The sequence below is a fragment of the Ruminococcus sp. RTP21484sp1_RTP21277st1_D2_RTP21277_210401 genome (assembly GCF_040924225.1).
Taxonomy (GTDB): Bacteria; Bacillota; Clostridia; order Lachnospirales; family Lachnospiraceae; genus Blautia_A; species Blautia_A faecis.
Map to the genome: position 1 here is coordinate 57,672 of NZ_JBCOMJ010000006.1, position 89,365 is coordinate 147,036.

General features: G+C 42.9%; 79 protein-coding genes (1 of these 79 running past the window's edge). 17 read left to right on the forward strand and 62 right to left on the reverse strand.

Annotation, left to right across the window (positions count from 1 at the left end):
* Positions 1-677, reverse strand: the 5' portion of a protein-coding gene (locus AB5706_RS06155) for an MATE family efflux transporter (RefSeq protein WP_173715630.1). Its footprint begins 667 nt before the window's first position; 677 of the gene's 1,344 nt are visible here — the first part of the coding sequence; it begins with the start codon at positions 675-677; the stop codon falls past the left edge of the window.
* A gap of 331 nt (positions 678-1,008) precedes the next feature.
* On the opposite strand from AB5706_RS06155, the gene AB5706_RS06160 reads away from it, so the two are divergent.
* Both AB5706_RS06160 and gpmI read left to right on the forward strand, forming a co-directional pair.
* Positions 1,009-2,310 carry a homoserine dehydrogenase gene (locus AB5706_RS06160; RefSeq protein WP_118580901.1) on the forward strand — a complete coding sequence of 434 codons (1,302 nt, stop codon included), beginning with the start codon at positions 1,009-1,011 and terminating at the stop codon, positions 2,308-2,310.
* A gap of 264 nt (positions 2,311-2,574) precedes the next feature.
* Positions 2,575-4,116 (forward strand): 2,3-bisphosphoglycerate-independent phosphoglycerate mutase, encoded by a 1,542-nt coding sequence (gene gpmI, locus AB5706_RS06165; protein ID WP_118580904.1) that lies wholly within the window; start codon positions 2,575-2,577, stop codon positions 4,114-4,116.
* A gap of 236 nt (positions 4,117-4,352) precedes the next feature.
* Here gpmI and AB5706_RS06170 read toward each other — a convergent pair whose 3' ends face one another.
* On the reverse strand, positions 4,353-4,568 hold the full coding sequence (locus AB5706_RS06170; RefSeq protein ID WP_118580907.1) for a hypothetical protein: 216 nt from the start codon (positions 4,566-4,568) through the stop codon (positions 4,353-4,355).
* Between the two features lie 105 nt (positions 4,569-4,673).
* Between AB5706_RS06170 and AB5706_RS06175 the strand changes: the two genes are divergently transcribed.
* The gene (locus AB5706_RS06175; protein WP_118580910.1) at positions 4,674-4,952 is read left to right on the forward strand and encodes a helix-turn-helix domain-containing protein; all 279 of its coding nucleotides are present in this window, start codon (positions 4,674-4,676) and stop codon (positions 4,950-4,952) included.
* Positions 4,953-5,272: 320 nt separating this feature from the next.
* Here the strand turns inward: AB5706_RS06175 and AB5706_RS06180 are convergent, their stop codons facing one another.
* The 4 genes from AB5706_RS06180 to AB5706_RS06195 all read right to left on the reverse strand — a co-directional run bounded on the left by AB5706_RS06180 (position 5,273) and on the right by AB5706_RS06195 (position 10,091).
* Positions 5,273-7,081: a Na/Pi cotransporter family protein gene (locus AB5706_RS06180; RefSeq protein ID WP_195590339.1), complete on the reverse strand. Its 1,809-nt coding sequence runs from the start codon at positions 7,079-7,081 to the stop codon at positions 5,273-5,275.
* Between the two features lie 352 nt (positions 7,082-7,433).
* Positions 7,434-8,213: a YibE/F family protein gene (locus tag AB5706_RS06185; RefSeq protein ID WP_173715631.1), complete on the reverse strand. Its 780-nt coding sequence runs from the start codon at positions 8,211-8,213 to the stop codon at positions 7,434-7,436.
* Complete coding sequence (locus AB5706_RS06190; RefSeq protein WP_148462497.1) at positions 8,213-9,310, reverse strand: YibE/F family protein; 1,098 nt, start codon at positions 9,308-9,310, stop codon at positions 8,213-8,215. Before AB5706_RS06190 ends, AB5706_RS06185 begins: the two co-directional genes overlap by 1 nt.
* A gap of 571 nt (positions 9,311-9,881) precedes the next feature.
* On the reverse strand, positions 9,882-10,091 hold the full coding sequence (locus AB5706_RS06195; protein ID WP_330382699.1) for a metal ABC transporter substrate-binding protein: 210 nt from the start codon (positions 10,089-10,091) through the stop codon (positions 9,882-9,884).
* Between the two features lie 227 nt (positions 10,092-10,318).
* On the opposite strand from AB5706_RS06195, the gene AB5706_RS06200 reads away from it, so the two are divergent.
* Complete coding sequence (locus AB5706_RS06200; protein ID WP_173771584.1) at positions 10,319-10,753, forward strand: Fur family transcriptional regulator; 435 nt, start codon at positions 10,319-10,321, stop codon at positions 10,751-10,753.
* 304 nt (positions 10,754-11,057) lie between these two features.
* On the opposite strand, the gene AB5706_RS06205 is transcribed toward AB5706_RS06200, so the two are convergent.
* The 5 genes from AB5706_RS06205 to AB5706_RS06225 all read right to left on the reverse strand — a co-directional run bounded on the left by AB5706_RS06205 (position 11,058) and on the right by AB5706_RS06225 (position 16,810).
* Positions 11,058-13,919 carry a glycoside hydrolase family 3 C-terminal domain-containing protein gene (locus tag AB5706_RS06205; protein ID WP_173771582.1) on the reverse strand — a complete coding sequence of 954 codons (2,862 nt, stop codon included), beginning with the start codon at positions 13,917-13,919 and terminating at the stop codon, positions 11,058-11,060.
* Between the two features lie 334 nt (positions 13,920-14,253).
* A complete protein-coding gene (locus AB5706_RS06210; protein ID WP_173771580.1) occupies positions 14,254-14,394 on the reverse strand; it encodes a TFIIB-type zinc ribbon-containing protein in 141 nt (46 codons plus the stop codon).
* Between the two features lie 72 nt (positions 14,395-14,466).
* Complete coding sequence (locus AB5706_RS06215) at positions 14,467-15,225, reverse strand: ATP-binding protein (protein WP_173771578.1); 759 nt, start codon at positions 15,223-15,225, stop codon at positions 14,467-14,469.
* A 20-nt stretch (positions 15,226-15,245) separates the two neighbouring features.
* Entirely contained in the window at positions 15,246-16,022 is a 777-nt protein-coding gene (locus AB5706_RS06220) for an ATP-binding protein (RefSeq protein ID WP_173771576.1), read from the reverse strand.
* 17 nt (positions 16,023-16,039) lie between these two features.
* Positions 16,040-16,810, reverse strand: coding sequence for an ATP-binding protein (locus AB5706_RS06225; RefSeq protein ID WP_173718399.1), 771 nt, complete (start codon positions 16,808-16,810; stop codon positions 16,040-16,042).
* A 168-nt stretch (positions 16,811-16,978) separates the two neighbouring features.
* Here AB5706_RS06225 and AB5706_RS06230 point away from each other — a divergent pair, with 168 nt between their 5' ends.
* The gene (locus AB5706_RS06230) at positions 16,979-17,626 is read left to right on the forward strand and encodes a TetR/AcrR family transcriptional regulator (RefSeq protein ID WP_347087101.1); all 648 of its coding nucleotides are present in this window, start codon (positions 16,979-16,981) and stop codon (positions 17,624-17,626) included.
* Here AB5706_RS06230 and AB5706_RS06235 read toward each other — a convergent pair.
* Positions 17,548-18,174, reverse strand: a complete 627-nt coding sequence (locus AB5706_RS06235; RefSeq protein ID WP_173771571.1) for a DUF3786 domain-containing protein — start codon at positions 18,172-18,174, stop codon at positions 17,548-17,550. The genes AB5706_RS06230 and AB5706_RS06235 overlap by 79 nt on opposite strands.
* A 309-nt stretch (positions 18,175-18,483) precedes the next feature.
* Between AB5706_RS06235 and AB5706_RS06240 the strand changes: the two genes are divergently transcribed.
* Positions 18,484-18,933, forward strand: coding sequence for an Rrf2 family transcriptional regulator (locus AB5706_RS06240; RefSeq protein WP_118580949.1), 450 nt, complete (start codon positions 18,484-18,486; stop codon positions 18,931-18,933).
* A 597-nt stretch (positions 18,934-19,530) separates the two neighbouring features.
* Here the strand turns inward: AB5706_RS06240 and tpiA are convergent.
* The 3 genes from tpiA to gap form a co-directional block, all read right to left on the reverse strand.
* Positions 19,531-20,283 (reverse strand): triose-phosphate isomerase, encoded by a 753-nt coding sequence (tpiA, locus tag AB5706_RS06245; protein ID WP_118580952.1) that lies wholly within the window; start codon positions 20,281-20,283, stop codon positions 19,531-19,533.
* Between the two features lie 188 nt (positions 20,284-20,471).
* Positions 20,472-21,665: a phosphoglycerate kinase gene (locus tag AB5706_RS06250; protein ID WP_148462506.1), complete on the reverse strand. Its 1,194-nt coding sequence runs from the start codon at positions 21,663-21,665 to the stop codon at positions 20,472-20,474.
* Between the two features lie 142 nt (positions 21,666-21,807).
* Positions 21,808-22,827: a type I glyceraldehyde-3-phosphate dehydrogenase gene (gene gap, locus AB5706_RS06255; protein WP_117851616.1), complete on the reverse strand. Its 1,020-nt coding sequence runs from the start codon at positions 22,825-22,827 to the stop codon at positions 21,808-21,810.
* Between the two features lie 369 nt (positions 22,828-23,196).
* Here gap and AB5706_RS06260 point away from each other — a divergent pair, with 369 nt between their 5' ends.
* Positions 23,197-24,030 (forward strand): histidinol-phosphatase HisJ family protein, encoded by an 834-nt coding sequence (locus AB5706_RS06260; protein ID WP_173770288.1) that lies wholly within the window; start codon positions 23,197-23,199, stop codon positions 24,028-24,030.
* Positions 24,031-24,208: 178 nt separating this feature from the next.
* Here the strand turns inward: AB5706_RS06260 and AB5706_RS06265 are convergent, their stop codons facing one another.
* The 3 genes from AB5706_RS06265 to nifS all read right to left on the reverse strand — a co-directional run bounded on the left by AB5706_RS06265 (position 24,209) and on the right by nifS (position 28,917).
* The gene (locus AB5706_RS06265; RefSeq protein WP_368365944.1) at positions 24,209-26,815 is read right to left on the reverse strand and encodes a cation-translocating P-type ATPase; all 2,607 of its coding nucleotides are present in this window, start codon (positions 26,813-26,815) and stop codon (positions 24,209-24,211) included.
* A 288-nt stretch (positions 26,816-27,103) separates the two neighbouring features.
* Positions 27,104-27,550: a Fe-S cluster assembly scaffold protein NifU gene (gene nifU / locus AB5706_RS06270; RefSeq protein WP_118580961.1), complete on the reverse strand. Its 447-nt coding sequence runs from the start codon at positions 27,548-27,550 to the stop codon at positions 27,104-27,106.
* Between the two features lie 185 nt (positions 27,551-27,735).
* Complete coding sequence (nifS, locus tag AB5706_RS06275) at positions 27,736-28,917, reverse strand: cysteine desulfurase NifS (RefSeq protein WP_118580964.1); 1,182 nt, start codon at positions 28,915-28,917, stop codon at positions 27,736-27,738.
* A gap of 203 nt (positions 28,918-29,120) precedes the next feature.
* Between nifS and AB5706_RS06280 the strand changes: the two genes are divergently transcribed.
* Positions 29,121-30,557 (forward strand): MATE family efflux transporter, encoded by a 1,437-nt coding sequence (locus AB5706_RS06280; protein ID WP_173773252.1) that lies wholly within the window; start codon positions 29,121-29,123, stop codon positions 30,555-30,557.
* 96 nt (positions 30,558-30,653) lie between these two features.
* On the forward strand, positions 30,654-31,685 hold the full coding sequence (locus tag AB5706_RS06285; RefSeq protein WP_173718394.1) for a 3-deoxy-7-phosphoheptulonate synthase: 1,032 nt from the start codon (positions 30,654-30,656) through the stop codon (positions 31,683-31,685).
* 396 nt (positions 31,686-32,081) lie between these two features.
* Here AB5706_RS06285 and xerD read toward each other — a convergent pair whose 3' ends face one another.
* The gene (gene xerD, locus AB5706_RS06290) at positions 32,082-32,963 is read right to left on the reverse strand and encodes a site-specific tyrosine recombinase XerD (protein ID WP_148462510.1); all 882 of its coding nucleotides are present in this window, start codon (positions 32,961-32,963) and stop codon (positions 32,082-32,084) included.
* 41 nt (positions 32,964-33,004) lie between these two features.
* Here xerD and AB5706_RS06295 point away from each other — a divergent pair, with 41 nt between their 5' ends.
* On the forward strand, positions 33,005-33,217 hold the full coding sequence (locus AB5706_RS06295; RefSeq protein WP_368365945.1) for a DUF6783 domain-containing protein: 213 nt from the start codon (positions 33,005-33,007) through the stop codon (positions 33,215-33,217).
* 126 nt (positions 33,218-33,343) lie between these two features.
* Here the strand turns inward: AB5706_RS06295 and AB5706_RS06300 are convergent, their stop codons facing one another.
* The 8 genes from AB5706_RS06300 to spo0A all read right to left on the reverse strand — a co-directional run bounded on the left by AB5706_RS06300 (position 33,344) and on the right by spo0A (position 41,279).
* On the reverse strand, positions 33,344-33,946 hold the full coding sequence (locus AB5706_RS06300) for a stage II sporulation protein M (RefSeq protein WP_148462511.1): 603 nt from the start codon (positions 33,944-33,946) through the stop codon (positions 33,344-33,346).
* Between the two features lie 216 nt (positions 33,947-34,162).
* Positions 34,163-35,719 carry a ribonuclease Y gene (gene rny, locus AB5706_RS06305; RefSeq protein ID WP_148462512.1) on the reverse strand — a complete coding sequence of 519 codons (1,557 nt, stop codon included), beginning with the start codon at positions 35,717-35,719 and terminating at the stop codon, positions 34,163-34,165.
* Positions 35,720-35,870: 151 nt separating this feature from the next.
* A complete protein-coding gene (locus AB5706_RS06310) occupies positions 35,871-36,359 on the reverse strand; it encodes a regulatory protein RecX (RefSeq protein WP_148462513.1) in 489 nt (162 codons plus the stop codon).
* Between the two features lie 3 nt (positions 36,360-36,362).
* Entirely contained in the window at positions 36,363-37,439 is a 1,077-nt protein-coding gene (recA, locus tag AB5706_RS06315; protein WP_148462514.1) for a recombinase RecA, read from the reverse strand.
* Between the two features lie 655 nt (positions 37,440-38,094).
* Positions 38,095-38,343, reverse strand: a complete 249-nt coding sequence (locus AB5706_RS06320) for a spore coat protein (protein ID WP_118580993.1) — start codon at positions 38,341-38,343, stop codon at positions 38,095-38,097.
* Between the two features lie 12 nt (positions 38,344-38,355).
* Positions 38,356-38,541 (reverse strand): hypothetical protein, encoded by a 186-nt coding sequence (locus AB5706_RS06325; protein WP_148462515.1) that lies wholly within the window; start codon positions 38,539-38,541, stop codon positions 38,356-38,358.
* Positions 38,542-38,935: 394 nt separating this feature from the next.
* Positions 38,936-40,381 carry a glycogen synthase GlgA gene (gene glgA / locus AB5706_RS06330; protein ID WP_148462516.1) on the reverse strand — a complete coding sequence of 482 codons (1,446 nt, stop codon included), beginning with the start codon at positions 40,379-40,381 and terminating at the stop codon, positions 38,936-38,938.
* Between the two features lie 91 nt (positions 40,382-40,472).
* Positions 40,473-41,279: a sporulation transcription factor Spo0A gene (spo0A, locus tag AB5706_RS06335; protein WP_148462517.1), complete on the reverse strand. Its 807-nt coding sequence runs from the start codon at positions 41,277-41,279 to the stop codon at positions 40,473-40,475.
* Between the two features lie 572 nt (positions 41,280-41,851).
* Here spo0A and AB5706_RS06340 point away from each other — a divergent pair.
* Positions 41,852-43,183, forward strand: coding sequence for a SpoIVB peptidase S55 domain-containing protein (locus AB5706_RS06340; protein ID WP_233456009.1), 1,332 nt, complete (start codon positions 41,852-41,854; stop codon positions 43,181-43,183).
* A 253-nt stretch (positions 43,184-43,436) separates the two neighbouring features.
* On the opposite strand, the gene recN is transcribed toward AB5706_RS06340, so the two are convergent.
* The 25 genes from recN to AB5706_RS06465 all read right to left on the reverse strand — a co-directional run bounded on the left by recN (position 43,437) and on the right by AB5706_RS06465 (position 70,768).
* Entirely contained in the window at positions 43,437-45,113 is a 1,677-nt protein-coding gene (gene recN, locus AB5706_RS06345; RefSeq protein ID WP_173769995.1) for a DNA repair protein RecN, read from the reverse strand.
* Positions 45,114-45,350: 237 nt separating this feature from the next.
* Entirely contained in the window at positions 45,351-45,806 is a 456-nt protein-coding gene (argR, locus tag AB5706_RS06350; RefSeq protein ID WP_118581008.1) for an arginine repressor, read from the reverse strand.
* 187 nt (positions 45,807-45,993) lie between these two features.
* A complete protein-coding gene (locus AB5706_RS06355; RefSeq protein WP_148462519.1) occupies positions 45,994-46,872 on the reverse strand; it encodes an NAD(+)/NADH kinase in 879 nt (292 codons plus the stop codon).
* Between the two features lie 55 nt (positions 46,873-46,927).
* Positions 46,928-47,752: a TlyA family RNA methyltransferase gene (locus AB5706_RS06360; protein ID WP_148462520.1), complete on the reverse strand. Its 825-nt coding sequence runs from the start codon at positions 47,750-47,752 to the stop codon at positions 46,928-46,930.
* Entirely contained in the window at positions 47,749-49,632 is a 1,884-nt protein-coding gene (dxs, locus tag AB5706_RS06365) for a 1-deoxy-D-xylulose-5-phosphate synthase (protein ID WP_173769996.1), read from the reverse strand. Before dxs ends, AB5706_RS06360 begins: the two co-directional genes overlap by 4 nt.
* A 13-nt stretch (positions 49,633-49,645) precedes the next feature.
* Positions 49,646-50,554: a polyprenyl synthetase family protein gene (locus AB5706_RS06370; protein ID WP_243249223.1), complete on the reverse strand. Its 909-nt coding sequence runs from the start codon at positions 50,552-50,554 to the stop codon at positions 49,646-49,648.
* Complete coding sequence (xseB, locus tag AB5706_RS06375; protein ID WP_148462521.1) at positions 50,526-50,750, reverse strand: exodeoxyribonuclease VII small subunit; 225 nt, start codon at positions 50,748-50,750, stop codon at positions 50,526-50,528. The genes AB5706_RS06370 and xseB overlap by 29 nt, the downstream gene beginning before the upstream one ends.
* 81 nt (positions 50,751-50,831) lie before the next feature.
* Positions 50,832-52,061, reverse strand: coding sequence for an exodeoxyribonuclease VII large subunit (gene xseA / locus AB5706_RS06380; protein WP_148462522.1), 1,230 nt, complete (start codon positions 52,059-52,061; stop codon positions 50,832-50,834).
* Positions 52,054-52,611 (reverse strand): transcription antitermination factor NusB, encoded by a 558-nt coding sequence (nusB, locus tag AB5706_RS06385; protein WP_148462523.1) that lies wholly within the window; start codon positions 52,609-52,611, stop codon positions 52,054-52,056. Before nusB ends, xseA begins: the two co-directional genes overlap by 8 nt.
* A gap of 104 nt (positions 52,612-52,715) precedes the next feature.
* Positions 52,716-53,102, reverse strand: a complete 387-nt coding sequence (locus AB5706_RS06390) for an Asp23/Gls24 family envelope stress response protein (RefSeq protein ID WP_118581028.1) — start codon at positions 53,100-53,102, stop codon at positions 52,716-52,718.
* Positions 53,103-53,285: 183 nt separating this feature from the next.
* A complete protein-coding gene (locus AB5706_RS06395) occupies positions 53,286-54,875 on the reverse strand; it encodes a peptide chain release factor 3 (protein ID WP_148462524.1) in 1,590 nt (529 codons plus the stop codon).
* Between the two features lie 128 nt (positions 54,876-55,003).
* Positions 55,004-55,699, reverse strand: coding sequence for a SpoIIIAH-like family protein (locus AB5706_RS06400; protein ID WP_148462525.1), 696 nt, complete (start codon positions 55,697-55,699; stop codon positions 55,004-55,006).
* Positions 55,700-55,710: 11 nt separating this feature from the next.
* Positions 55,711-56,097 carry a hypothetical protein gene (locus tag AB5706_RS06405; RefSeq protein WP_202030764.1) on the reverse strand — a complete coding sequence of 129 codons (387 nt, stop codon included), beginning with the start codon at positions 56,095-56,097 and terminating at the stop codon, positions 55,711-55,713.
* A complete protein-coding gene (locus AB5706_RS06410) occupies positions 56,039-56,605 on the reverse strand; it encodes a stage III sporulation protein AF (RefSeq protein WP_148462526.1) in 567 nt (188 codons plus the stop codon). The genes AB5706_RS06405 and AB5706_RS06410 overlap by 59 nt, the downstream gene beginning before the upstream one ends.
* A gap of 87 nt (positions 56,606-56,692) precedes the next feature.
* Positions 56,693-57,973, reverse strand: a complete 1,281-nt coding sequence (locus AB5706_RS06415) for a stage III sporulation protein AE (RefSeq protein ID WP_148462527.1) — start codon at positions 57,971-57,973, stop codon at positions 56,693-56,695.
* Positions 57,970-58,356 (reverse strand): SpoIIIAC/SpoIIIAD family protein, encoded by a 387-nt coding sequence (locus AB5706_RS06420; RefSeq protein ID WP_118581049.1) that lies wholly within the window; start codon positions 58,354-58,356, stop codon positions 57,970-57,972. The genes AB5706_RS06415 and AB5706_RS06420 overlap by 4 nt, the downstream gene beginning before the upstream one ends.
* 44 nt (positions 58,357-58,400) lie before the next feature.
* The gene (gene spoIIIAC / locus AB5706_RS06425) at positions 58,401-58,595 is read right to left on the reverse strand and encodes a stage III sporulation protein AC (RefSeq protein ID WP_021924294.1); all 195 of its coding nucleotides are present in this window, start codon (positions 58,593-58,595) and stop codon (positions 58,401-58,403) included.
* A 75-nt stretch (positions 58,596-58,670) separates the two neighbouring features.
* A complete protein-coding gene (locus AB5706_RS06430) occupies positions 58,671-59,186 on the reverse strand; it encodes a stage III sporulation protein AB (protein WP_243243778.1) in 516 nt (171 codons plus the stop codon).
* Positions 59,183-60,106 (reverse strand): stage III sporulation protein AA, encoded by a 924-nt coding sequence (gene spoIIIAA, locus AB5706_RS06435; RefSeq protein ID WP_256144497.1) that lies wholly within the window; start codon positions 60,104-60,106, stop codon positions 59,183-59,185. The genes AB5706_RS06430 and spoIIIAA overlap by 4 nt, the downstream gene beginning before the upstream one ends.
* 87 nt (positions 60,107-60,193) lie before the next feature.
* Positions 60,194-61,342, reverse strand: a complete 1,149-nt coding sequence (locus AB5706_RS06440) for a YncE family protein (protein WP_148462530.1) — start codon at positions 61,340-61,342, stop codon at positions 60,194-60,196.
* Positions 61,343-61,605: 263 nt separating this feature from the next.
* Positions 61,606-63,435, reverse strand: coding sequence for an ATP-dependent helicase (locus tag AB5706_RS06445; protein WP_148462531.1), 1,830 nt, complete (start codon positions 63,433-63,435; stop codon positions 61,606-61,608).
* Between the two features lie 19 nt (positions 63,436-63,454).
* Positions 63,455-64,909, reverse strand: coding sequence for a glutamate--tRNA ligase (gene gltX, locus AB5706_RS06450; protein WP_148462532.1), 1,455 nt, complete (start codon positions 64,907-64,909; stop codon positions 63,455-63,457).
* 331 nt (positions 64,910-65,240) lie between these two features.
* The gene (acpP, locus tag AB5706_RS06455; RefSeq protein ID WP_021924300.1) at positions 65,241-65,474 is read right to left on the reverse strand and encodes an acyl carrier protein; all 234 of its coding nucleotides are present in this window, start codon (positions 65,472-65,474) and stop codon (positions 65,241-65,243) included.
* 102 nt (positions 65,475-65,576) lie between these two features.
* Complete coding sequence (locus AB5706_RS06460; protein WP_330589330.1) at positions 65,577-66,797, reverse strand: FtsW/RodA/SpoVE family cell cycle protein; 1,221 nt, start codon at positions 66,795-66,797, stop codon at positions 65,577-65,579.
* Between the two features lie 389 nt (positions 66,798-67,186).
* Positions 67,187-70,768, reverse strand: a complete 3,582-nt coding sequence (locus AB5706_RS06465; RefSeq protein ID WP_148462533.1) for a hypothetical protein — start codon at positions 70,766-70,768, stop codon at positions 67,187-67,189.
* A gap of 348 nt (positions 70,769-71,116) precedes the next feature.
* Here AB5706_RS06465 and AB5706_RS06470 point away from each other — a divergent pair, with 348 nt between their 5' ends.
* Both AB5706_RS06470 and AB5706_RS06475 read left to right on the forward strand, forming a co-directional pair.
* Complete coding sequence (locus tag AB5706_RS06470; protein WP_148462534.1) at positions 71,117-71,737, forward strand: TetR/AcrR family transcriptional regulator; 621 nt, start codon at positions 71,117-71,119, stop codon at positions 71,735-71,737.
* Between the two features lie 35 nt (positions 71,738-71,772).
* Positions 71,773-72,546, forward strand: coding sequence for a DUF6062 family protein (locus tag AB5706_RS06475; RefSeq protein WP_148462535.1), 774 nt, complete (start codon positions 71,773-71,775; stop codon positions 72,544-72,546).
* A gap of 100 nt (positions 72,547-72,646) precedes the next feature.
* Here AB5706_RS06475 and AB5706_RS06480 read toward each other — a convergent pair whose 3' ends face one another.
* Complete coding sequence (locus AB5706_RS06480) at positions 72,647-74,086, reverse strand: TrkH family potassium uptake protein (RefSeq protein WP_148462536.1); 1,440 nt, start codon at positions 74,084-74,086, stop codon at positions 72,647-72,649.
* Positions 74,087-74,098: 12 nt separating this feature from the next.
* Positions 74,099-75,457 carry a Trk system potassium transporter TrkA gene (trkA, locus tag AB5706_RS06485; protein WP_148462537.1) on the reverse strand — a complete coding sequence of 453 codons (1,359 nt, stop codon included), beginning with the start codon at positions 75,455-75,457 and terminating at the stop codon, positions 74,099-74,101.
* Between the two features lie 602 nt (positions 75,458-76,059).
* Between trkA and AB5706_RS06490 the strand changes: the two genes are divergently transcribed.
* The 4 genes from AB5706_RS06490 to AB5706_RS06505 all read left to right on the forward strand — a co-directional run bounded on the left by AB5706_RS06490 (position 76,060) and on the right by AB5706_RS06505 (position 78,174).
* Positions 76,060-76,713, forward strand: coding sequence for a restriction endonuclease (locus tag AB5706_RS06490; protein ID WP_148462538.1), 654 nt, complete (start codon positions 76,060-76,062; stop codon positions 76,711-76,713).
* Positions 76,714-77,140: 427 nt separating this feature from the next.
* The gene (locus AB5706_RS06495) at positions 77,141-77,263 is read left to right on the forward strand and encodes a spore coat associated protein CotJA (protein WP_226815951.1); all 123 of its coding nucleotides are present in this window, start codon (positions 77,141-77,143) and stop codon (positions 77,261-77,263) included.
* The gene (locus AB5706_RS06500; RefSeq protein ID WP_148462539.1) at positions 77,260-77,535 is read left to right on the forward strand and encodes a spore coat protein CotJB; all 276 of its coding nucleotides are present in this window, start codon (positions 77,260-77,262) and stop codon (positions 77,533-77,535) included. The genes AB5706_RS06495 and AB5706_RS06500 overlap by 4 nt, the downstream gene beginning before the upstream one ends.
* A 6-nt stretch (positions 77,536-77,541) precedes the next feature.
* Positions 77,542-78,174 (forward strand): manganese catalase family protein, encoded by a 633-nt coding sequence (locus AB5706_RS06505; protein ID WP_173715653.1) that lies wholly within the window; start codon positions 77,542-77,544, stop codon positions 78,172-78,174.
* A 222-nt stretch (positions 78,175-78,396) separates the two neighbouring features.
* Here the strand turns inward: AB5706_RS06505 and AB5706_RS06510 are convergent, their stop codons facing one another.
* The 8 genes from AB5706_RS06510 to fba all read right to left on the reverse strand — a co-directional run bounded on the left by AB5706_RS06510 (position 78,397) and on the right by fba (position 89,086).
* On the reverse strand, positions 78,397-79,299 hold the full coding sequence (locus AB5706_RS06510; protein WP_148463673.1) for a radical SAM protein: 903 nt from the start codon (positions 79,297-79,299) through the stop codon (positions 78,397-78,399).
* Between the two features lie 3 nt (positions 79,300-79,302).
* Complete coding sequence (locus AB5706_RS06515) at positions 79,303-81,150, reverse strand: type 2 periplasmic-binding domain-containing protein (protein ID WP_148463674.1); 1,848 nt, start codon at positions 81,148-81,150, stop codon at positions 79,303-79,305.
* On the reverse strand, positions 81,134-83,035 hold the full coding sequence (locus AB5706_RS06520) for a cache domain-containing sensor histidine kinase (protein WP_226840940.1): 1,902 nt from the start codon (positions 83,033-83,035) through the stop codon (positions 81,134-81,136). The genes AB5706_RS06515 and AB5706_RS06520 overlap by 17 nt, the downstream gene beginning before the upstream one ends.
* A complete protein-coding gene (locus tag AB5706_RS06525) occupies positions 82,926-84,470 on the reverse strand; it encodes a response regulator transcription factor (RefSeq protein ID WP_173715654.1) in 1,545 nt (514 codons plus the stop codon). Before AB5706_RS06525 ends, AB5706_RS06520 begins: the two co-directional genes overlap by 110 nt.
* Before the next feature lie 271 nt (positions 84,471-84,741).
* Positions 84,742-85,578, reverse strand: coding sequence for a carbohydrate ABC transporter permease (locus tag AB5706_RS06530; RefSeq protein ID WP_148463676.1), 837 nt, complete (start codon positions 85,576-85,578; stop codon positions 84,742-84,744).
* Positions 85,578-86,432: a carbohydrate ABC transporter permease gene (locus tag AB5706_RS06535; RefSeq protein WP_148463677.1), complete on the reverse strand. Its 855-nt coding sequence runs from the start codon at positions 86,430-86,432 to the stop codon at positions 85,578-85,580. Before AB5706_RS06535 ends, AB5706_RS06530 begins: the two co-directional genes overlap by 1 nt.
* Before the next feature lie 194 nt (positions 86,433-86,626).
* Complete coding sequence (locus AB5706_RS06540; RefSeq protein WP_256144472.1) at positions 86,627-87,904, reverse strand: ABC transporter substrate-binding protein; 1,278 nt, start codon at positions 87,902-87,904, stop codon at positions 86,627-86,629.
* Positions 87,905-88,216: 312 nt separating this feature from the next.
* Positions 88,217-89,086 carry a class II fructose-1,6-bisphosphate aldolase gene (gene fba / locus AB5706_RS06545; RefSeq protein ID WP_148463679.1) on the reverse strand — a complete coding sequence of 290 codons (870 nt, stop codon included), beginning with the start codon at positions 89,084-89,086 and terminating at the stop codon, positions 88,217-88,219.
* Between the last annotated feature and the right edge of the window lie 279 nt (positions 89,087-89,365).

Below are 89,365 nucleotides of genomic sequence, written 5' to 3' on the forward strand. Positions count from 1 at the left end.
CAGTCTTCTTTTTTCATCTTTAGTTCCGGCACGGCCTTCCACATATAAATCAGGCAAAGAACTCCTGACACTCCCTGTGAAATAACGGTAGCCCAGGCAGCTCCCGGCGCTCCCCAGTGAAAAAAGATAATAAATACAAGGTCAAGTACAATATTCAGTCCTGCCGCCAGAATCAAAAAGTAAAGAGGCGTTTTGCTGTTTCCCAGTGCCCTTAAGATACTGGACACCAGATTATACAATACCTGGGTAAAAATTCCGGCACAGATGATCATAATATAACCATATGCACCATCAAAAATATCTTCAGGTGTATGCATGAATACAAGAAGCCTGTGCATTCCCAACATGCTTACTGCAGTCATAACAACTGCGATCACAGCAGAAAGAATTGCTGCATTACCAACCGTCTTACGCATCTCATCCATTCTTCCTGCTCCGAACTTCTGAGAGGTAAGAACTGTAACTCCTGTTGTAACCCCCATCAGGAATCCAATAATAAGGAACGTAATGGTTCCAGTAGCGCCTACCGCTGCCAGCCCCTTGGTTCCAACAAACTTTCCAACAATAACTGCATCTGCCATACTGTACAGCTGTTGAAAAACATTTCCCAGAAATACAGGAATAGTAAAATTCAACAGCATTTTCATGGGCTTTCCCACAGTCATATCTGTCTGCATATTCAGTTTTCCTCCATAAGAAAAAATATCGTTTGAGAGGGATTATAGGCGATATTTTTTCTACTTTCAAGCCCCTTTTTTTATTATTTTGCAACTATTCAGCAGGTGCTGTTCCCCGAGGTGTTTATTTGTGAACGCAGTCCATAGGATTGTATTATTTTAAGCGCTTGACAAAAACCATTTTCTGCCATACTATAAGAACCACATAACGAAATGTTAACGTGTGAAAGACATCTGTCTTTTTCGAGCTTACGTTTATATCTGCTGCCAGACTATGAACGGGAACCACGATCAAACGGCAGCACTACTATTTTTAAGAAGGGAGTTCCCCATGGGAGAAAAAGTTATAAACGCAGCCCTGCTTGGGCTTGGAACAGTTGGAACCGGTGTTTACAAGGTTCTGAAGAACCAGGAAGAAGAAATGACAGCCAAGATCGGCTGCAAGGTTAAAATACGCAAAATACTTGTCCGCAACCTGGAAAAGGCAGCTGGCAAGGTAGATGATCCGGCTGTCCTTACCAATAGCTGGGAGGATATTAAAGCAGATCCTTCCATTGACATTATAATCGAACTGATCGGTGGAATCGAACCTGCCAGAACCTATATTCTGGATGCTCTTCACGCAGGCAAGCACGTAGTAACAGCAAACAAAGATCTGATTGCCGTCCACGGAAAAGAACTTATGGACACAGCCAGAGCTTCCCATGTGGATTTTCTCTTTGAAGCAGCTGTAGCAGGCGGAATACCTATTATCCGTCCTTTGAAGCAGTGCCTGGCAGGCAACCACATGAGCGAGGTTATGGGTATTGTAAACGGTACTACCAACTTCATCCTCACAAAAATGTCCCAGGAGAATATGGAATTTAAAGATGCACTGGCACTTGCCACAGAGCTTGGCTATGCAGAAGCGGATCCTACTGCGGATATTGATGGACTTGATGCAGGACGCAAGGTGGCTATTCTCGCCAGCGTTGCTTTTAATTCCAGAGTGGTATTTGATGATGTTTATATCGAAGGAATCACAAAAATTTCCGCCAAGGACATCCGCTATGCAAAAGAGATGGGCTGTGCCATCAAGCTTCTTGGTGTTGCCCGCAATACTGAGTCCGGTGTAGAAGCTTACGTCTGCCCGATGCTGATTCCAAATGATCATCCTCTTGCAACCGTTAATGATTCCTATAATGCGGTCTTTGTCCATGGAGATGCTGTAGAGGATGCCATGTTCTTCGGACGGGGTGCAGGCGAGCTTCCTACTGCAAGTGCTGTAGTTGGAGATATTTTTGATATTGTGCGCAATATGGAAGCAGGCTGCTGCGGCCGTATCGGATGTACCTGCTATAAACAGCTTCCTGTGAAAAAAATGGAAGATACCTACAACCGTTACTTCCTTCGCCTTCATGTAGAAGACCGCTGCGGTGTACTTGCTGAAATGACAGAGGTTTTCGCCAAATATCACGTAAGCATTGCCCAGATCATCCAGAAGGACAGCCAGAACCAGGACGACCATCTTGCAGAGGTTGTTGTGATCACTTCCAAGGTTCGTGAGGGTGACTTCAAGACAGCGGTACAGGAGCTTTCCAATAAGTCTTCGGTAAAGCGTATTTCAAAGACTATCCGAGTTTATAGGAAGTAATTAGAAAAATCAAAATTATATTGTACATATGTTTATCTTAAGCATACAGTCAAAGGCACGATTCGTTCGTGCCTTTTTTATGTAATAAGCTGTTATATAAAAAGCCTGCCAAGGCAGAATTCTTTCTCATCAGAACTCCCATAGTAAATACTGCTAAAAATAGTTTCCAGAAATAAAAAAAATTGTGATTGAAAAATCCCAGATTTTTGATACTATATATAAGGAACAACAAAAGGGAAATTTTATCATATAAAGGAGCACATTATGAGCAAAAAACCAACGGTTTTAATGATTCTTGACGGATATGGCCTGAATGAAAGACATGACGCAAACGCTGTATACGAAGCGAACACACCTGTCATGGACAAGCTGATGGCTGAATATCCTTTTGTAAAAGGTAATGCAAGCGGACTGGCTGTAGGTCTTCCGGACGGTCAGATGGGTAACTCCGAGGTTGGTCATATGAATATGGGTGCAGGCCGTATCGTATACCAGGAGCTTACCAGAATCACCAAAGAGATTCAGGACGGAGACTTCTTCAAAAATGAAGCACTTCTTGCAGCTATGAAGAATGCCAAAGAAAATGATTCCGCGATCCACTTCATGGGTCTTCTTTCTGATGGTGGTGTTCACAGCCACATTACTCACCTTTTTGGTCTTCTTGAAATGGCTAAGAAAGAGGGACTTAATAAAGTTTATGTACACTGCTTCCTGGACGGCCGTGACACCCCTCCGGCTTCCGGAAAAGGATATATCCAGCAGCTCCAGGCGAAGATGGATGAGCTTGGCGTAGGTGAGATTGGTGTTGTTTCCGGACGTTATTACGCAATGGACCGTGACAACCGCTGGGATCGTGTTGAGCTTGCTTACAACGCACTTACCAAGGGCGAGGGTGTTAAGGGAACCGACGCAGCTGAGGCTGTACAGGCATCCTATGACGACGGCAAGACAGACGAATTCGTTCTTCCAACAGTCATTGAGAAAGATGGAAAACCAGTTGCCGTTGTTTCTGATAAAGATTCTGTTGTATTTTTCAACTTCCGTCCTGACCGTGCACGTGAGATTACAAGAGCATTCTGCGATGACGAATTTACAGGTTTCGCAAGAGAGAAACGCCTTGACCTCACATATGTATGCTTCACAGATTACGATGACACCATCGGAAATAAGCTGGTTGCATTCCACAAGGTTCAGCTTCACAACACATTCGGCGAGTACCTTGCAGCTCACAACATGACTCAGGCACGTATCGCTGAGACAGAGAAATATGCTCACGTAACCTTCTTCTTCAACGGTGGCGTTGAGGAGCCAAACAAAGGCGAGGACAGAATCCTTGTGAAGTCCCCGAAGGTTCCGACTTACGACCTGCAGCCAGAGATGAGCGCTCCGGAAGTATGCGAGAAGCTTGTTGCAGCAATCAAATCTGAGAAATATGATGTGATCATCATCAACTTCGCCAACCCGGATATGGTTGGTCATACAGGTGTTGAAGCTGCAGCTATCAAAGCTGTTGAAGCTGTTGATGAGTGCGTAGGAAAGGCTGTAGAGGCTCTGAAGGAGGTTGACGGACAGATGTTCATCTGTGCTGACCACGGTAACGCAGAGCAGCTTGTAGACTATGAGACAGGCGAGCCATATACTGCTCATACCACCAATCCGGTACCGTTCATTCTGGTTAATGCAGACCCGAAATATACTCTTCGTGAGAACGGCTGCCTGGCAGACATCATCCCGACTCTGATCCAGCTTATGGGCATGGAGCAGCCAGCTGAGATGACTGGTAAATCACTTCTGGTGGAGAAATAATCCGCTTATACAGCTCTGTTGCTTTAAAGGGTGCTGGCTTAAATGCCAGCGCCTTTTTATTATGTCCTTTTTTATTATGGCACAAAAAGAACAGCTCTGACAGATTTTCCATCCATCACAGCTGTTCTATTATTCCTGATACCTATTGTCGCCAGCTCTTTCTGAATTATTGTTTCCCTTATACAACAACACGATTTAAATCGTACTTCCACTGTTTACTACTTCTTATATAAAAACTACTTCTCACTGAGCTCCTTCAAAAGCTTCTGAAGATGGCGGATATAATGAAACCCTGCACACAGAGTTACCGAAATAATAACAGACAACAGTGCAGCCATGACCACATATACCACAGCGCCAGATTTCGCCCCTGCTACCATACAGTAAAACAGACACGAAGACAATGCAGCTGCAAATACAGTGGAACCTGCTATTTTTAATCCTTTTCGCATATCTTAGTCCTCCCAGATAGGGTGACTATAATCACCCTGTTATGTTTTTCATTTTAAACCCATAATAGAGATATGGCAAGAACAAAATGGACAGGAATTTGAGTGATGATAAAATACGACAGATTCTGGGAGACATTGAAAAAACGCCATATTTCACAGTACTATCTCATTAATGAGTGTGGAATCGAAAAAAGGTTATTGCGCAGACTTCGGGACAATGAAAATGTAGAAATCTTTTCATTAGACCGAATATGCACTGTTCTTAACTGTGATCTGGATGATATAGTAGAATACGTACCCAATAACCCTGATATCATTGAGGATGCGAAAACAGCCCAAAAAGAGGCAGCCGCATCACATCCTGTTCACACTCCATCGAAATAACTGGTGCTTCAGACTCCCACAGTATAAACCATACATAAACTATACGTGTCTCAGCTCTGATAAACACGTTTTTTTGAAAAAGAATAAAAATACTTACATTTTTATTTTTTTGCACGGATGCCTAATTCTTTGTTTCGGCTGAGTGGAGAGAGTCTGGAATTATTTTTAGAGCATTTTGTTCTTTTTTCATATTGTTTTTTAATTAATCCAGGGTATTAATTTTTCCATAAAGAACCCTGCTGCATAAAAAGCACCGCCAGGTGACTTTCGCATTTTATCTGCGAATTTTCATCTGACGGTGTTTTTATCTTAAAAATTATTTATTCAACCTCTTCTGGCTCCATACTCAGCTTATGCTCCACTTCTGTGCCAATATCATACTTCTGTCTGTATTCCTTAAAATAAGTGTAATATTCCAGACTGTCTGTAGGATAAATTCTGGAGTTGTGAATGTGGATGTCTGTAGTCTCTTCCCCACTTTTCATAAGTGCTGTCATGGCACTTGCACAGTGGGAAGCAATACGTCCAAAGCTGTTCAGAATATCGCTGAACACAGTTCCCTCTTCCAATCCGCATTTGCCCTGGCTGAGGCGCTCTGCATGGCGCATCTTCAGTTCATCACAAAGTCTGGTGATTACCACGCCAAGAGGTGCAACACGCTGTGCTGCCTCTTTATCGTCGTTCATAAATGCATTGCAGGTTACATTGATTTCTTCACGGACAGCATCCATAACTACATTCAACTCGTCCCATGCAGTCTGGGAGAATGTTGTATGATTATCATGCATTTCGTTGGACATATGTGCGATGTAGGAAGCATGATCGCCAATTCTCTCAAAGTCATTGATAGTGTGCAGATAAAGGGAGGTCTGGCGCGTCTGGGCGGTATTCATCTCACGTTTGGTGAGCTGGATCAGATACTCTCCAAGACGGCTCTCATATTTGTCGATCAGGTCTTCCTTACGCTGTACCTTGTCATATTTATCCTGCTGATAATCATTCAGAAGGTTCATAGCTCTGTTTACATTCTTACGAAGCTTCTTGGCCATACCATTCATAGCACGATGACACTGTCCAATTGCAAGTGCAGGATAATTTAACAGACGCTCTTCCAGAAGATCGAAGTCTGCCTCGTCCTCCAGCTCCTCTGCGCTGTCCTTGACCAGATAGCATACCAGTTTCTCCAGCTTGGAAATAAACGGGAAAAGCACCACAACGGTAGCCACACGGAAAATGGTGTTCAAAAATGCGATGGATACCGGAGTCATGATCATATCCAAAAATCCAAAATGAATGAACGCATTCAAGGTATAAAATACAATGGACCACAGGATCAGACCAAATAAGTCATTCAGCAAATATACAAGAGCTGTTCTCTTACCGTTCTTATTCGCTCCAATTGCAGAGATCAGTACCGGGCATGCAGCACCAACACCTATACCAAGAACAATTGGAAATGCACTTGCAAAGGTGAGGATTCCGGTTACGGAAAGAGCCTGCAGCACACCAACTGTTGCAGATGCACTCTGAAGCACTGCGGTAAATGCAATACCTACCAGGATACCTGCAATTGGGTTGGAAAACATTGTCAGCATATCAATGAATACAGGACTTTCACGAAGAGGAGAAACTGCTCCACTCATCATCTGCATACCATTCATCAAAATGGCAAAGCCCAGCATAATGTTTCCAATATTTCGGTATACAGATCTCTTACAGACCATACGAAGCATGATACCGATTACAGCAACTACTGCTGAAATAGTGGCTGTAGAAAGAATACTTGCAATTCCACCGGAGCCCTGGATATAAGACAGACACAGAATCCATCCTGTAATACTGGTTCCGATATTTGCGCCCATGATAATACCAATTGCCTGTTTCAGCTTCATCATACCGGAGTTTACAAAACCGATTACCATAACGGTAGTGGCGGATGATGACTGGATTACACTGGTAACACCTGTTCCAAGTGCTACTCCCTTCAGCGGGGTATTGGTCATTTTGTAAAGGAATGCTTCCAGCTTATTACCAGCAACGGATTTCAGTCCGTCTCCCATCAGCGACATTCCAAAAAGGAAAAATGATACTCCGCACAGCAAAGATAAAACCATTGAAAAAATTGCCATGTTCTAATCCTCTGTTGTCGTTTCCCTCTGCCAATTCTGCAGAGGCGACCTTTCTTTTCAAAGTATTTTCTTTTGTTAACGTGGATTTTTCTCAATTTTTACATATCCTTAATCATTATGCCATAATCATAGGCTGATTACAATATTTGATTAATTTCAAATTGTAATTTTTTGCGGTTCAAAATTTCCATTTTTCTGTATAATCTGACGAAATATATGGTAATTTTTATTTCTATTCAGCTTACTGACGATAAGTAGATACCATTATGCAAGAATCTTACACACAACCGGCATCTCTCTTATCAGTGACATCACTATATATAAAATTCCCATCTTCTGATTACCATGTAATTTAAGCGTTTAATTGCTTTTTATCTGGATTAATATATCTGATCTGCCAGATAATGCATTTAATTGATACTGGAACTGCAACAAGACAGGCAATAGCACCAAATAGCATAATCGCAACATCCTGAAAGAGGAATCTGGAATTGAGAATGATTTCCAGACTATATTTTTGTGTCTGCACATAGGAAAACAATAAAATACTCCCTCCAAGATATGCAAAAAGCAACGTGTTTACTGTTGTGCCTATAATTTCTTTTCCCACCTGATACCCTGTTGAAGTAAGTTCTTTCTCTACCAGACTGTTTTTATGAGTCCAGACTTCATACACAGATGACGTCACAGACAGTGCAGTATCAATGACAGCTCCCAGAGTGCTGAAAACACTTACAAAAACAGCCACATGAAGCATATTAATACTGATATCTGTGTTGTAATAGTACATAAAATCCTCTTCTGAAATCTGAAGTTCATTTAAGCCATAACTTCCTGTTCTCCACGTAATAGCAAAAATCGGAATAAACAGAATCAGCATTACAAACAGTGTAGCCAGAAAGGCAGCTCGCGTTTTGACATTATTTCCATTCTGATAAAACAGAGAATTATAACAGACACCTGCTCCTGCCGCCAGTATCAGAAGCAGTGCGGGAAAACCAGCTGACATCAATATAACCGAAAAAAACAGAATAATAATATTACCTGCCAGTGCCATGATTGAAACAGCTCCACGTTCTCCTCCAATTGTAATCATCAAAAAAAGCAGCACTAATGTAAGAAAAAGAATCATTATTTTCCACTCCTTTTCAGTGATGGTATTTTCATAATAATCGAAGCAATTAAAACAGATACTGGTATTGCCAACACTATTCCAATACTTTCTATCAGAAAGCGACAGATATCATATGGAATGTGATATCTTACAAGCGTTATAAATCTGATCTCATTATTCATTTTAAGAATAAACATTGGAATCATGCCACTTACAAGAACAAATAGCAGTACATTTATCATGGTTCCCATAATATCATATCCGATTTCCCTTCCCGAATGTATCAGCTTTCTTATAGAAACTGATGGATTTTTGCGAACAATTTCACCAGTTGCTGCACTTATAGTGACTGTTACATCCATAATCGCTCCAAGCCCTGTCAGCATAATATCTGTCCAGAATATGTCGGCTGAATTACTCATGCTTCCAAGGTATTCCAGATTAGAATAATCTAAATCTCCATACCTGTGAATAGAAAAATCAAACAGCATCATAATCAGGAAAAGAACACATAAAGTCGAAAGAACAGCAGCCCATGTTTTCCTGTGAATTCCATTCAGACAGATCAATGTAGTCAACGAAAAAAGAAGTGCAATTACATTACATATTCTCAGAATATTCTTTCCATCTCCCAGCAGTTGAAATCCGTACGCAAAAATCAATGTATTCAGTATCACTGATACGATCGTATAACCCCCCTGTTTTCTCGTAATATAGATCAGAAGAATAATCAGACCACCCACCAGTACGACCAGATAGATGTCACGTTTTACAGAACGTATAGTTTTTCCAGGTCTGTCTTTTGACCCATTCAGAAGTACCGTATCTCCTTTATGGTATTTCTGCGTCTGAACCTGTGAAGAAGTGTATTCGTTAGAAAGTGTAATTTCTTTACCTTTATATGCACCGTTCAATATCCGGGCTGTAATTTTCTGAGTATAATAGTGTTCTTCTGCACCTCTGGTTCCTTCTCTGCTCATGGTTTCCATTTCTGATACAGAACATATTTTTGCCAGAGGAGTGTGATAGAATCTGGCATTAAAACAGGTAAATATAACACAGATAATATAAATGCCAGCTAAAAGATATTTTTTATGAGATAGACAAAATTTCATTGAATTTATTTTCTCCTTCCAGATTAATATTTCTGCCAATATCGCATTGTACGCTTTTATTCGATGTTGGTCAATGTAAATTGCAGATTATTTGCAAATATTGTTGGCATTTTGATACTGTTCACTGGTAACGTTCCGCGAGGTGTTTTTTGTGAACAAAGTTCACAGAAAACCCGAGAGTTGCAGCGCGAAATCATGCAAAGCATGATTTCTGTGCATCGCGAAGCGCGTTACTGTGAACGGAGTGAACAATAACGGCATTTTTTTCTGTCCCGCGCCAGCATCTATAATACAAATAGTTTGCATTTACACAAAATTATTTTCTATTTCCGGAGTTAATAAATGATAGATAAAAGGCCCCAAAGCTCTGTTTCAAACATTCTGATGGAGCAAAATATATACCTTATAAATAGTTTTCTTGAATCAAGCTATCTCTGTTTAATAAATAGGATAAACATATTCCTCTTCTGACGGCTCTGCGTCTTCTATATCAGTGACAGTAATTTCCATCCCTTTATGTTTGTCATAGTGATATGTACCTGTTACATTTATCCATGCATCCTGCGTCAAATCAGAAGGCAGGTACCATATTGGTAACCTCAATCTTATCCCCTCCAACCTTTGTTGCAAAATCATACATAGGATAAAAGCTTGCCATAACATTTATTTTTTTTCCAGAAGAAGTATCCTCAGTTTCTGCTGCATATGCCAGATTAAAAGAACCAATGCCAAGTGCTATTGTAGCTGCAAGTGCTGTTCTAGTTAATAATTTTTTTCTCATAATAAAATCCTTTCTGCACAAACCTGATGTGCCTGAAAATAAAATTTCAAAAGCATATTATCTCATCCGCTTAAAATAAGCGCAAACCATTTGCGTTTATTAAAATAACACATAGAATACCGGCTGTCAATAATATTTGCAAATTATTTGCATTTTTGGAGCGTAATTGACTTAGGAGAAATAAAAAGATACAATAGAAAAAAGCACATATGAAAGGAATAAAGAAAATGGCTGAGCGAAAACCCTATACTACAAAAACAAGACAGATTATTCTGGAGTATTTGAAGTCCCAGAAGGCTGTCACTGTCAGTGTGGCTGATATTGAAAAATATTTAAAAACTGAAGGAATTAAGGTAAACACAACAACTGTATACCGATATCTTGACAAGCTTTGCGCCGAGCATATTGTAATCAAATATCCGGATCTGAACAGTGATAAAGCTGTGTTTCAGTTTGCTGGAGAAGAAAAAAAATGCACAGAACACCTACATCTGAAATGCATCAGATGTGGCAAGGTTGTGCATCTTGACTGTGCCTTTATGGATGAATTTAAAGAGCATTTGTATAAAGATCATGGCTTCCGGCTGCATTGCAGCGGAGATATGCTTCATGGCATCTGTCAGGACTGTGAAAACAAAAAAATTTCTTCTCCACAGAGCTGACTGTCTTTTCCTGAGTGTATTGCCGGTTCTGCACATAGGAAAACCTTCTTTTTCACAGAAAAAATGGCACACAAGAGAATATTCGCCTCTGGTGCTGTCAGCGAAACATTCCATACATCCTCAGCACCCATAATCAGACGGCCATTTTCCTTTGTTTCAGCAACACAACACGAGATGGAAAACCTGTCAATTTCTCTGGTCTGCCAGACAGTTTTTCCACTGAGGATCGCTGCCTTTTCTTCTATTGTCATCTTTTCAACCAATTTTTACTGTTTCATAATTGTTTTCCATCCCACTTTCATCCTTATTCAGCATTCTTTCTTTTCTTATATCCTCTAATTACCAGTACTTCCATTCCTGCCAGGAAAAGGGCTATTACAGTGTCGATACCAATTCCTGCTTTTTTCCAGTTTTCCATACCTGTTTCTTCGTGTTCTCCATCATAAGCCCAACTGCTTACAACTGTATACATGACATTTTTGCAGGCATTTCTCATCTGAAGTACAGATGTTGGATGCTCTGGATTGGCTACATTGTTCTCTTCTCCATTGAATGTAGACAACATTACATCTACTCCATTCGCCAAAGCTGCATCTGCATTCATAAATCCATGACCATTGTTTCGGAAGAAGTCTGTAAGCGCCATTCCCCTGAATCCCCATTCATCTCTGAGAACTGTATTCATAAGGTTACTGCATTCTCCAGTCCATTTATCTCCAAGGAAACTCCAGGAAACCATAACCGCATTTGCTCCACCTTGTTTTACAGAAATCTCGAATGGTTTCAGATAGATTTCCCGGATTGCCTGCTCATTCGACCAGACACTTACCATTTTGGCATTACCTTCATACATAGCAAAATGTTTAATGTAAGAATAAACTCCGTATTTTCTTGCTCCTTCTACTGCTTTTGCTCCCATATTTCCTGAAAGAATTCCATCTTCTGAGAAATATTCATAGTTTCTTGCACCAAATGCGGTTCTATGAGTATTCATTCCTGGTGCATACCAGCCCTCTGCACCCATTTCCTGACTGATCTTGCCCATGCATTCACCCCAGGTTTGTGCAAGTTCCTTATTCCATGTGGAAGCAATCACAACTTCAATCGGAAATCCAATAGAACCAACCCCTGTAAAGTTGTTATTAATTGCTGCCGGTCCATCGAAATCAAGTGTAGCCACTTTTCCCACAGAATCCATGGCTGCTGTCTGATAACCAGCCATTGCAATCATATTTGCCATTTCATCAACAGAAAGCTGATCCAGAAGTTTTTCCCAACGAGGATCGTCATAATCAGCATCTCGCATATCAGCTAATGTAAGTCCGTTATCTGCTCCCGTTGTCAACATTACATCCTCATCATTAAGATATGTAGTCTTATCAAAATTACTGTTCAGATGATATTCAGAAGCATATGGCTCACCCAGCTCTGCAGATGCCGGTTCTGCTGTAGCCTCTTTATAATTTGCAAAATGATCTGCACGTGACAGATATGTCACATCGCCTTTTGCATCTTCAAATACATTTGTTGCTGCAGTATCATCTGATACTCTTTTATTTTCTTCCTCATATACTACATCAGTATCTGCAGTATAAGTTTTCTGATCCAGCACAGTGTGTGAATCGCTGTTGATAGAGATCACATAATCGCCTTTTTCAAGAACATACGCTTTTGCATTATTCTCATCATAAGAGGCCATATCTTCTATACTGAATGTAACTGTAACGGTCTGAGATTCTCCCGGCTGAAGCAGATCTGTTTTTGCAAACTCGATCAGATTTGCAGAAGATTTCTCAATTCCTCCATTTGTATATGGCGGTTTATAATACACTTCTACTACATCTTTTCCGGCAACATCTCCGGAGTTGGTTACTTCTACATCTACAGAAATCTGTCCGTCTTTTTCCTCCAGTTCACCCATTTTCTGTTCAAATTCTGTGTAACTCAGACCATATCCAAATGGATACTGTACAGTCTTGTCGTAATCAATCGCACCTTCCTGTGCAGCTGTTTCATAGTACTTGTATCCTACATAAATGCCTTCCACATAATTGGTAAATGCCGGAGCATACACCTGCGCAGTTCCTGCGTTCATTCCTTCAACAGCCATATCTGCCAGATTTGTATACTCTGTTTTTTCTGCATTATTCCACCACGGAGCAGTCGTCATATCATAAATAAATGTATCCGGTGTTTTTCCGGAAGGATTGACTTCACCTGAAAATACTTTACCAAGTGCATTAAATCCCACATTTCCCGTTCCTGGGCACCATACAACAGATTTAATCTGAGGATATTCATCTGCGAAACCAAGTTCAAACTGATTTGCTCCATTATAAATTACAATGACATTATCAAAGTTTGAGCAAACCATATCCACCATATCTCTCTCAGTTTGTGAAAGCTGTAAATAATGCTCTCCCTCAGGAAAATCATCATATTCATCAGAATTATTATCATATGCTGCTTTTCTTACATCCATAGGAATATCATTATGACCTTCACCTGCTTTTCTGGAAAGAACCACAACTGCCACATCAGAATACTCTTTCGCACTTTTAATAAGCTCATCACTGTAAGTATCTACAGGTGGCTCCGGTAATGTCCAGCTCTGTTTCTGGATAGACATTTCCGGATCATCTGCACCATAATTGTTATAAAAATCAACCAGTTTCTGGTTAATAGAAAATCCGGCATTTTCAAGTCCCTGATTCAGACTGACAATATCATACAGATCATTAATTCCACCGGAACCAGCTCCTCCGTAAGCCGGATTAATAGATTCCCAGCCAAAAATATTCAGTTTTTTTGTTTCATTTAAAGGAAGCAAGCTTTCATTCTTCAGAAGAACAATTCCGTCTTCCATAATTTCTTCTGCCACTTCCGCAGCTTCTTCATTTGTTTCATCGCTTAAAGTTCCATTTCCCGTTGCAAGTCCAATCAATGTAGCCATTGGTCCAAAACAGATCATATTCACGCAGACAACAACAGCAAGAACCATTGCGATCACAGCTTCTCCTCTTATCAGAAATCTTTTGTCCCTGGACATCCTGCGGCATGCAACCATAATTACGATTCCAATTACAAGTGCAGCAATAATACCGATAATATATGGTTTGCATAATTGTAATACCGCCAAAACATCTTCCATTTCAACACTGATCATTCTCTTTTTCCCTTCTTTGACTCTCTCGTCTTTTTAAAGTATCATTTCCTGTTGTCATTACTATAACATGGTTATTATTTCGTACCGTTTTTGGCACGAGATGCAGCAAATACCAAATACCGTAACCTTTATTGATCTTCCCCTTTCCGTTTGATATTTCCGGATATACTCTGTTAATTGTTTTACGTAAATTTCTTCATCTTCCACAATTGCATTCTTTGCAACTGTTCAATCACACAATATTGTTCCAGATTTTTATTATTATTTTATAAATAACTTTTATTTCAGTATATCACTGCTTCTTTCTTGCGTTAAGTGGATGTAATATTACAAATTACAGCTGTGTAATCTGGTTTTCTTTTATCATATATCCGCAGTTATCGCATACACTTTCGCCAACTGTTTTTCCATCTCTCACAAATACTTCTATATCTGCACTACATTTCGGACATTTAACTTCTTTAATTGAAGTCATGCTTCTGGCATCCATACATCCTGAAAAAATCCCATTTTTTCACCTTTTTCCTGTATATATTCTATTATTTTCTTAACCTAATTTTTCTTTTATTTTTTTTACCTCATCTACTGCTGTCTGGCTGAAATCATAAGGAGAAACTCCCTCTCTGTCTGCATTCATAATTTCCGGATTATAATGAACAAATCCCAGCAAATCACTTTCCGGTATTCTGTCTTTCACAAATGCTTCATCACTTTCATCCCTGATTTTATTTGCAACAACTCTTACTTTCTTTACCCCCAGTTCTTCTGCCAGACGCTTTACGTTTCTATAAGTCTGAACACTTCTGGCTCCTGGCTCTATCACAACGATAAACTGATCCATGCCTTCTGTTGTCCCTCTTCCAAGATGTTCCAAACCTGCTTCCATATCCAGCAGCACAACATCCTCTCTGTGCAGAATAAGATTGTTGATGATCCGTTTAAGCATTACATTTTCCGGGCAGACACAGCCGCTTCCGGCTGTTTCTACTGTTCCAAGAATCAATAATCTGACACCATTACGAAATTTCGAATATCTCTCCGGAATATCGTCAACTTTTGGATTGATTTTGTAAAATGTATTGCTTTTGTCCGCTCCGGTCCGTTCTTCCACCAGCTTTCTCATTTTGCTGACTGGTATAATCTCTGCCAGTTCTTCCTCTGAAAAACCTAGTGCCAGTCCCAGATTCGCATCCGGATCTGTATCCGCTGCATACACTGTTTTTCCTTCATCTGCATATAATCTTGCAAGAGTTGCAGCGATTGTGGTCTTTCCTACACCACCTTTTCCTGTTACGGCTATTTTCATTTCTTATTACTTCCTCTCATTTATTGCTTCAAAATTTTCCTTGCAAGCATATGAATTTCCGGAATTTCCATCATTAGTTCATCTCCAACCAATCCCTTTCTTGCGATTTCTGTATCTGTTGAAATAACTGCCAACACCTTACTCTGATCGTCAATAGACTCCAACATTGTTGGCAAAACCAATTCATTTACTTTATTTAACACAAAAAATACAGTTTTCCCAATGCTGTCCCCTAGCTGTTGGATTTTTTTCGTCAATTTCAATGATTCAAAAGAAGGATCTACGATCATTAAGATTAAATCCACACTGTTATCTACACCACGTCCAAAATGCTCTACGCCAGCTTCCATATCCAACAATACAACTTCATTTTCTCCTACCGTCAGATGTTTGATAAATTGCTTTAAAATACTATTCATTGTGCAGGCACAGCCTTCATTTGCCTGATGTATTTTTCCACTGGAAATAAGCATCACGCCATTGTTTCGTGAAATATATTCTTCGGGTATCTCATTCAATGTAAATGGTTCCGAATAGAACTTTTTTGCAAATGCAGACAACTTCACAGTATCAAGAATCTCTCCTGCCATCATTGTTTTAAAAGCTTTCTCCTTACCACCAAAATACTCTGTAAAATCCCTTGGAAGCTTTACACCAAGTTGGCGATGCAGTCCATAATTTGATTCATCAGAATCAGCTACAAGAACAGTCTTTCCCATTCGTTCAAATTCTTTGGCAAGCAGTGCTGATACTGTACTTTTTCCACAGCCACCTTTGCCACATACTGTAATCTTCATACTTTCAATCCTCCAGCTCACAATCCCAACTTCTTTACAATTCCTTCCAATGCACTTCTTACAGGAGAATCTTTCGGAAGCCGTATGATCGGCTTTCCATCACAGTCATACTGATATACCTGGTCATCATGTGGTACAACCCCTAACAGTTCCAGTCCCTGATTTCGGATTTCTTCCAGAGTTCCGGCATCCAGTTTTCCATCTGGAACACGATTCACGATTAATCCGGTTTTCTGTGGTTTAAAGTTTAATTCCTTCATCAGCTTTGCAATACGTCCGGCTGCCTGAACACCTCTTCTGGAACAGTCACTTACAAGAATCGCAACTTCCATCATTGGCAGGATTCCTCTGCTGATATGTTCCATACCTGCTTCGTTATCAACCACAATATATGGATAATGGCTTTGCAGTTTCTGAACCTGGGTCTGCACAAGACCATTTACAAAACAATAGCAGCCCTGTCCCTGGGTTCGCCCCATTACCATCAAATCATAATCGTCTTCTTCCGCAATCGCATCAGAAAGACGCATTTCCAGATATGCCTGTTTCGTCATACCAGATGGAATCTGATATCGTGGATCTACGCCTGCCCGCTCAATTTCCTCTCTCAGCTCCCCAAGTGTGACCTCCGGCTCAACACCGAGCACTTCGTTCAAATTTGCATTTGCATCTGCATCCACCGCCAGGACCGGACGTTTTCCGCTTTCACATAAATACTGGATCAACAATCCACAAAGAGTTGTTTTTCCTACGCCACCTTTTCCTGATACTGCAATTACATGTCCCATGTTTTTCCTCCTAAAATTCTGAACAATCTGTTGACTTTTTCTTTAAACCTCATTATAGTTGTTACTATATAAATTACAATAATCAGTCTGTGAGATTTGTATGGTTACTCAACACATCAGAAAAATTGTTGAGAAATTATATGATACTAACTAATACAGGAGTATATAATGTCAGAAAAAACGAGAAAACAAGATCGCCGTACCCGCTATACCAGGCAAACCATAAAAGATACGTTCTTAGAATTGTTAAAGCAGAAAAGTTTTACGAAAATTACAGTTACAGAGATCTGCAAAAATGCTGAAATCAACCGTGGCACTTTTTATCTTCATTACTACGATATCCATGATGTATTATCAGATATTTTTAATGATATGACTCAGGATATGTTAACAACGGTAGATCATTTATTCTGTCTAAATCAAAAAAGCTGTTCCTATCCGTTCTGTCAGAAAATACAGATGGAATCACAATACAGGGCACTGTTTCTGGATGATGCAATTGCCCCTATTCTTCTGGAAAAAATAGCAGAAAATACAAAAGAAGGCTATGTGACCTGGCTTATGTCACACAGCCTCCTGACCTTTGAACAGGCAGAATCGGTTTTTTATTTTCAAATGAATGGCTGCCTTTCCATCAACAGACTGATGCTCCGCAATCACTGTAATGACTGGAAACAGATCCAGACAACAATTGACAAATTTATCAAAGCCGGACTGGAAAGTTTTCTGATTCATGATCAGAGGGAAGAAAATGCTTCCGATAATTTTTGCAGCAAAATTTCTCCAACTGTTACCGCATCTTCTACACTTAGATAATGATCGGCATGATCCTGAAGAAATATTTTGCCAGATACAGGAAATTCTTCATCTGCAAACCATATCTTTAAAGTTACCGGATATCTTGGCAGAACTGGAAAAACAGCACACAAATCCGCCTTTGTCTCTGTAAATTCTGCACCCAGGTTTTTACATGCTTTCTGAATTTTCTCAGGATCTTTATCCCGCAAAAGCTTTTCCAGTTTCTGCTCTGCGGTCCGGTCAAACTTGGTTCCTCGAATCAATCCATCTTTCAGGTTACCAAAAGTAATGAGCTTCTGTGAACCTTCTGTTCCATCGGCCATATCCAGATAATGCAGCAATGTCAGATAATGCCATTCGTCCATGTCTGAGTTAATACGAAACTCAGGGAGTTGAATTTCAATCTTTTCGTAAAAGCTCTGTACTTCAAGCACATTTCGGCTGCTTTGAAAAACAGCCCCACTTTTTGCAGCAAGATCCTCTCCGGAGCGATTTTGCAGCCGTTTTACTGCTGCCTGCAACATTTCCTGAAATGCACGATTTTCTGTTTGATTTTTGTATTCCATAAGTTCTCCTTTGTTGATATTTTATCGCATCATATAATAATCAATGTTTATGCAAGGATTTTGGTATTTTCATAAATCTGGCTTTATCCGGATTCTCTTTTATCCATTCCTGTGTTGACTTTTCCTTTAAGTTTCATTATAGTTGTAATTATATTATGTACAATCATCAAAATAAAAAATATGTACTGTTTCTCAACACATTAAAAAGAGCTGTTGAGAACTTGGGATGTTTTTGACAAACCAGAAATATTTTCGCCTCAAAAACGTGAAACCAAAATCATTATATCATACTACAAGGAGTTTCTTATCATGAAATACTCAACGAAATTAAGCGATACTGTCCATGTAATGGTTCTGATTGCTATCAACCAGGAAAACTCACTCTCCAGTGCCTCAATTGCAGAAAGTGTCCATACAAATCCCGGCTTTGTACGCCAGCTCATGTTAAAACTAAAAAAGGCCGAACTTATGACCAGTGTAGCCGGACATGCCCGTCCTTCTCTTTCAAAACCAGCAGACCAGATTACGTTGCTGGATATTTATAAAGCAGTGGAGGGCGAGAAACCGCTACTTCATTTAGATACTCATACCAACCCTGATTGTGGCGTTGGCATTAATATTCAGTTGTCCTTGCAGGGATTCTATAATGAAATTCAAAAAAACACTGAAGAAAAGATGAATACAATTACTTTACAGGATATCATAAATACTTATTATCAGCGAACATCCATGCAAAATGATTTACAAAATATTATATAGCAGGAGAAACGAGAATGGACTTCCAGATATGGATTATCTTCTAAATGATGAAGAATCTGATAACGATTTGGCGAGTAAAATTTTTATATTTTCTAATCCAGGGATTTTCTTGTTATCATGCCCGCCTCCGTGCGGGCATTTTTAAATTCAGCAGCGCACCACAGGCGGTCTTTCCTGTACAGAAAAAAAGAAGCGTTCCTACAGGCGCTTCTTCTTACCATATTAGGACTTCGATCAAAAGTTAGTAGGCCACAAAGTGGGCCATTTTTCAAAAAATTACATGAATTTATATAGAGTTTTATCCAAGTCGGAAATCCGCTAAATGCTCTAGCTATCAGCGTCTAAAGGCATTTAACAACTTATATGGACATTTATGAAATCGGCCTCGTAATAACGATACCTAATTTCATTATTTCTGCTTATTTGAATGACAGTGATTTTTCCTTCCAAAAGTGATACCAAAAGGTGATAGTAGGTAAATTATAAAACGCCCCTACCCACAATTCAATTGGTAATATTTACCAATCATCCTTGTGTTTAGGGGCGTTTAATTACTTCTCGCTTGGACACATTAGCTAAAAAATAGCTATTATTTTATTATTTGTTATAGTTTACGATATCGCCGAACTCTGGTTTCAAGGATGCACCGCCTACAAGACCTCCGTCGATGTCTGCCTGAGCAAATAACTCCGGAGCTGTCTTAGCGTTTACAGATCCGCCGTACTGGATGCGGATTGCTGCTGCAGTTGCCTCATCATAGATCTCAGCGATGCAAGCACGGATTCCTGCGCAAACTTCCTGAGCCTGCTCAGTTGTAGCTGTTTTACCAGTTCCGATAGCCCAGATTGGCTCGTAAGCGATAACGGCTGTTTTAGCCTGATCAGCTGTAACGTTCTGGAAACCAACTTTAACCTGCTGACGGATGAAGTCCATAGTTACGCCCTGCTCTCTCTGATCAAGAGTCTCTCCACAGCACATAATTGGAGTGATTCCGTGCTCAAATGCTTTAAGCATTTTTTTGTTTACAGTTTCGCTTGTCTCAGCGAAGTACTCTCTTCTCTCAGAGTGTCCGAGAACTACGTATTTAACACCAGCGTCTGTAAGCATGTTCGGGGAAATCTCGCCTGTGAAAGCACCTTTCTCCTCGAAATACATGTTCTCAGCACCTACCTGGATATTGGAGCCTTTTGCAGCCTCAACTACAGGAAGAATATCGATAGCCGGTACGCAGAATACTACGTCAACGTCATCGTTTGCTACTAATGGTTTTAAAGTTTCTACTAATTTAACTGCCTCACTTGGAGTCATGTTCATTTTCCAGTTTCCGGCAATAATTTTCTTTCTAGACATTTTATATATCTCCTTTTGTGTAATAAGGAAGTCCGATTCACTAAACGGACATGTCGCCGGCAGGCGACATCACCATATATGAAAATCAGCTGGTCTGCGCCGTTGGCTTGCTCTCATTAAGTTCCTTCGAACCAAATTCGCACATAATTCAAGCTGCGCTTACAGCTTGCTTTCATTAAGTGCTCTATTTATTTATCGTTAGCTGCTGCTACACCTGGTAACTCTTTTCCTTCCAGGAATTCAAGAGATGCACCGCCACCTGTGGAGATGTGTGTCATCTTGTCACCATAGCCGAGGATGTTAACAGCTGCTGCGGAATCACCACCACCGATGATAGTGGTAGCATCTGTATCAGCAAGAGCCTTAGCAACAGCCTCCGTACCACGAGCGAAGTTCGGCATTTCGAAGCAGCCCATCGGTCCGTTCCAAACAACTGTCTTGGCATCTTTTACAGCGTCAGCGAAAAGTTTCTCTGTCTCTGGTCCGATGTCCATTCCTTCCCAGCCATCCGGAATCTCGCCACGTTTTACAACCTGGATGTTGCAGTCGTTGGAGAAGTCATCTCCGATTCTGTTATCTACAGGAAGAAGAAGCTTAACGCCTTTATCTTCTGCTTTCTTCATCATGTCTAATGCATACTGAAGATAATCATCCTCGCAAAGGGATTTTCCGATATGTCCGCCCATAGCCTTGGAGAATGTGTAGGACATTCCACCACCGATGATCAGAGTATCTACCTTGTCAAGAAGGTTGTTGATAACAGAAATCTTGCTGGAAACCTTAGCGCCGCCAAGGATAGCTACGAATGGTCTGTCAGGATTGTTTACAGCGTTTCCGAGGAAATCGATTTCTTTCTGCATCAGATATCCAACAACAGCTGTATCTACATATTTGGTAACACCAACATTAGAGCAGTGTGCTCTATGAGCGGTACCAAATGCATCGTTTACAAATACATCGCAAAGAGAAGCAAGTTCCTTGCTGAATTCATCACCGTTCTTAGTCTCTTCTGCACGATAACGAGTGTTCTCAAGAAGAATGATCTCGCCGTCTTTCATGTCAGCTACTGCTGCTTTTACAGTGTCATCTACAACAACCGGGCTTGGAACGAATTTCACTTCCTGTCCGAGAAGTTCTGTGAGACGTTTAGCAACAGGTGCAAGAGAAAGCTCCGGTTTCGGCTCTCCTTTCGGTTTTCCAAGGTGAGAGCAAAGGATAATCTTTCCACCATCTGCAACAAGCTTCTTGATTGTAGGAAGAGCTGCTACCAGACGGTTCTCATCTGTAATCTTACCGTCCTGCAGAGGTACATTGAAGTCACATCTTACGAGGACTCTTTTGCCTTTTACGTTGATGTCATCAACAGATTTCTTATTCAGCATCTTGTTATGCCTCCTTATAAAATTTAACTTTTTATACAGACAAAAGGGTCCGGTCCTATTCAGACCGGACCCTTCTCTGAGTCTTATTCATATGCTGTCAGCCATAGCTTGTCAGCATTCGAAAACCCTACTCTGCTTCTGATTAAGCGTTAAGCAGTTTGCCAAAGTGTTTGATTGTACGAACCATCTGGCTTGTGTAGGAGTTCTCATTATCATACCAGGAAACAACCTGAACCTCTGTTGTGCCATTCTCAAGTGGAAGAACCATTGTCTGAGTAGCATCGAACAGAGAACCAAATCTCATACCAACGATATCGCTGGAAACGATCTCATCTTCGTTGTATCCGAAGGACTCGTTAGAAGCTGCTTTCATAGCTGCGTTGATCTGCTCTTTAGTTACATTTCCTTCAACAACTGCTGTAAGGATTGTAGTAGAACCTGTTGGGGTTGGAACACGCTGTGCGGAACCGATCAGTTTGCCGTTCAGTTCTGGGATAACAAGACCGATTGCTTTAGCAGCACCTGTGCTGTTCGGAACGATGTTAACTGCAGCTGCACGGGATCTTCTCAGATCGCCTTTTCTCTGCGGTCCGTCAAGTGTCATCTGATCGCCTGTGTAAGCGTGGATTGTGCACATGATACCGGATTTGATTGCAGCAAGATCATTAAGTGCTTTAGCCATTGGAGCTAAGCAGTTTGTTGTACAGGAAGCTGCGGAAATGATGTGATCCTCTTTTGTAAGAGTCTCATGGTTTACATTGTAAACGATTGTCTTAAGGTCGTTTCCAGCCGGAGCGGAAATGATAACGTGTTTAGCACCTGCATCGATATGAGCCTGAGCTTTGTCTTTGGATGTATAGAATCCAGTACACTCAAGAACTACGTCTACACCGATCTCTCCCCATGGAAGCTCAGCAGCGTTAGCTTTTGCATAAATTTTGATTTCTTTTCCGTCAACTGTGATGGAATCCTCTCCAGCTACTACTGTATCTGCAAGAGCATATCTTCCCTGAGTTGAGTCATATTTTAATAAGTGAGCGAGCATTTTAGGAGATGTTAAGTCGTTGATAGCAACGATTTCAAATCCTTCTGCACCGAACATCTGACGGAATGCAAGACGACCAATACGTCCAAAACCATTAATTGCAACTTTTACTGCCATGATAAATTCCTCCTATGAATTAAATGGTAAAAATTATGTGAGTGCTTCAATCTTTGTGAAAGAAACATCAACCTATAGCGTATTGTACCTAATTCCGAACAAAAATTCAAGCCTATTTTCAAAAAAATAACAAGCAAATTGCCACAAATATCCTCTGATATGATATACTGCTCTCAAATGAGACAATTAAGTCCCTTTTATGACACAGTGGCAGCATTTATGCACATTTTTTCCTTTCTTTTTCGTGTAGGAAGAATTTTTTTCACATGTTCCTTCGCTGTACACTTATCCATAAAATATATCTTTATATTTACAGAAAATATATTTTTAAAATACTTTGCTTGGTTTATAATTCATAAGGAGGTTATTATGAAAATACTTTCCAACTCTCCCGGAGTTTTGTGGGACTGCCACATGCATTCTGAATTTTCCGCAGATTCCGGCACTCCCACTGAGGATATGATCCGCCAGGCCATTGCACTGGGGTTTAAGGGAATCTGCTTTACAGAGCATCTGGATCCAGACTATCCACCAACTCCGGATGACCTGGAATTTGCCCTGGATATTCCCGCCTATTACACCAAACTCAACGAACTGAAAGAGACCTACAAGAATCAGATTCACATCCATTTCGGTATTGAGATCGGTTTGCAGCTTCATCTTAAACAATATTTTCACAATCTTTTAAAAGAATATCCTTTCGATTTCGTGATTGGTTCTTCTCACGTAGTCCACGGTGCCGACCCCTACTACCCGGAATTTTTCCAGGGCAGGAACGAGGAACAGGCCTACCTTGAATATTTCGAATCCATTCTGGAGAATCTGGATGCATTTCATGAAATGGACACTTATGGACATCTGGATTATATTGTCCGCTACGGTCCAAACAAGAACCAGTTTTATTCTTATAAAAAATATCGGAACATTCTGGATGCGATTCTGAAAAAACTGGCAGACACAAATGTAGGACTGGAGGTCAACACCGGCGGTTATCACTACAGGCTTGGAGAGCCAAACCCATGTACGGATATCATCCGACGTTATAAAGAACTAGGGGGTGAAATCATCACCATTGGTGCTGACGCGCATACACCGGATAAAATCGGCTATGCCTTTGACAAAGCATCAAAGGTACTGAAAGAATGCGGATTTGAATATTATACAGTATTTGAAAACCGGAAACCAACCTTTGTAAAGCTATAAGGAAACCCTATTTTGCCATGCACTGCAGAAGCGATCAGCTTCTCACATCAGCCCGGCTTTTAGAACGTGTTAAAAAAATGCCTCATCGCCAGAATAAGCGATGAAGCATTTTTTGCGTTTCTTTTCAAATTCAGCTTGAGGTATTATTTTTGATTGCCACTCAAGACCAGGTCAGTCATTATTTCTGCACTTTCTCCAAAAACAGAGAAATAATTCCTTTCTTTTCCTTCTCATGTGCCTTGTTATACAAAGATCTGCACCATTCTGTGATAACTTCGATTATGACCGGAGAGAAGGTCATCAGGATAAATACCAGGATGATCATTCCGAACTCCAGTGAGCCAAGTGCAAGCAGGTTCTGCACACATACGGCTGCAAAGAAGAAAATAAACTGCATACCGTAAATAATGATTTTCCTGTACCTGCTAAGCGGCGCGTATACCGTCTTCAAAGCTGCCATGTAATTCCATCCTGTTACCAGGAAACAGGCTGTACTCAGCATTACATTGCTATGGTAAACGTTCTGGCAGACCAGCATAATGGTAAATACACATCCCGTGATGGTGACTGCTGCTGGGAATGCATTCATAAATACATAACGCAGAAAACCACTCTCAATCTTGTTGAAGTTGTTTTCCTGGGCGAGCAGGAAGGTTGGGATACCCACTGCACAGGCACTGATCAGGGACATCTGAATTGGCTCAAACGGATAGCTATCGCCCCAGAAAATAGTAATCAGACACAGCAGCGCAGAGAAAATAGTTTTGATCAGGAACATGGAAGCTGCGGTGCGGATGTTGTTCACCACACGGCGTCCCTGGTTCACAATCTCCGGCATAGCAGCGAAATTAGAATCCATAAGGACTACATTTGCAATGTTCTTGGCAGCGTCACTTCCCTCTGCCATAACTACGCTGCAGTCTGCCTCTTTCAGTGCCAGAACATCGTTCACACCGTCACCGGTCATGGCAACTGTATGCTTCTGTTTCTGAAGGGCAAGCACCATCTCTTTCTTCTGCTGCGGGGTTACACGGCCGAATACGGAACACTCTGCAACGGCACGCTCCATATCCTCCGGTGTAGTGATAGTGGTGGCATCAATATATTTATCTGCATTCTCCAGGCCTGCTTTTTTTGCAATGGCAGAAACAGTCACAGGATCATCACCGGAGATCACTTTCAGATCTACGCCCTGGTCTTTGAAAAATGCCAGGGTTTCAGGGGCATTATCCCTGATAATGTCAGTGAGCATAAATAACGCAACCGGCTTTAACCCTTCCGGAAGCTCATTCTCCCGATTCAGGTTTGGGCTATGCGCCAACACCAGAACACGTAAGCCTTCTTTTCCATAAGCAGCACACTGCTTGATCAAGTCTTCATTTCCATCCGGAAAAAGGAACTGAGCAGCACCCATCAGATAAGTTCCTTCTGTTTTAAAGGCTACACCGCTGTATTTGCGGTCTGAGGAAAACGGAATGCAATGATCTACCGGCATGTCCGTTCTTCTGGAGAAGCGTTTGTGGAGTGCATCTGCGGTGGCATTCTTATCCTTTAAAACGGACATCATGTTTGCCATGACACGCTCGATCTCGCCCATGGTCAGTTCTGGCTGGGCGCCGCTGATGGCTAAATCAGTATTGACATTGCCCTGTGAATCTTGTGCTGACAGCTGTTCAGTAGTTCCCATAACAGCTCCTATCTGCAATTGTGCCGCAACCACGGATACTTCAGACTGCGCCTCTGCAGCTGCCATTTCTGGAACTTTCTGAGCTTGATTCGCTGTTCCATTTATTGTACTTTCGCTTATATTCTCATTTTCTGCTTCCGGAGTCCTGATCTCCATACCCTCCACATAGGGCTGTACCTGCTCCACACACATGGTACCGGCTGTGATGGTTCCGGTTTTATCCAGACAGAGGGTATCCACTCTCGCCAGAGTCTCAATACAATACAATTCCTGCACCAGGGTATTCTTACGGGTCAGTGTCAGCGCACCAAGAGTCAGCGCCACACTGGTAAGGAGCACCAGTCCCTCAGGGATCATTCCAAGGACAGCAGCCACCATATTCACTACTGCATCCCGGATTCCGTTTCCCGCAATGTAATATTGCTTATAAAATAACAGCATTCCCATAGGAACTATGATCACACTTATAGTCTTCAGAATCGCATTCAGGGAATTACGAAGTTCTGAGTTATGACGTTTAAATTCCTTCGCCTCGCTGGTAATCTGAGATGCGTAATTATCCTTGCCAACGTGGATAACCTGACAGCAGGCCTCTCCGGATGTGACAAAGCTTCCTGAAAAAAGCTCGTCCCCTTCATTTTTCTGAAGGTTATCCGATTCACCGGTCAGCAGGGATTCATTGACCTCAATACTGCCCTCAAGCACCTTGGCATCTGCAGGCACCTGATCTCCTGTTTTCAGAAAAAGGATATCGTCCAGAACCAGCTTCTCCGTGGAGATAGACCATTTTTTGCCTTCACGCAAGACCACTGCCTTGCTCTCCGTAAGGATAGCCAGCTTATCCAGCGTCTTTTTCGCACGCACTTCCTGGATGATTCCGATCACCGTATTGATCACAATAATTCCCATGAACATGGAGTTCTTATAGGAACCAACCAGCAATACCATAATCATCAGAGCCAGATTCAGAAAGTTGAAAAATGTAAGCACATTCTCCCTTACGATCTGCTTATAGCTCCTTGTGTTGGGGTTCTCATTGACATTGATTTTCCCCTCTTCAATTCTTTGTTGTACCTGTTCGTTTGTCAGTCCTGTCATCGTTACTTCCTTCATTCTTATGTTTTATTTAAGGATGTTTCCGTTTTACTCTTTTTCCCATTGTATGATACCAGTGTCAAAAGGTCAAAAAACCGTTCGTGCCATTGTATTAAAATAGGGCAGATGATAACATCCGCCCTGATGAATTCTCTTTACGGTCTGCCTCATCTTTACCACCTATTTATCTGTAACGAAATAAATCTGCTTAAGGATTCGGTTTCCTGTAAAAAATATTATTCTTTTGTATCGATGACGACACTTTATAATTACTGCAGTTCGCAGTAACTATTAATACTCTTCTTCCTCTGCCTCTTCACCCTCGTGAATGTCAGACTTCGGTTTCTTCAGACCTTCGATCTCAATGTGATGCTTCTGTGCGTAATCCCACAGTGCAGCATGTACAGCCTCCTCTGCAAGAAGAGAACAGTGTACTTTCACTGGCGGAAGTCCGTCAAGAGCCTCCATAACAGCCTTGTTGGTAAGCTTCATGGCTTCCTCAATAGTTTTACCTTTTACCATCTCAGTAGCCATACTGCTGGTTGCTACTGCGGCACCGCAGCCGAAGGTTTTGAATTTGCAGTCTCTGATAATATGTGTCTCGTCATCGATATCCAGGAAAATTCTCATAATATCGCCGCATTTGGCATTTCCTACTGTACCGACACCGCTTGCATTCTCTATTTCTCCAACATTACGTGGATGCTGGAAATGATCCATTACTTTCTCACTATACATCTTTTTTTCCTCCTGGCAAGTGTTTTAATCAAATTTTTTATTTTTTTAACTATTCAGCAGGCACTATTCCGCGAGGTGTTTTTTGTGAACGTAGTTCACAGAAAACCCGAGAATATCGGCGCGAAATCATGCAAAGCATGATTTCTGTGCATCGCGAAGCGTGTAACTGTGAAGGTACTGAACAGTTACTGTTTTTTTATAAAATCTTCATATAATGGAGACATTGATCGCAGGTAAGCTACGATTTCTTTCAGCTTATCTACTACAAAATCAGCATCTTCCATGGTAGTCTCCTCGCTTAAGGTCATACGCAGGGAACCATGCGCAATCTCATGTGGGAGTCCGATAGCCAGAAGTACATGGGACGGATCCAGGGAGCCTGATGTGCAGGCGGAACCGCTGGATGCACAGATGCCATAATTGTCAAGCATGAGCAGCATGGACTCTCCTTCGATGAACTGGAAGCTTACATTTACGTTATTTGGAAGACGTTTGGTGCGGTCACCATTTAATTTCACATACGGAATCTCTTTCAGGATTCTTTCAATGAAATGATCTCTTACCTGAATCTCTTTGTCTGTACGTTCTTTCATAGTGCGGACTGCACGATCTGCAGCAACGCCGTAACCTACGATTCCAGGAACATTCTCTGTACCTGCGCGGCGCTTTCTCTCCTGCGCTCCACCATGTACAAAGGAACGTATCTTAACACCCTTGCGGATGTAAAGGAAACCGATTCCCTTCGGTCCATTCAGCTTATGTCCACTGGAGCTGAGCATATCAATTCCTAACTCATCTACATTGATCGGCACCTGTCCAAAAGCCTGTACTGCATCTGTGTGGAAAAGGATGCCATGCTCTTTGGCAATTGCACCGATTTCCCTGATCGGCTGGATAGATCCGATCTCATTGTTCGCAAACATAACAGAAATCAGAATCGTCTCTGGTGTAATAGCTTTCTCAAGCTCGTCAAGCTTCACAATACCATTCTCATCTACATCAAGATATGTGATCTTCGCTCCGCGCTCTTTCTCAAGATATTCGCAGGTGTGAAGGATTGCATGATGCTCGATTTTGGTTGTGATGATGTGGTTTCCTTTGGATTTATATGCTTCAAAGGTGGCTTTCAGTGCCCAGTTATCAGACTCTGAACCGCCAGCTGTGAAATAGATTTCTTCTTTCTTGGCACCAAGTGCATCTGCGATCTGGCCTCTTGCCTTGCTGACGCCTTCTTTGCTCTTGGATGCGAAGTCGTAAATGCTGGATGGATTTCCATACATTTCGGTAAAATAAGGAAGCATTGCTTCTACTACTTCCGGAGCGGTCTTGGTAGTAGCCGCATTATCCAGATATATCATTTTTCCCATTTTTCTTCCTCCTGGTTTATTGGTATCAATTCGATATGAAAGACTCCCGGGAAAGGGTTATTTCATCTATCTCCTTAGGTACTTTTCTATTTCCTAGTATTTCGCTTGGATTTCTATCCCACTTTACCAGATAATAACAGTTCTGTCAAGGCACATTTACAGCATAAACTAATTAAAAGGATGAAGAGGATAGGCGGATTCTTATGTCTGACAAACTTTTTATCAAAGGAACCCTGATTCTTACTCTTACCGGCCTTGTCAGCCGCCTGATGGGTTTCTTCTATAGAATATTCTTATCTCATACTATTGGTGCACAGGGAGTTGGAATTTACCAGCTTACGCTTCCGGTTCACGCAATCGTACTGGCAGCCTGCTGTATGGGCATTCAGGCTGCTATTTCCAGGCTGTGTGCCTCTTTCACTGCCCTTGGAAAAGAAAAAGAGTCCAGAGATGCGTTGCTTCTTGGAACATTTCTTTCGATGGCACTTTGCGGACTTTTATCTTTTCTGGTCTATTGGAATGCAGATTTTGTGGCTTCTGCCTTGTTAAAAGAGCCGCGTACTGCGGTTCTGCTTCGTATTCTTGCCTTTAGTTTTCCTTTTTCAGCCTTGCATTCATGCGTAAACAGCTTTTATTATGCCAGAAAAACGACTGGAATTCCAGCTTTTATCCTGCTTCTTGAGCAGACTTCCCGGATCGGCAGCACTTACGTGATCTACCTGATTCTGATTTCCCAGAAAAAAGAGATTACCCCTGTAATAGCGGCCGGAGGTGCACTTTTCAGTGAGCTTACAGCCACTGTAGCATGTATGCTGGCGCTTGGACTGGATTTTTCCAGGGAAAATTACAAACCAGTCACCGGACTGCTTCGACGTATTTTACGAGTATTTTTCTGTATGTGCAAAGGCACTCACAGAAATTCACCTTCTGCTGTAAAATATATTTCACATATACAACCAGCTTCTGTCAAAAACAATACTGCCACTTCCATAAATGCTCTTATAAAAGGAATCGCCCAGATTGCAGTTCCCCACTCTGTCAACCGGCTGCTGCTTACCTTACTCTCTGGCATCGAAATGGTTCTTATTCCCCAAAGACTGCTTCTGGCTGGAATAAATCGGACTGATTCCCTGTCTGTGTACGGAATTTTTACCGGAATGGCGCTGCCGCTGATTCTTTTCCCGGCGACACTGACAAATTCTGCCTCTGTTATGCTGATGCCTTCTGTGGCTGGTTTACAGGCCCTCGGTCATGAAAAAAAAATTCGGCATGTGATCCGCCGCACCTGTGAAAACTGCTTTTTCTTCGGAGGTTTCTGTACATTCTTTTTCTTTATTTTCGGAAAATCACTGGGAAATTTTCTTTTTCACAGCGAAACTGCGGGGATTTATATAAGAACGTTAGCTTTTATCTGCCCTTTTCTTTATACAAATACTGCACTGGAAAGTATTCTGAACGGTCTCGGGCGCCCAGATGCCTGCCTATTTCACAATATTGCAGGAGTGTGTATCCGAATTGGATTTGTTTTCTTTTCTATTCCTGTGCTTGGAATCCGTGGATATTTTTACGGAATGCTCCTTTCCCAACTGGTTCTTACCTTGCTTCATTTCATTTATCTAAACAGACTGGAGCGTGTTTGAAAAATCATTCCCGCAATTTGCCTATCGACATTTTTTCCATCATAGTCTATAATATTGAATCGAAAATAAATTTTGCCGATAAAAGGAGAAAATACCATGGGATTTGAATTCATCAAAAAGCTTCCAACCCCCGACGAGATCCGCAACCAATATCCCATTGATGCAAAGATCAAGGCACTGAAAGAGAAACGTGATCAGGAAATCCGTGACGTATTCACTGGAAAATCCGATAAATTTCTTGCAATCATTGGTCCCTGTTCTGCAGATAATGAAGATGCTGTATGCGACTATCTGCTGAGACTTCGCAAAGTTCAGGACAAGATCGCGGATAAAGTTTTAATCATTCCTCGTGTTTATACAAATAAACCTCGTACTACCGGAGAGGGTTATAAAGGAATGGTTCACCAGCCAGATCCGGAGAAAAAACCTAATATGCTTGCCGGTCTTGTTGCCATCCGTAAAATGCACATCCACGCTATTGAGGAAAGCGGATTTACCTGTGCAGACGAGATGCTTTACCCAGAGAACTGGCGTTACCTTTCCGATCTTCTTTCCTATGTTGCTGTAGGAGCACGTTCTGTTGAGGATCAGCAGCACCGTCTCACTGTCAGCGGTATGGATGTTCCGGCGGGAATGAAGAATCCTACAAGTGGTGACTTCAGTGTTATGCTGAACTCTGTTGTTGCAGCTCAGGGCAGCCATACATTTATCTACAGAGGATGGGAAGTTGTAACTACTGGAAATGAGTTGACACATACCATTCTTCGTGGTGCTGTAAACAAACACGGAGAGGCTATTCCGAACTACCATTACGAAGATCTTCGTCTTCTTTTCGAGAAATATTCCGCTAAGAACCTGAAGAACATGGCTACCATCGTGGATACCAACCATTCCAACTCCAACAAGCAGTATGAGCAGCAGATCCGTATTGCCAAAGAAGTTCTTCACAGCCGTCAGGTTGATTCTGATGTTCGTGGGCTGGTAAAGGGTCTTATGATCGAAAGCTACATTGAGCCAGGCAATCAGAAGATCGGACCAAATCATGTATATGGTAAATCCATTACAGATGCTTGTCTTGGATGGGAAGAATCTGAGAAGCTGCTTTATACAATCGCTGAGATGTGCTAGCACCTGTTTGAAAAATCATTTCCGCAATCTGCACGCCCCACTTTGCGGTATATTTTCAGAAATAATATTTATTTATCTCCTGTATTCTGATTTCGGAATGCGGGAGATTTTTTTAGGCACACTCTAATATCTTCCGATAGCATTTTCGGTCAGACAATTTTATAATACAAGAAAGAATCTTACTTTGCAAAATTTCCTATTGCATAAAAAAGAATCCTGCTTGCAGGATTCTCCGCCTGCGGCGGGTCGCCTCGAGCGACAACTACCTTTCCGCCACAGTGCGATCCTGCCCGGTAGGGCTTTTTATGTAATAGGAAATTCCAACGGAATTTCCTATTACATAAAAAACTGCCCACAGGTCTCACCCATGGACAGTTATCATCTTATCCGCTCTTCTCAATGTCTTGGATGTGCTTTCATATACACATCTCGCATCCGATTAATATTCATGCTTAAATATACCTGAGTCGTAGAAATATCGGAATGTCCCAGCATTTCCTGGACGCTTCGGATGTCTGCTCCATTCTGCAGCATATGTACTGCAAAAGAATGTCTCAATGTATGTGGCGTAATATCTCTGTGAATCCCAGCCTCCAGAGCATAGCCTTTCAGCATTTTCCAGAAACCCTGACGGCTCATGGCCTTACCGGAGCAATTTGTGAACAGCGCATGCTCTGAATCATCTTTCACAAATACCTTACGTCCCTCTTCAAGATAAAGATTCAACGCTTCCTTGCTTACATTTCCAATCGGAATGATACGCTCTTTATTCTCCTGGCAAACCACATAGCCAAGCTGAAGGTTTACATCTGTGGTCTCCAGATGGATCAGTTCGCTGACACGCATACCAGTGGCATATAAAAGCTCTAACATAGCCTTATCCCGAATTCCCTTAGGCGTAGTCAGATCTGGCTGCTTCAAAAGATCGTCAACTTCCTGAATACTGAGAATCTCCGGAAGCTTCTTCTCTACCTTTGGAGATTTCAGATTATCTGTGGGGTTCTCTTCCATCTTCCTAAGTGCAAACATGTGTTGAAAAAAAGCACGCATGGAAGCAACACTTCTTGAAATAGTAGATGACGCGAAGTTCTCTTTCTCCATATAATCCATGTATCCCATGAGATCAAATTCACGGACATCTTCCGCTTTCATAATCCCCTTCATTTCCAGGTATGCAGCCATCTTGTTCAGATCACGCTGATAAGAAACCTCTGTATTCTGGGATGTTTTCTTCGTATTATGTAAGTATTCAATAAACTCGCGTATTTCCTGTTCCATATTGTTTACTTCCTGTCTCTTTTGTTATAAATTCATTTCATATAGCCCATGATCATACGGCTTTAGACCATGTTGTAAAAAGGTTCTGGAGCGTATTTAAAAAAGCTTTCTGTAAGATGTGCGTCACAATTTGTGGGAGATTTTGCCCGAAATTCCTATTGTCCATTGCATTCGCTCTTTCACGCTTTATTGCAGGTACGGGCTACCTCCCCACAATAACTGATCTTAAAATGTATCTGTATTATACTTTGTAATTGACATAAAATCAAACCTTTTTTTCGTCCAAAAATCGTATAAAAACAAGCTTTTTTTGCCCATTTTACAAAATAACGTCGATTTTATGGTAACCAATACTATATCTTGTATTTTTCATATTATTCTCATTCAAAAAATTTCGAAAAATCCAGAATTTTGTTTAAAATCCATGGATTTACACGCCATTCCAAAAGAATCCCCGCACCGTATAGAGCTGTATATAAGAGCACTTTTAGGAGATAAGCGCTTACTTTTTGTGGAAAAATTCCATGATTGCGCCAGATTCCCATAGATTCCCTGTAGACCATCTGATACACCGAATCCCATAATGGCAGATAAATCAGATAATGCGGAAAAAGAAGTGCTACGGCAACTGCGCCTCCGGTAAGTCCGAACTGCAAAATAGACATGGAAAATACGATTCCCAGCCCAATCCCGGTAAAAAGCATCGCCATAATTGCCATAGGGACTCCAAATACAGTAAAACCACAGATTAGAGAAAGGAAAAAAATCCCGCCGCGCATCCAGAGAATCTGCAAAAGATAATCGATTCCTCCCGCTTCTGTTTTCCCATAGGTTTCCAAAAGGTACACTGCGGAAAATGCCTGCTGCTTCCAGGAAAAGCGGTATATAAAGTTCGGGATCAGCATTCCTGCAAGAAATCCTGCAAGCAGCAAAGTCAGTCCTGGAAAAAAACTTTTCTTTTTGATACTGAGTAAATTTTCCATATATTCACCCTGTACCATTGTACGCAAGCGATGATTTGATTATGAATTACATAAAAAAATTCTTCTTGATTTTCCATGAATCAGCTCATGCAAGCATGGCTCGTTCATGGCTGCCGTCCGAGACTTTCACAAATAAAAACCGCCTCCGCATCCTTCATATAGTATGAAAAATGCGGAAGCGGTTTCTTAATATTTCTTAATGTAAATTAACTCCGATTATTTGGCATAATCAACAGCTCTGCTCTCGCGGATCACATTGACTTTGATCTGACCCGGATACTCAAGCTCAGCCTCAATCTGCTTCGCTATATCTCTTGCGAGAAGTACCATCTCAGAATCATTCACATGCTCAGGAACTACCATAACACGGATTTCTCTACCAGCCTGGATTGCAAAGGATTTCTCAACCCCCTTGAACTGATTGGTAATATCCTCAAGCTGCTTCAGCCTGTTGGTATAAGTCTCCAGTGTCTCTCTTCTGGCACCTGGACGTGCTGCGGAAATTGCATCTGCTGCCTGCACGATACAAGCAATAAGACTCTCTGGTTCCACATCACCGTGATGTGCTGCTACTGCATTGATCACAATAGGTGTTTCCTTATATTTCTTACAAAGGTTTACACCAATCTCAATATGGGATCCCTCAACTTCATGGTCAATAGATTTACCGATATCATGAAGCAGACCGGCACGTTTCGCCATGCGCACGTCTACACCAATTTCACCGGCAAGCAGACCGGAAAGCTGGGCTACCTCAATAGAATGCTTCAGTGCATTCTGTCCATAACTTGAACGGAATTTCATACGTCCAAGAAGTTTCAGAAGCTCTGGGTGAATACCATGAACTCCAACGTCCATAGCTGCATTCTCGCCATCCTCGCGGATCTGAGTTTCAACTTCTTTCTGTGCCTTCTCAACCATTTCCTCGATTCTGGCCGGATGGATACGTCCATCTACGATCAGTTTCTCAAGTGCTACTCTTGCCACTTCACGTCTGATAGGATCAAATGATGAGAGAACTACTGCCTCAGGAGTATCATCAATGATAAGGTCTACACCTGTCAGGGTCTCCATAGTACGAATATTACGTCCCTCACGTCCGATAATACGTCCCTTCATCTCATCGCTTGGAAGCTGCACTACGGAAATAGTAGTCTCGGCAACATGGTCTACCGCACATTTCTGAATGGCATTTACCACATATTCCTTGGCTTTCTTTCCTGCTTCTTCCTTCGCCTGGCTCTCAAGTTCCTTGTAAAGTCTGGCAACATCAACTTTAACATCGTCTTCCACAGATCTGAGCAATTCTTCTTTTGCCTGTTCGGAGGTCAGACCGGAAACACGTTCCAGTTCCTGTACTCCTTTCAGCTCGAGTTCATCTACTCTCTTTTCTTTCTTCTGCAATTCAGCAAATCTCGCTGTGCACTCTGCCTCGCGCTTCTCAACTGCTTCAGCTTTCTTATCAACGGTTTCTTCCTTCGATAAGACACGCTTCTCATATTTCTGCAGTTCGTTTCTACGTTCCTTGGTTTCCTTCTCCAGTTCATTCTTTGTACGGAGAGATTCTTCCTTTACTTCCAATAAAGTTTCACGTTTCTTTGTTTCGGCCGTTTTTAAGGCTTCATCAATGATGCCTCTGGCCTTTTCTTCAGCTGACCCAATCGTTTCTGCGTCTTTCTTAACTTTGTTATCCACAGAAACTTTACTAGTAATAGGAACTGCAATCAGTAGAGTGGCTACTACAGCGACAACTGCAACAATAATTGTTGTCACAGGAGCACCTCCTCAATATTTAGTTTTCATTGTGCAATCACAACAATACAAGTTTATCTTTTTTTTAGAATTATGTCAAGTTTTTCTACACAAAAATGAAATTTATATTTCGTCAAGGGTTCCTGTGAAAGTACTAAACAGCTGAATTTTGTTAAAAATTCCTCTCACAGGTAATATTCATCTCTTCAAGTACATGGGATATATCCCCATAGGAAAAGCCTCTTCGCTGAAGAAATCCCTGCAGTCTGCGCATTCCTTTTTCATCCAGAACAGTATCTGGCTGGCACTTCTTCTCTACTGCAACGCGGAGAATGGCCAGTTCATCTGGCTCTTCAATCTCTGCTGCCTCTTCCCAGGCTGCAAGGGCAGTCTCGCGGTCAATTCCTTTCCCGGAAAGCTCCTGGAGAATCTTCTGACGGCTCTTGGTACCCATGCGGAAGGAAATATAATTCATGGCATAGCGGTGATCGTTCAGATACCCATAGGAACGCACATAGTTCATGGCATCCTCTGTGGCTTCTGCTGAAAAGCCTGCCTGACGCAGCCGGTCAGACAGGCCTTTCTCTGTACGGTCCATATGCTCCAGAAGAAGCATTGCCTTTCTTCTGGCATTCTTTTGCTCTTCAGGTGTAACCGCCATATTTTATTCCTCTTCTGCTGCCGGAGCGTCAGATTCTGGTGTAGTTTCATCTTGCTTCACATCCTGCTGCTCTTCCTCCTCACCTGGAAGAAGGTGATAATGGATACGAACCTTGCGTTCAATCTCATCGCAAATGTCCGGATGCTCTTTCAGGAACAGCTTGGCATTCTCTCGTCCCTGGCCGATCTTATTTCCTTCGTATGCATACCATGCACCGCTCTTATTCACAATAGAATTCTCAGCAGCAAGATCAAGGATATCCCCTTCCTTGGAGATGCCGGTACCAAACATAATATCAAACTCAGCCTGCTTAAATGGCGGAGCAACCTTATTCTTAACAACCTTGATCCTGGTATGGTTTCCAACCATCTCGCCGCCCTGCTTCAATGTCTCTACACGGCGTACATCAAGACGTATGGATGAATAGAACTTAAGGGCACGTCCACCAGTAGTTGTCTCCGGGTTACCAAACATAACACCAACCTTCTCACGGAGCTGGTTGATAAAGATCACAACGCAGTTAGACTTACTGATAATAGCGGTCAGCTTACGAAGTGCCTGTGACATCAGACGTGCCTGCAAACCTACATGACTGTCTCCCATGTCACCATCAATCTCTGCCTTGGGAACCAGAGCTGCAACGGAATCCACGATGATAATGTCAACTGCACCGGAACGAACCATGGTCTCTGTAATCTCCAGAGCCTGCTCACCATTATCCGGCTGGGAAATGTAAAGATTATCAATATCTACGCCGATGTTCTTCGCATATACAGGGTCAAGAGCATGCTCGGCATCGATAAAACCGGCAATTCCGCCTCTTTTCTGAACCTCGGCTACCATATGTAATGCAACAGTGGTCTTACCACTGGACTCTGGTCCGTAGATTTCTATAATACGTCCCTTCGGCACACCGCCTACCCCAAGTGCAATGTCAAGGCTCAAGGAACCGGTAGGAACAGTCTCCACCTGCATATTGGCACTGGACTCACCCAGTTTCATTACAGAGCCCTTGCCATATTGCTTCTCAATATGTCCAAGAGCCGCTTCCAGCGCTTTCTTCTTCTCTTCATTTATCATTATTCCGATCTCCTATTCTTAATAATCAGACAAGTCCGTAGTAATTTCTGTAATCATTAACCGGACTGTATAACCTGTTACCATTCACAAAAGGCACCTGGCAGAACCTTATCCGTGAACAGCAGCCAGGATCTGTTACTGTTCACTCCGTTCACAGTAACGCGCTTCGCGATGCACAGAAATCATGCAAAGCATGATTTCGCGCCGCAATTCTCGGGTTTTCTGTGAACTTTGTTCACAAAAACACCTCGCGGAACGTTACCAGTGAACAGCAGCCAGGATCTTCTTGCTTGCGCAAATACGAACCTATGTTCGTTTCTCTGTAGTACATACTATCTTAAATCAGTTCACTTGTCAAGCCCCTACTCGCCATATAAAAATTTTATTTTTCATGTTAAGCCAAACGAACTGTAAAGTTATTTTCACCGGTGGAATCATCCCGGAATACGGGTGTGAAATTCTTGTATACCCGGAGACAGACAAAACTCCGGTAAATTTTGAAATGAATCGTATACGACTTTTATATTGTCGTTTTCCTGTCAGTAATTCTACTATATAGCAAAACATCCGGAATTACAAGAATTATTTCCTGCAACCCGGATGTTATTTACTATCCCATTACTGTTCACTCCGTGACCAGTAACACTAGCCCCTCTTATCCCTGGCTAAGCACGCTTCTGACATGATCCACTTCTTCCCTTGTTGCCTGAGCTGCCGGCACATAATAGCCTCTTGCACGGGCAATCTGGTAAATCTCCTCCTGGGACATCTCGCACTGATTTCTCATCTGTTTTAAGGTTTGTTTCAGCTGAGGATTCTCTGTCTGAGGGATCATCTCCCCATAACGGGTCAGTTCACCGTTAATTCCGGCAAGGGTATCTGCTACCATCACTTTTTCATTCATCTGCGGCACCTCCTACTGTAAATACTGCATAAGCTGATTTTTGCAGTCCACTGCCGACTGGGCAGACTTCTGGAAAAACTGTTTTACCTGGGCATCTGTAGCCTTACTTGCATACTCCTCCATTTTACAATGGGTGGTGTCAAATCCGCCGATCAGGTGACGTAAATTCTGTAGATCCAGTTCTGAAATTTGGTTCATATAACCTGCCTCCTGTTAAAATATGTTACTGTTCACTCCGTTCACAGCAACGCGCTTCGCGATGCACAGAAATCATGCATTTGCATGATTTCGCGCCGCACTTCTCGGGTTTTCTGTGAACTACGTTCACAAAAAACACCTCGCGGAATGTTACCAGTGAACAGTAACTAAAATATTTCTGTAGCGAAAACCAACAGTATGGAACCTTTGTTTTCGACAGCCTTCAAATGTCCATATATACAAAATACAGGAGAAAATTAATCTCTCCTGTATCCTGAGGCGGACACTTTACAGAAAGTAGTATGTCCGAATTTCATCTTATTATGTACCGTATATATTATGTACCATATATATCTATATCCGTACTTTAAATGGCATATTTCTTACAGAATCCTTATTCCCCGATCAGCCAGTTGTACATCTCTTCATACTGGCGTGCGGAATTACTCCATGAGAAATCCTTTGCCATAGCCCGGTCTACCATCTTATTCCATTCGCGCTTCTTGTCATAGTAAATGCGCTCTGCATAGCGGATCGTGGAAAGCATCTCATGTGCATTGTAATTGCTGAATGAAAATCCAGTTCCTGTTCCTTCGAATTCATTGTAAGGCTCTACCGTATCCTTCAGACCACCTGTCTCTCTGACGATTGGAAGAGTACCATAACGAAGGCTCATCAGCTGGCTCAGACCGCATGGCTCAAACAATGACGGCATCAGAAATGCATCAGAAGCTGCATAGATTCTGTGAGACATGCTCTCATCGTAATAAATCTGTGCAGAAACCTTGCCATGATATTTCCAGTCAAAGTGACGGAACATATTCTCATAGCGCTCATCTCCTGTGCCAAGAGCTACAATCTGTACACTATCCTGACAAAGCTCGTCCATGATATAAGCGATCAGGTCAAATCCCTTCTGATCTGTCAGACGGGAAACAATACCGATCATCATAGCCTTCGGATCCTGCTCAAGTCCTAAATCTTTCTGTAGCTGGATTTTATTCTTAACCTTCTCCTTACGGAAAGTGGTAGCATTATAACGAGCTGACAGATTAATATCTGTCTCCGGATTAAAATCATTATAATCAATACCATTTACAATACCACGCAGACTATTGGAGCGTGCACGGAGCAGTCCGTCCAGACCTTCGCCATAGAACGGTGTCTTGATCTCATCTGCATATGTATTACTTACTGTAGTAACAGCATCTGCAAATACAATACCACCCTTCAGGAAGTTGCCATCCTTGTATGCTTCCAGCTTATCCGGTGTAAAGTAGTAATCGGAAAGTCCTGTAAGCTCCTTGATCGTCTTCACATCATATACACCCTGGAATTTCAGGTTATGTATGGTCATGATGGTCTTAATTCCCCAGAAGAACTGATTCTGCTGGAAGCTGTCGTGCAGATAAACAGGAACAAGACCAGTCTGCCAGTCATGGCAGTGAATAATGTCCGGACGGAAATCGATTACCGGAAGTACGGAAAGCACTGCCTTGGAGAAGAATGCAAATTTCTCCAGGTCCCACGGAGCACTGTCATATGGCTTCGGTCCACTGAAATAATACTCATTATCTATAAAGTAGAACTTAATGCCATCATACTCCATCTGAAGAATACCTACATAACAGTTCTTATATCCAAGATCCATGTAGAAGTGTGTGACATATTCCATTTTATCTTTCCATTCCTGCTTCATGCAGGCATATTTCGGTAAGATCACGCGAATATCAAAATAACGTTTATCAAAGCATTTCGGCAGTGAGCCGGCTACATCAGCCAATCCTCCGGTCTTAATGAAAGGCACTGCCTCTGATGTTGCAAAAAGAATTCTTTTCATCCAAAAAACCCTCCTTAGTAATAGCAAATAACGTTACTGCCACTTAATGCCAGTAACCTGCTTTTGTCTTTTATTATACCCCAAATTCGGCTCATTGGAAAGAACGATTTTTATATTCCAGTCTGATTTTGTCAGCAATCAGTGCAATAAACTCGGAATTGGTAGGTTTTCCTTTCCCATTGCTCACTGTATAGCCAAACAGCTGGTCAATGGTATCCATTTTTCCACGGCTCCATGCAACTTCAATGGCATGGCGGATAGCCCGCTCCACGCGGCTTGGCGTTGTCTGATGGCGTTTGGCTATGGTTGGGTATAAAATTTTTGTAATAGAATTCAGCATTTCCATGTCATTTACGGATAAAATAATGGCATCCCGCAGATACTGATAACCTTTAATATGTGCAGGTACTCCGATTTCATGTATAATATCTGTCACATCCGTTTCCAGATTTCCTGGATTGTAAGTATTTTCCTCTTCCTTTTGTCTTGGACGGTTCATTTCCCTGGCGCGTCTCTCTCCCGCCCGGCGGATGTGTTTGATCCGGTTCAGCAGCATTTTGTTGTCAAAAGGCTTCAGCATAAAATAATCTGCTCCAAGATCAAAAGCGTCCTCTGTGATCCGCTCCTGTCCCACTGCCGAAACCACAATAAATGACGGCACTTTTTTCAAATTTTCATCGTGACTGAAGCGCTCCATCACTGAAAGTCCGTCAACTTTTGGCATGATAATATCCAGTACAACCACGTCAGGCTGTTTTTCCTTTATGATGTTACAGATTTCTTCTCCATTATGTGCTTTTCCAACCAGTTTCAGGTCTTCGTCCTGATCAATGATCTTACTCAGTACCTCCACCATTTTCTCATTATCGTCCGCAATTGCCACATTCAATTTTTCCATGAGGCCATTCTCCTTCTACTATTTTGAAAATTCTCCGGCAATCCACAGCCGGAAAGTTGCTATATTTCTGATATCAGGAAGCAAACGCGTTTTTCTTCCCAATATCTTCCTATCACCTGTACAAAACAGCAGGGCCCTGTTTGCTCTTGCACATTTTTCAGAAAAATTTTCCTTTGCTGTAACAACGTCTATTATAGTGGAACTGCCATGGGGAAATCAAGCCGAAACTGCCGTTTTTACTGCATTTTCGTTCGATTAGTTTCGAGCTTTTTTGCGTCTTTTAACGACAATAATTTCATTTTTTCTGAGGGGATTTTTATATTAAGACAGCGTTTTACACCGACTCTCAATTTAACACAGTTTATTTTTTTCGCGTTTTATGATTGAAAGATATGGAACAGGTTCATAAAAATACAAGAGTGAAATCATGATTTTTCTCCATACTAGTACAGTGAAAATTAAGTTTCTGCTATATTGACACAGTATATGAAAAATCAGACAAGTCACTATAGCGGTTACTTAATATTTGCTGTACCAGCACAGTGAAAAACAAAAGAAAAGGATGTGAAAACATGTACCAGAAACGAAAATACAAACATTTTATCCTGCTCTGTCTTGTCCTTGACCTTCTGGCAATGGTATTTCTGGGATATCGTTATCTGGACCGGAAAATTCCGGATGAAATACACATTGACAAAAATTCAGGACTTGACCTTTCCCAGATTTCCAATCTTCCTTTTGTATCTTTCGGAGATACAATCACTGCTTCCGGGGAAGGAAGCTACCAGCTGCCTTGCAGGCTTTTTGGAAAAATAGCTTTCAAGAATATTAAAGTGAAACCAACAGAGGCAGACACCATTCTGGTCAGCGGCAGCACAGTGGGGATTTACATGGAAACAGACGGAGTTCTTGTGATCGACACCGGAGAAATCCTTTCTGAAAATGGACAGATGCAGGATCCGGCAAAAAATATTTTAAAGCCTGGCGATTATATTGTTGCACTAAATGAGCAGAAAATATCCTGCAAGCAGGATTTAATTAACGATCTGGAAACTATTGATGGAAAGCCTGTTACGGTAAGCGTGCGAAGAAATAACAGTACCATTCCGGTCTCTCTCTCCCCGGCACAGGATGCTTCCGGAAAGTACAAGCTTGGAATCTGGGTCCGGGATGATACCCAGGGAATCGGAACCCTTACCTATGTAACAAAAGACGGAAATTTCGGTGCTCTTGGCCATGGAATCAGCGATATTGACACAGGAAATCTTTTGTCAATAAAGGGAGGAAATCTTTACTGTGCCCAGATTCTCGGAGTGCAAAAAGGGGAAAAAGGAAGTCCCGGAGAACTTTCCGGGCTGATCCGTTACAGAAATGACAATGTGATCGGACAGATTCGTGTAAATAGTTCAAATGGAATTTACGGCAGTTTCACCAGCAGTTCTGGCAATAATATTACAGAGCTCCAGACCGCAGCTTCTGCTTCAAATGATACGGTCAATGCTTCTGAAAGCTTTAACCAGTCCAAAACTTCTTTCTGGGATTTTACAGACAGTTTTTCCGGAAATGATTCTCTGCCAATTTCCCTCCGCCAGATGAAAATTGGCTACAAACAGGAAGTACAGACCGGTCCGGCTTCCATTCTGTGTGATGTAGGTAATGGAGTAAAAGAATACGATGCAGAAATCACCAGAATCGACATGAACCACGAGGACACTAACAAAAGTTTCGTCATCCATATCACCGATCAGCGGCTTCTTAACACCACCGGCGGTATTGTCCAGGGCATGTCAGGCAGTCCCATCCTGCAAAATGGAAAAGTAATCGGTGCGGTGACCCACGTTTTTGTCCAGGATGCGGCAAGTGGATATGGAATTTTTATTGAAAACATGCTGGAGCCTGTCTGAAAAATCATTTCCGCAATCTGCACACCTCATAGTCTCTGATCTGAGCAGGCAGACTCCGGAATGTGCTTGAAAAATCTTCTGACATACCCAGAAATCCTCTGTCAAACAGGAACCTGTCTCACAGAGGATTTCAACTTTTTTCTAAACGGAGATGCAGCTGACAAGCCACTTCATCATATATGAAAGCCAGCTGCTTCGCGCCTGAGGCGCTCCCACAGCTGTCGAACATATTTCCTCAATCTACAAAAAGAAATCATTCCTTGCACTCCCGGGCAAGTTTCTTCATCTCCCTTGCATTCTCCAGCACAGCTCCAGTGATCTGGGCGCCGCCCAGGAGGCGAGCAAGTTCACGGACGGAGGCTTCCTCGTCCAGGGGATGGATCTGAGTGGTGGTCTTGGTGCCTTCAACCTGCTTCTTGATCTCAAAATGGGAATCTGCCATGGCTGCGATCTGGGGAAGATGGGTAATGCAGAGCACCTGATGATGATGCCCGATCACTGCCATTTTCTCAGAAACCTTCTGAGCAGTGCGTCCGCTGATTCCCGTATCTATTTCATCGAAAATCAGTGTTTCGATCTGGTCACGATCTGCCAGGATTGCCTTCAAGGCAAGCATAATTCTGGAAAGCTCACCGCCAGATACGATTTTACCAAGGGGCTTCAGACTTTCTCCCGGATTTGTGGAAATTTCATACTGAATTTCATCATAACCATTCTCTGTAAAACTGCTTCTTCTGGAAAACGTGATGGCAAACTGTACATCCAGGAAATTTAAGTCTTTTAATCCCTGAATTACCTTTTCCTCCAGCTGATGGCTGTATTCTTTACGAACCTCCGAAAGACGGCTGCAGGCTGTTTCCAGCTTTTTCTCTGCCTTTTTCAGTTCTTCCTTGGCAGCCTCGAAAATTTCTTCATACTTCTGAAGCTTGTTCAGCTTTTCCTGCTGTTTTTTCTGGTATTCCTGGATTTCTTCGATACGCTGACCGTATTTGGCTTTCAGACCATTGAGCAGATCCAGGCGGCGCTCTGTCTCATAAAATACGGATTCATCAAAAGTCATGTCATCCATATAGGAGGACAGCTCCCTGTTAAAATCATTGAGAAGTCCGTCCACCTCACTTAAAGTCTGGGAAAGGGATTCCAGCTGATCATCGTACTCTGTCACTCTGGAAAGCTCCCGAAGAGCCTCTCCCACTGCTTCCCCGGCTCCCTGTCCGTCATATCCGGTAAGGGCATGGGCACTTTGTAGGGAATCGATAATTCTGCGTCCATTGGAAAGCTTTCGATACTGCTTTTCCAATTCTTCGTCTTCTCCTGGAACCAGAGATGCTTTCTCAATCTCATTGATCTCAAATTCCAGAAAAGCCATTTCACGATTCTTCTGCTCTTCATCCATATCCAGAGATTTCAGTTCTGCCTGACATTTCTTATATTCCTGATAGGCAGCTTTCACCTTCTCTTTTTCCGGAAAGATTTTTTCACGGCCGTAAGCATCCAGGATTTCCAGCTGTTTCTCCTCATAGAGAAGGGACTGGTGCTCATGCTGCCCGTGAATGTCAAGAAGACAGGCTGCAGCAGCCTTCATCTGGCTGACAGTGCTTGTCTCCCCATTTATCTTATTAATGCTCCTGCCGTCCATGATTTTTCTTGACATGAGGATCTGTCCGTCCTCTGGATAAATATCAAGTGCAGCAAGTGCCTCTTTTGCTTTCGTATTTTCAACCTGGAATAAAAGCTCTACCAGTGCATAGGGCGCATTTTCCCTGATCATGCTTCTGGACGTCTTTCCTCCCAGGATCAGCTGCATGGAACCGAGAAGAATGGACTTACCGGCACCAGTCTCACCGGTGAGGATATTCAGCCCGGGTCCGAATTCCACTTCTATTTCATCTATGAGTGCAAGGTTTTTTACGTGTAAATGTACTAACAAGGTTGACCTCCTTACGTTACTGTATTCCCAATGGACAGTAACTCCTTACTCTTTTCTCATACTCTTATAAACAGGCCTAATTGCCCATATGTAATGTCAGGCAGCGATATGCTTCAAAGCAACACATGCCTTCAGATAGCAACAATCGAGCAGGAAATCCCTGCCCGATCCACTTTATGTTCTCAGTCAGCTCTGAAACCCGATTGAAAATTCCGGTCATGCAAACTGTTTCCATTTTTATCTTCTGTTCAAAATACTGCCCAGCTTCTCCATGACACCCTCCGCCAGCTCAGAGCTTTTGCAGGCACACATAATCGTGTCATCTCCTGCAATACAGCCCAGGATTTCCGGCCATTTCAAGGCATCCAGAGCTGTGGCAACTCCCATTGCCATTCCGGTAACTGTTTTGATCACTACCAGATTCTGTCCAACCTCAATGGACACAACCGCATCATTTAACACTCTTGTATACTGGTCCCCAAGCCCTGGCTGTGTATCCTGCAGGATGGCATAGCGGGATTTCCCGTCTTTTCCTGCAACCTTGGTCATTTTCAGTGCACGGATATCTCGTGAAACCGTAGCCTGTGTCACCTTAAAACCGGCTTCATTCAATCTGGCTGCAAGCTCTTCCTGTGTATCTATGTCATATTCTTTTATCAGTTCGATAATTTTCTCATGTCTTGCTAATTTCACTTCTTAACCTCCCCTGCAAAGATTTTCTGCCCTGAAGTCTGTTAAAAAAAGCTGTCACTTACAATACCCCTTTTTCAAACAAGCTCTGAAGGAACCTTTGCAACGCATTCTGAAAATGATATTATCAATAAAATTCCCATGCGGAAATCAACACTTATAATAATATTTATATTTTATACATCAAAAATCAGCTATCCCTCATTTTCTGTCTCAACACTTCAACGAAACTAAGATGATTCAGCTTCAAAATCCTGGTTTTCACCTCTGCCTTTCGGATCACAATCTTATCTCCTGTGATCATTGGAATCTCAGAATCCCCATCAAAAGAAGCCAGTCCTTTTTCGCAATCCTGGTGACGTCCCTCTCCCATTTCCACCGTAATCACATCTTCCGCCGGGAAAACAATGCTTCGGCTGTTCAGAGTATGTGGCGCGATCGGTGTCATAATCGTCATCTCTCCACTTGGTGAAACAATAGGACCGCCAACAGAAAGGCTGTATCCTGTCGAACCTGTAGGTGTGGAAATAATAATTCCATCAGCGTTATAAGAGTTCAGATATTCGTCATTGACAAAATTTTTAAATCTTACAACACGAAGGGGACCTTCCCTTGCAATTACAATGTCATTTAAGGCAATATCCTTGCCGATGACCCTGTCTCCCCGGTAAACAGTCCCGGAGAGCATCATTCTCTCTTCCACCTCGTAGACATCCTCCGTAAGCTTGTCAAGAGCCTGGTATACAGACTGCCTGTCCACCTCAGCCAGAAAGCCCAGATTTCCAAGATTGACTCCCAGAAGGGGAATCTGACTGCGCTTCTTATCGTGAGCCGCCTGAATGTCTCTGGCCGCCTGCAGAAGGGTTCCATCACCGCCAAGTACGATAATGCACTGTGTTTCTTCTGGAATCTTTCTTGGATCCGTATAGTGGAACGGACCTGCGGTCTGTCTTCCAGCAAGCTGAACTTCACAGTGTCCGCCTCTTTTTCCAAGATAATCCACTACCCGGTCTGTAAATTCCAGATTTTTATCTTTTTCATTGTTGGTTATAATATAAAACTTATTCATAACAAAGTCCTGTATCTGTTTACTGCCCCTGTAAGCAACAGCATTCAACTGCATACTATTTTTCTGCCGGTTTATCCAATGCTCCGTGTGCCTGTGCAACCACATCCTCCACTTTCACAGTAAGACTGTCCGGAACCTCCGTTCCCTCCGGTCTTTTCTTCAGATGCAGAAGATATTCAATATTTCCCTCTGGTCCTTTGATCGGAGAAAAAGAAAGATGGCATGGCTCGAGGGAAATACTCATAGCGAAATCCCTCACCTTCTCTATCACTTCCTCGTGTACAGCAGGATCACGGACAACCCCTTTCTTTCCCACCTTTTCCCTGCCAGCCTCAAACTGGGGTTTTATCAGGCAGACGATCTCGCCATCCTCTGTAAGAAGGTTTCTCACAGGTCCCAGTACCTTTGTCAGGGAAATAAAGGAAACGTCAATAGAGGAAAATGCAGGTTTCTCCTGGATATCCTCCGGTACCACATAGCGAATGTTGGTTTTCTCCATGCACACAACTCTTGGGTCGTTGCGAAGCTTCCAGTCCAGCTGGCCATATCCCACATCAATAGAATATACCTTCACACCGCCATTCTGAAGCATACAGTCTGTAAAACCGCCTGTAGAGGCGCCTACATCCATGCACACCTTCCCCTCAAGACTTACATCAAATTCATTCATTGCTTTTTCAAGCTTCAGGCCGCCACGGCTTACATATGGAAGAGTGTTTCCTCTGACTTCCACTTTCACCGTTTCAGCAAACATGGAACCTGCTTTATCTTCCTTCTGACCATCTACATAAACCTGTCCGGCCATGATATATGCTTTTGCTTTTTCTCTGGAAGGTGCAAGAGCGCGCTCCACCAGCATCATATCCAATCGTTTCTTCATTCTCTTATTCCTTCTGAATAGCTACTTGAAATTTTCTTTATCTTCTCTGCGATGGCATTGGCGCTAAGCCCCAGCTGTACCCTAAGACTGTCCACACCTCCATGAGGCACAAAACGATCCGGAATAGCCACCGGCAGCACCTGGATACCAGGATGATATTCTTCCATATAACCGCATACCTGCTGTCCAAAGCCACCATTTTGCACATTTTCTTCTACTGTTACCACCAGACTGTGATTCCGTGCCAGCTGATCCAGCAAAGCTGTATCTAATGGCTTTACAAATCTGACATTTACAAAAGTAGGATCAATTCCTGCCTTCTGTAATTCACTGCAGACATCTGCACAGATCTCCACCATGCTTCCAAGTGCCAGAACTGCTACCTTACAACCGCTGTGAAGGACTTCACTTTTCCCCATCTCCACAGCTGTCTGATATTCCTGCAGCCCCTGATATGCGTTACCTCTTGGGTAACGGATTGCTACCGGGCCATCCGCTTTCACAGCAAAGCGAAGCATTTCCTTTAACTCCCAGTCATTCTTCGGTGCCATCACTGTCATTCCAGGCATCATACTGAGATAGGAAATGTCAAAATTGCCCTGATGTGTCTCACCATCTGCACCAACAAGCCCAGCCCTGTCCACTGCAAAGATCACATGAAGCTTCTGCATGCACACATCGTGAAGCATCTGATCCACAGCTCTTTGCAAAAAGGAAGAATAAATGGCAACCACCGGGATCACTCCGCCAAGTGCCAGTCCGGCTGCAAAGGAAACCGCATGCTCTTCTGCAATTCCCACATCAAAGAACCGGTCCGGAAATCTCTGGGAAAACTTTTTCAGCCCGGTACCATCAGGCATGGCAGCTGTAATGGCAACCAGCTTCTCTTCTTCTGCCGCTACCTGGCACAAAGCATCTGCAAACACATCCGTATAGCCTGGACAGACCTTCTTCTGGGTTGGCTTTCCAGTCTTGATATCAAACGGTCCAATTCCATGAAACATATCCGGGTTCTGTCTTGCAGGTTCATAGCCACGTCCCTTTTCTGTAAGAACATGAACCACAACCGGTCCCTTCACACGCTTTGCCTCATTAAAAAGGCGCATCATCTGGCGCATATTATGCCCGTCCACCGGTCCAAGATAGGTCAGTCCCATATTTTCAAAGAGCATTCCTGGAATAAAAAGCTGCTTAATGCTGCTTTTCGTCCTTCTCACAGCATCCACCATAGCGGTTCCCACACGGGGAATCTTTTTTACCGCCTTATTCAGGCTCATTTTCATTCCGGTGTATGCTTCTGCAGTACGGATCGCACTGAGATAATTTGACATTCCTCCTACATTTGGAGAGATTGACATATTATTGTCATTTAAAACAATTATAAAATTGGTCTTCAATTCAGCTGCATTATTCAGCGCCTCATAAGCCATACCGCCTGTAAGCGCACCATCGCCGATCACAGAAACCACATGATAATTCTCTCCAAGAAGATCCCTTGCATGCACATAACCAAGGCCTGCAGAAATAGAATCTGAGCTATGTCCCGCGTCAAAAGAGTCGCAATTGCTCTCCCCTCTTTTTGGAAAACCACTCAGTCCGCCTTCCTTGCGCAGGGTCTCAAATTCACCTTTTCGTCCGGTGAGGATCTTGTGAGTGTATGCCTGATGGCCTACATCCCAAATCAGCTTGTCATCTGGAAAATCCAGTACATTATGCAGTGCCAGTGTAAGTTCTACCACTCCAAGATTGGATGCCAAATGTCCTCCTGTCCTGCTGACGGATTCAATCAAAAAGCTTCGTATTTCTTCTGCCAGCTGAGGAAATTCAGCCAGAGGAATTTTGTGAATATCGTTGGGCTTTTTTATTTTATCCAGAATCATTTGTATCCTTCTTTCACTTCCTGCGTCCCACCAGCTCGTTCACCAGAGTAAACAGGAATTCATTTTTCTTATTCAGTCCTTCAAGCAAAGTGACTGCCTCATCTGACAGCTTCTTCACCTGCTGCGAGGCTTTCTCAATTCCCATAAGTGTCACATAAGTAGTCTTATGATTCTTCTCATCACTGTGAATTGGCTTTCCCAGCTCTTCCTCGGTGCTGGTCACATCCAGGATATCATCCTGGATTTGGAAAGCAAGGCCGATATTTTTTGCTGCCTTTTCTACTATAGCAATCTCTTCTTCTGTGGCACCTCCGAGAATTGCGCCTGTCATCACAGAGGCTTCAATAAGTGCAGAAGTCTTATTCTCATAAATATAATCAATCATCTCACGGCTCATAGGCTTGCCGTCATTTTCCACATCCACACTCTGTCCGCCAAGCATTCCGTAAAGTCCGGTCTTATGAGATATCACCTTCAGCGCCTGAATCACATGTGCCTGACGATCTGGTGTATCTGCCTTGTCAAAAGCTGTAAGCATCACTTCATAAGCATAATTGAGAAGTGCCACACCACTCAGAACCCCCATGGCTTCCCCATAAACTTTATGGGTGGTAAGACGTCCTCTTCGGTAATCGTCATTATCAAGAGCCGGAAGATCATCATGGACCAGTGAATGGGTATGAATCATCTCCATAGCTGCCATAAAAGGATATGCCAGCTTCTCTTCTCCTCCAAACAGCCTTAAGGTTTCCAGGATCAGCATAGGGCGAAGGCGCTTTCCGCCTGCCAGAATACTGTAATTCATTGCCTGTGCCATAGTCTTCGCAAAACCTTCCTCTGCCGGAAGATAAGACTGGATCACTTTATTAATTTCTTCTGTTCTTTTTTTTAATTCATCTTGAAAATTCACCAAGGCTACCATCCTCATTCATCTGCAGCATTTTTTTCTCTACAGTATCAAGCTTATCATTGCAATATTTCAGAAGCTCCATTCCCTGTTTATAAAGACGAAACGAATCTTCCAGGGAGGTCTCACGGTCTTCCAGCTTTCCCGCCAGAACATCCAGCTCTGAAAAAGCCTCCTCCAGAGTTTTCTCTTCTTTTTTCTCATCAGCCATTATCCCGCACCTCCATCTTTATCGCTGCGCACATTGTACACAGAAGCCTTTTATGGGCTATGCACGATCTGCACGCTGACTTTATTTTTCACAGTCTGTATCTGCTCCGTAACTGCTGGCTTTTGTATTCTGTACAGACGCCTCTATTGTACCATCTGTAACATAAATCAGCAGACTATCCCCTTGTTTTACCTGGGAAACGCTTGTCAATGTCTTTCCTTCCTTATCAGAAACATAGGAGTAACCCTGATTCAGCTTCCGAAGAGGAGAAAGACCGTGAAACCGTTCCAGATAGAGGGACAGTCTGTGTCTTTTATCTTTTATCTTTTGTTCCATGGCAGACTGGATTCGTTCCTGCACATCTGCCGCATACTGCTGACGGTCACGCAGACGGCTCTCCGGATTCAGATACTGAAGACGTGTTCCATATCTTTCCAGTTTTGCCCTGTTTACGTCAATTTTATTCCACACTGCCCGTTCCAGCCGTTCCTGATACCCTTGCATGGAGTTCAAAAGAGTCCGGCAGTCAAAATAGGCGAGTTCTGCCGCTGCTGAAGGTGTAGGGGCACGAAGATCCGCCACAAAATCCGCGATGGTAAAGTCAGTCTCATGTCCCACTGCAGAAATTACAGGTGTATGGCACTCAAAAATCGCCCTTGCCACCTCTTCTTCGTTAAAAGCCCATAGTTCCTCGATAGAACCACCGCCCCGTCCTACAATGATCACATCCACGCCTGCCTCGTCCAGCATGCGGATACCACGTACAATACTGGCCACTGCTCCCTCTCCCTGCACAAGTGCCGGGTAAAGAATACTCTGGATAAAAGGATTTCTTCGGGTGGAAACGTTGATAATATCCCGGATCGCAGCACCTGTAGGAGATGTGACAATCCCCACTCTGTGGGCAAATTCCGGTATGGGCTGCTTGTACTCCTGTGCAAACATTCCCATATCCTCCAGCTCCTGCTTCAATGCCAGGTATCTTTCATAAAGCGCACCAGCTCCCTCTAAAGTAATCTCCTTCGCATAGAACTGATATACGCCATCTCTTTCATAGACATCTACTCTGCCCCCGGCTATCACCTTGTCTCCGTCTTTCATGCGGAAAGCAAGACCTCTTCTGGAACCTGCGAACATAACGCATTTCAGTGTGCCGCCTTCGTCCTTCAAGGTAAAATAGATGTGTCCTGTGGAGTGGTATTTACAGTTGGATACCTCTCCCTTTACATAAATATTCTGTAAAAAATAGTCCTGGGTAAACATGTTCTTCACATAGCGGTTTACCTGACCAACAGAATAAACATTATTCATTTTTATTTTCCGGTGCCCTGGAGCTTACATTGCGGTTGACAACTACCACCTTTTTGGAAGGATCCTTTACCTTGAAACCGGACTTCGGTCTTGCAGAGGTCTGTTCTTCTTTCTTAGAAGATGCCTTTCTTGCAGCAACCTTCTTATCCGGGTTGGCAATTTTTCCAAGGATTCCGTTTACGAATGCACCGGACTCTTCAGAACCGAAGCATTTCGCCAGTTCTACAGCCTCATTGATGGCAACTCCTACCGGCACTTCCTCTTTCTCATATTCAAGCTCATACACAGCCAGACGAAGAACTGTCAGATCAACACGGTTCATACGGCTTGTCTTCCATCCCATACTGATGCTGTTCAGCTTCTCATCAAGCTCATCTGTGCAGTTCATAATGTTCATATATTTGCGGCTGATATAGTCCCGGTCGCTCTCTTCCAGATTCTCAATATCAGCTAAATATAAAGCCAGCTGCTCTTCCATTTCTTTCTGTGTATTAAACTCACTGATAAAAAGCAGCTTAAAAATATGTTCTCTCTGTTCCCTTCTTCTCATGTTTCCTCCTACTATCTGTAACTCCCGAAAATCCCTGTAAAGAAATGCCAGCTCACGCAGACATTCATAGAAAAAAAAGGAAAGGTTTACTTTCCTTTTTTCGTTTACTTGCTTTTTTCATTCTCCATATCTACGCTTGCAATATGAATATTGACATCTGCAACCTCAAGTCCTGTCATGTTCTCAATGGCTGCTTTTACTTTCTCCTGAACCTTCTTGCTGGTCTCAAGGATATTCATGCCATATTCAATATTCAGGGTAAGGTCAACGCTTACCACACTGTCAACAATTTCAACCTTAACTCCCTTGGAGAGATTCTTCATTCCAAGCTTGCTTACCAGCTCATTGGTAATATTGCCTGCCATGGAGGCAACTCCGTCTACTTCTGTAGCGGCAAGTCCGGCGATAATAGTAACGACCTCATCTGCGATCTGAACCTCACCGATTCCCTCAATATCCTGTATTTTATATGTTGTTCTCTTCTCTGCCATGCTTACAAACCTCCTAGGTTTAATCTGCCGGCTGCCGGAAAATTCGCATCTTTCCACGAGGCCAGCGTCAAATCTGCCTTACGGCGTATTTACACGAAACGGATCATCCCACGCATCTGCGCAGTTCTATTTCTATCCGAGACTTTCTTTAATTATAGCAAAATGCGTCAAAAATGAAAAGAGTTATTTACTGAATTCTGTTAATATTAAATCCGGATTTCTGTCTTCTGTCATGCCCACACTCCATGCATTGATAAACAAAAGCAACGGATTGCCTTTCAGATCTGTAACCTTCTTCATGTCAGAAGTTCCGACGATCTTGTCCACCTGAATCTCATCCTTGTTCGCAATCCATCTGATGTGCTCATATGGCAGATTTTCCAGACGAATTTCTACATTGTACTCATTCTCCAGACGATATTTCAAAACATCAAACTGGAGCACACCAACAACGCCCACAATGATCTCTTCCATATTTCCGTAAAGCTCCTGGAAAATCTGGATGGCACCTTCCTGTGCGATCTGGTTAATTCCCTTTACAAACTGCTTTCTCTTCATGGTATCCAGAAGTCTTACCCTTGCAAAGTGCTCCGGTGCAAATGTAGGAATGCCCTCAAATGCAAATTTTTTTCCAGGCGTACAGATCGTATCTCCAATAGAGAAAATACCGGGATCAAATACACCGATAATATCTCCTGCATAAGCCTCCTCAACTACATGGCGTGACTCAGCCATCATCTGCTGGGGCTGAAGAAGTCTCATCTTCTTATCCCCCTGTACATGATAAACCTCCTGGGAGGCATCGAATTTGCCGGAGCAGATACGCATAAATGCAATTCTGTCACGGTGAGCCTTATTCATATTTGCCTGAATCTTAAATACAAAAGCAGAAAAATCATCGCTCATAGGATCAACAAGACCTGAGTCTGCCATTCTTGGAAGAGGTGACGTAGTCATCTTCAGGAAATGCTTCAGGAAAGTCTCAACACCAAAATTGGTAAGAGCGGATCCAAAGAACACAGGAGTCAGTTCTCCCTTACTTACCATCTCCTGATCGAACTCGGCACTTGCGCCATCCAGAAGCTCGATTTCCTCCAGAAGCTGTTCTTTCTGCTCCGGATCCATAACCTCAAGTGCATGAGGAGAATCCAGATCGATTTCCTCAATAGTTCCCTCCTTGGTACCTTTCTGGGTATCTGTGAAAGTAAGGATCTTATTCGTGTTGCGGTCGTAAACACCGCGGAATTTCTTACCGGAACCGATTGGCCAGTTAATAGGGCAGGTTGCGATTCCAAGCTCTTTTTCGATCTCGTCAAGAAGATCAAAGGTATCGTTGGCATCACGGTCCATTTTATTGATAAAAGTAAAAATAGGAATGTGTCTCATAACGCAGACCTTGAACAGCTTTCTGGTCTGTGCCTCAACACCCTTGGACCCGTCGATTACCATAACTGCAGAATCTGCAGCCATCAGGGTACGATAAGTATCCTCTGAGAAATCCTGATGTCCAGGAGTATCCAGAATGTTGATGCAGTAACCGTCATAATGGAACTGCAATACGGAAGAAGTAACGGAAATACCTCTCTCCTTTTCAATTTCCATCCAGTCTGATACTGCATGGCGGGCCGTTGCCTTTCCTTTAACACTACCGGCCAGATTAATGGCTCCGCCATACAGCAGGAATTTCTCAGTCAGAGTAGTCTTACCTGCATCCGGGTGGGAAATGATGGCAAAGGTTCTTCTTTTTTCTATTTCTTTCGTATACTTCGACACGTTTAGCCTCCTATTTGAATTCTCTATTTCAGACACGCTTGTATTCTTATATTTTTGCAGCATTCCTATTCTAGTATAAGGACTGCTGCACTGTCAAGGGGGTATATCATGGATTTACTGTAGTATTATCACGGATTTACTGTAGTATCATCATCAATATCCACGGAAGTCTCCAATGATTCATCTTTGTTTACCAGTTCTTCCTCGCTTTCATTTAACGGCGTGATCACAATATTTTCCGGCGCAATCCCTGTTTTTCTTTTCACAATATCTTCAATCTGAGCTCTTTTTGCGTCTGTCAGATCTGCTTCCGGAACCACCACATCTGCCGTCTCTCCGGTAAGGTTTACGATCACATTTTCGAAACCTTTGGCTTCCAGAAGAAGTTCTGCTGCCGACTCTTTTTCCGTCAGATCCGCCATGGAAACCATGGTGCTCACAGCCTCCTGCTTCTGGTCATCTCCCAGATCCTGGTTGTTAATAATAGCCTGCAGGTCTGCTTTATTCTGTGAACGGATCTGTTCTCTGGAAAGTTTGGCCTGGGCTGCAAAATCAGAAGCCGCAGTAAGTACAGCTTCCCCCGGTGTGCTGGTGGTCTGATCCTGCACATCCGTAAGGCTGCTATCCGCCCCGTTCTCATCCAGAAGGGCTGTTTCATCGGTCAGATCATAGTCCACATCCTCCAGAATACTGCTGCTGTCTGCGCTTGCCTCCTTATTTTTCAGGCCAAGATCTACATCTGCAAAATTCAGGTATCCTGCAATTGCGATCAGAACCGCCAGTGAAGTAATGATTACCTGGTTCTTTTTCAGAATCTTTTTCACTTTACCTCTCCTCATTTCATTTTCATTACTTTAATTTTATGGGCATCCAACTGAAATAATGCCATAACTCCTTCTACAATATTCCTGGAAACCACAGAATTATCTGCTCCTTCCGCCACGATCAGCACTCCGGTCACCGCCTGATTTCCAGAATCGTAGAAACTGCTGCTGTCTTTTTCTTCCCCCGTCATAAGGAGCACCTGCACTTTTCCCACTCCTTCTGTCTGGGATAAAAGATCTTCCAGTTTTTTCTCCAGAACTGTCCGTTCTGCATCCGTATTTTCCTCAGAAGAAGCAGAAAAAAAGGAACTGCTTTTTACTTCCGGGGAGCTAACCTTTTTATTGGATACCGGAAGTGCGATCACCGTAAGCAGAAGTCCCAGAAGGAGAAGAATCACCCATTGTCTGCTTCCCATTTTCCCAAGCAAGGACTTCACAGTTTTCTTCCCGGATTCCCCAGTTTGCTGCAAGTTCATCTTTTATCCCCCTCTCAAGCTCTCCATCTGGCACCGCCTTCGTCCACAGGCAGGCTTTTAACAGCTCCCCTTCTATATGTACTTTGCATGCCGTCACTTCTATGCCTTTCTTTTTCAAAGATTCCGGAATATTTTTCTCAAGCTGCTCCTCCACACCTTTTTCCAGAAGGCTTTTCTGAAGATTTTCCAGATCAAGAGTGAGCCGCTTTTTTTCCTCCTGCTGGTAAAGGCTGGAAAAGCTTTCCGGCAGTGTCTTAGCTTTTTCCAGAATGGAAAGCATGGGAGTGATCAGCATAGCCATCAGCAAAAGCCCCATAAAAAAACGCACATAACGCTGATATTTCCCGGTAGGCACCAGATGGATGAGCATAGTCAACAGAATATAAAATATGGCAAGGCATTTGATCCAGCTGTAGATGGCTTCTTTCATAATATATCACTTCCCGCATCCCATTTTTGTCTCATATCTCAGTCATATGATCAGGTTATTATGATTCATTTCCGCTTACTGTTACTTTTATCCGCCTACAGACGCCATGAGAATTATAAAGGTAAGCACACACAGAATTTCCGCAGTCAGCATGATCCGCAGAAGCAGGGCACAGCCTTCTCCCATTGTGCCAAGACAGCCTACGATTCGTTTGTCTGATACAGGCTGTGCCACTGCACCAAGGAAGCGATAGCTAAGGGATAGAAGACCATAATGAATCACAGGTCCGGCTCCTGCAAGAAGCAGAACCACCACTGCCATTGCTCCAAGACAGTTTTTCACAAGCAGTGCCCCTGCCAGAATCAATTCTGTTACCGCATTTACGGCATTTCCCACAGCCGGAATCGCTCCGGCAGTTCTGCCCAGGGCAGTTCGTTTGATAGCATCCATGGCAGGCGCAACCAACCCTCGTACCGCCTGAAGCCCAAGGACAGCCCCAAGCATGGTTTTCAGGCTCCAGCTGATCATAGTTTCCAGAAGCTCTGCCATCTTGCTTAACATATCCTCTTTGGAAAGATGGTTCACCATACAAAGAAGAACATACAGATTAGCCCCTGGCAGAATCAAAGTGAGAAGAAGCCATTCCACCAGCCACACCAGAAGAAGAACCCCCTGATAAAATACAGATGCCGTGACAGCTCCCGATGCTGCTGAAACTGCCACGAAATAAGCAGGTGCCAGGCCTTTCATAAACTGAGTCATCCACTCCAGCTGTTTTCCAAGGGAAACTCCAAGCTGCTGATAGCTGTTCATCAGAATGGTAAATAATAAAAGATATACCATGTAAAAACTTACCTCTCCAATCTGGCTGTTTTCAAATACCTCTGCAAAATTTGAAAAAACAGCAGCTGCCAGCACCAGAAGAAGAATGCGAAAAAAATTAGCCCGTTCTTTTTCCAGCCGGTCAAAAAAGAGGCTGCGCAGAAATTGCTGCACCGCCTCTTTTGAAAATACTGTTTCGCCGTTTATCATGTTTTTTAATGCTGTTCCTATGGAAAAGCTGTCCTCTTCCAGCATTTCATCCATTAAAGCCTGTACCTGTTCGAAAGACATGTCAGAAACCAGCTGCTCCGTAATGCCGTCAGAATCAGCGGAAGCTGCACGGTAACCAATACCTGCAGTTACTGTTTTCTCCGTTGTTTTCTTTGTTATCTCTTCCTCGGTTTCGACTGCTGTTTCACCTGTAAAATTCTCTGTTTCCATGCTCTCTGCTTTTACATTTATTTTCCTGTCTCCCATCAGAATCCATACTGCAAATAGCAATGCAGCAATTACCTTCCATGTTTGTTTTTTTCTCCAAAACCTCATACCATGAACTCCTGAATCGTCTTCAGAAGTGCCATAAGCACCGGCATGCTCAGCACCATCACCGACAATTTACAGAACAGCTCGATCTGAGCCGCTGTGGTGCTGTAGCCTGCATCTTTACAGATTCCGGAGGCAAACTGGCCAATGTAAGTAATTCCGATCATTTTTACCAGTGTGGAAATATATTCCGTATCCACCGGAAGTGTCTCCTGGATTTTTCCCAGAGATTCAAACAGATAATAAATTTTCCCCACAGCAAGTCCCATGATCACAAGACCAATTCCAACTGTAATAAAACAGGCGTATTCCGGTTTGGTTCCTTTCATAAGAAATCCAAGAATAACACCGCATACGCCTAGTAACGAAATCTTTATAATGTCCATTTTCCACCTCCTGAACACAGGTGACAGGATATTGGTGAATCAGATCACAATTCAAATAATTTTTTTATGCTGTCAAACAACTCATAAATATATGGTACGATCCAGAAGAGTACCACAAGAAGCCCTGCCAGGCTGACTAAAAAAGCCTGTTCCTCTCTGCCGCTGTGTTTCAGGACCTGAGAAAGTACGGAGACCAGAATCCCCACAGCAGCTATTTTGAAAATAATACTGACTTCCAAGGGGGCCTCCTTTCTTACCGTTATCTGCCTTTACATAACCGTTTTCCAGGCAATTTTCCCAGATATTATATGAAATTACCACAACAAAACTGCCAGCAGAATTCCTCCCAGAATTCCCATGCTCTGATATGTTTTCTGCTGCTTTGGCATAGCACTTTTCAGAATCTTTATCCTGTAGTCTAACTCTTCCTCCAGAAGTGTGAGCTGTGCCACCTGCATTTCCCTGTCCAGATATCCCAGTTTTTCTCCCAGAGAAAGAAAGCTTTCCCGCTCTTCCTCTGAAAGCCTGTGAAGGGGAAGCAGTCTTACCGCGCATTCCCTGAAAATCTCATCAAAGGTAATTCCAGGCCGCTGCTGAAGCCATCCTGCAGTTTCTTTGAGAAAAAGCCTGTACTCTCCTGGCATTTTTGCTGCAGCATCAAGAAAGGCATCTTCCAACGTCGCCCCTGTGCAGCGGATTTCCCCTTTCAGTAACAGAAGAAGCTGCGCCAGTTTTTCCAGAATTTTCAGTCTGGCTGTCAGTTCCATGCTTTTACACAGCCCAAGACCTGTTCCGGAAAAAAGGATCAGAATGATTCCTGCTGTTTTCAACAAGGCCTCCCATTTCTGTCATAAATTCCAAGTATGGTTCCTGCATGTTCTCCCTTGTCCAGGAAAATATACCGTTCAAACACTCTTCTTCTCACCAGCTTTTCAAAATAAGGCTGATGGATCACGTCCTCAATGGAATTCCCATGAGCAGTGGCGATCACTTTACATCCACTGTGGATCACAGATTCCACAGCTTTAAAGTCTTCTTTCCGTCCCAGTTCGTCTACAGCCACAACTGCCGGGGACATAGAACGGATCAGCATTTCCATCCCTTCTGCCTTCGGACAGCCGTCCAGAACATCTGTACGCATGCCAAGGTCATTCTGGGGAACTCCCTGATAGGAACCGGCAAGCTCACTTCTCTCATCTACAACGCCAACCGTTACCCCCGGCATTTTTTTCTTTTCCTCACCATTGCTCAGCTGACGGATAATATCCCGGAGCAGGGTTGTTTTCCCCCCTCTTGGCGGAGAAACGATCAAAGTATGGGCTACCCAGTCTTTTTTGCGGATATAGGGCATCACCTGGTCTGCGCAGCCTACCACTTCGTGAGCCAGACGTACATTGATACAGGAAATATATTTCATTCCCTGGATCTCATTGCCGTCAAGAATCACCTTTCCGGTAACACCTACCCGATGACCTCCCTGAACAGTGAGAAATCCCTGGCGCATTTCATCTTCATAGGAATAAAGGGAATAACCACTTATATATTCCATGGTTTCCTTCAGATCTTCCCTTGTCACCACGTATTTGCCATCATGGTCGGTAAGGAAACCCTCACCTCCGTCATAGGTGTAGAACAGCGGCCGTCCTACTCTTAACCGTATCTCATATATTTTGTCATAATCAAGGTTTGCATTCATCAACAGTCTGCGGATATTGCCTGCAAACAGGTTCTGAATCTGCTCTGCTTCTATGTTGTATCACCTCTCAATTTTAATATATGTGGACAATCCCGGATTCATTCTTAAATAAATCCCCCAGATTTCAGTTCTGGACACATTCTAATACTGGCTCACATTACTCTGTATGCTCTGCTGGTATTCTTCCGTTCTGGGAAGGCTCAGTTTTAAAACCCTGTCCACAATATTCACAGACGCTGAACTATATGCATAAGCAGCGGATTCAAACAGCACGTACAAGTCATCCCCATCCACAAAAATCTGTTCGATTCGTTCCGGAAACCGATAGCTGACAGCAGAATTCTCATCTACATAAAGCCTTTTATCGGATTTCTCATAAAATACCACTCTGGAAGGCAGAATTCCAAAGGAATGAGACAAAAGAAGCTTGTCGTTATAAAAAGTCATTCCCTGGGCCTGTTCGGAAATGGTGGAATAATCAAGGGGAACCGCCATCCCGAAGTTCATTCCCAGACCTTCATCCATAGTATTTATCAGGTTTCCCTGATCATCTACTGCATATCTTGCAATGGCACTGTCTGTATATTTTGTAAAACAGCCAACGTACAGACACCCATCATAAAAGGTCATAAAGGAATCACGGACGATTCCGTAAAGGCTGGCTACCTGGTTGGTCGCGATAGGATGCCTGCCTGCATCATAGTCATAATTTTCGATAGATTCCATGGTAAGGCTCACTGCCTGGGCAAGTTCCTGCGTATTTGAAGAATACCACAGAATCCGGTGTTCACTGTCATATGCCAGACCGCCAACATGTGGCTGTCCGGGCAAAATAATTTCTTTTATAAAACGATGCGATTCTTTGTTGATCATATAGATCACAGAGTTATGCTTTTTCGCATGGCAATAGGCACTTACAAAAACATAATCCTCTGTTACTGCCAGACCCTGCGGTGTCATAGTGGTACACATGGCCGGCATATCACCCTCACTGGTAAGAAGGGTTCGTGTTGCTTTCAGGCCGGGAATAATATAGGTTCCGTATTCCCGCTCCTTTTTCCTGTCTTCAAAGGCAAATGCCATCAGCTCTTCTTTCTGGGAAAGCATCTGGATCTGTCCACGAAGAGTATAGTAAGCCGCTTCCTGATTAGTGGTTTTCCTCTTGGTGGGCGGCTCATTTCTGCCTCTGTATATAAAGGCATATGCCAGATAAGATCCCACGATGACCAGAACCATGATCAGGATCCTGAGCCAGAAAATGCGGTTTTTCCATTTCATCTTTTTCGTCATTTATCTGCACTGCTTCCGCAATAGTACTCTTTTGGTAACTGTTCTGTACCTTCACAACTACATGCTTTACAATTGCATGCTTCGCGATACACAAAAAATCATGCTTTCCATGATTTCACGCCGAAATTCCCGGGCTTTCTGTGAACTGTGTTCACAAAAACAACCTCGCGAAATACTGTCTCCTAAATAGTTACCTCTTTTTTTGTTATAATTTCACAACAGACATCATTATACTTTATCAGGTTTACGTTTACAAGAGGAAATTAGAACAGCCCGGTTTCTTCCAGAAACCGTGAAGGGGCACGCTCTTTATCGTACTGACGTCGCACATAACAGAGCATAAGTTCTTTCTTCGCCCGAGTCATGCCTACATAAAAAAGCCGGCGTTCTTCTTCCAAAGACTCTGCCAGAACAGCCTTTTTATAGGGAATGCTCCCTTCGTTTACATTCATAATATAAACTTTGTCGTATTCCAGCCCTTTTACCGCATGAAGGGTGGAAATTACAATCCCTTCCCTTTTCGTCTCCTGTTTTTTCGCCTGTTCAGCCAGCTTCTTTGTGTAATCCTCTATGTAGTTTTCCCACTCTTCCAGGTTTTTCATACCTTTGGCACTTTCCTGTATGCGGTCAAGGACCTCAAGAAGCTCCTCCGGACGAATTTTACGGTACTGGGCATATTCAATCAGATATTGCTCATAGCCCATTCCTTTTCGGATAAAATTCACTGCAGCATAGGGTGCCAAAGTGGAAAGAATCCGAAGATGTGTTTCCAGTGTGGTAATCCTGTCGCACATCCAGTCTTTATCTTTATAGAAATCTCTCAATGCAGAAAATGAGATTGTGGTCTGTGTCAGGGCATCCCTTGCTATATACCGGTTGGGGCGGTTCATGATTTCCAGGAAAAGCTTTCTCGTCCTGTCTCCTGCTGCCATTTTCAGATATGCCATCAGGTTTCTGCTGATCCAATGCCGGAACAGATTGGGCAGCTGTTCTTTCATGGTAAAAGGAATCTGGTACTCCATCAAGGCTCCAACAAGCCCCTCTGCCTCCTGATTGGTACGAAAAAGCACTGCAGTATCCTCCAGATTCTCTCCTGTCTCCAGCCGCTTCTTCAAAAAAGCGGCAATCTTCACATACTCTTCTCTTGGATTGTCAAATTCCATCACCTTCACAGGTTTTCCCTGCTCATTTGGCGTAGACAGCCTCTTCTTAAAGCGGATCTGGTTGCAGCCCACCACATTCATGGCTGCCTGAAGTACATTTTTCGTACAGCGATAATTAATGTCCAAAAGAACCGTTTCTGCCTTAGGATAATCTTTGGTAAAGTTCAGCATGATCTCTGGCTTGGCGCCACGAAAATGATAGATAGACTGATCATCGTCTCCCACTATGAACAGGTTATCCCTGGGCTTTGCCAGCATCCTAACAATATCATACTGGAGATGGTTGATATCCTGAAATTCATCTACCATAATGTATTGGAATTTGTTTTGCCATGCCGCCAGAATATCTTTTCTCTTGACAAAAAGTTCATAGCAGCAAAGAAGCATGTCATCGAAATCCAGTTTTCTTCTCTGGCGCAAAGCCTTCTGATACCCATTATAAATCTGGCGGAATACCTCATCCGGGCAGCAGGAAGAATAATAGTGATCCAGGGAAATCCTCCCCCCTTTTACCACGCTGATTTCCTTTGCCACATCCTCCTGGAAATCTCCCTCCTGAGCCAGTTCCTGACCAAATTCCAGAGTCATTTCTTTTAAAATGGCATATTTTTCTTCTTCTGACAAAATATTGCCGGCACCAAGTCCATAAGCCTGCTTCAGGATTCCGTAAAAAACACCGTGAAAGGTTCCGAAGGTAACAGCCGTGGAGGTCTGTCCGGTAAACTTCAGAAAACGCTCTCTCATCTCTTTTGCTGCAGCCCGGGAAAAGGTTACAACAAGAACAGAGGACGCCGGTATTTCCCCCTCACCAGTCATATATGCAGTTCTTTCAACGATCACTGAAGTTTTCCCCGAACCGGGGCCTGCCAGAACCATCATAGGTCCTGACAGGTGGGCGATTGCCCTTAATTGAGATGGATTTTTCTTCATAATTGAGACAGATTCTTCATTACAGATTCTCAAGCTTCTCGATTGCAGCTTTCACACGGCGGATTGTCTCATCCTTGCCAATGATCTCCATGATCTCGGTAGCGCCTGCCGGTGTCATCTGCTTGCCTGAAACAGCTGTACGAAGAGGCCACATTACATAGCCGTTCTTGTAACCTTTCTCCTTGACAAATTCACTTAAGGAAGCGAACAGCGGATCATTGGTGTAATCCTCCTGAGCCTCCAGAAACGGAAGAACTTCCTTCAGAACTGTAAGAGAAGTCTCTTCGTTTGTTTTCATTTTCTTATGGCAGTACATAGATGCATCATACTCCGGAACTTCCTGGAAGAAATCGATCAATGCCGGAATGTCAGGGAAAGTTTCGATTCTGGTCTGAACCATTCCTGCAATTTTCTTAAAGTTAAAGTCTCCCTTCAGAACTTCCTTCATGTATGGAAGTGCTCTCTCATAAAATACTTCCGGATCCATTTTCTTAATATACTCGCCATTCATCCAGCGAAGCTTGTTGATATCAAATACAGCCGGAGATTTATTAATGTGATGATAATCAAATTTTTCAACCAGTTCCCTGAGGCTGAAGATCTCGTTATTATCTGCCGGACTCCATCCCAGAAGTGCAACATAATTTACAATTGCCTCGGAAACAAATCCCTGATCCAGAAGGTCCTCATAGGAGGAATGTCCGGAACGTTTGGACAATTTGGCGTGAGTTTCATCCGTGATCAGTGGACAATGTACATAAACCGGAATATCCCATCCAAATGCCTCATAGATACGGTTGTATTTAGGGGAAGAGGAAAGATATTCATTGCCTCGTACCACATGTGTGATTCCCATAAGATGATCGTCTACAACGTTAGCAAAATTATAAGTCGGATATCCGTCAGATTTGATCAGGATCAAATCCTCAAGTTCCTCATTGTTTACTGTAATATCTCCGTAAATTACATCATGGAAAGTGGTAGTTCCCTCTGTAGGCATGTTAAAACGGATTACATGTGGCTCTCCGGCATCCAGACGGCGCTGAACTTCTTCCTTGGAAAGCTTCAGACAGCGTTTGTCATAAATGGAAATCTCCTTGCCTGCTACCACACGCTTCATGCTCTCTAATTCTTCCTTCTGGCAGAAGCAGTAGTATGCATCGCCCTGGTCTACAAGCTGTTTGGCATATTTCATGTAAATCCCCTGTGCCTGGCGCTCGCTCTGTACATATGGGCCATATCCACCGTCCTTATCCGGACCTTCGTCATGAATAAGACCAGTCTTCTCCATAGTACGATAAATAATATCTACAGCGCCCTCTACATAGCGCTCCTGGTCTGTATCCTCAATACGGAGAATAAAATCTCCGCCTTCATGCTTTGTAATAAGATATGCGTATAACGCAGTACGTAAATTTCCAACATGCATTCTGCCTGTAGGGCTTGGTGCAAATCTGGTTCTGATCTTAGTCATGTCTTCTCTATTCTCCCTGTTTATTCTTTCTTATCTTCTGCTGCCATTCCGTGATGGCAACTGCCTTTTCACATTATATACCTAATCCATTCAAAATGTCTATAGAAAAAATCCCCCTGAAGCCCAGCCTCAGGGAGATCGTTACGTTCACTCCGTTCACCGTAACGCGCTTCGCGATGCACAGAAAGACGAACCTTCTTGTGACAAGCACAAGAAGTAGCGTTTGCTGCGCAAACTTAATTCTCGGGTTTTCTGTGAACTTTGTTCACAGAAACACCTCGCGGAATGTTACCAGTGAACAGTAGCGGGAGATCATCATCTGCGAAAAAAATTAAGCATCGATTCCTTTATCTCTCAGATAGTCGATTACATCACCAACTGTGTTCAGCTCTGTAAGCTCTTCTGCCGGAATCTCGATGTTGTACTCATCTTCCAGAGCCATAACAAGCTCGAAGAGGTCAAGGGAATCTGCTCCCAGGTCATCCTTGAAAGAAGTATCTGCTGTAATTGTCTCTGCGTCGCAGTTAAGCTGCTCTGCGATCATTTCACTCATCTTTTCTAACATTGCTCATTCTCCTTTAATAAATATCTCGAAAACCGGCTTCCATCAGCCGTATGTCATACACTGCGGAAAGTATATAATCTGCTGGCTCATTTGTCAAGAGAATTATAGGATAAATTCCGGCTCCTGGAATTTAATCTGTCTGGCCACACTTAAGGCCAGTCCCATCTCTGCCATCAAGAACAAAATGGAGGTACCTCCATAGCTGATAAATGGCAATGTGACACCTGTGTTTGGCATGATGTTCAGCACTACAGCCACGTTCATAATAACCTGCAAAGCGATATGTACAAAAACACCGCTCACAAGCAGGGAGCCAAACATATCCGGTGCATTCTGTGCAATAAAAAATAATCTGTACAGCAGATAACCAAACAACGCCAAAACCATGATCGCGCCAAAAATCCCAAGTTCTTCACAAATAATAGAAAATATCATGTCATTCTGTGCCTCAGGCACACTTCCAAGCTTCTGGATACTGTTTCCAAGACCTCTGCCAAAGAAACCTCCTGAACCAATTGCATACAAAGCCTGCAGGGTCTGATAGCCATCTCCGCTTGCATAATCCTCCGGATGAAGCCATACCTGAATACGACGTAAACGGAAGTTAGAGCTCTGATCCATATGAGAAAGACTGTATACCAGGATTGCCACCAGAATAACTGCAACAACTGCAAGAATAACAAATGGTTTTGTTTTTGGATGTGCAATAAACACCAGACCTACGGTAATCCCAAAAATAATCATAGCAGTACTCAGGTTATCCGTAAACACATATGCAAACAGGGCCTGAATGCCGCCCATTCCCAGAAGTACCATAGTAGCTTTCAAGGTTTCCACTCTCTTTCCCATTTTGACGATCAGATAGGACAATGTGATGATCACTGCAATCTTTGCAATCTCTGCCGGCTGAAACTGTACCCCAAGCTTCAGCCATCTTCTCGCTCCATGAGAGGTGACTCCCAGGGGAGTCTTTACCAGCACCATGAGAAAAGCGGCTGCTACATAGATCACAAACGGAAATTTCGCCAGAATATGATAATCAAAATAGGACACTATAATTGCCAGCACAAGACAGCCAATACTGTACATTGCCTGCTTCTTGAAGTAGAACATGTCGTCGCCTTCATTAATCTGCGCCATATAAGAGCTTGTACTGTAAAGCATGATCAGGCCAAAGCACATGATCAATATGATTACTGCGACCAGATTAAAATCATAGTAATCTGATTTCGCTTTTTTCATTTTGATCTTGGTCTTATAGCCAGGACCTGCCTTTTTCTTTCCTGACCGGATACTTGCTTTTTTCTTTTTCGCAATATCCACTTTATCACCTTTTTCTGTTCATTTTTATATAAACTCTTTTATTTCCTTAATTGTTTTTCATTATAGCAGACTCTTTTTGCAGGTGCAACCCAAAGGTGCTGTTACTCTGTGACCGGTAACGGCTGCAGTTACTGTTCACTGGTAACATTCCGCGAGGTGTTTTTTGTGAACAAAGTTCACAGAAAACCCGAGAATTAAGTTTGCGCAGCAAACGCTACTTCTTGTGCTTGTCACAAGAAGGTTCGTCTTTCTGTGCATCGCGAAGCGCGTTACTGGTCACTGAGCGAACAGTAACCGGCTGCAGAATTTATCCCGTAATAGAAAAGAGCAGGATACTCTCCTGCCCTTCTCTTGTTCCTTATAGAAATTTATATCTGACCTGCTTAAGATCAGTCTTCGCTGCCATCATCAAAGCCTTCTGTCTCAATAATGAACTTCACGTTGCCGCTCATGGAATCATCTTTTCCTGTGAAAGATGTATAAGCTGCATCATCAGACTGGAGTGCTTCCAGACGATCCAGAACACTCTGGAAATCCTCTTCCATAGTATCTTTCAGTTTCTTGATACCATCATCATAGAACTCTTTCTCACCGTCTTTCAGATCTTTTGCTCCGTCCTTCAGAGTCTTAGCTCCGTCTTTCAGATCTTTTGCCCCATCCTTCAGGTCTTTTGCTCCATCATCCAGGGTCTTAGCTCCATCTTTCAGACTGCTTGTTCCGTCTTTCAGAGTCTTAGCTCCGTCATTCAAATCCTTAGCTCCATCTTTCAAAGTCTTGGTTCCGTCTTTCAGATCTTTTGTTCCGCTTACTAAAGAAGATGTACCACTCTTCAATTCACGAGTTCCATTATTAACACTGTTTGCACCGCTTCTTAACTGGGAAGCTCCGCTTCTCAGATCTGCAGCACCGTTCTTTAACTGTGCAATACCGGATTTTACCTGTCCACTGGCTGCTACTAATGTACCTGCTCCGCTTACAAGGCTCTTGGTTCCTGCTGTCAGCTGGGATGCTCCACTGTTCAGGGTATCACTGCTTGCTGTCAGCTGAGATGCTCCGCTTCTCAGTGCCACACTATTTGCGGCAATCTGACCAACACCAGTTACCAGCTTGCCGGTTGCTTTGCTGATTGAACTGATACCTGCATCAAGGCTCTCCTTTGCACTCTTTAATGTACTTGCGCCATTGAGAAGTGCTGTTGCGTTGGCATTATCCTTGCCCTGAAGGGTATTGATTCCATCTGTAATAGTCTTCTCACTATTAAGGAGCTGATCTGCTCCGCTTGTAAGTGTCTCAGCAGCCTTGGTATCCTGTAACTGTTTATAACCAGCCTGAAGCTTCTCATTTCCTTCAGAAATCTGTTTTGCACCTTCTGCTAACTGATTCACAGAATCTGTCATGGAAGAAAGATCTCCAAGTCCTGCAACCAGACTGCTTACTGCTGTCAGACTCTCTCTTACCTGTGTTCCGGCTGCTTTCAGATTTGATGCTCCTGTAGATAACTGACCTTCACCTGTTTCCTTCAGCTGTGCCATTCCACTGTTCAGGGAATCAGCACCTGTGCTCAGCTGTGCGGCTCCTGCATTTGCGGTCTGGGCTCCTGATTCAACAGAAGCTGCACCTGCAATCAGTTTATCTGCTTCACCAGCTAAAGTTGAAGAGCTCGCTGATGCTGCTTCTGAAATACTGCCAGCTGCACCTTCCAGGGTGGACGCAATCGCATTTAAGGATTCCTGAACACTGCTTCCGTTTGTCTCAGCCTGGACAGCTACCTGTGACTGAGCCTGAATGTTACCCAGCTCACCCTGAGCTGCAGAAGCATTTCCAAGACCTGCATTTAACTGCTCGATTGCAGAATTAATAGCTGCTGCAGTTCCTTCGTCAAGTCCCTCTGTTCCAAGTGCTCCCTGCAAAGTTGCGATTGCACTGCTCATAGAGCTCTGGGTTGCACTGATTGCACCAGCGGCAGCATCTGTAGATACCCCTGCGGACTGTGCAGTAACCGTAGTCTCAATCTGGGCAGCTGCCTCACGGATGCTTGCTGCGGAATCATTCATTGTCTTAGAGGCACTATCGCCGATCTGACTGATTGAATAGCTTGTTCCTTCTTTTAATTTTCCAATTCCGTCTTTTACCTGAGTTGCACCGGAAACAAGAGCAGCTGTACCGTCAGCCAGGCTCTTTGCCCCCTCTGCAACACTTGCTGCTCCAGAAGCAGCCTCACCTACTTTTCCAACGTATTCTGTTACACCATCAGCCAGGGAATCAGCTCCATCTGCATACTGATTCAGGCTCTTCACCATTGTTTCCGGCTTTGCAGCTGCTACATTCTTGGCAATTTCTGTAAGTTTTGCGGAAGCAGCGCTGATTCCTTCTGAAGCCTGCTGGATTCCAGGTGCCAGCTGTCCTACCCCTTCAACCAGTGCAGATGTTCCACTTACATAGTCCTTAGTTCCCTGCGCCAGGGCACTTGCACCGCTTACATAAGTGCTTACTCCGTCAGTCAGCTGAGTTGCACCATTTACATAAGCGGTTACACCGTCTGCCAGCTGATTTCCACCAGCCACATATTTGTTCACACCATCTGTCAGGGATTTCATTCCTTTATTGTACTCTGCCATGTTGCTGTTTACAGTATCAACACCTTCTGTGTAGCTGTTCACACCAGAAGCCAGTGAATCTACCCCTGCAGTATACTGGGAAATACCGCTCTGCAATGTTTTTGCACCGCTGTTTAACTGGGAAGCACCAGTCTTGGCACTTGCCACACCAGCATCAAATTCATTGTAACTGGAAGCCAGTGTATTGGCTCCGCCATAAAGAGTTCTGGTTCCATCGTACAGAGTCTTTGTTCCGCTATATAAAGAAGTTGTTCCGGAATAAAGCTGGCTGGCTCCAGTATTAAGAGTCTTAGCTCCGTCATAAAGCTGGCTGGCTCCATCATCCAGGTCTTTACTTCCATCATAAAGCTGGCTGGTTCCGTCTTTCAGAGTCTTAGCGCCGTCATCCAGGTCTTTGGCTCCATCATAAAGCTGGCTGGTTCCGTCTTTCAGATCTTCGGTTCCATCATAGAGATCTTTCGTTCCATCATAAAGCTCCTTAGTACCATCAAAAAGATCCTTGGATCCATCTACCAGCTTCACAGCTGCGTCATCCAGCTCATCCAGGGAATCCTGAAGCTCATCCAGATCATCGGAATCTTCAAGATTCAGGCTGCTGAGCAGATCTGTAACTGCCATGGTGAAAGTATTTCCCATAGTACAGTCTGTAACATCAGCTTCCATGGTAAAGCCTTCCGGAATATCAATCTTATCGGAAAGGTCATCGCTTAAATCCAGGCTATTCTTTAAACCTGGAACTGCAACTCCTACAACCATTTCCTTGTCGCCATCGGAAATCACCTTTCCATTATCAATGGTAACATTGGAAAAATTATCGGAAGAAAGGATCATTCCGGTTACCATAACAAACGGAGAATAAACTTCTACGTCTTTTTTATCAACTTTTACTGTTTTTTTGGATTTGTTTGTATATGAAACTTCCATACGAAGATGTCCACTCTTGCCTGCAAGTTCCTCTGGAGTAATTTCCTGGTCATCCAGATAATATTTGATCTTCATATCTACCGGAAGTTCCTTGTTGGAAGTTCCCTGATAGTAAATATCACTGCTGTCTGTATTCCATGTAACCTTGTCACCATCCTGGGTAAAGGTTTCATCACCTTTTACATTCTTGATTCCTTCCAGGTCAGATACATCGGATACATCTCCCTCTGCTGATCCGGAATTCTTCAGCCAGTCAGATACGGTGATGTCTTTTACTTCGCCTTCTGCAGTGGCGTTTACATATACGGTTTCTTCCTTGGATACTCCATTGTCTGCTTCCTGGGCTGCAGCAATTACCGGTGTAGTTCCAAGGACGGCAGCCATTCCGGCAGCCATTGTAACATTCAGAATCTTTTTATTTCGGTTCATGTTAGCCAACTCCTTAATTCTTAGTTAAATATCTGACGTCTGCAAACTCCTCCCGCTGTCCTGCAGCGTATCTGTTTTCCCGACATCAGTTAGTCATCTCTTAGCCTATGAAAGTTATACAACAAAACTGACCAGTAGTCAATATCTGCTTTTTATCCAAATCTTTTCCTGTTTTGATATTGACTTTTGGTCATTTTTGTTTAAAATAGAAATAAATCACCATAATTATCAAGAAAAGTTCAGATAGTGAAGCTGTAATTGTAACAACCGGCTTTTATTGCTGCCGGGAGAGACAGTAAACTTTTATTTATAGAATGTCTGACGGACATAAGCTTAGGAGGAACTGGCATGGGAAAACTGGAGTTAAATAAAAAAAGGAAGAAAAGTGCTCTGTACAACACTGCCTTTGAACTCTTTACCACTAAGGGGCTTGCCAAGACAACCATTTCCGATATTGTGGAAAATGCAGGAGTTGCGAAAGGAACTTTTTACCTCTATTTTAAAGATAAATATGACATTCGAAATAAGCTGATTTCACATAAAGCCGGCGAACTTTTTTCCGAGGCACATGACGCTCTGGAAGCCTCCCACATTACCGGTTTCACTGCTCAGCTTCACTTTATTGTAGATAATATTCTGGACAGGCTGGAAACCGAGAGTAGTCTGCTTGGCTTTATTTCCAAGAATCTGTCCTGGGGAGTTTTTAAGGATGCGTTTCAGGAACAGGCAGATGACGATGATTTTCCATTTTTCCAGGAATATCTCAATCTTCTGGATCATTCTGATGTACAGTATGATTCCCCGGAGCTGCTTCTTTTTACCATTATTGAACTGGTAAGTTCCACAAGTTACAGCTGTATTCTTCACTCCCAGCCAGTCTGTCTTGCTGAATACCGTCCTTATCTTCATCGGACGATAGACTGTATTTTGCAGGCATTTATCCATGGAGCAGATGTTGAAAAATTATAGACTTATACATTAAAATCCTGAAGGAGACCTTACAGATGAAAGAAAAATTATATACCATTCCCCTGATGGATGCTTTTAAAGCAGGGGACGAATGCCCTTTCTGTTTTGTGGAGCGCCAGCTGGAGCAGCATGCCATGGATTTCGTTTTAGGTGCCGGCGCATCTTATATGGAAGATGATGTACGGGCAGAAACTGATAAAATGGGCTTTTGTCGTACCCACTATAAGAAAATGTATGACTACGGAAACCGTCTGGGTACAGGGCTGATTCTGAAAACCCATTTTCAGTACAAAACAAAAGAGCTTCATGAACAGATCAGGATTTTCGCTCCTTCCAGGGCTTCCGTTTTTTCCAGATTTAAGAAGGGAAACACAGATACAGATGCACCGAAAACTTCTCTTGGCGCATGGGTAAAAGAACAGGAAGATACCTGCTATATCTGCAATTTTTATAAAGATACCTATGCAAGATATCTGGATACTTTTTTCGAACTGTTTAAAAAAAGCCAGGAATTTCTCCCGCTTTTTGAAACCTGTAAGGGATTTTGCATTCCCCATTTCGGAGATCTGGTTGAAACAGCTGAAAGTGCTTTATCTGATAAAGAGAAAAAAGCCTTTTACGCTATCCTTTTCCCAATGATGGAGCAGAATATGCAAAGGCTTTCTGATGATCTGGACTGGTTCTGCGATAAGTTTGATTACCGCAATAAAGATGCGGACTGGCGTACTTCCAAGGATGCACTGCCGCGTGGAATGCAGAAAGCGGCAGGAGGATATCCGGCAGATGAGCCATATACTATGGACAAGTAAGACCAAACAGGCTCCTGCTCGTTGCTTACGCAAATAAAGACTCCTCAAATTAACATTCTTTAGAGCGTGTTAATTTGAGGAGTTTTTTATTTGTCAGTTTTCAGAACTTTCTCCAGGTATCTCTCTTAAACAAAAGTAACAGTGGGAATACTTCAAGCCTTCCTGCCAGCATATCAAAGATCATGACAGCCTTGGAAATATAAGAATACGTATCAAAATTTCCGGTAGGTCCCACAGCTCCAAGCCCAGGTCCTATATTATTCAAAGTGGCTGCGATCGCGGTGAAATTGGAAACCATATCCAGATTGTCCAGACTTATGATCAACAGTGAAGTAACAAAAATCATAATGTACACAAACAGGAACATGTTTGTAGCTCGCACCACCTCATGGGGAATCGCCTTATCATCCATCTTAATCTTCTTCACTGCATTTGGGTGCAGATACAGCTGCAGTTCCTTGCGTGCAGATTTACACAGGATCAGAAGACGGGATACCTTGATACCGCCGCCTGTACTTCCTGCACAGGCTCCCACAAACATAAGGATAACCAGAATGGTCTTGGAAAATACCGGCCACACATTGAAGTCTGTGGTAGCATATCCAGTAGTCGTAATGATGGACCCCACCTGGAAAGCAGCCTGCTGGAAAGCACTTCCAAAGCTTGTAAACATTTCTCTTGTATTAATGGCGATAGCTACAATGGCCAGGCCAATAATCCCCAGATAGTAACGTACCTCTTCATTCTTCGCTGCCTGCATTACTTTCTTTGTCAGAAGCAGATAATAGGCATTAAAGTTGATTCCAAAAAGAATCATAAAGACCGTGATCACCACCTGATTATACGTACTGTAGCTTGCAATGCTGTCATTTTTGACACCAAAACCACCGGTACCTGCGGTACCAAAACTAAGGCACAATGTATCAAACAGAGGCATTTTTCCAATGAGAAGGAAAATGATCTCCACAATAGTCAGAATAATGTATATGGTATACAAAATCTTGGCTGTGGACTGTACCTTCGGCACCAATTTGCTGACAGACGGTCCCGGGCTCTCTGCTTTCATCAGATTCATGTGATATCCACCGGTAAGAGGCAGCAGGCAGAGAATAAATACCAGTACTCCCATTCCGCCAATCCAGTGGGTAAAGCTTCTCCAGATCAGCATACAGTGAGAAAGTGCCTCCACATTGTTCAAAATACTGGCTCCAGTCGTGGTAAAACCGGAAACAGTCTCAAATATTGCATCTATAGGATGTGGAATACTTCCTGAAATAATAAAGGGAAGGGCTCCTGCAATACTGAGTACCAGCCAGCTGAGAGCAACTGTAACAGCACCCTCTTTGGCATGGAATACTTTGCTTTTTCTTTTCCTCCTGGTAAGTGGAATTCCAATTGTGAGACAGATCAACATCGTGATCAGAAATGCCAGACCATTTTTTTCCCGGTAAATGATTGCTGTAATTCCTGGCAAAATCATAAATGCCGCTTCAAAATTGAAGATCCAGCCAAGAATATAAGATATCATGGAATAATTCATGTCCGGACTCCTTTACTTTGCAAGTATATCGTTGATATCACGAAGGCCTCTGTTCGTGGTAACAATTACAACTCTGTCTCCAATCTCCAGGGCATCATGTCCACGAGGAATGCGCACACTGCCATCCCGGTAAAGACATCCAACCAGAAGATTCTTCTTCAGATTCAGTTCGGACAATGTCCTTCCTACAATAGGTGAATTATCACAGATCTTAAATTCCAGAGCTTCTGCCTTTCCATCCAGAATGTGATACAAGGTCTCCACATTACTTCCAATGGAATTCTGAGTTGCTCTTACATACTGCAAAATATAATCTGCAGTAATGTATTTCGGGTAAATAACACTTCCGATGTCCAGACTGTCAATAATATCGTCATAGGCAAGTCTGTTTACCTTGGCAACCAGCTTGGCATTTGAAATAGTCTTTGCGAAAAGGGAAAGGAAAATATTCTCCTCGTCCATATTGGTCAAAGTTACAAAGGACTCAGCACTTTCCAGCCCCTCTTCCAGAAGAAGGGAACGGTCTGTGCCGTCACCGTTAATAATCGTAGCATCTGTAAGTTCTTCGCTTAGGAACTCACAGCGGTTCTTATCTTTCTCAATTACCTTGACTTTGATCTTCATGGCAAGCAGGGCCTTGGCAAGATAATAAGAAATAGTTCCACCTCCTACGATCACGGTGTTCTTTACCTGATGGGTCTTCAAGCCAATCTTTTTAAAGAAAACTGCTGCATTTTGCGGGGTAGCAAGAATAGAAATCACATCTCCATTCCGGATCACATTGGTACCGCCTGGAATGGTAGTATAATCTTTTCCCTCAATAGCGCAGAAAAGAATATCGCAGCGAAAGTGCTCCGTAATCTGCTGAATGCTCTTTCCATCCAGTTCAAATTCAGGCATTACTTTAAATTTCAGAAGTTCTACCTTGCCTCTGGCAAAAGTATCGATCTTTATGGCGGATGGAAAACGCAGAAGTTTTGAAATCTCCTGGGCTGCTGCCAGTTCCGGGTTGATGATCATGGTTACACCCAGACGCTCCTTGATAAAACCAATCTCCTTACTGTAAATCGGATTACGCACACGGGCAATTGTGTGGCAGTGACCAGTCTTCTGGGCGATCAGACAGCATAGAAGGTTCATCTCATCTGATACAGTAACTGCGATAAGAATGTCTGCAGTCTCAATTCTCGCTTCCATAAGAGTATTGATACTTGCTCCATTTCCAACAACGCCCATAGCATCTACTTCATCTGTAATCTCATTAATCCTGTCCGGATTGATATCGATCAGAGTTATATCAGTATCCTCTTCCTGAAGCTGCTCTGCAAGTGTACGTCCAACTTTTCCACACCCGACAATTATAATTTGCATAACTCCTCCAAATATATAAATAATAGGAAAATGTCAGGTCACAGACAAAAAATGAGTCTGTTCCTAACATTCTAAACACTGCTATTATAGCACTACTGTTTGCTTTTGGAAATAGTCATTTTCTTACAGTAAATCTTAGAGTATGTTTGAAGTTAACTGTGAACTTTGTTCACACAAAACCCGGGAAGTGCGGCGCGAAATCATGCGAATGCGTGATTTTTGTGCATCGCGAAGCGCGTTACTGTGAACGGAGTGAACAGCAACGTGTTGTTCGAACAGGTGTTTACTTTTTATTTCATATGTAGTACAATGACTTTATCTCTATAAATATACTTTATTTCATTTTCCCGAATTTGGCTTTCGCCGTTAACTTTATAAACAGGATATTTTCCCCAGAAATGGAAGGAGGCCGGTGCTTTCGCACCGGCGCGTATGAAAAAGAAAAATATTAAATTAAGAAAGACTTGGTGCTTTCTACAGTTAATAATATACGAAACAAATGTGATAAAAGTGTGAAAGACTTTTGAAAAAATCATGAAACGATTTCTGCTGTTTTTGTATAAAAAAACGAAACAATAACTCAAAATAAGGAATTTTACCAGATGAACGGACACAAATTTGAATATAAATGCGCCCGGATGCTGCGCCGAAAGGGATTTCACCATGTAGAAGTTACCAAAAAAAGTGGTGACCAGGGTGTCGACATCATTGCCTACAAACATTTTTCAAAATATGCAGTTCAATGCAAATATTATTCTTATCCAGTTGGGAATAAAGCAGTGCAAGAGGTCTATGCCGGGGGCAAATACTATGACTGCGACCGCTGCATCGTTATGACAAATGGCACTTTCACCAAGGCAGCTATCAGCGCAGCCAATAAATTAGATGTAAAGCTATGGGACAACTGCTCTATGTTAAAGAGTACAAGTCTGATTTTTGAAATAATGAGAGCAATGAATATTCTTGGAATCCTATTTGGATGTTATCTTCTAAGAAATGTTTTTCCATTTTCTTCGGATACTTATATGCAGTATTATCGGGAATTTTCCCTGATTCTGGCTGGGCTTCTTGGCTGGCTGGGCTGGGAGAACTGGATGTTAAGTACTTTAGCTGGAGCACTGTACCTTTTCCTTGGATTTACATTTCAAGGAACAGGCAATGTTCCTGAATTCCTGGCAGGCGGTGTAAATCTTGTATTTCTGATTCCATCACTGATTTATTTTGTGCATGTGTATCTCTTAAAACCAAAGCCATAATAAAAAATACCATCCGTTCTTTTCACTGCACCACCAACAGTATACGTAACTATTACATTCTCTTATATAAACACATTTATATATTTTTACATAGAATAAAGGGAAAGACCTTACGGAATAAGGAAAGGATCTGTTTATGGAAAATTATCAGATGAACCGTTCGGGCTGCCGCCCTTATAATAGAACCTGCGGGATGATGAATTTCTCTCCCGCTCCACTGTCGCAAATGCGGCGACAGACTTCTTGCAGCGAAATGAATTGTGAGTCCTCAGACTGTACCAGACCATATAAAAATTCCGGTGATTTCATACCTGTGAAGTCTTCATACAATCCGTCAATTTCCCAAACACCAAACTGCCCTTGCGCTAAACCAGTTTCATCAAAAACAGATAATATGTATGAGCACCTGAAACACCTAGCACCAGCAATGGCCTATGTACCATATCAGAATTTCACTTCAGCCTATGATCTTGATTATGCCTTGTCTGTGGGCACTATTTTCCCACAGCTTTGTAAACCATTCTGTGGAAAGAGAGGTATTCGAAGATGATGAGAAAGCAGCCTTCCCCAAGATGCTCTTTTTTACAGCAGATCAATGAGGTTAGTTTCGCTGTCAATGACATGCTTCTTTATCTGGATACTCACCCTGAGGATCAAAAAGCATTGCGCTATTTTTCCGATATTTCTGACCGTCGCAACCAGCTGATGGCCGAATATGCTGAGAAATACGGTCCTCTGACCATCGACAATGCAGCTGTAAGCAGTGAAAATGCATGGAAATGGTCTCAGCAGCCATTTCCATGGGAAAAGGAAGGAGCGTGACAGTTTATGTGGAATTATGAAAAAAGATTACAGTATCCAATCAATATCAAAACGCCAAATGCGAAGCTGGCTCAGTTCATTATGAGCCAGTATGGTGGCCCGGATGGAGAAATCGGTGCTTCTATGCGCTATCTCTCCCAGCGCTTTACCATGCCGAACCGAGCCTCTGCAGCTGTGCTTAATGATATCGGTACTGAAGAACTGGCGCATCTGGAGATGGTTTCCACCATGGTTCACCAGCTTACCCGTGACCTCACTATGGAAGAAATTGAGAATTCCGGGCTGGGACCATATTATATTGACCACACAGTTGGCGTGTGGCCGCAGGCAGCAGGAGGCGTTCCCTTTAATGCCTGCGAATTCCAGAGTAAAGGTGATCCGATCACGGATCTATTTGAAGACCTTGCAGCAGAACAGAAAGCACGCTCCACTTATGACAATATTCTCCGTGTAGTACGAAATATCCCGGAAGTTGCTGATCCTATCCGTTTCCTGCGTGCAAGGGAAGTGGTACATTTCCAGCGATTTGGCGAAGCACTTCGCTCCATCCAGGAACAGTTGGACGCTAAAAACTTCTACGCTTTCAATCCTGGCTTTGACAATCCCTGCTCTGCAAGCTGTGCACCTGAAGCAAAATAGCATATGCTGCTGGTCATAAAGATAACCGTAACAGCAATACACATCTCACAGAAAACCTTTTTTAAACACGCTCTAATACTGCCCGGCAATTGCTGGGCAGCTTCAAAACAGTAGTCAGCAGGCTTTTTCTCCCCATACCAATTGTTCGTTTACTCAACTTCAAAGTCACCACAAATATCCTCTGGAACTATATCATCGGATTCGTGCATAATACTTTTTCTTTCATACCCCTTCATAATCAAACGCCGGTATAAAACTTTCCTCCGCGGTCTCCCCTTCCTGAAAATAGCCATTTTCAATTCCAAGCTCAATGGCAGCGTCCAGCACCTTTTCATACTCTCGTCTGGTCACTTTCCGATTCAGTTCCGGAAATTTCTCATTCTTCCAGACAGGCGTATATTGGTTCATTACGCTGATAAAAATATCCTCCCCATAAGTCCGGTACAGATATTTCAATACTGCAATAGAATTTTTGGTATGCCCTGGCAAAATCAGATGACGAACAATTGTCCCGCGTTTTATATATCCATTCTCCGCAAACTGACAGGGACCGGTCTGGCGCATCATTTCGGCAATTGCACTCTGCGCCGCCTGCGGATAATCCCTTGCGTTGGAAAAAGCAGCAGCCAATTCAGGCTCCATATATTTCATATCCGGCAGATATACATCCACATAACCATCCAGTCTCCGGATAGTTTCCACGCTCTCATACCCACTGGAATTGTACACGACCGGAAGATTCATTCCCTTTCCTCTGGCCAGCTCCAACGCCGAAATAATATGCGGCACATAATGCGCCCCAGTGACCAGATTCAGATTTGCCGCCCCTTTTTCCTGCAATTCCAGAAAAATTTCAGCAAGCCGCTCCACTGAAATTTCTTTTCCGGAATCCCCAATGGCAATATCCCGGTTCTGGCAGAAACAGCACCGCAAGCCGCAGCCAGAGAAAAAAACAGCCCCTGATCCTTTTTTACCTGAAATACAAGGTTCCTCCCACATATGAAGAGCGGCACGGGCAGCCCTTATAGTACCGTCCATGCCACAATATCCTCTTTTGCCCTCCAGACGATTCACATTACACTTCCGGGGACATAAGGTACAATTCTTAAATAATTCTTCTCGCATAAATTACGAATTCTCCTCTCTGATCTTCTCGGTCAGTTCCCTTCCCCCCTGGTCATACCACTCTTCCACAAAGGTATCAAAGTAATCCATGGGCTGCTCTCCCATGATCATCTGAATAAAGGCATTTTTCTCTAGGGAAGCAAGCATGTTGGGAATCTCTCCATCCGAATCAACCAGATATGTTCTGCGCACCGAACTATAATGGCCGTCAACCAGCACGCCCACTGCTGAAATTCTGGACTTGTACGCAGCCCAGTCCTCTACAGTTACATTTTTCCCGCTCAAATACTTCATACAGGCATCATAGTAAGACTTTTCCAGTGCGCTTAAATTACTTGCCTTCTGCTTGCCGGACATTACTCTCCGGATATCCTTCGTAACATTATAAATTGCCTCATTATAATCCACATTAATAACCAACGGTCTGGCTGTAGGATCCACATTCAAAGCAAAATAGCTGTTGATCTCATCCGCATTTTCCTCATCTTCAAACCGGCTGTAATCAAACAGAACACTGATAATTTTCATTACAATTTCCGGATGTTCGTAACCCTTTCTCACAACCACATATTTGTTGTCCCGAAAAGAAGCATAAACGTTATCTTTTTCCTGATATTCAGCAGTAAGGTAATAAGGCTCCCAGTCTGCTTCCGGATCATTCTCAGCCACATCCATAAGCGGATTATTCGGTGCCCACCAAAGTCCAAAAAACGCACCGCATTTACCTTCCACTACCAGATCACGGAGATTATTCTGAGCACGCAGGGCAAAGTTCTGATCCAGTATTCCTCTCTCATATAGCTCGTGCAAATAAGCAACGGCAGATCTGGTCTCCTCTGTCAAAGAACCATAGACAATTTCCCCGTCTTTGTCCTTGATCCATCTTCTTGGATAAGAATAAAATTTTTCAAAAACAGGTTCCACCGAATAATTCTGACTGGTAGTAGACACAAAATTGGTATCACACACAAGTCCCACAGGATCTTCCCCTTCCTCTGCTCCCATCCTGTTTTCCTGAAAAACCTGGATAATATCCATAGCCTCTTCCAGAGTCTTTGGCTCTGCAAGGCCTAGCTGGTCCATCCAGTCCTTTCTCATCCACAAAAGGCAGGGACCGTGGTCGATTACTGCTTCCGGAAGCGCCATCAGCTTACCATCAAAGGTTCCTGCACCGAGAAGCTGTGGACCATAGCTGTTATACATGGCCTTGATTCTCGGGGAGGTACAGTTTGCATAAACCTCAGTCAGATCCTCCACCATGTCATTTTCCACAAGAACATTTAAAGTCTCCCTGTCTGAAACCACCAGTACATCCGGCAAAGTGTGATCATTTACCAGCACATTCACATACTCGTCGTAGCGATCCTCCCGCTCCATATAGGCATTTTCATTCTGCACGTTCAGAATCTCTTTCAGATATCTGGTATAAGCGCTGTCTTCGTAGGTATTTCCTGCTGGAAGATTGGAATTATTGGCACCGCTCATCTGTCCTAAAGTATAAGTCACAAGCTCCGGGTACTTTCCATACGGAGTTGTGGAAGCTTTTTTCCACAATCCGCTATCTGTAGAATTATCTGTCTGGGATTCTTCTGTTTCTGTACTTTTCTCTGCATCCGTTCTGTTTTCTGCTGTCTTTTCCGTCTCGTTGTCTACAGTGCCTGGGTCAGCTGCATCAATTCCGGAATCACTGCATGATTCCTCAGAAAGCTCATAATCTGCTTCTTCGTATTCCACACCCGTTGTCTCTTTTCCCATATTTCCAGCTGCGCTGTCACAGCCAGTCAATAAACCGGACGAAATCACCATGGAAAAAGTCAGTCCCACTACCAGAATTCTATTTTTTTTCTTCACTTTTTCCACCTTTCTTTCCTGTTGTGTCCTCTGTGTCTTCTTCCGGCTCCTGCAAAAACTTTTTCGCAGAAAACTCTCCGGCTGCCACAGCCTCCTCATCCGCTTTTTCTCTTGGAATTCTCATTTCCACCCTGGTGCCTTGATTGATCTGGCTAAACACCTTGATTCCATACTCCATCCCATAAAGAAGCTGCATTCTGTCATTGACATTTTTAAGGCCATATCCGGAAGCCTTGTAAGTCACCAGCTTATCTGCCTCTTCCTGTTCCATTCCTGGTCCGTTATCCTCCACAGCAAGAAGCACATCCTCACCGTCCTTTACAAAAAACAGTTTCAGAATCTTCTCTCCTTCTTCTTTCATGTCCAGCCCATGCTCCAATGCATTCTCCACAACAGGCTGCAGCAGCAATTTGGGCACAATATCTCCTTTCACCTCCGGGTCAATGTCCCAGATCACCTGAAAATCATTGTCATGCATCACCAGCTGAATGTCCAGATACGCCTTAATATTCTGAATACAGTTATCCACAGTTACCATATCCTGCCCCTTACTTAAAGCAGTCCGGTAAAACATAGATAAGGACAAAGTAACCCTACTGATTTCCCTCTGATTGCTTCGAATAGCCATCCAGTTGATAACAGACAGGGAGTTATACAAAAAATGAGGGTTGATCTGGGCAGTCAGTGCCTTCAGTTCAAACTCTTTCAACGCGATCTTATTCTCATAAACCTCATGGATCAGACGGTTGATCTCGTCCATCATGCTTCGGAAGCTGCGCACCAGAAGACCAATTTCATCTCCGGCATTGCTGTCCACCGTAACCTCACGGCTGCCCTGGTTTACCCGGTTCATGTTAGCGGTAAGCTCCTCGATCTTTCTGGTAAAAAGTCTGGAAAAAGAAAGTCCCAACACCAGAATTATGGCTACACAGGCTGCAATCAAGGGAATCTCGCTGACCAGGATTCCTGCCACAGAGCTGTCCACTGCTGATTGCAGCTTATACAGATAAAAAATCCATCCGCAAGCCGCGTTCTTCCGTTTTACAAAAGCATAATCTCCCTGCCCGGACTCCAGAAACTCCCTGGAGACAGCCTCTCCCGAATCCTTTTCTTCCTTTTCACCCAGCATTTCCTTCTGAAACAGAACATTTCCCTCTTTATCCAGGATCATGCCCCCGGATTCTGCAGAAATAATCTTTTCAAAGGGCTGAAAAATCTTATTATAATCCAGTGTAACGCAAAGAACTGCTGTCTGCTCTCTGCCAGTATAAATCCGCCTTACAGCTGCAATCTCCGGTATCTGGCTGTCCACCACCCACTGCACAGACACATCCTCTGCCAGTTTGTCATACCACCACTCCTTATCCACCTCTGACAAAGGCACAAGTGTATACTCATGGCGCACTTTAATGCTTTCTGCAAACAACTGGATCTGTATAATGGCATCATGATAAGACTTTGGTACAGACAAAAGAGGATCTGCTACTTCTGTATATTTTCTATACGCTTGATAATTATCCATATTTTTCTCCGTGATCAGATCCTCAATATCCGGGGAATAAGTGAGATAATTCAGAAGACTGGAAAAAACTTCTATCTGGCTGTCGATTCCCTCTCCGGTCTGCTCCAGAATGGAAGACATATCCTCCATTTCTTTTTCCCGGAGCAGACTGCTCATGCGGTCATGACTATACAATACAAGCAGGATCATAGGAACCAGGCTGGCTGTCACAAGAAGAATAGTCAGCTTATGACGATATTTCATATTTTCAAATTTATTCTTTATGACTGCCGGTATTTTCATCCTCTTCACCGGTTCCTTTCCGATAGGACTCCGGGCTGCTTCCATAATATTCCCTGAAACTTCTGCAGAAATAAGAAACATTGGGGATTCCTACCTGTTCGCTGACCTGTGCCACCTTCATATTGGAATTACACAAAAGCTCCTTCGCCTTTTCCATCCGAACCACACGTATAAAGCGGTTCAGGTTCATACCAGTCTCTTTTTTAAAAATAAAGCTGAGATAACCAGAGGACAAATACACCTTCTCTGCCAATGTCTCAAGACTTAAATCTTCCGCATAGTGCTGGTAAATATAATTCTTCACAGAAGCAACTTCATCTCTGGAATCACTCATGGAACGCTCCAGAAACTCCTCATACTCCTTAATATTCTCCTGGGTGATTGCAAGGATCTGTTTCAGATTGGTACAACTGTACAGCCGCTCAACCTCATGATCCAGCTTCCGCTCCTCAGAAAACTGATTTTCCTGGAAAAGCTCCTGGATCACATTGGAAAAAACAAATTTCACATACATGGCAGAGAAACGGGTATCATTCTCATATTTCTTCACCAGACATTCAAAATGCGTCTTCAGCTGCTCCACATCTTTGCGGGAAATGTCTTCGGAAATCTTCTCCATCAGACGGGAATCCTGTGTCTCCGCATTCACCGGCTGGCTGTCTGCGGTCTCATTATTAAACACATGCACATCCGGATGATAAAATTTCTCCTCCATGGTCTGCTCCAGCTGGGACATGATTTCAGGCAGCGCCTCATGCCCTTCAAACCGGCTACTCACTGCAAGGTGAAAACTTGCAGAGTAATTCTGCTTCAAAAGGTCATATAAATGCTTGGCAACCAGCTGATAATCGCAGTACACATCTGAAAAAAACAGCACAGACTGTCTGGTATTCAGATTCAGGTAAAAGAAATTCCGGTGCAATCCCTGCATCAGTTCCTCATCAATGTTATCTGGAACATTGTCAAAAAATGCCTTATCTGATTCGATGAGAATCGCACAGTGCCACTGCTCCCAGTTAGATTCATCTAAAATTTCCCCAGCCTTTTTCAACACTTCTTCATTTCCGGAATACAGGTAAGTCTGAAGAAAATACTGAAGAAGAAAATTCTTCCCTTTCTCTTCCTTCTGCTTCTTGGACCGGATACTTTGAAGCTCTGCTTTTACTTTCCCGATAGTTGTATGAAATGTATCCGGATCAACCGGCTTCAGCACGTAATCCTTCACTCCGTAACGCATAGCTTCCTGGGCAAAAGCGAAATCACTGTATCCACTAAAAATTACAATTGGAAGATTGGGATACTCTTCTCTGACCTTGCTAGCCAGCTCCAGACCGTCCATATGAGGCATTTTTATGTCTGTTAAAAGAAAATCAATCTCTTCACTTCGCAATACATTCAGTGCCTGCCTGCCATTGGCAGCCTCATGGATCTCGTATTCTCCCTCTTCCTGTGCCAGAAGGAATTTAATTCCCTCCCGCTCAATTTTCTCATCGTCTGTTATCAAAACTCTGTACATATTGGTACTCCGATCTTTTATTATATTTAACACCGGGACAACTCTTCCAACTGTCATTTATGTCCGTCTGTCAGAAAAGCCAGAAATTTCATATCGCCTGTTGCTTCGCCCCATTTTTTCTGTCTGGCGCACATGAAATCTTATATAAAGATAAAGATAGCCCCTCGCATCTCTGCAAAGAACTATCTTTATTTTAACATTCTGGTATCATATTGAAAAGGGAATAATCTCCAAATTTCTCAGGTAAAAACCGTTCTTTTACCCAAAGAAATCAACCCTTAACTGCACCTGCAACAACTCCCTCGATAATATATTTCTGGCAAACCAGATATACAACAATAATCGGGATAATGTCGATCATAATACTTGCCATCATCGGTCCCATCTGTACATGACCATAGCTTCCACGGAAATACTGGATTGCCATTGGGATTGTTTTATATTTCTTAATATCCAGAACCAGTGTTGGAAGAAGATAATCGTTCCATACCCACATCAGCTCCAGAATTGCAGTAGAGATAATGGTTGGTTTCAAAATCGGAATCAAGATCTTAAAGAAAACCTGCAGAGGACTGCATCCATCAATCATGGCAGCTTCCTCAATTTCCAGCGGGCTTCCTTTTACAAAACCGGTAAACATAAATACTGCAAGTCCGGCACCAAATCCAAGGTAAACAATGCAAATGGTGTATGGATTATTCAGTTTCAAAGTATCTGCTGTTTTTGCCAGGGTAAACATAACCATCTGGAAAGGAACAACCATACTGAATACGCAAAGGTAATACAGAACCTTGGAAAGCAAGCCGTTTACACGTACAATGTACCATGCGCACATAGAGCAACAAAGCAGAATCAAAACAACAGACATAACTGAGATCACAAGGCTGTACCAGAAGGATTTCAGGAAATCCATCTGTGTGACGCTGGCTATAAAGTTCTGGATTCCGTTCCAGGTCTCAGATGTAGGAAACTGGAAAACACCAGATGTAGTAATTGCGGACTCCACTTTTAAGGAGTTAAACAGGATCATAACAATCGGGTAGATCCAGATAATTGAAATTACGGAAAGAATTATAGTTGGGATAATACTTTTTTTCTTATCTGCCATTATGCCTGCACCTCCTTAGATGATGTTGCACGAAGCTGGATCAACGCGATCACAACAACCAGTACAAAGAATACAACTGCTTTTGCCTGGCCGATCCCCTTCCATGCAGGGCCGCTTCGTCCGTAGAATGTATCGTAAATGTTCAGTGCCAGTAACTGTGACTGTTTTCCAGGATCTCCGCCTGTAAGGGAAAGGTTCTGGTCGAACATCTTGAATCCGTTTGTAAGAGTAAGGAATGTACAAATTGTAACAGATGGCATGATCATCGGAATCTTGATTTTAAACAGGATCTGTGATGCGGTTGCGCCATCAATCTGTGCGGCCTCAATCAGATCCGGAGATACGTTATTAAGACCAGCCACATAAATGATCATCATATATCCAATCTGCTGCCATAACAACAGGATGATCATTCCAATAAAACCATTTGTTGCAGACAACTTCAGAAGAGGCTGTCCCCACATGGAAAGCAGACCGTTTAACAGTGTCTGCCAGATATAACCAAGTACAATACCACCGATCAGGTTCGGCATGAAGAATACAGTACGGAACACGTTTGTTCCTTTGAAGCCTTTTGTCAAAGCCAATGCAATGGAAAATGCCAACACATTAATCAGAATACTGGAAACAAATGCGAATACAACGGTCAGCCAGAATGCATGACTGAAGTCACCGCCGATAAAAATTTTCTGATAGTTGGAAAGTCCAACCCAGACTACATCTTTTACAGTTGAAAATTTACAAAATGAAAGATAAATACCCCAGATAAACGGCCATAAGAAACCTATAATAAATGCAGCCAATGTTGGCAGAACAAATACCGGCCACCATTTTTTCAGAGATTTTCCTACCATTTTTCACTCCTCCTTTTCCTGTTATGACACCTTTGTGGAAGATTATCCACCACCCCAAAACATTACATCATTTTCCCATTAAAATGGGGAGGCTGTATTTCGCCTCCCCACCCTGTTCACCATTCTATAATATGTCCTGAATTTCTTCTGGACATATTATATGCTGTTGGAAAGAAATTTATTACCTGTTACGATTATTCGGAAAGAGCTTTCTCAGTTGCCCAATTGTCAACGAATGCGGAAACTACATCATCCCAGGAACCGCTTCCTGCTGCATATAATGTAAGCGCTGTACCAAGACCGTTCTTCCACTCTTCAGATGGCATTGTTGTGAAGTTCCATGATACAGGTGTAAGGCCAGCTGCTGTATACTCTGCATCCTGTTTTACAAATACGTTTGTGGGCTCCTGTGCTGTTTTGAAAGGAATTGTAAAGCCCAAGTCTTCTGACATAGCCTTTGTTCCATCCTCAGAAGTTACGCACCAGTTCATGAAATCAAGTGTTGCCTGAATATCTTCTTCAGAAGCTTCTTTGTTTACACACCAGAAGTTCTCTGTACCAGTTGCAAGACCTTCGTTCTCATCATCAACACCGAAGTAAATCGGGATCATAGCCAGCTCATCATCGCTGTATGTCTTGGACAGTTCGCCATATTCCCAGGAACCATTCTGATAGAATACTGCATCACCGTTGATGAACTCGTTACGGGAGTCATCTGCTGTCTTAGCAGAAAGCTCTGCTCCATCGCAGGTAGAATCTGTAATGTAAAGATCAAATACGTTCTTATAGTTATCAAGGTATGTTCCCTTGATTGCATCTGTATCATCGATACCATCTGCCTGATACTCATAGTAGATTGGGAGGTTTGCAAGGTGTGTTTTGAATCTCCAGTCAGAGGATCCGTCCATACCAGCACTTGTGAAAGCACCCTTTACTCCAAGCTCATCTTTTCTTGCCTGGATGTCATCAGCAACCTTTTTCAGATCATCAAAACTCTTAATATCGTCTACTGTGTAACCAGCTTTTTCCAGTAAGGTTTTGTTTACGATCAGTCCATAGGACTCGATTACGTATGCGATACCATCAACTGCATCACCATCTTTTACAGTGTAAGCATCAGATGTAAGCTGTGAGTAGATATCAGATCCGGACAGATCATAGCAGTAATCTTTCCAGTTCTTAAGTCCTACTGGTCCGTTTACCTGGAAAAGTGTAGGAGCATCGCTCTTAGCCATCTCAGACTGAAGTGTGGTCTCATACTGTCCGGAAGCTGCTGTAACAACTGTTACCGGAACGCCTGTTTCTTCTGTATATTTTGCTGCCAGGTTCTGCCATGCTTCATCCTGCTCTGGTTTGAAGTTTAAGTAGTAAACCTTTCCAGCTGCATCATCAGCCATAACCGGTAATGCCGGTACCATAGAAGCTGCCATAACTGCGCTAAGTCCCATTGCTGCGATTTTTCTCATCTTCATAATTTTACTCTCCTTTTCTTTGAGAACCGTTTCTTAAGATGTTTATATAATACTGATTTTTCTGTTAAAAAACCATGATAAAAAATCAAGAAACATGTTCATTTTTTTAGAGAGTGATATTTGAATATGGATATTTTATCGCAACTTGTACAAAACATTACAATTTTTATCAGGTCCGGACTTTGAATAATAATTCGGGTCACAAGCCAGAACCTGTTGGAAAAAGCAGTCTGTGAAACATCTCATATATGCAAAAGAGGACTGCTTGCGCAGTCCCCTTTCTCGTTCCGCATGTGCGGAGAAAAATCATATTCAGGCTTTTCCAACGGATCCGAAGATTTCCATTTTCTCTTTAACAGTAGCCTTGATTGCATCGAAGCCAGGTGCAAGAAGCTTACGTGGGTCATATCCTTTACCCTGCTGATCTTTGCCTTCCTCGATGTATTTACGTGTAGCATCTGCGAAAGAAAGCTGGCACTCTGTGTTAACATTGATCTTGGAAACTCCAAGGTCGATAGCTTTCTTGATCATGTCTGTAGGAATACCTGTACCACCGTGAAGTACTAACGGCATATCACCTGTAAGCTGCTGGATTGCATCCAGAGTCTCAAAGCTTAAGCCCTTCCAGTTAGCCGGATATTTACCATGAATGTTACCGATACCTGCTGCCAGGAAATCGATACCAAGATCAGCGATCATCTTGCATTCCTTAGGATCTGCGCACTCGCCCATACCGATAACGCCATCTTCCTCACCACCGATGGAGCCAACCTCTGCCTCTAAGGACATTCCGTGCTCTCTTGTGATCTTAACCAGTTCTTTAGTCTTAGCAACGTTCTCTTCGATCGGGTAATGAGAACCGTCGAACATGATGGATGAGAATCCAGCCTCAACACATTTCAGGCATCCTTCATATGAACCGTGATCCAGGTGAAGTGCAACCGGAACAGTGATCTTCTGCTCTTCCATCATACCTTTAACCATTCCAACAACAGTCTTATAACCAGCCATGTACTTACCAGCGCCTTCGGAAACGCCCAGAATAACCGGGGAGTTCAGTTCCTGTGCTGTAAGCAGGATAGCCTTTGTCCACTCAAGGTTGTTGATATTGAACTGACCTACTGCATAATGTCCAGCTTTTGCTTTTTTCAGCATTTCTGTTGCATTAACTAACTCATACATGATAAAATTCCTCCTATCTTTGGAAACACCTTAACTATTTCCATTGTCTGTAGTTTAGCAGATTTTTCCCCATTCGTCTACCTCTTTGCAAAAAAAATGAGTTATTGATTCTTTTTTCATTCCCCTCGCGTGTACAATATCAAAAAAACTGAAAAAATATCTTGCAAAAACTTTCTTCTTTGTATATAATAAATTTGTTCACGGATGGATTCCCGAGTGGCCAAAGGGGACAGACTGTAAATCTGCTGGCGATGCCTTCGAAGGTTCGAATCCTTCTCC

Excerpts from the sequence above, each read along its gene's own strand:
- AB5706_RS06480 (WP_148462536.1), bottom strand. The coding sequence starts at position 74,086 with ATGAATTATTCCATGATATCTTATATTCTTGGCTGGATCTTCAATTTT.
- xseB (WP_148462521.1), bottom strand. The coding sequence starts at position 50,750 with ATGGCTGATGAGAAAAAAGAAGAGAAAACTCTGGAGGAGGCTTTTTCA.
- gltX (WP_148462532.1), bottom strand. The coding sequence starts at position 64,909 with ATGACTAAGATCAGAACCAGATTTGCACCAAGCCCTACAGGCAGAATG.
- nifU (WP_118580961.1), bottom strand. The coding sequence starts at position 27,550 with ATGTATAGTGAGAAAGTAATGGATCATTTCCAGCATCCACGTAATGTT.
- gpmI (WP_118580904.1), top strand. The coding sequence starts at position 2,575 with ATGAGCAAAAAACCAACGGTTTTAATGATTCTTGACGGATATGGCCTG.
- AB5706_RS06225 (WP_173718399.1), bottom strand. The coding sequence starts at position 16,810 with ATGGGACATGTAATTGCAGTATCAGGAAAAGGTGGCGTAGGAAAAACA.
- AB5706_RS06175 (WP_118580910.1), top strand. The coding sequence starts at position 4,674 with ATGATAAAATACGACAGATTCTGGGAGACATTGAAAAAACGCCATATT.
- spo0A (WP_148462517.1), bottom strand. The coding sequence starts at position 41,279 with ATGGAAAAATTGAATGTGGCAATTGCGGACGATAATGAGAAAATGGTG.
- gap (WP_117851616.1), bottom strand. The coding sequence starts at position 22,827 with ATGGCAGTAAAAGTTGCAATTAATGGTTTTGGACGTATTGGTCGTCTT.
- glgA (WP_148462516.1), bottom strand. The coding sequence starts at position 40,381 with ATGAAAAGAATTCTTTTTGCAACATCAGAGGCAGTGCCTTTCATTAAG.
- AB5706_RS06475 (WP_148462535.1), top strand. The coding sequence starts at position 71,773 with ATGAAAGAAAAATTATATACCATTCCCCTGATGGATGCTTTTAAAGCA.
- xerD (WP_148462510.1), bottom strand. The coding sequence starts at position 32,963 with ATGGAACAGGAAATACGCGAGTTTATTGAATACTTACATAATACGAAG.
- AB5706_RS06390 (WP_118581028.1), bottom strand. The coding sequence starts at position 53,102 with ATGGCAGAGAAGAGAACAACATATAAAATACAGGATATTGAGGGAATC.
- AB5706_RS06160 (WP_118580901.1), top strand. The coding sequence starts at position 1,009 with ATGGGAGAAAAAGTTATAAACGCAGCCCTGCTTGGGCTTGGAACAGTT.
- AB5706_RS06195 (WP_330382699.1), bottom strand. The coding sequence starts at position 10,091 with ATGAGAAAAAAATTATTAACTAGAACAGCACTTGCAGCTACAATAGCA.
- xseA (WP_148462522.1), bottom strand. The coding sequence starts at position 52,061 with ATGAATAATGTTTATTCTGTTGGTCAGGTAAACCGCTATGTGAAGAAC.
- AB5706_RS06190 (WP_148462497.1), bottom strand. The coding sequence starts at position 9,310 with ATGAAATTTTGTCTATCTCATAAAAAATATCTTTTAGCTGGCATTTAT.
- AB5706_RS06520 (WP_226840940.1), bottom strand. The coding sequence starts at position 83,035 with ATGTTTCTTATTTCTGCAGAAGTTTCAGGGAATATTATGGAAGCAGCC.
- AB5706_RS06355 (WP_148462519.1), bottom strand. The coding sequence starts at position 46,872 with ATGAATAAGTTTTATATTATAACCAACAATGAAAAAGATAAAAATCTG.
- AB5706_RS06310 (WP_148462513.1), bottom strand. The coding sequence starts at position 36,359 with ATGGCGGTTACACCTGAAGAGCAAAAGAATGCCAGAAGAAAGGCAATG.
- AB5706_RS06185 (WP_173715631.1), bottom strand. The coding sequence starts at position 8,213 with ATGATTCTTTTTCTTACATTAGTGCTGCTTTTTTTGATGATTACAATT.
- AB5706_RS06265 (WP_368365944.1), bottom strand. The coding sequence starts at position 26,815 with ATGACAGGACTGACAAACGAACAGGTACAACAAAGAATTGAAGAGGGG.
- AB5706_RS06340 (WP_233456009.1), top strand. The coding sequence starts at position 41,852 with ATGTACCAGAAACGAAAATACAAACATTTTATCCTGCTCTGTCTTGTC.
- AB5706_RS06470 (WP_148462534.1), top strand. The coding sequence starts at position 71,117 with ATGGGAAAACTGGAGTTAAATAAAAAAAGGAAGAAAAGTGCTCTGTAC.
- AB5706_RS06505 (WP_173715653.1), top strand. The coding sequence starts at position 77,542 with ATGTGGAATTATGAAAAAAGATTACAGTATCCAATCAATATCAAAACG.
- AB5706_RS06170 (WP_118580907.1), bottom strand. The coding sequence starts at position 4,568 with ATGCGAAAAGGATTAAAAATAGCAGGTTCCACTGTATTTGCAGCTGCA.
- AB5706_RS06440 (WP_148462530.1), bottom strand. The coding sequence starts at position 61,342 with ATGACGAAAAAGATGAAATGGAAAAACCGCATTTTCTGGCTCAGGATC.
- AB5706_RS06360 (WP_148462520.1), bottom strand. The coding sequence starts at position 47,752 with ATGAAGAAACGATTGGATATGATGCTGGTGGAGCGCGCTCTTGCACCT.
- AB5706_RS06530 (WP_148463676.1), bottom strand. The coding sequence starts at position 85,578 with ATGGCAGATAAGAAAAAAAGTATTATCCCAACTATAATTCTTTCCGTA.
- AB5706_RS06285 (WP_173718394.1), top strand. The coding sequence starts at position 30,654 with ATGGGATTTGAATTCATCAAAAAGCTTCCAACCCCCGACGAGATCCGC.
- acpP (WP_021924300.1), bottom strand. The coding sequence starts at position 65,474 with ATGTTAGAAAAGATGAGTGAAATGATCGCAGAGCAGCTTAACTGCGAC.
- AB5706_RS06220 (WP_173771576.1), bottom strand. The coding sequence starts at position 16,022 with ATGAAGATTACAGTATGTGGCAAAGGTGGCTGTGGAAAAAGTACAGTA.
- trkA (WP_148462537.1), bottom strand. The coding sequence starts at position 75,457 with ATGCAAATTATAATTGTCGGGTGTGGAAAAGTTGGACGTACACTTGCA.
- AB5706_RS06300 (WP_148462511.1), bottom strand. The coding sequence starts at position 33,946 with ATGGAAAATTTACTCAGTATCAAAAAGAAAAGTTTTTTTCCAGGACTG.
- AB5706_RS06205 (WP_173771582.1), bottom strand. The coding sequence starts at position 13,919 with ATGATCAGTGTTGAAATGGAAGATGTTTTGGCGGTATTACAATTATGC.
- AB5706_RS06325 (WP_148462515.1), bottom strand. The coding sequence starts at position 38,541 with ATGAACCAAATTTCAGAACTGGATCTACAGAATTTACGTCACCTGATC.
- AB5706_RS06510 (WP_148463673.1), bottom strand. The coding sequence starts at position 79,299 with ATGCGAGAAGAATTATTTAAGAATTGTACCTTATGTCCCCGGAAGTGT.
- fba (WP_148463679.1), bottom strand. The coding sequence starts at position 89,086 with ATGTATGAGTTAGTTAATGCAACAGAAATGCTGAAAAAAGCAAAAGCT.
- nusB (WP_148462523.1), bottom strand. The coding sequence starts at position 52,611 with ATGAGAAGAAGGGAACAGAGAGAACATATTTTTAAGCTGCTTTTTATC.
- tpiA (WP_118580952.1), bottom strand. The coding sequence starts at position 20,283 with ATGTCTAGAAAGAAAATTATTGCCGGAAACTGGAAAATGAACATGACT.
- AB5706_RS06320 (WP_118580993.1), bottom strand. The coding sequence starts at position 38,343 with ATGAATGAAAAAGTGATGGTAGCAGATACCCTTGCCGGAATTAACGGT.
- AB5706_RS06235 (WP_173771571.1), bottom strand. The coding sequence starts at position 18,174 with ATGGAATACAAAAATCAAACAGAAAATCGTGCATTTCAGGAAATGTTG.
- AB5706_RS06465 (WP_148462533.1), bottom strand. The coding sequence starts at position 70,768 with ATGAACCGAAATAAAAAGATTCTGAATGTTACAATGGCTGCCGGAATG.
- recA (WP_148462514.1), bottom strand. The coding sequence starts at position 37,439 with ATGATAAATGAAGAGAAGAAGAAAGCGCTGGAAGCGGCTCTTGGACAT.
- AB5706_RS06415 (WP_148462527.1), bottom strand. The coding sequence starts at position 57,973 with ATGAGGTTTTGGAGAAAAAAACAAACATGGAAGGTAATTGCTGCATTG.
- AB5706_RS06250 (WP_148462506.1), bottom strand. The coding sequence starts at position 21,665 with ATGCTGAATAAGAAATCTGTTGATGACATCAACGTAAAAGGCAAAAGA.
- AB5706_RS06500 (WP_148462539.1), top strand. The coding sequence starts at position 77,260 with ATGATGAGAAAGCAGCCTTCCCCAAGATGCTCTTTTTTACAGCAGATC.
- AB5706_RS06200 (WP_173771584.1), top strand. The coding sequence starts at position 10,319 with ATGGCTGAGCGAAAACCCTATACTACAAAAACAAGACAGATTATTCTG.
- AB5706_RS06490 (WP_148462538.1), top strand. The coding sequence starts at position 76,060 with ATGAACGGACACAAATTTGAATATAAATGCGCCCGGATGCTGCGCCGA.
- AB5706_RS06180 (WP_195590339.1), bottom strand. The coding sequence starts at position 7,081 with ATGGCAATTTTTTCAATGGTTTTATCTTTGCTGTGCGGAGTATCATTT.
- AB5706_RS06280 (WP_173773252.1), top strand. The coding sequence starts at position 29,121 with ATGTCTGACAAACTTTTTATCAAAGGAACCCTGATTCTTACTCTTACC.
- AB5706_RS06525 (WP_173715654.1), bottom strand. The coding sequence starts at position 84,470 with ATGTACAGAGTTTTGATAACAGACGATGAGAAAATTGAGCGGGAGGGA.
- AB5706_RS06240 (WP_118580949.1), top strand. The coding sequence starts at position 18,484 with ATGAAATACTCAACGAAATTAAGCGATACTGTCCATGTAATGGTTCTG.
- AB5706_RS06215 (WP_173771578.1), bottom strand. The coding sequence starts at position 15,225 with ATGAAAATAGCCGTAACAGGAAAAGGTGGTGTAGGAAAGACCACAATC.
- AB5706_RS06535 (WP_148463677.1), bottom strand. The coding sequence starts at position 86,432 with ATGGTAGGAAAATCTCTGAAAAAATGGTGGCCGGTATTTGTTCTGCCA.
- nifS (WP_118580964.1), bottom strand. The coding sequence starts at position 28,917 with ATGGGAAAAATGATATATCTGGATAATGCGGCTACTACCAAGACCGCT.
- AB5706_RS06260 (WP_173770288.1), top strand. The coding sequence starts at position 23,197 with ATGAAAATACTTTCCAACTCTCCCGGAGTTTTGTGGGACTGCCACATG.
- AB5706_RS06540 (WP_256144472.1), bottom strand. The coding sequence starts at position 87,904 with ATGAAGATGAGAAAAATCGCAGCAATGGGACTTAGCGCAGTTATGGCA.
- AB5706_RS06410 (WP_148462526.1), bottom strand. The coding sequence starts at position 56,605 with ATGAAAGAAGCCATCTACAGCTGGATCAAATGCCTTGCCATATTTTAT.
- AB5706_RS06370 (WP_243249223.1), bottom strand. The coding sequence starts at position 50,554 with ATGGTAGCCTTGGTGAATTTTCAAGATGAATTAAAAAAAAGAACAGAA.
- AB5706_RS06495 (WP_226815951.1), top strand. The coding sequence starts at position 77,141 with ATGGCCTATGTACCATATCAGAATTTCACTTCAGCCTATGATCTTGAT.
- AB5706_RS06230 (WP_347087101.1), top strand. The coding sequence starts at position 16,979 with ATGTCAGAAAAAACGAGAAAACAAGATCGCCGTACCCGCTATACCAGG.
- AB5706_RS06420 (WP_118581049.1), bottom strand. The coding sequence starts at position 58,356 with ATGGACATTATAAAGATTTCGTTACTAGGCGTATGCGGTGTTATTCTT.
- AB5706_RS06445 (WP_148462531.1), bottom strand. The coding sequence starts at position 63,435 with ATGAAGAAAAATCCATCTCAATTAAGGGCAATCGCCCACCTGTCAGGA.
- dxs (WP_173769996.1), bottom strand. The coding sequence starts at position 49,632 with ATGATTCTGGATAAAATAAAAAAGCCCAACGATATTCACAAAATTCCT.
- AB5706_RS06210 (WP_173771580.1), bottom strand. The coding sequence starts at position 14,394 with ATGACTTCAATTAAAGAAGTTAAATGTCCGAAATGTAGTGCAGATATA.